Annotated in this window: 100 protein-coding genes, 4 tRNA genes, 3 rRNA genes and 2 pseudogenes (2 of these 109 cut by a window edge); 60 read left to right on the top strand and 49 right to left on the bottom strand. The window is 49.6% G+C overall.

Annotated elements, in window-relative coordinates; genetic code table 11:
- Together BGX16_RS07630 and truA are read left to right on the top strand one after the other, a co-directional pair.
- Window positions 1-828 carry the 3' portion of a hypothetical protein gene (locus tag BGX16_RS07630; RefSeq protein WP_198514882.1) on the top strand. 123 nt of this gene lie to the left of the window's left edge, so only the last 828 of its 951 coding nucleotides appear in the window; its start codon lies beyond the left edge, outside the window; it ends in the stop codon at window positions 826-828.
- 3 nt (window positions 829-831) lie between these two features.
- A complete protein-coding gene (gene truA, locus BGX16_RS07635) occupies window positions 832-1,575 on the top strand; it encodes a tRNA pseudouridine(38-40) synthase TruA (protein ID WP_100425518.1) in 744 nt (247 codons plus the stop codon).
- Window positions 1,576-1,641: 66 nt separating this feature from the next.
- Here the strand turns inward: truA and BGX16_RS07640 are convergent, their stop codons facing one another.
- The gene (locus BGX16_RS07640) at window positions 1,642-2,823 is read right to left on the bottom strand and encodes an acetate/propionate family kinase (protein WP_100425519.1); all 1,182 of its coding nucleotides are present in this window, start codon (window positions 2,821-2,823) and stop codon (window positions 1,642-1,644) included.
- Between the two features lie 66 nt (window positions 2,824-2,889).
- On the opposite strand from BGX16_RS07640, the gene BGX16_RS07645 reads away from it, so the two are divergent.
- Entirely contained in the window at window positions 2,890-3,816 is a 927-nt protein-coding gene (locus BGX16_RS07645) for a tetraacyldisaccharide 4'-kinase (RefSeq protein ID WP_100425520.1), read from the top strand.
- Here BGX16_RS07645 and BGX16_RS07650 read toward each other — a convergent pair.
- Window positions 3,762-4,151 carry a rhodanese-like domain-containing protein gene (locus tag BGX16_RS07650; protein ID WP_241899494.1) on the bottom strand — a complete coding sequence of 130 codons (390 nt, stop codon included), beginning with the start codon at window positions 4,149-4,151 and terminating at the stop codon, window positions 3,762-3,764. The genes BGX16_RS07645 and BGX16_RS07650 overlap by 55 nt on opposite strands.
- Window positions 4,152-4,333: 182 nt before the next feature.
- On the opposite strand from BGX16_RS07650, the gene BGX16_RS07655 reads away from it, so the two are divergent.
- The 3 genes from BGX16_RS07655 (at window position 4,334) to BGX16_RS14990 (ending at window position 9,320) form a co-directional block, all read left to right on the top strand.
- Window positions 4,334-5,995 (top strand): GGDEF domain-containing protein, encoded by a 1,662-nt coding sequence (locus BGX16_RS07655; RefSeq protein WP_157797928.1) that lies wholly within the window; start codon window positions 4,334-4,336, stop codon window positions 5,993-5,995.
- A gap of 6 nt (window positions 5,996-6,001) precedes the next feature.
- Window positions 6,002-6,724 carry a pseudouridine synthase gene (locus BGX16_RS07660; RefSeq protein WP_100425522.1) on the top strand — a complete coding sequence of 241 codons (723 nt, stop codon included), beginning with the start codon at window positions 6,002-6,004 and terminating at the stop codon, window positions 6,722-6,724.
- A 64-nt stretch (window positions 6,725-6,788) separates the two neighbouring features.
- A complete protein-coding gene (locus tag BGX16_RS14990) occupies window positions 6,789-9,320 on the top strand; it encodes an Ig-like domain-containing protein (protein ID WP_157797929.1) in 2,532 nt (843 codons plus the stop codon).
- Window positions 9,321-9,381: 61 nt separating this feature from the next.
- Here the strand turns inward: BGX16_RS14990 and folD are convergent, their stop codons facing one another.
- The 3 genes from folD to BGX16_RS07680 all read right to left on the bottom strand — a co-directional run bounded on the left by folD (window position 9,382) and on the right by BGX16_RS07680 (window position 11,435).
- The gene (folD, locus tag BGX16_RS07670; protein ID WP_100425524.1) at window positions 9,382-10,227 is read right to left on the bottom strand and encodes a bifunctional methylenetetrahydrofolate dehydrogenase/methenyltetrahydrofolate cyclohydrolase FolD; all 846 of its coding nucleotides are present in this window, start codon (window positions 10,225-10,227) and stop codon (window positions 9,382-9,384) included.
- 113 nt (window positions 10,228-10,340) lie between these two features.
- A complete protein-coding gene (locus BGX16_RS07675; protein ID WP_100425525.1) occupies window positions 10,341-10,568 on the bottom strand; it encodes a hypothetical protein in 228 nt (75 codons plus the stop codon).
- 180 nt (window positions 10,569-10,748) lie between these two features.
- A complete protein-coding gene (locus BGX16_RS07680) occupies window positions 10,749-11,435 on the bottom strand; it encodes a hypothetical protein (RefSeq protein WP_100425526.1) in 687 nt (228 codons plus the stop codon).
- A 46-nt stretch (window positions 11,436-11,481) separates the two neighbouring features.
- On the opposite strand from BGX16_RS07680, the gene BGX16_RS07685 reads away from it, so the two are divergent.
- Window positions 11,482-12,858 (top strand): BamJ family beta-barrel-assembly machinery protein, encoded by a 1,377-nt coding sequence (locus tag BGX16_RS07685; protein ID WP_100425527.1) that lies wholly within the window; start codon window positions 11,482-11,484, stop codon window positions 12,856-12,858.
- A 74-nt stretch (window positions 12,859-12,932) separates the two neighbouring features.
- On the opposite strand, the gene BGX16_RS07690 is transcribed toward BGX16_RS07685, so the two are convergent.
- Window positions 12,933-13,667, bottom strand: a complete 735-nt coding sequence (locus tag BGX16_RS07690; protein ID WP_100425528.1) for a pyridoxine 5'-phosphate synthase — start codon at window positions 13,665-13,667, stop codon at window positions 12,933-12,935.
- 8 nt (window positions 13,668-13,675) lie between these two features.
- Window positions 13,676-14,758: a divergent polysaccharide deacetylase family protein gene (locus tag BGX16_RS07695; RefSeq protein WP_157797930.1), complete on the bottom strand. Its 1,083-nt coding sequence runs from the start codon at window positions 14,756-14,758 to the stop codon at window positions 13,676-13,678.
- Between the two features lie 30 nt (window positions 14,759-14,788).
- Between BGX16_RS07695 and miaA the strand changes: the two genes are divergently transcribed.
- The 13 genes from miaA to BGX16_RS07760 all read left to right on the top strand — a co-directional run bounded on the left by miaA (window position 14,789) and on the right by BGX16_RS07760 (window position 28,134).
- Window positions 14,789-15,694 carry a tRNA (adenosine(37)-N6)-dimethylallyltransferase MiaA gene (gene miaA, locus BGX16_RS07700; RefSeq protein ID WP_100425530.1) on the top strand — a complete coding sequence of 302 codons (906 nt, stop codon included), beginning with the start codon at window positions 14,789-14,791 and terminating at the stop codon, window positions 15,692-15,694.
- Between the two features lie 297 nt (window positions 15,695-15,991).
- Window positions 15,992-17,515, top strand: a 16S ribosomal RNA gene (locus tag BGX16_RS07705).
- A gap of 90 nt (window positions 17,516-17,605) precedes the next feature.
- Window positions 17,606-17,679 (top strand) — tRNA-Ile (locus tag BGX16_RS07710).
- Window positions 17,680-17,693: 14 nt separating this feature from the next.
- A tRNA-Ala gene (locus BGX16_RS07715) sits at window positions 17,694-17,766 on the top strand.
- A 194-nt stretch (window positions 17,767-17,960) separates the two neighbouring features.
- Window positions 17,961-20,900 (top strand): 23S ribosomal RNA (locus tag BGX16_RS07720).
- A gap of 118 nt (window positions 20,901-21,018) precedes the next feature.
- Window positions 21,019-21,133: ribosomal RNA gene (gene rrf, locus BGX16_RS07725) — 5S ribosomal RNA — on the top strand.
- The 16S, 23S and 5S rRNA genes sit together here with 2 tRNA genes alongside, the layout of an rRNA operon.
- A 209-nt stretch (window positions 21,134-21,342) precedes the next feature.
- Window positions 21,343-23,223, top strand: coding sequence for an alpha-amylase/4-alpha-glucanotransferase domain-containing protein (locus BGX16_RS07730; protein ID WP_100425531.1), 1,881 nt, complete (start codon window positions 21,343-21,345; stop codon window positions 23,221-23,223).
- Window positions 23,220-23,912 (top strand): hypothetical protein, encoded by a 693-nt coding sequence (locus BGX16_RS07735; RefSeq protein ID WP_100425532.1) that lies wholly within the window; start codon window positions 23,220-23,222, stop codon window positions 23,910-23,912. Before BGX16_RS07730 ends, BGX16_RS07735 begins: the two co-directional genes overlap by 4 nt.
- Window positions 23,902-24,606, top strand: a complete 705-nt coding sequence (locus BGX16_RS07740) for a lytic transglycosylase domain-containing protein (RefSeq protein WP_100425533.1) — start codon at window positions 23,902-23,904, stop codon at window positions 24,604-24,606. Before BGX16_RS07735 ends, BGX16_RS07740 begins: the two co-directional genes overlap by 11 nt.
- A gap of 19 nt (window positions 24,607-24,625) precedes the next feature.
- On the top strand, window positions 24,626-25,990 hold the full coding sequence (locus BGX16_RS07745; RefSeq protein WP_100425534.1) for a TolC family protein: 1,365 nt from the start codon (window positions 24,626-24,628) through the stop codon (window positions 25,988-25,990).
- Window position 25,991: 1 nt separating this feature from the next.
- Window positions 25,992-26,573, top strand: coding sequence for an MlaC/ttg2D family ABC transporter substrate-binding protein (locus tag BGX16_RS07750; protein ID WP_100425535.1), 582 nt, complete (start codon window positions 25,992-25,994; stop codon window positions 26,571-26,573).
- Window positions 26,570-27,403, top strand: a complete 834-nt coding sequence (locus tag BGX16_RS07755; RefSeq protein ID WP_100425536.1) for a hypothetical protein — start codon at window positions 26,570-26,572, stop codon at window positions 27,401-27,403. The genes BGX16_RS07750 and BGX16_RS07755 overlap by 4 nt, the downstream gene beginning before the upstream one ends.
- Window positions 27,404-27,426: 23 nt before the next feature.
- Window positions 27,427-28,134, top strand: coding sequence for a pseudouridine synthase (locus tag BGX16_RS07760; RefSeq protein ID WP_100425537.1), 708 nt, complete (start codon window positions 27,427-27,429; stop codon window positions 28,132-28,134).
- 69 nt (window positions 28,135-28,203) lie between these two features.
- Here the strand turns inward: BGX16_RS07760 and BGX16_RS07765 are convergent, their stop codons facing one another.
- On the bottom strand, window positions 28,204-28,557 hold the full coding sequence (locus BGX16_RS07765; protein WP_100426792.1) for an HU family DNA-binding protein: 354 nt from the start codon (window positions 28,555-28,557) through the stop codon (window positions 28,204-28,206).
- Between the two features lie 104 nt (window positions 28,558-28,661).
- Here BGX16_RS07765 and BGX16_RS07770 point away from each other — a divergent pair, with 104 nt between their 5' ends.
- Window positions 28,662-29,747 carry a tRNA dihydrouridine synthase gene (locus BGX16_RS07770; protein WP_100425538.1) on the top strand — a complete coding sequence of 362 codons (1,086 nt, stop codon included), beginning with the start codon at window positions 28,662-28,664 and terminating at the stop codon, window positions 29,745-29,747.
- Here the strand turns inward: BGX16_RS07770 and atzF are convergent.
- The gene (gene atzF, locus BGX16_RS07775) at window positions 29,737-31,488 is read right to left on the bottom strand and encodes an allophanate hydrolase (protein ID WP_100425539.1); all 1,752 of its coding nucleotides are present in this window, start codon (window positions 31,486-31,488) and stop codon (window positions 29,737-29,739) included. The two genes, BGX16_RS07770 and atzF, sit on opposite strands and share 11 nt — an antisense overlap.
- Window positions 31,489-31,649: 161 nt before the next feature.
- Entirely contained in the window at window positions 31,650-32,624 is a 975-nt protein-coding gene (locus BGX16_RS07780; RefSeq protein WP_100425540.1) for an ROK family transcriptional regulator, read from the bottom strand.
- Window positions 32,625-32,815: 191 nt separating this feature from the next.
- On the opposite strand from BGX16_RS07780, the gene BGX16_RS07785 reads away from it, so the two are divergent.
- The 9 genes and pseudogenes from BGX16_RS07785 to BGX16_RS07825 all read left to right on the top strand — a co-directional run bounded on the left by BGX16_RS07785 (window position 32,816) and on the right by BGX16_RS07825 (window position 43,800).
- Window positions 32,816-33,802: an ABC transporter substrate-binding protein gene (locus BGX16_RS07785; protein WP_100425541.1), complete on the top strand. Its 987-nt coding sequence runs from the start codon at window positions 32,816-32,818 to the stop codon at window positions 33,800-33,802.
- Window positions 33,803-33,839: 37 nt separating this feature from the next.
- Window positions 33,840-34,783: pseudogene (locus BGX16_RS15240) on the top strand (ABC transporter permease); the annotation flags it as partial.
- 106 nt (window positions 34,784-34,889) lie between these two features.
- On the top strand, window positions 34,890-35,729 hold the full coding sequence (locus BGX16_RS07795; protein WP_100425542.1) for an ABC transporter ATP-binding protein: 840 nt from the start codon (window positions 34,890-34,892) through the stop codon (window positions 35,727-35,729).
- Window positions 35,730-35,753: 24 nt separating this feature from the next.
- Window positions 35,754-36,470 (top strand): urea amidolyase associated protein UAAP1, encoded by a 717-nt coding sequence (locus tag BGX16_RS07800; RefSeq protein ID WP_100425543.1) that lies wholly within the window; start codon window positions 35,754-35,756, stop codon window positions 36,468-36,470.
- 15 nt (window positions 36,471-36,485) lie between these two features.
- Window positions 36,486-37,127, top strand: coding sequence for an urea amidolyase associated protein UAAP2 (locus BGX16_RS07805; protein ID WP_100425544.1), 642 nt, complete (start codon window positions 36,486-36,488; stop codon window positions 37,125-37,127).
- A gap of 13 nt (window positions 37,128-37,140) precedes the next feature.
- A complete protein-coding gene (locus BGX16_RS07810; RefSeq protein ID WP_100425545.1) occupies window positions 37,141-37,782 on the top strand; it encodes a DUF1989 domain-containing protein in 642 nt (213 codons plus the stop codon).
- Complete coding sequence (locus BGX16_RS07815; RefSeq protein ID WP_100425546.1) at window positions 37,775-38,569, top strand: alpha/beta hydrolase; 795 nt, start codon at window positions 37,775-37,777, stop codon at window positions 38,567-38,569. The genes BGX16_RS07810 and BGX16_RS07815 overlap by 8 nt, the downstream gene beginning before the upstream one ends.
- Window positions 38,570-38,606: 37 nt before the next feature.
- Complete coding sequence (uca, locus tag BGX16_RS07820; protein ID WP_100425547.1) at window positions 38,607-42,200, top strand: urea carboxylase; 3,594 nt, start codon at window positions 38,607-38,609, stop codon at window positions 42,198-42,200.
- A gap of 169 nt (window positions 42,201-42,369) precedes the next feature.
- A complete protein-coding gene (locus BGX16_RS07825) occupies window positions 42,370-43,800 on the top strand; it encodes a T9SS type A sorting domain-containing protein (protein WP_100426793.1) in 1,431 nt (476 codons plus the stop codon).
- Window positions 43,801-43,938: 138 nt separating this feature from the next.
- Here BGX16_RS07825 and pheS read toward each other — a convergent pair whose 3' ends face one another.
- On the bottom strand, window positions 43,939-44,961 hold the full coding sequence (pheS, locus tag BGX16_RS07830; protein WP_100426794.1) for a phenylalanine--tRNA ligase subunit alpha: 1,023 nt from the start codon (window positions 44,959-44,961) through the stop codon (window positions 43,939-43,941).
- Window positions 44,962-45,066: 105 nt separating this feature from the next.
- Here pheS and BGX16_RS07835 point away from each other — a divergent pair, with 105 nt between their 5' ends.
- From BGX16_RS07835 to BGX16_RS07850, 4 genes are all read left to right on the top strand, one after another.
- Window positions 45,067-45,666 carry an adenylate kinase family protein gene (locus BGX16_RS07835; RefSeq protein ID WP_100425548.1) on the top strand — a complete coding sequence of 200 codons (600 nt, stop codon included), beginning with the start codon at window positions 45,067-45,069 and terminating at the stop codon, window positions 45,664-45,666.
- 261 nt (window positions 45,667-45,927) lie between these two features.
- A complete protein-coding gene (dapB, locus tag BGX16_RS07840; RefSeq protein ID WP_100425549.1) occupies window positions 45,928-46,758 on the top strand; it encodes a dihydrodipicolinate reductase in 831 nt (276 codons plus the stop codon).
- A 15-nt stretch (window positions 46,759-46,773) separates the two neighbouring features.
- Entirely contained in the window at window positions 46,774-47,778 is a 1,005-nt protein-coding gene (gene hemB / locus BGX16_RS07845) for a porphobilinogen synthase (protein ID WP_100425550.1), read from the top strand.
- Entirely contained in the window at window positions 47,779-48,879 is a 1,101-nt protein-coding gene (locus BGX16_RS07850) for a fibrobacter succinogenes major paralogous domain-containing protein (RefSeq protein WP_100425551.1), read from the top strand. It abuts the gene before it with no gap.
- A 92-nt stretch (window positions 48,880-48,971) separates the two neighbouring features.
- On the opposite strand, the gene BGX16_RS07855 is transcribed toward BGX16_RS07850, so the two are convergent.
- The 4 genes from BGX16_RS07855 to BGX16_RS07870 form a co-directional block, all read right to left on the bottom strand.
- Window positions 48,972-49,862, bottom strand: a complete 891-nt coding sequence (locus BGX16_RS07855; protein WP_157798087.1) for an IS3 family transposase — start codon at window positions 49,860-49,862, stop codon at window positions 48,972-48,974.
- Window positions 49,793-50,320 (bottom strand): helix-turn-helix domain-containing protein, encoded by a 528-nt coding sequence (locus BGX16_RS07860; RefSeq protein ID WP_100424741.1) that lies wholly within the window; start codon window positions 50,318-50,320, stop codon window positions 49,793-49,795. Before BGX16_RS07860 ends, BGX16_RS07855 begins: the two co-directional genes overlap by 70 nt.
- Window positions 50,321-50,403: 83 nt before the next feature.
- Complete coding sequence (gene serC / locus BGX16_RS07865; RefSeq protein ID WP_100425552.1) at window positions 50,404-51,510, bottom strand: 3-phosphoserine/phosphohydroxythreonine transaminase; 1,107 nt, start codon at window positions 51,508-51,510, stop codon at window positions 50,404-50,406.
- A 155-nt stretch (window positions 51,511-51,665) separates the two neighbouring features.
- Window positions 51,666-52,187 (bottom strand): HD domain-containing protein, encoded by a 522-nt coding sequence (locus tag BGX16_RS07870; protein WP_100425553.1) that lies wholly within the window; start codon window positions 52,185-52,187, stop codon window positions 51,666-51,668.
- Between the two features lie 266 nt (window positions 52,188-52,453).
- On the opposite strand from BGX16_RS07870, the gene BGX16_RS07875 reads away from it, so the two are divergent.
- Complete coding sequence (locus BGX16_RS07875; RefSeq protein WP_100425554.1) at window positions 52,454-53,293, top strand: TIGR02147 family protein; 840 nt, start codon at window positions 52,454-52,456, stop codon at window positions 53,291-53,293.
- 44 nt (window positions 53,294-53,337) lie between these two features.
- Here the strand turns inward: BGX16_RS07875 and BGX16_RS07880 are convergent, their stop codons facing one another.
- Window positions 53,338-54,315, bottom strand: a complete 978-nt coding sequence (locus BGX16_RS07880; RefSeq protein WP_100425555.1) for an Rpn family recombination-promoting nuclease/putative transposase — start codon at window positions 54,313-54,315, stop codon at window positions 53,338-53,340.
- Window positions 54,316-54,501: 186 nt separating this feature from the next.
- Here BGX16_RS07880 and BGX16_RS07885 point away from each other — a divergent pair.
- Window positions 54,502-54,575 (top strand) — tRNA-Arg (locus BGX16_RS07885).
- Window positions 54,576-54,944: 369 nt separating this feature from the next.
- On the opposite strand, the gene fusA is transcribed toward BGX16_RS07885, so the two are convergent.
- The 8 genes from fusA to BGX16_RS07925 form a co-directional block, all read right to left on the bottom strand.
- Window positions 54,945-57,077 (bottom strand): elongation factor G, encoded by a 2,133-nt coding sequence (gene fusA, locus BGX16_RS07890; RefSeq protein ID WP_100426795.1) that lies wholly within the window; start codon window positions 57,075-57,077, stop codon window positions 54,945-54,947.
- Window positions 57,078-57,195: 118 nt separating this feature from the next.
- Window positions 57,196-57,702, bottom strand: a complete 507-nt coding sequence (locus BGX16_RS07895; protein WP_100425556.1) for a DUF697 domain-containing protein — start codon at window positions 57,700-57,702, stop codon at window positions 57,196-57,198.
- Window positions 57,703-57,714: 12 nt separating this feature from the next.
- On the bottom strand, window positions 57,715-58,050 hold the full coding sequence (locus BGX16_RS07900; RefSeq protein WP_100425557.1) for a hypothetical protein: 336 nt from the start codon (window positions 58,048-58,050) through the stop codon (window positions 57,715-57,717).
- A gap of 2 nt (window positions 58,051-58,052) precedes the next feature.
- Window positions 58,053-58,814 (bottom strand): type I methionyl aminopeptidase, encoded by a 762-nt coding sequence (gene map, locus BGX16_RS07905; RefSeq protein WP_100425558.1) that lies wholly within the window; start codon window positions 58,812-58,814, stop codon window positions 58,053-58,055.
- Entirely contained in the window at window positions 58,815-60,260 is a 1,446-nt protein-coding gene (locus BGX16_RS07910; RefSeq protein ID WP_100426796.1) for a DEAD/DEAH box helicase, read from the bottom strand.
- 96 nt (window positions 60,261-60,356) lie between these two features.
- The gene (locus BGX16_RS07915) at window positions 60,357-60,815 is read right to left on the bottom strand and encodes a hypothetical protein (RefSeq protein ID WP_100425559.1); all 459 of its coding nucleotides are present in this window, start codon (window positions 60,813-60,815) and stop codon (window positions 60,357-60,359) included.
- A 30-nt stretch (window positions 60,816-60,845) separates the two neighbouring features.
- Window positions 60,846-62,147 carry a U32 family peptidase gene (locus tag BGX16_RS07920; protein ID WP_100425560.1) on the bottom strand — a complete coding sequence of 434 codons (1,302 nt, stop codon included), beginning with the start codon at window positions 62,145-62,147 and terminating at the stop codon, window positions 60,846-60,848.
- Window positions 62,141-63,649, bottom strand: a complete 1,509-nt coding sequence (locus BGX16_RS07925; RefSeq protein WP_241899496.1) for a hypothetical protein — start codon at window positions 63,647-63,649, stop codon at window positions 62,141-62,143. Before BGX16_RS07925 ends, BGX16_RS07920 begins: the two co-directional genes overlap by 7 nt.
- 212 nt (window positions 63,650-63,861) lie before the next feature.
- Here BGX16_RS07925 and BGX16_RS07930 point away from each other — a divergent pair, with 212 nt between their 5' ends.
- The 8 genes from BGX16_RS07930 to BGX16_RS07965 all read left to right on the top strand — a co-directional run bounded on the left by BGX16_RS07930 (window position 63,862) and on the right by BGX16_RS07965 (window position 72,112).
- On the top strand, window positions 63,862-65,382 hold the full coding sequence (locus BGX16_RS07930) for a hypothetical protein (RefSeq protein WP_100425561.1): 1,521 nt from the start codon (window positions 63,862-63,864) through the stop codon (window positions 65,380-65,382).
- A 161-nt stretch (window positions 65,383-65,543) separates the two neighbouring features.
- Window positions 65,544-66,914, top strand: a complete 1,371-nt coding sequence (locus BGX16_RS07935) for a nucleotide sugar dehydrogenase (RefSeq protein WP_100425562.1) — start codon at window positions 65,544-65,546, stop codon at window positions 66,912-66,914.
- A gap of 48 nt (window positions 66,915-66,962) precedes the next feature.
- Entirely contained in the window at window positions 66,963-67,457 is a 495-nt protein-coding gene (locus BGX16_RS07940; RefSeq protein ID WP_100425563.1) for an oligosaccharide biosynthesis protein Alg14, read from the top strand.
- Window positions 67,454-67,927, top strand: coding sequence for a glycosyltransferase (locus BGX16_RS07945; RefSeq protein WP_100425564.1), 474 nt, complete (start codon window positions 67,454-67,456; stop codon window positions 67,925-67,927). Before BGX16_RS07940 ends, BGX16_RS07945 begins: the two co-directional genes overlap by 4 nt.
- 352 nt (window positions 67,928-68,279) lie before the next feature.
- Window positions 68,280-69,011 carry a glycosyltransferase gene (locus BGX16_RS07950; protein WP_157797932.1) on the top strand — a complete coding sequence of 244 codons (732 nt, stop codon included), beginning with the start codon at window positions 68,280-68,282 and terminating at the stop codon, window positions 69,009-69,011.
- The gene (locus tag BGX16_RS07955; RefSeq protein ID WP_100425566.1) at window positions 69,004-70,206 is read left to right on the top strand and encodes a CDP-glycerol glycerophosphotransferase family protein; all 1,203 of its coding nucleotides are present in this window, start codon (window positions 69,004-69,006) and stop codon (window positions 70,204-70,206) included. Before BGX16_RS07950 ends, BGX16_RS07955 begins: the two co-directional genes overlap by 8 nt.
- On the top strand, window positions 70,203-71,339 hold the full coding sequence (locus BGX16_RS07960) for a glycosyltransferase (RefSeq protein ID WP_100425567.1): 1,137 nt from the start codon (window positions 70,203-70,205) through the stop codon (window positions 71,337-71,339). Before BGX16_RS07955 ends, BGX16_RS07960 begins: the two co-directional genes overlap by 4 nt.
- Before the next feature lie 5 nt (window positions 71,340-71,344).
- Window positions 71,345-72,112 carry a polysaccharide lyase gene (locus BGX16_RS07965; RefSeq protein WP_100425568.1) on the top strand — a complete coding sequence of 256 codons (768 nt, stop codon included), beginning with the start codon at window positions 71,345-71,347 and terminating at the stop codon, window positions 72,110-72,112.
- Here the strand turns inward: BGX16_RS07965 and BGX16_RS07970 are convergent.
- From BGX16_RS07970 to BGX16_RS07990, 5 genes are read right to left on the bottom strand one after another with little or no spacing between them, the layout of a single operon-like run.
- The gene (locus tag BGX16_RS07970; RefSeq protein WP_100425569.1) at window positions 72,057-73,439 is read right to left on the bottom strand and encodes an O-antigen ligase family protein; all 1,383 of its coding nucleotides are present in this window, start codon (window positions 73,437-73,439) and stop codon (window positions 72,057-72,059) included. The genes BGX16_RS07965 and BGX16_RS07970 overlap by 56 nt on opposite strands.
- A 9-nt stretch (window positions 73,440-73,448) precedes the next feature.
- Complete coding sequence (locus BGX16_RS07975) at window positions 73,449-74,432, bottom strand: glycosyltransferase (RefSeq protein WP_100425570.1); 984 nt, start codon at window positions 74,430-74,432, stop codon at window positions 73,449-73,451.
- 4 nt (window positions 74,433-74,436) lie between these two features.
- Entirely contained in the window at window positions 74,437-75,303 is an 867-nt protein-coding gene (locus BGX16_RS07980; protein ID WP_100425571.1) for a beta-1,6-N-acetylglucosaminyltransferase, read from the bottom strand.
- A 19-nt stretch (window positions 75,304-75,322) separates the two neighbouring features.
- Window positions 75,323-76,453 carry a CDP-glycerol glycerophosphotransferase family protein gene (locus BGX16_RS07985; RefSeq protein WP_100425572.1) on the bottom strand — a complete coding sequence of 377 codons (1,131 nt, stop codon included), beginning with the start codon at window positions 76,451-76,453 and terminating at the stop codon, window positions 75,323-75,325.
- Window positions 76,450-77,532, bottom strand: a complete 1,083-nt coding sequence (locus BGX16_RS07990; protein ID WP_157797933.1) for an oligosaccharide flippase family protein — start codon at window positions 77,530-77,532, stop codon at window positions 76,450-76,452. The genes BGX16_RS07985 and BGX16_RS07990 overlap by 4 nt, the downstream gene beginning before the upstream one ends.
- On the opposite strand from BGX16_RS07990, the gene BGX16_RS07995 reads away from it, so the two are divergent.
- Window positions 77,523-77,894 (top strand): FAD synthase family protein, encoded by a 372-nt coding sequence (locus BGX16_RS07995; RefSeq protein ID WP_106519837.1) that lies wholly within the window; start codon window positions 77,523-77,525, stop codon window positions 77,892-77,894. The genes BGX16_RS07990 and BGX16_RS07995 overlap by 10 nt on opposite strands.
- A 6-nt stretch (window positions 77,895-77,900) precedes the next feature.
- Here BGX16_RS07995 and BGX16_RS08000 read toward each other — a convergent pair whose 3' ends face one another.
- Window positions 77,901-79,127, bottom strand: coding sequence for a CotH kinase family protein (locus BGX16_RS08000; RefSeq protein WP_100425574.1), 1,227 nt, complete (start codon window positions 79,125-79,127; stop codon window positions 77,901-77,903).
- Between the two features lie 83 nt (window positions 79,128-79,210).
- Here BGX16_RS08000 and BGX16_RS08005 point away from each other — a divergent pair, with 83 nt between their 5' ends.
- Complete coding sequence (locus BGX16_RS08005) at window positions 79,211-80,017, top strand: hypothetical protein (RefSeq protein ID WP_157797934.1); 807 nt, start codon at window positions 79,211-79,213, stop codon at window positions 80,015-80,017.
- Here BGX16_RS08005 and BGX16_RS08010 read toward each other — a convergent pair whose 3' ends face one another.
- Window positions 80,018-81,169, bottom strand: a complete 1,152-nt coding sequence (locus tag BGX16_RS08010; protein WP_100425576.1) for a toxin-antitoxin system YwqK family antitoxin — start codon at window positions 81,167-81,169, stop codon at window positions 80,018-80,020.
- 33 nt (window positions 81,170-81,202) lie between these two features.
- Here BGX16_RS08010 and BGX16_RS08015 point away from each other — a divergent pair, with 33 nt between their 5' ends.
- The 8 genes from BGX16_RS08015 (at window position 81,203) to BGX16_RS08050 (ending at window position 86,584) form a co-directional block, all read left to right on the top strand.
- Window positions 81,203-81,994, top strand: a complete 792-nt coding sequence (locus tag BGX16_RS08015; RefSeq protein WP_100425577.1) for a hypothetical protein — start codon at window positions 81,203-81,205, stop codon at window positions 81,992-81,994.
- The gene (locus BGX16_RS08020; protein ID WP_100425578.1) at window positions 81,995-82,498 is read left to right on the top strand and encodes a hypothetical protein; all 504 of its coding nucleotides are present in this window, start codon (window positions 81,995-81,997) and stop codon (window positions 82,496-82,498) included.
- Complete coding sequence (locus BGX16_RS08025) at window positions 82,495-83,229, top strand: hypothetical protein (protein ID WP_100425579.1); 735 nt, start codon at window positions 82,495-82,497, stop codon at window positions 83,227-83,229. The genes BGX16_RS08020 and BGX16_RS08025 overlap by 4 nt, the downstream gene beginning before the upstream one ends.
- Before the next feature lie 39 nt (window positions 83,230-83,268).
- Window positions 83,269-83,352: transfer RNA gene (locus BGX16_RS08030), tRNA-Leu, on the top strand.
- 93 nt (window positions 83,353-83,445) lie between these two features.
- A complete protein-coding gene (locus BGX16_RS08035) occupies window positions 83,446-83,871 on the top strand; it encodes a hypothetical protein (RefSeq protein ID WP_146139503.1) in 426 nt (141 codons plus the stop codon).
- Window positions 83,872-83,881: 10 nt separating this feature from the next.
- Complete coding sequence (locus BGX16_RS08040) at window positions 83,882-84,421, top strand: GNAT family N-acetyltransferase (RefSeq protein WP_157797935.1); 540 nt, start codon at window positions 83,882-83,884, stop codon at window positions 84,419-84,421.
- Window positions 84,422-84,503: 82 nt separating this feature from the next.
- Window positions 84,504-85,358: a TIGR02147 family protein gene (locus BGX16_RS08045; protein ID WP_100425582.1), complete on the top strand. Its 855-nt coding sequence runs from the start codon at window positions 84,504-84,506 to the stop codon at window positions 85,356-85,358.
- Window positions 85,358-86,584 carry a carbohydrate binding domain-containing protein gene (locus BGX16_RS08050; RefSeq protein ID WP_100425583.1) on the top strand — a complete coding sequence of 409 codons (1,227 nt, stop codon included), beginning with the start codon at window positions 85,358-85,360 and terminating at the stop codon, window positions 86,582-86,584. The genes BGX16_RS08045 and BGX16_RS08050 overlap by 1 nt, the downstream gene beginning before the upstream one ends.
- Here BGX16_RS08050 and BGX16_RS08055 read toward each other — a convergent pair.
- The 10 genes from BGX16_RS08055 to BGX16_RS08100 all read right to left on the bottom strand — a co-directional run bounded on the left by BGX16_RS08055 (window position 86,553) and on the right by BGX16_RS08100 (window position 97,578).
- Window positions 86,553-87,464 (bottom strand): DMT family transporter, encoded by a 912-nt coding sequence (locus BGX16_RS08055; protein ID WP_100426799.1) that lies wholly within the window; start codon window positions 87,462-87,464, stop codon window positions 86,553-86,555. The two genes, BGX16_RS08050 and BGX16_RS08055, sit on opposite strands and share 32 nt — an antisense overlap.
- A 309-nt stretch (window positions 87,465-87,773) precedes the next feature.
- Window positions 87,774-88,937, bottom strand: a complete 1,164-nt coding sequence (locus tag BGX16_RS08060; RefSeq protein WP_100425584.1) for a sodium ion-translocating decarboxylase subunit beta — start codon at window positions 88,935-88,937, stop codon at window positions 87,774-87,776.
- Window positions 88,938-88,949: 12 nt separating this feature from the next.
- Window positions 88,950-89,345: a biotin/lipoyl-containing protein gene (locus tag BGX16_RS08065; RefSeq protein ID WP_100425585.1), complete on the bottom strand. Its 396-nt coding sequence runs from the start codon at window positions 89,343-89,345 to the stop codon at window positions 88,950-88,952.
- A gap of 18 nt (window positions 89,346-89,363) precedes the next feature.
- Window positions 89,364-90,170, bottom strand: coding sequence for an OadG family transporter subunit (locus tag BGX16_RS08070; RefSeq protein ID WP_100425586.1), 807 nt, complete (start codon window positions 90,168-90,170; stop codon window positions 89,364-89,366).
- Complete coding sequence (locus tag BGX16_RS08075; protein WP_100425587.1) at window positions 90,167-91,720, bottom strand: acyl-CoA carboxylase subunit beta; 1,554 nt, start codon at window positions 91,718-91,720, stop codon at window positions 90,167-90,169. Before BGX16_RS08075 ends, BGX16_RS08070 begins: the two co-directional genes overlap by 4 nt.
- Before the next feature lie 61 nt (window positions 91,721-91,781).
- Window positions 91,782-93,275, bottom strand: coding sequence for a succinate CoA transferase (locus BGX16_RS08080; protein WP_100425588.1), 1,494 nt, complete (start codon window positions 93,273-93,275; stop codon window positions 91,782-91,784).
- Entirely contained in the window at window positions 93,265-94,251 is a 987-nt protein-coding gene (locus BGX16_RS08085) for an A/G-specific adenine glycosylase (protein WP_100425589.1), read from the bottom strand. Before BGX16_RS08085 ends, BGX16_RS08080 begins: the two co-directional genes overlap by 11 nt.
- Window positions 94,252-94,303: 52 nt before the next feature.
- Window positions 94,304-95,713, bottom strand: a complete 1,410-nt coding sequence (locus BGX16_RS08090) for a glycosyltransferase (protein ID WP_100425590.1) — start codon at window positions 95,711-95,713, stop codon at window positions 94,304-94,306.
- Between the two features lie 40 nt (window positions 95,714-95,753).
- Entirely contained in the window at window positions 95,754-96,536 is a 783-nt protein-coding gene (gene hisA, locus BGX16_RS08095) for a phosphoribosylformimino-5-aminoimidazole carboxamide ribotide isomerase (RefSeq protein WP_100425591.1), read from the bottom strand.
- 1 nt (window position 96,537) lies between these two features.
- Entirely contained in the window at window positions 96,538-97,578 is a 1,041-nt protein-coding gene (locus BGX16_RS08100) for a hypothetical protein (protein ID WP_100425592.1), read from the bottom strand.
- Between the two features lie 81 nt (window positions 97,579-97,659).
- On the opposite strand from BGX16_RS08100, the gene BGX16_RS14850 reads away from it, so the two are divergent.
- Window positions 97,660-98,916, top strand: coding sequence for a hypothetical protein (locus tag BGX16_RS14850; protein WP_198514885.1), 1,257 nt, complete (start codon window positions 97,660-97,662; stop codon window positions 98,914-98,916).
- A 17-nt stretch (window positions 98,917-98,933) separates the two neighbouring features.
- Window positions 98,934-99,077 (top strand): hypothetical protein, encoded by a 144-nt coding sequence (locus BGX16_RS14610; RefSeq protein WP_157797936.1) that lies wholly within the window; start codon window positions 98,934-98,936, stop codon window positions 99,075-99,077.
- Window positions 99,078-99,147: 70 nt separating this feature from the next.
- Here the strand turns inward: BGX16_RS14610 and BGX16_RS08110 are convergent, their stop codons facing one another.
- Genes BGX16_RS08110 through BGX16_RS08120 form a run of 3 tightly spaced genes read right to left on the bottom strand, consistent with a single transcriptional unit; the run spans window position 99,148 to window position 103,119 of the window.
- On the bottom strand, window positions 99,148-101,040 hold the full coding sequence (locus BGX16_RS08110) for a glycoside hydrolase family 5 protein (protein ID WP_100425593.1): 1,893 nt from the start codon (window positions 101,038-101,040) through the stop codon (window positions 99,148-99,150).
- A gap of 58 nt (window positions 101,041-101,098) precedes the next feature.
- Window positions 101,099-102,304 carry a carboxypeptidase-like regulatory domain-containing protein gene (locus tag BGX16_RS08115; RefSeq protein ID WP_100425594.1) on the bottom strand — a complete coding sequence of 402 codons (1,206 nt, stop codon included), beginning with the start codon at window positions 102,302-102,304 and terminating at the stop codon, window positions 101,099-101,101.
- On the bottom strand, window positions 102,301-103,119 hold the full coding sequence (locus tag BGX16_RS08120) for a TIGR02147 family protein (protein ID WP_241899497.1): 819 nt from the start codon (window positions 103,117-103,119) through the stop codon (window positions 102,301-102,303). The genes BGX16_RS08115 and BGX16_RS08120 overlap by 4 nt, the downstream gene beginning before the upstream one ends.
- Window positions 103,120-103,342: 223 nt before the next feature.
- On the opposite strand from BGX16_RS08120, the gene BGX16_RS08125 reads away from it, so the two are divergent.
- Both BGX16_RS08125 and BGX16_RS08130 read left to right on the top strand, forming a co-directional pair.
- Complete coding sequence (locus tag BGX16_RS08125; RefSeq protein ID WP_100426801.1) at window positions 103,343-104,527, top strand: pyridoxal phosphate-dependent aminotransferase; 1,185 nt, start codon at window positions 103,343-103,345, stop codon at window positions 104,525-104,527.
- A gap of 65 nt (window positions 104,528-104,592) precedes the next feature.
- Window positions 104,593-105,576, top strand: a complete 984-nt coding sequence (locus BGX16_RS08130) for a diaminopimelate dehydrogenase (RefSeq protein WP_100425595.1) — start codon at window positions 104,593-104,595, stop codon at window positions 105,574-105,576.
- Between the two features lie 125 nt (window positions 105,577-105,701).
- On the opposite strand, the gene BGX16_RS08135 is transcribed toward BGX16_RS08130, so the two are convergent.
- From BGX16_RS08135 to BGX16_RS08145, 3 genes are all read right to left on the bottom strand, one after another.
- On the bottom strand, window positions 105,702-107,054 hold the full coding sequence (locus BGX16_RS08135; protein WP_198514820.1) for an IS5 family transposase: 1,353 nt from the start codon (window positions 107,052-107,054) through the stop codon (window positions 105,702-105,704).
- A 112-nt stretch (window positions 107,055-107,166) separates the two neighbouring features.
- On the bottom strand, window positions 107,167-108,753 hold the full coding sequence (locus BGX16_RS08140) for an Eco57I restriction-modification methylase domain-containing protein (RefSeq protein WP_100425596.1): 1,587 nt from the start codon (window positions 108,751-108,753) through the stop codon (window positions 107,167-107,169).
- Complete coding sequence (locus tag BGX16_RS08145; RefSeq protein ID WP_100425597.1) at window positions 108,740-109,441, bottom strand: PaeR7I family type II restriction endonuclease; 702 nt, start codon at window positions 109,439-109,441, stop codon at window positions 108,740-108,742. The genes BGX16_RS08140 and BGX16_RS08145 overlap by 14 nt, the downstream gene beginning before the upstream one ends.
- 129 nt (window positions 109,442-109,570) lie before the next feature.
- On the opposite strand from BGX16_RS08145, the pseudogene BGX16_RS08150 reads away from it, so the two are divergent.
- Both BGX16_RS08150 and BGX16_RS08155 read left to right on the top strand, forming a co-directional pair.
- Window positions 109,571-109,817: pseudogene (locus tag BGX16_RS08150) on the top strand (diaminopimelate dehydrogenase); the annotation flags it as partial.
- Between the two features lie 81 nt (window positions 109,818-109,898).
- Complete coding sequence (locus BGX16_RS08155) at window positions 109,899-110,333, top strand: dUTP diphosphatase (protein WP_100425598.1); 435 nt, start codon at window positions 109,899-109,901, stop codon at window positions 110,331-110,333.
- 32 nt (window positions 110,334-110,365) lie between these two features.
- Here BGX16_RS08155 and BGX16_RS08160 read toward each other — a convergent pair whose 3' ends face one another.
- Both BGX16_RS08160 and recD2 read right to left on the bottom strand, forming a co-directional pair.
- The gene (locus tag BGX16_RS08160) at window positions 110,366-113,437 is read right to left on the bottom strand and encodes a DNA methyltransferase (protein WP_157797937.1); all 3,072 of its coding nucleotides are present in this window, start codon (window positions 113,435-113,437) and stop codon (window positions 110,366-110,368) included.
- A gap of 100 nt (window positions 113,438-113,537) precedes the next feature.
- Window positions 113,538-115,343: the 3' portion of an SF1B family DNA helicase RecD2 gene (gene recD2 / locus BGX16_RS08165; protein ID WP_100425600.1), read on the bottom strand. It continues 438 nt past the right edge of the window; only the last 1,806 of its 2,244 coding nucleotides appear in the window; its start codon lies beyond the right edge, outside the window; its stop codon occupies window positions 113,538-113,540.

Consider the following 115,343-nt stretch of genomic DNA (forward strand, 5'->3'; position numbering starts at 1 on the left):
ATGGCTGTCTTTGCCGCTGCAGATGACCCTGATGAAAAAAAGGTGGCGATTGCTCACCGCGATTCCCTTTGGAGCGTCCTCGTCGCTATGCGCAATTTGGAATCGGACGCTTCGACGCCAGCCCCGGTAAAGGCTTCTGCCAAGGCGAAGGAATCTTCGGTCGAAAAGGAAAGTTCGGGGACGAATGTCTTTGTCTTTATCATCGGTGGCCTCATCGCTTTGGTCGTCATCGGTGGCGTTGTCTTCTTTATTCTGCGCAACCGCCAGGAAGCAATCACCCGTCAGCTCGAACAGATCCGCAGGGATAACCGTTTTAAAACGCCGAAGGGCGGTCTGGAGGATCCGACTTTTGTGGACCGCACCCGAGTTCATCGCCGCTCGATTATTGATGACGCAAAACAGGCGGATGAAACTCAAGCTGCGTCCCAGGAATCGAGCTTTGTGACAACGGAAGATGTGGAATTTGAAAATGCAAAGGGTGAAATCGAACATCCCGTTCTGCGCCCGACTGCAAAACAGCGTATTACCAAGGCGATGCAGTCTCTTTCCGACACGCTCGCTGGCCTCGCCGTTCCCAAGGGAGTCCATCGCGATCCGGATAGGGTTCAAAACGTCCGCGCCCAAAGTCACAATACGATGAAGGGAACTGCCATTCCCAAACCGAATCCGCTTGAAATGACGCGCTTTGACAGAGAACGTCAGGATAAGGAACGCGTAATTCAGCTGAATCGTCGCGGATATACGCCTGCAGAAATTGCCCGTCGCACGCAGCTTTCCGAAGAACAGGTCGAAACGGTCATCCGCGTCAAACGCGAAACCGGGGAATAGCCCATGCGCTATCGTTTCCGCTGCGAATATCTCGGCAGCGCCTACTATGGTTGGCAAGAACAGAACGAACACGGTAAAACGAAATACGTTACCGTGCAGTCAGCGTTGGAAGAAGCATTTAAAACCGCACTCCGCACCCCGATCGATCTCGTCGCCGCAGGCCGCACCGATACAGGTGTTCACGCCCGCGGACAGATGGTCCACTTCGACTACGACGGCGAAATCGACTGTAAAAAATTGACGCGTTCTATCAACGGTCTTGGTCGTCACACGGTCAAGATTCGCGACCTCGAAGTCTGCGATCCGGAATTCCATTCCCGCTACGATGCGGTTTCTCGCTACTACGTCTATTCGATTTTCACAAGGCCCGTGGCACTGCTCCGCGACTTTGGCTGGGAAATCGGACATTTGCCGATCGATTACGATTTGATGCAACGTGAAGCAAAATCCTTTATCGGTGAACATGATTTTATCCGATTCTGCATTCCGAGAAATGACGGAAAAAGTACGCTTTGCAACATCACCCGTTTTGAGCTTGTCCAAGTTTCGGATTACATGGTGCAGTGGCATATTCAAGGAAACCGCTTTTTGCACCGCCAAGTGCGTGCGATGGTGGGAACGCTCTTTGACGTCGGACGTGGACGTTACCCGGAAGGCACGGTGAAAGAAATCTTTGCCGACCGCTTTAAAGGTGAACGTACAATGGCGCCTCCCCAGGCACTTGTTCTCGAAGACGTGATCTATTAAAATTCGGGATTTCAAAAAGAAAAGGCCCCGTAGTGCGGAGCCTTTTTCAAATGGGATTTGAGCGGATTACTTTACGAGAGCTTCGGTGTCGAGAGCAATCAAAAGTTCTTCGTTTGTCGCTACGACGATTGCCTTCGGAGTGCCGTCCTTGGTAATCAAGTGGTTCGATTCCTTGCCGCTCTTGTTGTTGCGATCGTCGTCAATCTGGTAACCGAGAATCTTCAGGTTTTCGAGAGTCTGCTTACGAACGTAAGAGCTGTTTTCGCCGATACCGCCAGTGAAGACGATGGCGTCGATGCGCGGAAGAGCCATGGCGATGCCGCCGATTTCACGGGTGAGTCTGTAGCAGAAAACGTCGAGGGCAATCTGGGCGCGCTTGTTGCCTTCGCTTGCGGCCTGCGTCAAAGTGCGCATGTCGTTCGAAAGGCCAGAGAGACCGAGAAGACCGGATTCCTTGTTCACCAAGTGGTCGAGCTGATCGATCGTGCCGTATTCCTTGCTGTACTTCTTGCTGATGTAGAAGAGAATCGCCGGGTCGAGAGAACCGGAACGGGTTCCCATGATCAAGCCTTCGAGCGGAGTGAAGCCCATTGTGGTATCGACGCACTTGCCGTTGAGAATCGCGGAGCAGGAGCTGCCGTTACCGAGGTGAGCGGTGATGAGGCAGGTTTCTTCCGGTTTCGTGCCGAGAACGTTGCAAGCTTCTGCGGTCACAAAGCGGTGGCTTGTGCCGTGTGCACCGTAGCGACGGATTTTGTCTTGTTCGTAGAATTTGTACGGAATACCGTAGAGGTAAGCCTTTGTTGGCATCGTCTGGTGGAAAGCCGTGTCGAATACAGCGACCTGCGGAATATCCGGGAAGAACTTGGTTGCGCATTCCATGCCGGTTGTGTGAGCCGGTTCGTGAAGCGGTGCAAAGAGCGTGATGCTACGGATGTAGTCGATGACTTCTTGCGTCACTTTTTCGCTCTTGATGTACTTACCGCCATGCACGACGCGGTGACCGATGGCTTCGATCGAAGAGGTGAGATTCTGGGAGTCAAGGAACTTCTTGACCTGGTCGACTGCTTCAGCGTGAGTCGGGCAGTCAAAGTTGAAATCGATTTTGCCTTCCGGACCCTTTGCCTTCGTGTGACCGTTCACGCCGATGTTTTCGACGAGACCGCTTGCGATGGATTCCTTTGTATTTGTATCGATAACGGCAAACTTCACAGAAGAGCTACCGCAGTTAAGAACGAGTACGCGCATAACTATAGCCTTGTTTTTCAGAATTTAAATTGGACGAGATTAAAGGTATAAATTTAATTTGAGACCATGCTTGGGCAAGTTCCATTTCCGCTGCGATTTTTACTGGCTGGTATTTACCGGGCTGTATTTTGCGCCTTTCGTAGAACGCTTTACCGCCCAAAGAAACCGTTACAAAAAAGTCGGGTTTGGATCGTAGGATCTTTCCTTGCCGGCGGCGCTGGCAAAACACCTCTTGTTCAACGGCTTTCGGAACTTTTGACGGCGCAAGGATACCGCGTAGCCATCCTTTGCCATCAAACCGCCTGGGATGAATTTCGAATGCTTCAATCCTCGCCCTGTGGAGCGTCCGTCTTTCAAACATCCAATCGTTACAAGACTGCAAAACAGCTCGATGGAAAGTTCGACATTTTACTTTGTGACGGGGGGCTCGAAGATACACGTTTTGTAAATGCCACCCGGTTCGTTTTGCGGTGGGACGAAACGGCAAAATCCCTGACCGATCTGTTTCCCTGCGGTTCATGCGTGAGCCTTGAAAAAGATCATCCCGATGCATGGACGATTGACGGCTACCGTGAACAGGCAACCTCAAGCGCGGATATGGCGAAGCCAAATTTTGCGGTCACATTTGGCATTGAAAAGATTCAAAACCTTCAAGGGAAATCGCTTTCTCCAAATTCACCCGTGGCCGTGGTCACGGGCATCGGAAACCCAAAACGTTTTGCGTTAGACATCGAAAGCTTTGGACTTCAAATTCAAAAATGCGTATTTCTTACGGATCATTCCAAGGCATACGCACGAGTTCTCCGCGCAGAACTCGACGGGGATCTTCCTATAGTTCTTTCCGAAAAAGATGCTGCCCGTCTCAGTGTACAGGAAAAAGAAAACCCGGCCCTCTATATTGCAAAGGAACGGGTTCAAATCAATTCCGCCTTGTTGGATTATTTAAAAGCGGCTGACGGCGGTGCTGCCAAGAATCCACCGTCCACATTGTAAACCTTGGTATAACCCTGCTGAATCAAAAAATCTGAAGCGGCACGGCTTCGCTTTCCGCTGCGGCAGAATATAAGCAGGTTCTTGTCTTTCGGAAGTTCCGAGTAGCGGGCCTGAATCTGCTGCAGAGGAATGTTCAAAGAACCGGCGACGGTACCCTGGGCGACTTCCTGCGGAGTGCGGACATCTACAAAAATAGCCTTGGCTTTCTTATCCTTGCTCATTTCAATCGCCTTTTCCCAAGAGACCGTGGTGAACAAATCCTTGGAATCGTTTCCCGCGAAGGTAAAACCGCAAATGCAGAGGATGAGAAGTGCGAAAAGGGTAAAGTGCTTCATAGAATCTCCTTGTTTGGTTTTAAAATTATCAATCCGCATTCCAAGTTGGAATGATAAATCTGCCTTTTTTGCAAAAAAATGTTTGTTATCGAACAAAGAAATCGCTTTGAAGTTGGATTTCCCTTTATGCTATGTAAATTGTAGAAAGGAGTCGTTAAAAAATGATATCGACAAAACGGAAAATGGGATTTCTTGCGGCAGCATTTATGCTTGCGGCGGTGTTCATTGTTTCATTGATTGGGGTTTCTAAAAATCGTTCTTCGAACAATTCCATTGTTTGGGATTCTCCTTGGGAAGTGACGTACCATGGGAAGACATCGCAGCCACCATCACTGGCTCAGTATCGACCGATTCAAGGGGAAGCTCCACTTGGGGATTCCTTGCTTTTGGAAACGACCTTGCCGACGCGACTTTCGGATTATTCCGCATTGCATATTCGATTGTTTGTGTCGACGATGGATGTTTATTTAAACGACGAAAAAATTTATTCCTACGGGCAAGAACTTTTAAGCGAAGGCTTGATAGTGGGAAGCGGATATCATCGGATTGAACTTCCGGCTGGATGGGGCGGCCAAAAATTAAGGCTGAAAGTTTATGCGGCGGAATCGGGAGCCTTTGACATTATGCCAGAGACGACGATTCTACCGAATCAGATGATGGGCGCTCCGTATTTGGCGGAGCATATTTCGGTGTCGTTCTGCATCGCGATTTTTATGACCCTGTTCGGGGCGATGGCGATGGTCGGCGGCATCGGCGCAATGGGCTTTGCGGGCTATTTCGTCCGTTTGCCGTTGATCGGATTCTTTTCCTTCGTACTCGGTATTTGGACGATTTGTTACACGCATGAAATTCAGCTGATTTCGCTGAACCTGGAATTCAATGCGATTCTTGAATATGCGATGCTTTATCTTGCACCGATTTCGATCGAACTTCTATTCGTCAGTATGCGCAGAAAGAAACTTTCGGGATGGCGCTGGTACGGGCTTGTGTCACTTCCGATTTTTAATGGAATCTTTTTTGCCGGAACGACGATTCTCCAGCTTGCGCATGTGGCGAACTATCCTCAATTCCTGTTGCTTTTCCATATTTACATGGTCTTGGGTATCGTGTTCCTGATGGTGCCGGGAGTTGTTTATTCTAAAAAGGATGGACTTCCGGAAAGAATTTCCGATATCGGATTTTTGCTCTTCTGCCTTTCTTGTATCGCAGAACTTGTCGTATTTAATTTGAGCCGGGTTACACCGGGTGTGGATCCGCGAGGAAATCCGATTACGTCTTGGGGACTTCTCGTCTATTTGATGTCTTTGCTCGTCAGTTATGTGATTTACTTGCAGCGTGCGATTGTGAACAAAACGGAAAAGGACCTGCTTTCTTCGCTTGCGTACCGAGATGCTTTGACGGGGCTTTACAACCGTGCAAAATGTGAGCAAATTTTCGACGTGCTGAACGGAATCGGTTCGGACTATGCGGTGACGAGTATCGACATGAACGGCCTAAAGAAGCTGAACGATACCTATGGGCATGGGAAGGGCGATGAACAGCTCCAGGCATTTGCTAAAACCTTGTCCGAAGCGTTCAAGGGAATCGGAACTCCGATTCGTATGGGCGGCGATGAATTTTTGGTGATTGTACGGCAGGAACATTTGAACGATATGGAAACCGCCTTTGAAAAAATGCGAGTTCTTCAGGAAGAAGCCTCGCAAGTTTTGCCAATCCCGCTTTCCGCGTCTTACGGAACCGCGATGCGTAGTGAAGTGCGTTCTACCGCAGGCGATGTTTACCGCCTCGCGGACGATCGCATGTACAAGATGAAAAAAGAATCCAAGGATACGCGCGAGGATTAGCTCTGCATGCCTCTGAAACGTTTCGGCGTCGCCCGAATTCTCAACAAACGCGGATACTGTTCCCGCTCTGTAGCCGAAAATCTTGTCCGTGAAGGTCGTGTGACCTTAGATGGGCGCCTTGTCCGCGACCCGGAAACGCCTGCAACGGAATCTTCTAAAATCACCGTCGATGGAAAGCCTGTTTCGAAAATAGCGCATGTTTACTTCGCAATGAACAAACCCCGTGGAATTGTGACGACCGCTTCCGATGAAAAGGGACGTAAAACGGTCATGGACCTTTTGAAAGGAAAATTGCCGCAGCATGTTTTCCCTGTTGGACGTCTCGACAAGGCGAGCGAAGGTCTGCTTCTTTTTACCAACGACACCGCTTTCGCAGACCGCATTCTTGCCCCGGAAACACATCTAGAAAAAGAATATCACGTTCAGGTTTCCCGTGCACCCTCCAGAGAAGAAATGGAGCAAATGAAAAAAGGAGTTCTGGTTCCTCCGCGCGTTTTTGGAGAATCTCCGGAACAGATGCGAATGGCGGATGTTCGCGTTTTACGAACCGGCGAAAAAACGGCTTGGCTTTCCGTTGTGCTGCATGAAGGCAAGAATCGAGAAATTCGGCGTATTTTGCAGACTTTTGAAATAGAAGTCTTGCGCCTTGTCCGCGTTCGCATTGGAAATTGGGCGCTTGGGAATTTAAAACCCGGTGAAATTTCCAAATTGTCTTTAGACAACGCATAAAACTTTATTTTGCTCGCGCATTCTTTAGCGAAGATAGATTTTTAGCATAAAGGAATGGTGTACTATGCAAAAATCAAAATTCGCTGTTGCGATGTTTTCGACTCTATTTGGTTTGGGTTCTGCGGCTGCTGAAGTACTCGCGTTTCCGGAAGCTTTGGGTTTTGGCGCCCAGGTGACTGGTGGCCGTGCGGGTTCCGTTTATCATGTTACCAACCTCAACGATTCGGGCGAAGGCTCTTTTCGAGATGCGGTGAGTCAAGGAAACCGAATAGTTGTCTTTGACGTGGGTGGAATCATCCATATTCAGACGGCGGTCTCTATCAAGAGCAACATTACCATTGCGGGGCAGACAGCTCCCGGTGAAGGAATCGCTATTCACGGCGGAAAACTCAGCACAGGTAAACAGAGTAACATCATTATTCGTTACTTGCGAATCCGACCCGGCGAAAATACCAATTCCGAAAAGGACGACGCCCTTAACTTATACGATGCGAAGAACGTTATCGTGGACCATTGTTCTGTAGAACTCGCTCCTTGGAATAATTTTGGAGGCTCTTCGGACAATGCGAATTATCGCGTGACAGGCGTGACGGTGCAGAATTCTCTAATCGCGAATCCGATCGGTCAGCAGTTCGGCGCCCACATCGAATCGGTGGACGGCGCCTGGTCTTGGTATTACAATGCGTTCGTGAATACCCACAACAGGAATCCCTTGGATAAGATCAACGATGTCTTTGTCAATAATATCCTTTATAATTTTGAAGCGGGTTATACCACTCATACGAGCACGCATTTTAATCACGACATTGTGAACAATTACTTTGTATATGGTCCAAAGGGTAGCAATCCCTGGTTCCAGGTCGATAAGAACCAGAGCATTTACGCTTCCGGCAATATGATTGATACGAATCGCGATGGAGTGTTGAATGGGGAGCCCTCGACGATTTATTACTACCAAGGTGCAGGGGAAGAACTTTCATCGCCTTGGAACGAAATGACCGTAAACGGTCCCATGCTCAGCGCCGCCAGTGCTTGGCGTTATGTGACTTCCCAGAGTGGCGTGTTGCCTTACGACGATATCGATTCTTTGGTGTGGTACCAGGTAGGAACTCTCGGCACAGCTGGTGCTCTTGTCAAGTCGGTTGGAGCGATGGGTCTCACGACGAATAATGGCTGGGGCGAAGTGATCTCGGGCGAAAAGGCTCTCGATACAGACGGCGATGGAATTCCGGACTTTTTTGAAACTGCAATGGGCTACAATGTGACTTCGGACGATGCAATGACAATCGGTGCAGATGGATACGCCTATATTGAAAAGTACATCAACTGGCTCGGTGCGATGCACATGACCGCTTCGAAAAATGGAAAAGCATCTTTCGATCTACGTTCAATTACAAAGGGTTTCCAGGCTGTTTCTCCGTCCTACACTCTTTCGGCTGCCGAAAACGGCTCAGTGTCTTTAGAGACGGACGGTTACACAGCTACATTCTCGCCGAATCCGAATTTTACAGGTCTCGCCTCTTTCAAGTACACGGTCAAAGGTTCTGATGGAACGAAATATACGGGCCGTGTCGAAGTCCTTGTCGAAGAAAGTGACATTGTCTCGGTCCCCGCTCTGGTCCTGAATGCTGGATCTCCGGATCAGAGCCTTGTGCTTGGCGATTCCATTCAAAGCATCACCTATAAATATTTCGCTTGTGGCGGCGCAAAGGCGACGGAACTTCCGGACGGCATTACGGCAAAGGTGAACACTTCGGACAGTACAATTGTTTTGCAAGGCATTCCGACTGCGACCGGAATTTTCGGCTATACCATCGTCACGACCGATGACGGCGGTGAAAGCGCAACGGTCAGCGGAACCATCACGGTTCGCGCCATGGCAAGCGTGATTACGGCTTCTACGGAATTTCTTAGCAGTGTCAATGCCGCCTATCCAAACGAAGGTGTCGGCGCCTATGAAGAAAATAATGCAGGCTGGATAGACAGCGGCTATTACAATTTCAACAACAGTTTGGAAAGTTATGGCGCTTGGAATTTGAATGTGCCGACCGCCAAGAATTCCGCAATCTTAAACATCCGATTTGCAAATGGAGGCAGTACCGATCGCAGCATGGAACTTTTCCTCAACGGGAAAAGCGCCGGAATCATCGTGTTTCCGTCTACGTCGAATTGGACAACTTACGACAGCGTATCTGTACAGGTGAATCTTTCGAAAGATACGAACGTTCTGCGTCTCAAGTCTCTCACGGAAAACGGGGGCCCGAATATAGACGAGTTCCGTTTTGACGTTGCAGGTGTTACCCAGATTCCGGGTGAACTTCTCAAAGAAACTGAACAGCAAATCAATGATCCAGAAGAAGAAATGGCTATCGGTTCCACGGTTCCGCTTCAAATGGTGACCAGTGCTGCTTACGACTTGAGAACGGGAATCCTTCGCATGTCGCATTCTGCCTATGTCCAAGTCTCTGTCTTTGACATGAGCGGTCGAAAAGTGGCAAATTTTGCGGGAAATGTTTCGCCTGGTGCAACGCAGTTGGGCTTTAGCCGCTCGACGCTCCCCAAGGGACGTTATCAGGTTTGCGTTCAGGTGAAGTAAAATTATCGGAAGGAAAAAGCCTCCCTGCGGGGGAGGCTCTTTAAATTGTAAGCGGTAAAATTTACTTGCCGAGGAAACTTTCGCCGCTGTCCACGCTCTGGTAAATGAGCGTGTTTATCGTCATCGGACCGACTCCACCCGGAACCGGGGTGTAGGCGCTAGCGACATCTTCAAGACCGGCTTTTTCCACGTCACCGACTCCACCTGGATGGTAACCGGCATCGATCACGACCGCGCCCTTCTTGATCCAGGCGGTCTTGATGAATTCCGGCTTGCCGACCGCGCCGATCAGAATGTCTGCATCGCCGACGTACTTTTCGAGGTCCTTGGTTTTGCTGTGGCAAATTGTCACGGTGCAGTTTGCGTTCAAAAGCATCATGGCCATCGGCTTTCCGAGGATGGCGCTACGTCCGACAACCACAGCGTGCTTGCCTTCCAGGGGAATGTCGTAAGCCTTGAGGATGCGCATAATGCCAGCCGGCGTTGCGCTACCGTAAGCTTTTTCGCCCATCGCCATCAGGCCAAAGCCGAGGCAGGTGACTCCGTCCACGTCCTTGCGACGTTCGATTTTTTCAAAAGCGGCGCGTTCGTCAATGTGACGCGGAACCGGGTGCTGCAGCAAAATGCCGTGTACGTTCGGATTTTCGTTCAATTCTTCGATCTTGGCGAGGAGCTCTTCGGTCGTCGTCTGCTTCGGCATGTGAACCGGGAGACTTTCCATGCCCACGCGAGCGCAGGCGTTGCCTTTCATTTTCACATAGGTGGCGCTGGCCGGGTCGTCGCCCACGAGAATCGTGGCGAGGATTGGGGTCTTGCCTGTGCGTGCCTTGAGGGCTTCGACGCGTTCCTTCAGTTGAAGTTCAGATTCTTTGGCGAGTTTTTTGCCGTCGAGGATAAGAGCTGACATAGGATCTCCTGTTTTTTAAAAAGATAGAAAACAGGAATTGTGGTTGATTCCTGTATCAAAATTTCCCCTTGAAAAAATTCTGGATTCTGGCAGCTGAATGCCGAATCGACAGATCAGTCACGAACGCTCAAGCTTGCAATGAAAACCGCAAAGGCCACCATCGGGCTGAGCTTTGCCGTCTGCCTGGAGCTTTCGTAAATTCTTTCAGGTTTCACCGCTGTCATTTCTGCGAAAAGGGCTTTGCGCGCTCTTTCCTGCGCAATTTCAAATTCTTGGGGGGTGCGCACGACACGAGCCTTCTCTGCAGTGGAAGAGAATAACGTATTGCTAGTAGCTTGCATTATTGTACCCTCTGTTTCGGAACACACATGTGCTCCGTCATCCACTCAATCCATCTGTATACTAATTTTAAGAAAAGTTTTCCTTTGTGTAAAGTGTTTTGTAACACATCTTGGAAGATTTGGGCGGGAGGATGATCTATGTCACTCTTAGAATGTTGTTTTTAACGAAAAAACGCCAATTTATAGTTTTTGGCTCATTCCGAAACGGAAATGCAGGATCAAAGAGAGGGCGCCTGCCTGAATCCAATGTTCCGAAGTCGCATCGGTAGGCTTGTACGAGTTGATGCTGAGGGGCAACTGTAGCAAGTGCGCATAGGAGAAAGTTACAAGGAAATTGTCTGTAAAGGTATAGGTCAGGGCAAGCGAGAGCATGCAGCCGACGCCGACCAGGTTCTCGGAGTCTTCGTTGTCGTCAGAATCCACGTGCAAATAGCTCACGGTAGGCGAGAACTTGCCTTCGACGACGTAGTAACGCTTCGAAATGAATTCCGGGCCTACGCTGAGCAACGACCAAATGGCACCGTAAAGGGCATCGTCTTCGCCAAGAGCGGCTGGACTCACGATCACATATTGGGGGATTAAAATCATCCACATCGGGGCTACATGCACTTCGCGCATCGTATTCAAATAACGACGGTACTTAATAGGAATTTTTTCCTTGTTGGCGTCAAGCGTTTGCGGGGTAATGACTCCATAGAGGTTCAGATTAAAGCCTGTGTGTAGCTCTCTGCCGGCAACGCCCGGAATCCAAAAGGCTGTGGGGCCGATTCCTGCATTAAACGGAACTTCAACGTGCGTTACGGGGCGTGCTGCGTAAAGGGTTGCGGCAAATGCTGTTAAAAATAAAACGACGATCCACTTTTTCATGATAAAGTTCCTAAATTGGGAGGTATCAAATATCAAGGATTAAAATATGAAATTATGGACTTCTAGTATTTTTTCCGCTGCCGTTTTGGGCACGTTAATCGCTTGTTCTTCGTCTCCGAAGCCGGAAACCGCTCCTGCAGCTGCGGCTTTACCGACGGATTCTGTTGCATCAACGGATTCGGCTGCAGTTGCCGTTAAAAAAGACACTTTGATGACGCCGAAGGACCGTTATAGCTATGCCCTCGGAATGGATATGGGCCGTGCCATTAAGAATGTGGATGCGGAAATCGACAAGGAACTTTTCCTTCGCTCTTTGAGCGATCAAATGGATGGCAAGGCTTTGCTGATGACCGATTCCCAGGCGGAAAAGGCTCTCCAGGAATTGGTTCTTCAGATGCAGGTCACGCGCGAAAAGAAGGCCGCAGAAGCCGCTAAGGCCGCTTTGGACTCTCAGAAAGTCTTCCTTGAAAAGAATAAGACTGTAGCTGGCGTGATCACCACGGCTAGCGGTCTTCAGTACAAGTATATTACCCAGGTAAAGGATTCGAGCGCAAGAGCTCCGAAGCTCACCGATAAGGTGCGAGTCCATTACGCTGGCGCTCTTTTGAACGGAACGGAATTTGATAGCTCTATCAAGCGCGGCGAACCGCTTGAATTCCCGGTGAATGCTGTGATCAAGGGCTGGCAGGAACTTTTGACTTTGATGAAGGAAGGTGAAAAGGTTCAGGCTTGGATCCCGAGCGAACTCGGTTACGGTGCAGAAGGCGCATCTCCGGTGATTCCGCCTAATTCCCTTCTCGTCTTTGAAGTGGAACTTTTGAATGTGGTGACAGCTTCTCCGGTGGATACGGCCAAGGCTGTGAAGACTCCGGAAGAACAGAAGGCTGACAGCATTGCAGCCGCTAAGCAGGCTAAGCAAGATAGTATCACCGCTGCCAAAAAGGCAAAGACCGATAGCATCGCTGCGGTAAAGGCCGCGAAGAAGGCAAAGCAGGACAGCATCAAGGCTGCCAAAAAGGCAAAGGCCGACAGCATCGCTGCGGTAAAGGCCGCCAAGAAGGCTGAACAAGACAGCATCAAGGCTGCCAAAAAGGCTGAACAAGACAGCATCAAGGCCGCCAAAAAGGCCAAGCAGGACAGTATCGCTGCCGTAAAGAAGGCGAAGCAAGACAGTATCGCCGCTGCCAAAAAGGCAAAGGCCGACAGCATTGCCGCAGTAAAGGCTGCGAAGAAGGCAGAACAGGACAGCATCAAGGCCGCAAAGAAGGCAGCTAAAGCAGAATCCGCAAAACCAGCGGAAACGGCTAAAACCGAAACGGCGAAGCCGGCAGAACCGTCCAAGACCGAAGCCGCAAAGCCAACTGCAGACACCGCAAAGCCTGCTGCTGATACAGCAAAGGCCGCTCCTGCCGCAAATAAGTAATTCTTGAAAATTGAAAAAAAACTTCCGAGTTTTCGGAAGGTTTTTCTTTTAAATCGAAAGTATTGAATCAAAAATCAATGTTCGGCGAGGCGAATCGATTCGAGCATTTCGCGAACGGCACGGTCCATACCGATCATCACAGAACGTCCGATGATGCTGTGTCCGATCGTCAATTCTTCGATACCGTTGATACTTGAAATGTAACCGACATTGCGGTAGTTCAAGCCTTGCCCTGCGTTGACGCGTAAACCATATTTGCGAGCAAGAACGGTCATGTCTTGGATGGCGGCGAGTTCACGATCCACGTCTGCGGAAGAACCTAAATCAAAAGCGTTTGCAAAGTGACCTGTGTGCAGTTCCACAAAGTCCGCTCCGATTTTCTTTGCCGCTTTTACCTGGTCCGTATCCGGATCGATAAAGACGCTCACGGCGATATCGTTATTTTTGAAGGAGGCGACGGTTTTGGTCAGTTCGTCGATTCGAGCGGCAACGTTCAAACCGCCTTCGCTGGTCACTTCCTGATTTTCAGGAACAAGCGTTACCATATCCGGCTGAATATCAATCGCGAGCTGGATCATTTCTGAAGTCGGAGCCATTTCCAAATTCAAATGGGTCGTTACAATGCCGCGGAGCAGTCGAACATCGCGCTCTTGAATGTGGCGGCGGTCTTCTCGCAGGTGTGCGGAAATACCGTGGCAACCGGCAAGTTCTGCCAGGGTGGCGCCTGCAACAGGATCCGGTTCGCGGATCTTGCGGGCTTCGCGGATCGTAGCGATGTGGTCAATATTTACGCTCAGTTTAACAGGCATGAGCCCTCCTATTCAGTTTGGAAGATATTGGATAAACTAACAAATTCTGTCCCTTGTGCAGTCGCGTCGGCTTCTAAATTTTCGATAGCCTTGAAGCTCGCGTTCGAAATAGGAAGAATCAAAATTGCTTTGCCGGATCGTCTTGCCGTTTTCAAGACCCGAGAAACATAGACGGCATGCGTCATTCTAGACGGGTCGAATGGGCTTTCTGTACGACACTTAAGATGGATGTCCTCGCAGACGTCTTCGGCTCTGGAATAGCGGTTCTTGGTTAAATCCATAAACCAAAGGTTGCGTTCTTGGAGAGGATTGAAAATGGCGTGGAGCAAGGCTTGCTGTTCCACGGCGCGGCTGCCGAATCGAGTCGCAATTCCTTGTGCGTGGGGAACTTTTTCTAAAGCGTCTGTGACAATGTCCTGAATTTCAGATTGGGATTGATGAATAAAGATCATCGATTTGCTGAAGGATTTAGAACGAAGCTTCTTGTCTTCCATCGGAAGCCAGACGACGGATTCGTACTGATTCAGTTTTGTAAGGCCCGCTTTGAAGGAAGAAATTTCGGACGGTGTAATCAGCAGGGAATACGGAAAGTTTAGTCCGTTCAATTCGTCCGCATAACCTGAAAGTTCTTTGCTTGCGTAAAAGGCGACCGCCAAACGGGACGTATTATTATAAAAGCTATCCGCGACCTGCAACTGAACGTAGAAGGTATCGCCAAAGGGTGCGACAAAGTCAAAATCGACAACCGAGCCGTTTCGACTTTCGACTTCTTCCATCGAAAGGACTTTCCCGCCGTGCTTTTCCAAATGCCTCTGCGCTTTCAAAAGGTAATTCGGGTAAGAAATTCCGCGTCCGACTTTCCAAATTTCGCGCGGGTTCTTCTTTTTTTTCGGCAGAACCTTTTGAACGGGAATCTCTTGAAGAAGTTTCTTCATATAGGGATCCGCGTCCGCAAGCATCGGCTTTGATTTTTTTAAGCCCGTCGCGATTAGCGTATTGTCAAAGGCTTCCTGATTCATCAGAACAAAGGATACCCCTAAAAGAACAATCGCAATACAAATCGTGACCAGGATGAGATTCTTATTTTTCATGCAGTCCAAATATAACTACATTGAAAATCGATGCCCCTTCTTTGTGCTCTAGTCGGCGCCACAGGCGTAGGAAAAACGAAACTCTCTCTTTCGCTTGCGAAAGAGTTTCGTGCGAAAATCATTTCAATGGATTCCCGCCAGATCTATAAAGACTTCTGCATCGGCACGGCTCAGCCGTCTAAAGAAGCGCTAAAGAATATTCCTCATCATCTGGTAGATTTCTATCCTCCGACGGAAAGTTTTTCGGTGGGCGAATTTGTCCGCTTGGTCAAAGAGCTTTTGCAAAAGAATCCTCGGACTCCATACATCTTGGTCGGCGGAACGGGAATGTACTTGCAAGCGCTCACGGAAGGGCTCGCCGAAATTCCGCAGGTCCGTGAAGACATTCGAAAAGAGTGTGAAACGATTCTTTCGAACAAAGGCTTAGATGCTTTGTATCAAATGCTCAAAGAAATCGATCCGGATTCCGCACAAACTATTCTCCCGCAAGACCGCCAACGTTTGCTACGCGCTCTAGAAGTTTCGATGCAAACCGGTCGCAAGTTTTCCGAAGTCCGCAGCAACCGTAAAGGTGGAATCGGAAACGTGAAAACCTTCTGGCTTGATCGTGAACGTACAACGTTGTATGCAAACATCGACAAGCGTGTTCTGCAAATGATTGAAGACGGCTGGAAACAAGAAGTGGAAAACTTGCTTTCACGAGTTCCGCTGGAAGCTCCGGCATGGCAGAGCCTTGGATATAAAGAATGGGTATCCTGCATTCAGGGGAAAATGTCCTCTAAAGAAGTCGTCGATGCGGTTCAGCTGGGTACAAGACGCTATGCAAAGCGACAAATCACCTGGTTCCGTCACCAAACAGTGGCGGAAAGAATCGATTTAGGGGAAGATTTCAATCAAAACTTCGAAAAAATTGCCCAAAGTTTGATTTCTGAATAAGAAATCAGTTAAAAAATTGTTGATAGAATGTTCTTTTCATGAAACTAACCTAGAAAATAATTGTTTTTACGCATGGAAAGTGAAAAAAAAGCAAAAAAATTAAAAAATAGAGCAGGAACCCCTTGACGATTCCGTGGGGATTTCTATAATTGGCCTCGTTCCGGTCGGAAACGGCCAGGAAACGCCCCGGACGGGATCCGGGCAGGCTGATTGAAGGATTTGGAGATGTGCTTGAGTGATGCTCCGGTCAATCAAATTTGACGGAAAAGGAAGCGTGTCGGGACAGACCTTTAGAAAACAATGAAGAGTTTGATCCTGGCTCAGAACGAACGCTGGTGGAGTGTCTTATACATGCAAGTCGAGCGAGGACGTAGCAATACGAGCCGAGCGGCGAATGGGTGAGTAACGCGTAAGCAATCTGCCCCGCATTCCGGAACAACCGTGCCAACGCGCGGCTAATGCCGGGAGCCGTGGCGGCCCGCATGGGCCGTTGACGAAAGATTCATCGATGCGGGATGAGCTTGCGTCCGATTAGCTAGTTGGCGGGGCAACGGCCCACCAAGGCGACGATCGGTAGCCGGCCTGAGAGGGCGATCGGCCACATTGGGACTGAGAGACGGCCCAGACTCCTACGGGAGGCAGCAGTAGGGAATATTGCGCAATGGGGGCAACCCTGACGCAGCAACTCCACGTGTGGGATGAAGCATTTCGGTGTGTAAACCACTGTCGAGAGGGAATAACTCGGCCTTTCGGGGCCGTTGAATGTACCTTTAAAGGAAGCACCGGCAAACTTCGTGCCAGCAGCCGCGGTAATACGAGGGGTGCAAGCGTTGTTCGGAATCACTGGGCGTAAAGGGAGCGTAGGCGGGCCGCCAAGCGTTCTGTGCAATCCCGGGGCCCAACCCCGGACCCGCAGAGCGAACTGGCGTCCTTGAGTGGTTCAGAGGCCGGCGGAATTCCTGGTGTAGCGGTGGAATGCGTAGATATCAGGAAGAACACCGATGGCGAAGGCAGCCGGCTGGGGACCCACTGACGCTGAGGCTCGAAAGCGTGGGAAGCAAACAGGATTAGATACCCTGGTAGTCCACGCGGTAAACGATGCATACTAGGTGTCCCGGGGCGACCCGGGGTGCCGTAGCTAACGCGTTAAGTATGCCGCCTGGGGAGTACGTACGCAAGTATGAAACTCAAAGGAATTGACGGGGGCCCGCACAAGCGGTGGAGCATGTGGTTTAATTCGACGCAACGCGCAGAACCTTACCAGGGTTTGACATGGAATCGCCGCGGCGAGAGATCGCCGTTTTGCAGCAATGCAACGGTTCACACAGGTGCTGCATGGCTGTCGTCAGCTCGTGTCGTGAGATGTTGGGTTAAGTCCCGCAACGAGCGCAACCCACGTTTCCAGTTGCCGCCCGCAAGGGGGCTCTCTGGAGAGACTGCCGGGGACAACCCGGAGGAAGGTGTGGATGACGTCAAGTCCTCATGGCCCTTACATCCTGGGCCACACACGTGCTACAATGGGCGGTACAATGGGCAGCGGGGCCGCGAGGCCGAGCCAATCCCCAAAGCCGCCCTCAGTTCGGATCGGAGTCTGCAACTCGACTCCGTGAAGCTGGAATCGCTAGTAATCGTGGGTCAGCACACCACGGTGAATACGTTCCCGGGCCTTGTACACACCGCCCGTCAAGCCATGGAAGAAGGGAGTGCTCTAAGTCGCGATGCCAACCCGCAAGGGAGCCAGCGCCTAAAGCAAGACCTTTGACTGGGGCTAAGTCGTAACAAGGTAGCCGTACCGGAAGGTGCGGCTGGATTACCTCCTTTAAGGAGTAAACCGCGGTCCTTTTGGACCGCCACCCGATTCGCAAACCAAGGCATCAAGCAAGTACATCTCTAAGCATTTCAATGAGTCTAGGGTCTGTAGCTCAGTTGGTTAGAGCACCGCTCTGATAAGGCGGGGGTCAATGGTTCAAGTCCATTCAGGCCCACTATGTTCTAACATGGGGTTATAGCTCAACTGGTAGAGCGCCAGCTTTGCAAGCTGGATGTTAGGAGTTCGAGTCTCCTTAGCTCCACTAACTCTTTGAAATAAAGAAGTTTTATGATTGCTCTTTGAAGTAATCAGATAATTGACAGTACGGGAAGCAATTCCAGAGAAAGTGATAACAAGCATACAAGAAGCGAAGCAGTTTCGAGTGACTGGGTGGCCCGATCAATGACAGGGCGCCGAGCTGCTCATGCGAAGCGAGAGCTATATCGCTGGAAAGAAGGAATTAAGCATAGGAACGCACACGGGGGATGCCTAGGCATTCGCCGGCGACGAAGGACGCGACAAGCTGCGAAAATCCCGGACGAGGCGCAAAGGGCCCGTGACTCCGGGGACTCCGAATGGGACAACCCGCGCGGGGCGACCCGCGCATCGCGGGGCCGAACACATAGGCCCCGTGAAGCCAACCCAGTGAACCGAAACATCCAAGTAGCTGGAGGAGAAGACATCAACCGAGATTCCCCAAGTAGCGGCGAGCGAACGGGGAGGAGCCCAAACCGGGAGCGATCCCGGGGTTGTAGGACTGCCGCGTGACGCGAAGAGAGGTGCTGAAGCGGGATGGAAAGCCCCCCCCCAGCAGGTGACAGGCCTTTAGGGACCGATCTTCGCGCTTGGCAGTATCCTGAGTAGGGCGGGGCACGTGAAACCCTGCCTGAAGCCGGGGGGACCACCCTCCAAGGCTAAATACGAGCGGATGACCGATAGCGACCAGTACCGTGAGGGAAAGGTGAAAAGCACCCCGAGAGGGGAGTGAAAGAGCGCCTGAAACCGTGTGCGTACATTCTGTCGGAGGAGGGACTTGTCCCTCTGACGGCGTGCCTTTTGTTTAATGAGCCAGCGAGTTGCTCGTGTACGGCGAGGCTAAGGTCCTGAGGACCGGAGCCGCAGCGAAAGCGAGTCTGAAGAGGGCGCCTAGTCGTACGCGGCAGACACGAAGCCTTAGTGATCTACCCATGGCCAGGCTGAAGCGGGGGTAACACCCCGTGGAGGGCCGCACCGATATACATTGAAACGTGTCCGGATGAGCTGTGGGTGGGGGTGAAAGGCCAATCAAACTGGGCGATAGCTTGTTCTCTCCGAAACATATTTAGGTATGGCGTCGCGACAGGCTGCCGGGGGTAGAGCACTGGATGGACTAGGGGGCACACCCGCTTACCAAACCCAACCAAACTCCGAATACCGGCCAACCGATTCGCGGCAGACAGCCCGCGGGTGATAAGATCCGCGGACGAAAGGGAAACAACCCTGACCACCGACTAAGCGTCCCCAAGTGCGCGCTAAGTGGGAAAGGATGTGGGACTGCTCAGACAGCCAGGAGGTTAGCTTAGAAGCAGCTATCCTTTAAAGAAAGCGTAATAGCTCACTGGTCGAGCGGTCCCGCGCCCAAAATTATCGGGACTAAGCGCGTCACCGAAGTCGTGGGCTCCAGCGATGGAGCGGTAGGAGAGCGTTCCGCAGGCCTGGGAAGGCGGGTGGCGATGCCCGCTGGAGGTACCGGAAACGAGAATGCTGGCATGAGTATGCGAAAACGCGGGTGGAAAGCCCGCGCACCGAAAATCCAAGGTTTCCCGGGTAAAGTTAATCTTCCCGGGGTCAGCCGGGACCTAAGACGAGGCCGAGAGGCGTAGCCGATGGGGACGGGGTCAAGATTCCCCGGCCTCCCACGAGGCGTCCGACCGACGGGGCGACGCATCGAACAGTACACAGCCACCGATGGACGCGTGGCGGAAGGAGCGTAAGGCGGCAGGGAGGCAAATCCCCCTGCCACGTGCCCGAGACTCCCGACCGGAGGAGGGCTTCGGCCCGAATCCGAGCTGTACATGCCGGTGCCAGGAAAACCCCCTAAGGGAGCCGCGAGGGAGCCCGTACCGTAAACCGACACAGGTGGATGGGGCGAGCAGCCCAAGGTGCTTGAGACAACCCAGGAGAAGGAACTCGGCAAATTAACCCCGTAACTTCGGGATAAGGGGAGCCCCCGGCGGTCAGCGCGGACAGCGCGGAGCCGCTGGAGGCCGCAGAGAAATGGCAGAAGCGACTGTTTACCAAAAACACAGGGCCATGCAAACCTGCAAAGGGAGGTATATGGCCTGACACGTGCCCGGTGCCGGAAGGTTAACAGGAGGGGTCAGCGCAAGCGAAGCCCCGAATCGAAGCCCCGGTAAACGGCGGCCGTAACTATAACGGTCCTAAGGTAGCGAAATTCCTTGTCGGGTAAGTTCCGACCTGCACGAATCGTGTAACGACTTCTGCACTGTCTCCTCCTGAGACTCAGCGAAATTGCAGTGCCGGTGAAGATGCCGGCATCCCGCACCTGGACGGAGAGACCCCATGAACCTTCACTGAATTTTGACATTGGTTTTAGGCCTTGCATGTGTAGGATAGGTGGGAGGCTTTGATGGCGGGGCGCCAGCCCCTCCGGAGCCGCCGTTGAAATACCACCCTTGCCAGGCTTGAGGCCTAACCCGCGCCCCTCACCGGGGCGGGGGACCGTGTCTGATGGTCAGTTTGACTGGGGCGGTCGCCTCCCAAAAGGTAACGGAGGCATCCAAAGGTTCCCTCAGCGCGGTCGGTAATCGCGCGCAGAGCATAAAGGCAAAAGGGAGCCTGACTGCGAGGCGGACACGCCGGGCAGGTACGAAAGTAGGGCTTAGTGATCCCGCGGTACAGCGTGGAACGGCCGTTGCTCAATGGATAAAAGGTACTCTGGGGATAACAGGCTGATCTCCCCCAAGCGTTCATAGCGACGGGGAGGTTTGGCACCTCGATGTCGGCTCGTCGCATCCTGGGGCTGGAGAAGGTCCCAAGGGTTTGGCTGTTCGCCAATTAAAGCGGCACGCGAGCTGGGTTCAGAACGTCGTGAGACAGTTCGGTCCCTATCCGGTGTGGGCGTACGAGACTTGAGGGAACCTGTCCTTAGTACGAGAGGACCGGGACGGACGAACCTCTGGTGTACCGGCTGTCGCGCCAGCGGCACCGCCGGGTAGCCATGTTCGGATCGGAGAAACGCTGAAAGCATCTAAGCGTGAAGCCGTTCCCAAGATAGGGTCTCGCGGGGGCAACCCCCTGAAGGGCCGTCGGAGACTACGACGTCGATAGGTCGCAGGTGTAAGCGCGGCGACGCGTTGAGCCGAGCGATACTAATAGCCCGTGAGGCTTTTCCTTTTCTTCCTACGATGTGGCTTTGCTGCGCGTGAGCAGCCTGGCGTCCGGAGGCACCCCATTCGAGGGCTTCGCCGGCTATGCTTCTTTCCCTGGGCATCCCGTACTGAGAGATTGAAATTTCGGCGGTCATCGACGGTGGGTCATACCCGTTCCCATTCCGAACACGGAAGTCAAGCCACTTGTCGCCGATGGTACCTGGCCCCCGGGCCCGGGAGAGTAGGTCGCCGCCGGATCCACGGGCCCCCGCGGGACATCGCGGGGGCCCTTCCTTTTTCCCCCGGAATCTTCCCTTGTGGCCTTGGTCCTGAAAAAGGCTCCGTGTTGAAAAGGCGGACCCGGGTCCGCCTTCTGTGTTTTAAAGGGTTTAACTGTTTTGTTTGAAATTACTTTTCTTTCGGGGTGAGTTTTCTACAAAATGGCTTTTTTGTTCTATTTTTGAAGAATGAAACCGCAGAAATTATCACTCCTGCTGTATATCAAAGATCCTTTTGATTTGAAAAAAGGTTCTTTTGATGTACTGTATTCTCAGATCGCAGTTGAAATTCGAAAGCTTTTAGAAGAATGCAAAATTCGTCTGTCTTTATACTTGCCTGGAAACGTTATTCAGGTGTGGAATAAGCAGAACATCGCTGACATTGTTTGGATGCGTGGTGCAATCCGAGAGGGGAAACTTGAAATTGTAGGCGGGGGTTTTTATGATGCAATGCTTCCTCTGTTTCCGACAGAGCTTCAAGAACTTCAGTTGAAAGAACATTTCTGTTTGGTGGAAAAAGTTTTCCAGACAGAGCCTGTGGGGTACTTTAATTCCTCGATGGCCTGGGAAATTGGGATGACGGAAGTGCTTGCGAAGCAGGGATTCCGCTATACGCTGGTTTCGGAAAAAAGTTTGCAGGATACTTTAGGGCGTGCGACGCGTGTGACGGGCTGGTATACAGCGGAAGACCGTGACTCGGTCATGCGGCTGTTGCCCATTTGCCAGAATTTATGCGAAGTTTTGCAGCAAGAGTCTTCTACGCTGCAAGCGAAGCTGGAATCTTTAGGTGAAAGCGAGACGACATGGGTTGTGACGCAAGCGATTCCGCTTTCAAGCATGGAGAAAATAGGAGCTTTCTTTAAGCGCCTGCGTGAAAATTTTGAACAGTTCTCTTTTCAATTCTGGACGCTTTCCCATGTTTTAGAGGAATCTTCGGGTGGAAAGGTGAACCTGATGAGCGATATTGGAACGAATGTGGGGCTTCCTGCGGGTTCGCACAGCTGTCGAGAACTTCTTTTACGCCGTCCGGAAGCGGATTTGATGCACAAGCAATTGCTGATCGCCAATTCCCACGCGAAGAGTCTTTTGCCGGAAAAGGAACTTTTGGGTGTGCAGAGAAAGCTTTTGCCGTTGATGGCTCCGGAGTATTACGCGGATCTTTATGATAACGAAGGTGTGCGCAGTCCGGTTGTACGTTGGAAAGGCAATGCGAGTATTATCGCTGTTGAAGAAGAAATTGAAAATCGAGCGAAGCTCGATGGTCGACGTGTAGAAGTCTCGGATTTTTTGCGCAACGGGAATCGCCAAATTCTGGTGAACAATTCTAATTTGCAGTTCTTGCTGGAACAGCGGAAGGGCGCGACTTTGCGTTCTTTGGTTTATAAGCCAGCCCAGCTGAACCTGGTGAGCGCCTTTCAGCAGAACGGTGATGTGCCGCGTGCCTTCGCGGATCATTTGCTTCCGACGTCCCTAACGGATATGAAGCAGATCGATGCCGCATTGAATGATGGCCAAGGCATTCTTTCTGCGCCGTATGATTATGAGATTGAGCGGAAGGAAAACTCTTTGGGCGTGATGCTTCGTGCGGAGCAGATGGCGAATGTCGCTGGTAAGGAACATGTTTTGCATATCGACAAAAAATTTGAATTGAACCGTTCGAATTCGGAACTCGATGTGCGTTACGCCTTGACGAATGGAACGTTTTCGGATTTGGAAGCTTACTTTGGAACAGAGCTGAATTTGGGTGTTCGCATAGTCCACGGTCAAAGGGCTTATTCGTTGAAGATCAACGGGCAGAGCGTTTCCCTTGACGCAAGTGTGCCGTTGCTCTTTCCGGATGCGACTGTGGTGTCTCTCAAAGACGGTCTGCTTTCCTATGCTTTCCGATTCCGTTTTTCGCAGCCGGTGAAGGTCGCGTTGAATTGGATTATGGGATCTCACCAGACCGCGGCGCCGACCGTGGTGCAGGGCGTTCGACTGTTCTTGTTTTGGAATTTAAAATTGCAGGGCCAGGGTGAAACCGATTTCGGTATTCACATGGATTTTTCTAAGCGGGGATTCTTTTTATGAATTCGGAACAGATCGATTTATTTGTAGAAGAATCCGACCAAGAAGTCTATGTGCGCATTAGCGGAACTTTTGGCTTTACGCAATTTGCGCCGTTGCGTGAAAAGGTCAATCGCATTATGGATGGCCCAGGAAAGCGTTGGTTTTTGGACGTGGACCGAGCTCGCTTTACGGACAAGGAATATCTGAAGCTTTTCTTGGATTTTTTGGAAAAGGCGAAACAGAAAGATACGGAACTTGTACTTGTTTATAATGGGGATGAAAATAAGAATTTCTTTGCGCCGTATGCGCACATCTTTGCGGTGACGGGAAACTGGAAAACCTACCGGCGCAAGGGCGTTCTTGCTGCAATCGGAGCTGTAGGAGCCTATTACAACAAGCAGACGGGTATCCGCTTGAGTCCGTTCGTGGCGTTGGTGCTGATCTTTGTTCTATTGGGATGGTTCTTTACCTTGTACGGGATTATCCGGGGGCAGCAGGAAGAAATCCGTGTTCGGGAAGCGCATGTCTTGGAAATGGAACAGGAAACGGAGCGGATGCGAAATGAACTCGATTATTTGCAGTCGATGATCGGGCCGCTTAAAAATTTAGGTTTGATCATTGATTCGACGACTTCCAAGCGTTCAGAGACGCGCATTCGCAACTGGACGAAATATTTGGACCGTTTAGAGACTCGCCGCCGTGAAAAATAACGTCCGGCTGTCTGCAATCCCCTCGGCAATCGTTTTGATTGCGGTGATAGGCCTGTTGGCGGGCTTTATCGGTTTTTGGTGGTATGGCTCGGTCCAGATGAATCAGCTTTCGATTCGGGAAGCGCGTTTGCAGAAGGAAGCTGTGCAATACATCAAGTATCGGAATTGGACGCTAGACTATTGCCATATCTATTTCGCATTGGATATTGTCTCAAAGAATAAGATGACCTCTGCCCAGAAGAAGATGCTGAGCGATGAAATCTGGATGATTTCGCGTAATTACGGTTTTGACCCGCTGCTGATCCCTGCGATTGTTTTTCAGGAAAGCAAGGGGAATCCGAATGCGAAGGGACGGTATCGGAGCGGCGCGGAGTCGGGAGCCTATGGCTTGATGCAGTTGAAAGTGCCTACAGCCCAGTCAATTGGAAAGCGTTTTGGATTAGTGGTGAACGACGGTTCGGATCTTTTGCGTCCGGAAGTGAGCGTGGTTGTGGGAAGCGCATACCTGATGCGGTTGGTGGGGCGTTATGGCGATTTGAAGAAAGCAATCATAGCCTACAATCTGGGGCAGGGTGGGGTGGATTCCAAGATTCGAAGTGGAACGCCTCTGCCGACAAACTATTATGAAAGTGTTTTGGCAAAATATCGGAAATTACAGCGGCTTGTCCGTGAAAGGATAGGCGAAATGCCTTAGGATTTCTAAATTCAGGAGGATGATTTTTCGGATTTTGCCCTTTTTGTTAATCGCGGTCGCTTTCGCTACGGAAGTGCGGTATGATTGCGAGGGCTTTGTCGAAAGAGGCCTTTCGATGGATCCGATGCTTGCGGAATCCCGTTTTTCGACTGAAGCGAAGAAGAACAAGATTTCTGAGATCAAGGCGGCTGCCATTCTTTCCAAATTTGAAATTTCCATGATGGTGGGACCCGCTCCCGGTTTGAAGGAAACCGTGGACGATTGGGGCGATACCGTCGATACGTGGGATTTTACGAAAATGGGGCCGTTCTTTGGAACGGAAATTAAGGCTGTGCAACCGTTGAATTACGGACAGTACAAGGTCGGAAAAAAAGCGGCAGAAGCGGACCTGCGCCAGACAGAAATGAGCGTCATCGGCAAAGAACATGAAAAAAGCGTCGAACTGCAAACGTATTATTACAACTATCTGCTCGCTCTTGAAATGAACCGCTTGGCGGCCGATGCCAAAAAACAGATGGACCGTGCGGAAGAAAAACTCGAAGAAGCCTTGGATGATGACGATCCGAATGTTTCGCAGACCGACCTGCTGAGGCTCAAAGCGAGCCGTCATACGCTTGACGAGGCAATCATCGATGCGGAAAACGGACTTGCCCGTGTGAAGCTTGCCGTAAAATTCTCGCTCGGGCTCGATTCAAACGAAACCTTTGCTCCGATGGACACGGTCCTTGCGGAACGGTCGGAATATTTTCCGACTCTCGACGAAGCGAAGGAGCTTGCGGTGCGGCATCATCCGGATTTGAAGCGTTTGAATGCGGGGCTTGAAGCGAGGCAGTATCAGCTGCAACTGGCAGAAGCGAAGCTCGGTCCGCAGTTCTTCTTGATGGGTGAATTTACTTATGTGAAGTCTTGGGCGGGAAACCGTACCGCGGTGCAGAAGAACGCCTTTGCGCAGGATGCGGTGAACAAGATTTCGGGTGCGATCGGCTTTGGCGTGCGTTACAATTTGAACTTTTGGCGCAGTTGGAGTTCTTATGTTTCAGCGCGGACAGAATTGCGCGGCTTGAAACTGAAAGAAAATTATGCGTCGGAAGGAATTCTTTTGCAGATGGAAGAACAGTACATTCAGACGCAAGGTGCGAAGGCGAAGCTCGAAAGCTTGCGTTCAAGCTTGAGAGCGAGCGAATCCATTTTGAAGAGCGCCGCGATGAAGTACGATCTGGATCCTTCGAATACGAGTGAACTCGTTTCGGCTTACAAGGATAACCTGATGCTTCAGAAGTCTTATTATTATGCAGTCTGCAAGTACAACATTGCATTTGCGGAACTGATCAGTCGGATGGGACTTTCCCTTTCCGAATATCATCAACTTGATTTGGGTAAATAATATGAAAATTCAAATACTTCTCTCGATTGTCGCTATGTCTTTTGTGACGGCTTTTGCGGCTGATCCGGTTCTGGCGATTTCCAAGAACGACAAAGAATTGCAGACTCTTTTGAAAAAGAAGAGCCTGAACAAGAAGGACAATGAACGCGTCAAGGCTCTGTTGAGTGATGTGTTCAACTTTAAGCGTCTTGCGGAAAAAACCTTGCCGAAAGAAACCTGGGCCTCTCTCGATGATGCTTCGAAGGATTCCTTTGCAACGGAATTTCAACGTATGGTGCGCAATTCGAGCGCAAAGCGTCTTGAAATGTATCGCACCGACAGTACGATTTACGATGCTCCGAAGCTGAAGAAGAACAATACGGAAGCGAATGTGACGGCGCATCTCTGGTACAAGGGTAAGGAATCCGTTCTCGTTTATAAGATGACATTGGAAAACGGCAACTGGATGGCTTGGGACTTGGTGATTGACGACCTTTCGACGGCTCGCAATTACAAGGAACAGTTTGCAACGATTCTGAAGACGAAGAGCTTTGGCGAACTTCTCGAAACGATCAAGAAGAAGGCTGACGAAATCGAAGAATGATTTTTGACGCTCTCGTCATTCTAGCAGCGATTATTGGAGGCGGACTTTTACTTTTCCCGGTGAAAGTCCGTTTTTTGTTTCGCGTACAGAAGAATGCGGGTAAGTTCGAAGTCCGGATTTTTCGCAAGAAGGTCTTTACGACCGAAGAGGAAACGGTAGAAGAATCGGAAGCCACAGAAGAAGTGGACGTGGCGACGGCAGAAGAAATACGCGCAAGCGAAGAAGACGACTTTGACGATGAAAATCCTTGGAAGAAGGAAAAGTCTGTTGAAGCCAAAGCTCCTGCAAACGAGAAGTCCGAAAAAAAAGCCGCGGAAAAATCGGAAGAGAAATCCGATAAAAAAAAGTCTGAAAAATCGAAAAAGAAGTCGAAAAAGAAATCTTCCGATGAAGAATTTTTGACCCTGGTGCTTGACCCGCGCTTTGATAAAAAGCTACTGAAGGATTGCTTCCAGATTGCAAAGGCTTTCTTTCGCATATTCCACTGTTACTTTGAACCGACCGTTGTCGATGGTATTCGTTTGGAGGATTACGAAGACATGGGCTATGCGATGGGCGGCTTGAATTTTTTGTGCGGTACGATACCGCTTTTCAACAACTGGGAATTTTTGATGGACTGGGAAGGAAACCGTCCGCTAAAAGTGGAAGGTGGTTTTGTCGCATCGTTCTCGATTGCCCGGATTCTGGGCTTTGGCCTTGTGAGTGTTTGGTCCGTGCTCGGACTTGTGCTTTTGTATTTGTGGAACCTTCGCCGCTACCGGAAGAATCCGGAACAGTTCCGTTTGATTTTTTGGCGACGTTGGGTTGTTCGCTTTTTAGCGGCGGATTAAAAGTTTGATATCAAGAGGATGAAATGCAGAAATTGACTGTGGAAAGATTGCTGTCAAAACTCGGTTTTGGAACCCGTAAGGAATGCCGTGCCTTGGTGCGTGCGGGACTTGTGGAACTTGCGGGAAGAACGGTGGAAGATCCGTTTGAAGAACTCGACGCAAAGCCGGAAACGATTATGGTGAATGGCGAAGAAGTGCCGACGTTTGAAGAACTTTATTTGATGATGAACAAGCCGTGTGGACTGGAGTGCAGCCATCAGCCGCGCGATCATGAATCCGTATTTGAATCCTTTCCGCATCGGATGCTTGAAATGGGCCTGAACTGCGTGGGACGTTTGGATGCGGATTCGCACGGGCTTCTTTTGTTCTCGAACCAGGGGCAGTTTATTCACCGTGTGGAAAGCCCGAAGAAGGGCATGCTCAAAACCTATGTGGCAAAGCTTGCCTGTCCGATTACCGATCCGCAGATTCGCGTTTTGAAAGAAGGGGTGCAACTGAAGGGCGAAAAGAAGCTTTTCATTGCACGGGAACTGGAAAAGGTTTCGGATACGGTCGTGAAGATTTCGATCGCGGAAGGCGTTTATCACGAAGTGCGTCGCATGTTCGCCGCCGTTTCGAACCATGTGGAAGACTTGGAACGCATTTCGATCGGCCATGTGAAGCTCGATCCGCAGCTCGAACTGGGAAAATGGAGATTCCTGACCGCGGAAGAAAGGGCGGAATTCCAGTAAGCGCTTAAACATGAAAAACCGCAGTCTCCAGGGATTGCGGCTTTTTCGTTTTAAAGAATTTGGAAAGGCTTAGAGAGTAGATTGGACGGTTGCCGAACCGACTTCCGAAAGCTCTGCCTGAGCGGTAGCCGCCTTTGCCGTTTTGGCGATTGCAGCTTTGATGTCAGCGGAGAACTTGAAAGTAGGGATGGTACGCTGCTGCAGGTACACGGTTTCACCCGTCTTCGGGTTACGTGCCGGACGTGCTTTGCGTTCCTTATTTACGAACGTCCCAAATCCACGGATCTCGATGGAATTTCCCTCTGCGAGGGATTCACCAACGAGGTCCAGGAATTGTTCCACAACAACACGTACCTTGTTCTTCACGAAGCCTGTTGCGCTCGTTACGTCCTGAATCAAATCTTGTTTTGTTACATTAGCCACGTTCAAAATATAAGAACCTTGGCTGAAAAAATCTACTTTTGGAATGGTTCTTTTCTTTTTTTCGTCGCTTATTCTTTGGCTATTTCGTGGACAAGTGTGAATAAATGTTGAAAAACGAGTTTCAGATTGTAAATATCCGCGTTTCCCCGTGTACGGTGCTTTCTCCGATGGCCGGTGTGACGGACGCGCCTTTTCGCCGCCTTTGCCGGGTCCTTTCGGGGAATCGGATGGGCCTGTTGGTTTCGGAATTCGTGTCTACGGATGGCGCTTCTCCGTTCATTTTGAAGAATCGGAAACAGTTGATTTTTTATCCGGAAGAACGTCCGTTTGGCATTCAGATTTTTGGGCGCCATCCAGAACGTATGGCTTATGCGGCGCATGTGCTGGAATCGCTCAAACCGGATTATATCGAAGTGAATGCGGGTTGCCCGGTTCCGAAGGTAGCGGGGAAAGGTGGCGGTGCAGGACTCTTAAAAGACCTGCCGCGCTTAAAGGAAATTCTTTGCGAAGTCAAAAAGGCGGTCTCGGTGCCGATGACTCTTAAATGTCGAGTCGGCTGGGATGAAAATTCCATCAACGTGATGGAAACCTTGAAGATTGCGGAAGGCGAAGGCGCCGATATGCTGACTGTGCATGGCAGAACGCGTGTGCAGGGTTACAACGGTTTTGCAAACTGGGACTTGATCGGGGAAGTCGCCAGCGCGGCAAGGATTCCGGTCGTCGGAAACGGCGATGTGAACAGTGTGCAGTTTGCGTTGGAATGTCTAGAAAAATATGACGTGAAAGGCGTTTCCATTGGACGCGCTGCGATGCACAATCCGTGGCTCTTTGGTGAAATTGCCGATGCGCTGGAAGGCAAGGCTCCGCGTGTGGTGACGGCGGAAGAAGCTTGCTCGGTCTTTAAGACGTATTACGACTTTATGATGGAAGAAAGTACATCGACACCGTTCGGGGCGCTGGGACGCTTAAAGCAGCTCGCGGCGCGCCTTTGCAAAGGCTTTGTTCCGGAAACGCCCGAGTTCCGCCAAAAGGTTTTGACGAGCCAGTCGCCCGAAGAATTCTTTGAACGCGTCGAACTTTTTAAGGATTACGCGAAAACGAATGCGATGACTTTTGCACCGGAGCGCCTGATGAACTTGAACGGCCGCAAGGAAGATACGATTTCCTTCGAGCGGCAGTTTAAAGGCTAAGACGGTACTTTCTCCAATCACCCAGAATGGAAATATCTTTGGCCAGGCCTTCGTCTGCTTTTTGCAAAATGGAGGTGTCGCCGATAAAACCGGAAACGAGCTTTCCGCTTGAAAGTTTGATTTTTCCCATGCCGAGAGGCGCTGGAATATTCGCCACGAACTTTCCGAATTCCGCTGGGGAAAGGGCGTAAACTTCGACGTAGAAGCTCGAAGTTCCTCCGAAAATCATCGCAGGCTTTGGAATCTTTCCGTCTTGGAAGGCGTACATTTTGTACTCGGGCGCGGTTGTCGTCGCTTCGATGAAATTCGCGGACTCAAGCTGGTAATGCAGAGGCTCGCCTTTTAAGTGTGCCCCGCAAACGGCAAATTCCACTTTGGAACTGAAAAAGGGAGAAACCTTTTCGGCGACGTCGAGAAGCATGAAATCGTCAAAGGCTTTGCCGACGAGGGTCACGCCGAAGGGAAATTCCGAAACGTTCGGGTCGGAGCTTTTGGCTGTTCCTGCGGGAATCGCAAGTGCGGAATAGTCGAGCAGGTTCATGTAGTTTGTGTAATAGCCGAGATTGGAATTCAGCTGGATCGGGTTCGCTTCGACTTCGGCGGTTTTGTAAGTGGTGCCTGCGGTTGGCGTTAGGATAATGTTTACCTTGGAAAATTCACGCTCGGCGATTTTCTTTTTTTCTTGCAAAGCGTGAAAACCTGCGAAGACGGCACTCGGATGCGGTGTGGTTTTGGGACTGATGATCGCCTTGGTGACCGGGTGAATTTCTTCGGGATGTTCTTCGATGAATTTGCCGACAGCGTCGTAACGTTCAAAGACCCAAGGGCCTTCATAAAGCAGGCGGGCCGCTTCGAGGAACGGGGTAAAGTGAATGGTGATCTTTTTCCCGCCTGCTTTTTCAAAGACTTTGACGGCTTTTTCAAAGGCTTCCTTGTAACCGGAGTTACCAAAAAATTCGAGTTCATTTTCGGCGGGTACTCCGAATGTCCAGTCTTCGGGAAGACGCTTTGCGAATCCGTTCGGTTCGTTCCACGGGGCGACTCGGGAGTAGGCATCTTCAGAGTCTTCAGCGGTGGCGAGGTTTAGGACGTAGCGGGCGTCTGCATGGTTCAGGGCGAAAATGGAAACGCAGTCCAAGCTTTTGCAGGCTGGGATCACGCCGTTTGTGCTGAGAATGCCACGGGTCGGTTTGACGCCGACGAGATTGTTGAAAGCTGCCGGTATACGGCCGGAACCTGCAGTGTCTGTGCCGAGAGAGAAACTGCAGAGGCCATAGGCGAGAGCTGCGGCGGAACCGGAGCTCGATCCTCCCGAAATGTATTCGGGAACGTATTTATTCGGAATTGCGCCGTAGGGCGAGCGGACGCCGACAAGGCCTGTAGCGAACTGGTCCATGTTCGTTTTGCCGAGCGGGATTGCGCCGAAATCCATGAGACGTTTGACGACGAACGCGGAACGTGAAGGCTTGTATGCATAAGCGGGGCAGGCGGCTGTGCTTTCAAATCCTTCGCAGTCAATATTGTCTTTGATAGCGAAGGGAATGCCGTACAGGGGAAGGCTTTCGGGATCCCTGGCTTCCAGTTTTTTTAGATAGGAGTCCAACTGTCCCTCGGATGTTTTGGAAACCCAGATAGCGGCCGGAGCTTTTTCTATTTCGGCGAAAAGGGATTCCAGGAGTTCTCGCGGAGTGAGGGTGTGGGAACGGTAGGCGGAGAGCAGGGAAGAAATTTCCAATTCCATAAGAACCTCTACTTTATAAAATTATTTTATAAAGTAGTATTAAATTGGAATTTGGCGAAGGGAAATTTCTGTTAAAAAAAAGTGCATTTTTTGAAGCGAAAACTTACAGACAAATATGTTAAAGTATGTAAGTTGTAACAACAAAAATGGCGTGGTGAAAATCAGTCGTTTTGGAGGAAATGTTCCGTCGCGATTTTTGTGAGGCCGAGGAAATATTCGTCCGAAGAATCCGTGATGAAGAAGAGCCTTGGAAGTTGCGGTCTGCGCAAGTGGTTTCGCATTTGCATGTCCAGATTTGCCTTGGAAAGCTTTTCGGCAAGGCCCCCCGTAAAAACGATGACGGCAGGGTCGAGGAAGGCGACCGTTGCGAAGAGAACTTGCCGGATATAGGGGAGGGCGCTCTTCACATTGTCGAAGATGTCGAGCTGCTGATTTCTGGAAAACGGGAACGGGAAATAGGAAAGTTCACCGGCAAAATTGGCGTTTCCTCGGAGGATTTTGCCATCGACGAGAAAGCCTCCTGCGGGAGGATTTCCCTTGGGCGTAAAGAGTATGGCGACGTTTTTTTCGTTGGCATTTCTTTGCGAATATCCGAGAGCGATTGCGTTCATGTCGTTTTCGACATAGGTCGGAATGCCTGTTTTCTGCTCCATTTCGTGGCTGAGGTTAATTCCGTTGAGGTCAGGGAAGTCGCTGAATTCCACGCTTCCCTGGCTGACGCCGCCTTGAACGCCGATGGAAATCATGCAGATTTTCGGGTTCTGTTTTAAGAGCTTTTGAACACACTGGAGAAGGCTTTTTAATTTGATGTTTTTGCATTTGAATTCGCCCTTGCCGTGTAGCCCGTACATCGCATCTGTGATGCGGTAGTGGATGCTTTCTGCACCGCCTTCAAAGAGCGCGTACAGGCAGAGGAATCGGCAACGTTCGGAATTATAGCGGTATGACATGGCGGGGCGCCCACCGCTGGATGTGCGGAAGTTTTCGGCGATGACTTCGCCGTTTTCAACAAGACCGTTTAAGATGTAGCCGCATGTGGCGACGGTTAAATTCGTCAATTTGGCAAGCTCCGGTTTGGTGATGGAACCGTTTTCGAGTAAGATCTGGCGTATCTTTTTTGTAGAGTCGTGGGACATAACTTTTTTATAGTCGGAACAATTTTGTTCTAAACTTTATAAAATAATTTTATGAAGTTGTCAATGTCTGTGGGAAGTTTTATTGCAAAATCTTGAGACGTGCCTTTTTTGACTGAATTTTCACGAATTGGAATGTTTTGGCATTGATTTTGCGAAAAGGGAATGCGAACATTCCTTTCAGTGAGGTCTATATGAAAAAGTTCAAATGGATGATGGTGGTTTCTCTGCTTCTGGTTGCTGCTCTTTATGCGGACAAGCCTGTTCTGAAAATTGCCTACAGCGATTGGCCCGGTTGGACTGCCTGGGAAATTGCGGACAAGAAGGGTTTCTTTAAAAAGCACGGCGTGAATGTGAAGCTCGAATGGTTTGAATATGGACCTTCGATGGATGCTTTCGCCGCAAAGAAAGTGGACGCTGTGGGCGTTTCGAATGGCGATGCGATGGTGTTGAATGCAACCGGCGCACGTAACGTGACGATCCTGATTAATGACTACAGCAACGGTAACGATAAGATTATCGGCGCTCCAGGAATCAAGTCAATCCGGGATCTGAAGGGGAAGAAGATCGGTGTGGAAATCGGTTGCCTTTCCCACGCTTTGCTAATCAATGCGTTAACCAAGAACGGTTTGAAGGAATCCGATGTTACGCTGGTCAATATGGCGACCCATCAAGCTGTGCAAACCTTGGAAAGCGGTGACGTTTCTGCGGTTGTCGCTTGGGTTCCGCATTCGGTGAATGCCTTGGATAAAATCGCCGGGTCGACGGAACTCTATACCAGTGCAAATGAGCCGGGCATTATCTATGACGTGCTCGCGGTTTCCCAAGAATCCATGATGAAGTACAAGGATGAATGGGCGAAGGTGGTTGCTGTCTGGGACGATGTGGTGGCCTATATCAACGATCCGAAGAATGAAAAAGAAATGGTGAAGATTTTGGCGGACCGTGTCGGTATTTCGGAAAAGCTTTACTCTCGATTCCTCGGCGGTACCAAGTTCCTTCGTGTTGGCGAAAGCCTGAAGTACTTCAAAAAGACGGATAACGGTTTCAGCTCGATCTACGGATCTTCCAAGTGGGTGAACGATTTCTTTGTGAAGAATCGCGTCTACGAAAAGAATGTGGATACCAAACGCTATATCGTTCCGACCTTTACGGAAGACTTTGTGAAAAGTTCCAAGTAAAACGTTTTCTCAACATCTCAACCTGGAATTGCAAAACATGAACTGTCCCATTGGAATTAGAAAGAATCTTGGAAAAAGAGGAAGTTTAATTCTCGCGATCCTTTCCTTTGTGATACCGCTCGCTGTGTGGAGTGCGGTGAGTTATATCCCGTTTATCTATCATCCGTTGGTACAGATTTCGGATGCTGGTGGCAGTCTGTTTTGTGAACCGGGCGATGAAATTGCAAAAGAAAATCTTGCTGCAGAAAATGCAAGCCTGGTTGCTGCAGGCGAAAAGCCGATGACAGGAGTCCGTAAGAATCCGACGTACCTGCCGGCTCCGCATGAAGTGGCAAAGGCTTTGGTGACCGCCTTCAAGACGCCGCCGAAGCGCGATGGCGATTTGTGGTTTCACGAAAGCATTCTCCATTCGATCAAGATTGTGTTCCTCGCTTTTTCTTGTCGAGCCTTGTCGGTTTGCCACTCGGTGTTGTAAGCGGATCGATTCCCTTCTTTGAAAAACTGACAGCGCCTTTTATTGAATTTTTTCGCTACTTCCCAGCGCCTGTGTTTGGAGCCTTGGCGGTAGCGATTCTCGGCATTAACGATGCACCGAAGGTAGCGATTATCATCATCGGTACGTTCTTCCAGCAGGTTCCGATGCTAAGCGCAACGATGCGACGTGCGGATCCCGCTTTGACAGAAGCGGCTCGGACTCTAGGCGCGTCTCCGGTACGCGTTTTGATGAAGGTCGTTATTCCGGAAGTTGCGCCGAAGATTTACAAGGATATGCGCATTCTGCTCGGTTGGGCATGGACATACTTGATCGTTGCAGAAGTGGTTGGTACGAGTTCCGGTATCACCTGGTTCATCAATCAGCAGGCGAAGTACCGCAACTTCGACAATGTTTATGCGGCGATTGTCATCTTGGGTATCATCGGTCTTGGCTGTGACCTGATTCTCGATAAGATAGGCAAGGACCTGTTCGCTTGGGAAAGTGGCCGCATCGGATTCTTGACGAAGGTTCGCCGTGAACTGATGTCTCCTAGAAACTATGTGTTCTCGTTCCGTTTGACTCCGGAAGAAAAAGCTTTGAAGGAAAAAAATCATGGAAAGCTCTGAATTCATTCTTGAAGCGAAAGATATTGTCAAGGATTTCGCTGAAAGCGATGGCAGTCCTCGGCGCGTTTTGGACGGGATTTCCTTTGGCGTCAAACGGCGTGAATTCCTTTCGATCATCGGACCTTCTGGCTGCGGCAAGTCAACGCTCATTCGCATTGCGGCAGGCCTTGAAACAGTTACAAGCGGACATTTTTTGCTCGACGGTAAAAAGGTTTCGGGTACAAGTGCAGAACGCGGAATGGTGTTTCAGAAGTACACGCTTTTCCCGTGGCTTTCGGTGAAGCAGAATGTGATGTTCGGCTTGATTTCATCGGGATACGGAAGCAACGATGCGGAAGAAAGCGCTTTGCAGTGGTTGCAGATTGTAGGCCTTGAAAAGTATGCGGAATACTATCCGAAGCAACTATCGGGCGGTATGCAGCAACGTGTTGCGATTGCAAGAGCCTTGGCACCGCAACCGCGCGTGCTTCTGATGGACGAACCGTTCGGCGCATTGGATGCGCAGACCCGTTCGCAAATGCAGAAGTACTTGCTCGAAGTCTGGAAGAATATTGACATCACAATCCTTTTTGTGACGCACGATTTGGATGAAGCGGTATTCCTTTCGGATCGCATTTTGACGCTCCAAGCAAATCCGGGCAAGGTCAAAGAACTGGTTACGGTCGATGTTCCGCGCCCGCGTACCGAAGAGAGCCTGTTCCTTCCGGAATTCAAAACACTCCGGTCACACGTCGAAGACTTGATCCATCCGGTTTCGGAAAAGAAGCCTGAGGAAGAAACGTTCAACATTGTCAATATGGTCGGCAAAAAGAACGCCGTACGATAAAATTTCAATTAGAGAGGTAATCTTATGGAAAACGAAAATGTCTTGCTCACAAAAACGATCGCGGGTGGCTGGAATTATTCCCGCGTGGTGAAGCGTGGTCAGAAAATCCGTTTGACGGATTTGGAAGGCGGTGCAAACGCTTCGGTTCTTTGCTACAACGCGAAGAATTTTTCGGAACGCTTTAACTTGGGTGACACTTTGAAGATTCAGCACATCTGCCGTATTACTGAAAACTGCTGCCTTTACAGCGATATGGGACGCATCCTTTTGAGCGTAGTGAAGGACACGGTGGGCTGGCATGATCCTCTTTGCGGTTGCACACATGCGGGTCTTATCAAGGAACGTTTTGGCGAACATAATTACCAGAACTTCCGTAACGATTTTTACCGCAATGGTTACGATTCTTTGCTGGTGGAAATGGGGAAGCACGGGATGACGAAACGTGATTTTACGGAACTGGTGAATTTTTTCAGCAAGGTCGTGGTGACGTCGGACGGCAAGATGACCTTTGTGGAAAACAATTCGAAGCCGGGTGATTATGTGGAACTCCGTGCTGAAATGGATACGCTTGTCGTGATCGATACCGGTATGCATCCGCTGAATCCGTCGAAGGAATACTTGAGAAAGCCGGTGAAGGTAGAGCTTCTCACATGCGAAACTTCGACAGCGGACGATCCGTGCTTTACCTCTTGCCCGGAGAATTCTCGCGGTTTCATTAACACGGCTGATTACAACCTGTAAAAGAGGAGATGAAAAATGTACACAAAGTATTTGGAAAGCTCCTTGAAGGAAGAAGATGCTGTTTACGTGGAAGATGTGCCGGCTGGTGAAGGATGGCTGCATCTGATCAAAAAGGGTCAGACGTTCCGAATCTTGGATTTGGAAGGGAACCAGGCTGTGGACACGCTCTTCATTAATGCGAACAATCCGGAAGAACGTTACAGCGTGCAGCAGACCGTGCAACGTCAGGCGAATTGCCTTGTGGGTGTCGGAACGGTTCTTTATTCGAACGATGACAATCCGATGCTCACGATTGCTGCAGACCTTTGCGGCGATCACGATACGCTTGGAAGCGCTTGCTCCTGCGAAAGCAACACCTGCCGTTATTCCTTGGACAAGCGTTATATGCACGCCTGTCGAGACTCTTTTTTGAAGGTTCTTTTGGCGGAACCGGGCCTTGACAAGCGTGACCAGGTGAACAACCTGAACTTCTTCATGTACGTGCCTTTTGACGAAAAGGGAAATTTGAATTTTGCAGATGGAATTTCGAGCCCAGGCAAGTATGTGGAAATGAAAGCGGAAATGGATGTGTATGCGGTGGTGAGTAACTGTCCGCAGTTGAACAATCCTTGCAACGCTTATAATCCGACCCCGATTCGTATGATCATCTGGGACTAAAAAGAGGTGCTTTATGAATTCGAAACGGAAAGAAAGTGATCGTCGTATCGAAGATGCTTGTTTTGAAGTGACGGCTTATGCAGGCGAAGGCAAAATGCTTTTGTTAAAGAAAGGACAGGTGCTCCGCTTGATAGATGTCGAAGGAAATCAGTCGGGCGATGTGCAGATTTATAATGCGCATGATACGTCGGAACGATACAGCGCACAGAATACAATTACGGCCCAGGCGAATTCGATGATTGAACTCGGAACGGTCATTCGTTCGAATGAGGATAATCCAATGCTCACGGTGATTGCGGATACTTGTGGCGAACATGATACGCTTGGAAGTGGATGTTCGGCAGAAGGAAACTGTGTGCGTTATACGGACAAGACCCGTTACATGCACAGCTGCCGTGATACGTTTGTGAGAACGTTGCAGGATTATGGCATGAGCAAGCGGGATCAGGTGTGCAATCTGAACTTCTTCACCAAAGTGATTCTCGATGACACTGGTCGCTTGGAATTCGCGGACGGAATTTCGGGACCCGGAAAGTACATCGATCTGCGCGCCGAAATGGATGTTCTCTTTTTGCTTTCGGATTGCTCTCAGCTGAACAATCCTTGTAACGATTACAATCCCACCCCGATTCGGATGGCCATTTTCAATGCTTGATTTGGATGCGGCATACGATAACACGAAAGCGGTAGTGGAAAGCGCGGAGCTTTTGAAAGGCTTTGATGCGCGAAGCAATGCGCTTGCCGCCCGTTTTTCGGAGACGATGGATATTCCGTATGGAAAAGGTGTCCGCGAAAAGTTCGACTTTTTCCCGGGAAATCCGGGTGCGGGAATCTTTGTGTTCATCCACGGTGGATATTGGCAAATGCGGCACAAGAATTCGTTCCGTTTTTTGGCAAAGGGTCCGCTGTCCTTGGGAATGCACGTGGCTTCGGTCGGCTATACGCTTGCACCGGAGGCGAGCCTTTCGGAAATCGTCCAAGAAGTGCGAAGTGCGATTCACCAAATCTGTGGATTTGCAAAAGCCTTTTTGGCGGATACAGAAAAGATGGTCGTTTCCGGATGGTCTGCGGGTGGGCATTTGGCTGCGATGATGCTCGATGAACCTTCGGTTTTGTCGGCGCTTGCGGTGAGTGGAATCTATGACTTGGAACCGATTTCCAGGTGCTATTTGAATCAGGCGTTGAAACTTTCTCCAGAGGAAATTTTGAACTTGAGCCCGATGCGAATTCCGTGTGTTCCGAAGCCGATGGCGATTGTCGTTGGTGCAGAGGAACTTTCGGAACTGCGCCGTCAAAGTCTTGAATTTGCGACACGGCGTGCCGCAGAAAAAATTCCGGTGACATTTGGTCTGTTAGAAGGCTGCAACCATTTTACGATTCTGCATGAATTGGAAAATCCGAGCGGCGTTCTTTGCCGGATGCTTGCTTCGCTTTTGAAGTGAGTAAAAAGACAGCCCAAAATTTGAAGAGGAATTGTCTATGTTTAAGAAAGTATTGATTGCAAACCGCGGCGAAATCGCTTGTCGCGTGATTCGTTCCCTCAAGGAAATGGGAGTCCAGTCTGTCGCAGTCTATTCCGATGCCGATGAATGCGCGGCTCATGTTTTGATGGCAGATGAAGCAGTGCGCATTGGACCCGCGATGGCGAAGGAAAGCTATTTGAATGTGGAAGCGATTCTTTCTGCAATCAAGCAGACCGGTGCAGAAGCAGTTCATCCGGGCTATGGTTTTTTGAGCGAGAATGCGGAATTTGCAAAGGCCTTGGAAGAGAATGGCGTCGCATTCATTGGACCGACTCCGAAGCAGCTCGTAGAATTCGGATTGAAGCACCGCAGCAAGGAACTCGCCGAGCAATTCGGAGTGCCACTTGTACCGGGAACAGGACTTTTGGAAAACGTAGACGCCGCCGCCGAAGGCGCCTCTAAGATCGGCTACCCGGTGATGCTCAAAAGCACCGCAGGCGGTGGCGGTATCGGCATGAGCATTTGCCATAGCGAACAGGAACTTCGTGAAAACTATGACCGCATCAAGCGTCTGAGCGAAAACAACTTTAAAAACGCTGGACTCTTTGTGGAAAAGTATGTAGAACGCGGTCGCCATGTGGAAGTTCAGATTTTTGGCGATGGCGAAGGAAACGCTGTGGTCCTTGGCGAACGCGACTGCTCTGTGCAACGTCGTAATCAGAAGGTTGTTGAAGAAACGCCTGCCCCGTGCCTTCCGGAAGAAACTCGCAAGGCTTTGCATGCATCAGCGCTTCGCCTGGTGCAGGGCGTCAAGTATCGTTCTGCGGGTACGGTCGAATTTATTTATGATGCCAAGGATGACAAGTTCTACTTCCTCGAAGTGAATACCCGTTTACAGGTGGAACATGGCGTGACCGAAACGGTCTTCGGCGTGGATCTTGTCCGTTGGATGATTGAACAGGCTGCAGGCATTCGACCGTTTGAAATCGGCGCGACTTTTACCCCGAAGGGACACGCGATGGAATTCCGTGTCTATGCAGAAGATCCGGGCAAAAATTATCGCCCGTCGAGCGGTCTTTTGACGGAAGTGAGCTTCCCCAAAGGCGTCCGCGTGGATACTTGGGTTTCGCGCGGAACCGAAGTCAGCGCCTTTTACGATCCGCTGCTTGCGAAGGTGATCGTTTCTGGCGAAGATCGTGAAGACAATATTTGCAAGGCGAAAAAAGTCCTTTCCGAAGTCAAGCTTTGCGGCTTTGAAACGAATATCAAGCTGCTGCAGGATGTGCTTGAAATGGAAGACTTTGTTTCGGGAAAAGTTTCCACTTGGATCTTGAACGATTACAAGTACGAAAATTCGACTTTCGAAATTCTCGCCCCAGGTCTGCAGACGACTGTGCAGGATTACCCGGGCCGTCGGAACTTGTGGGATGTGGGCATTCCGCCTTCCGGTCCGATGGACAATTACAGCTTCCGCTTGGCCAATAAGATTGTCGGTAACGCAGAAAGTGCCGCAGGCATCGAAATGACCCTTTCCGGCTGTTCAATCTGTTTCCATACGAAGACGATCATCGCTTGGACGGGTGGCGAATTCCCGGCGAAGCTGAACGGAAAGCCTTGCCTCAAGAATCAGCCGGTGAAGATTGAAGACGGTGACGTGCTAAAGTTTGGCATGACGAAACTCGGTCAGCGTGCTTATTTGGCAGTCCGCGGCGGTATTGACGTTCCCGATTATCTGGGAAGCAAGTCAACGTTTACGCTTGGCGGCTTCGGCGGTCATGGTGGCCGCGCTCTTTCGGCAGGGGACATTCTCCACATCGGAAGTGCGGTCGTTGCGGAACCTTTGACGCCTGCGGCAGAAGCGCTTCCCGAACTCACGACCCAGTGGGAAATCGGGGTGATGTACGGACCTCACGGCGCTCCGGATTATTTGACAAAAGAAGATGTGGACGCTTTCTTTGCGGCGAACTGGGAAGTGCATTATAACTCTTCTCGTACGGGTATTCGCTTGATCGGTCCGCAGCCGAAGTGGGCGCGTCCAGATGGCGGTGAAGCGGGGCTTCATCCTTCCAACTTGCACGATAACGCTTATGCGGTGGGAACTGTGGACTTTACCGGTGACATGCCGATCATCTTGGGTGTAGACGGCCCGAGCCTTGGAGGCTTTGCGTGTCCGGTCACGATCGTTTCTTCGGAACTTTGGAAGATCGGTCAGCTGAAGAGCGGTGACCGTGTGAAATTCATTCCGCTGACGGCAACGGCTGCAGAAGAGATCCGCCTTGCCCGTGAAGCGAACCTCGAAAATCCTGCCGAAGCGCCTGCTAAAATTCCGGCTCTGGTCGCCGCCAAGGTGGAAACTCCGGTCATCGCCGAGTTCCACAAGGAAAGTGAAATGGAACACATCGTCGTCCGAGCAGACGGTGACGATTACGTCCTCTTGGAATTCGGCCCGGCCATCATCGATTTGCGCTTGCGCTTTACGGCGCACTCGTGGATGCTTGCAGTCAAGGAAAAATTGAAGGACGTTGTCATTGATGTGACTCCGGGCATCCGCTCAATCCAGATTCATTATGACATCCGCAAAATCCGCCAAGCGGAAATGCTCCAGGAACTCGCTTCCTTGGCGGAACATTTGAAGAAGAACAAGGTGACGAAGGTTTCGACGAGAACGGTTTACCTGCCGCTTTCTTGGGACGATCCGCAGACGCGCCTTGCCATTCAGAAGTACGTTTCCACGGTCCGCCCAGGTGCTCCTTGGTGCTGCCCGAACAACATTGAATTCATTCGCCGCGTGAACGGTCTGGATTCGATCGACGATGTGAAAAAGATCGTCTTTGATGCGGACTACCTGGTGATGGGCCTTGGCGATGTTTACCTGGGCGCCCCTGTGGCGACACCGCTCGACCCGAGACATCGTCTTGTCACGACCAAGTACAACCCAGCCAGAACGTGGACACCGGAAAATGCAGTCGGTATCGGTGGCGCTTACATGTGCGTTTACGGCATGGAAGGTCCTGGCGGATACCAGTTCGTTGGCCGTACCGTGCAAATGTGGAACCGTTTTAAGAAGACGAGCGATTTCACCCTGCCGTACCTGCTCCGATTCTTTGACCAGATCCGCTATTACGAAGTCGGCGCGGATGAACTTTTGCAGATGCGCAAAGACTTTATTGCTGGCAAATTCCATGTGAAGATTGAAGAAAGCTCATTCGACATCACGGAATATGAAAAGTTCCTTGCCGAAAATGCGGAATCCATCAGCGCCTTTGAAAACAAGCGCAAACAGGCATTTGAAGAAGAAAAGGAACGCTGGATTGCCACGGGCCAGTTTACTTTCGAAAGTCACAGTGCAGAAGCCGCACCGGTTGCAGACGTCACCCTTGGCGAAGGCGAAGAAGGCGTTTACTCTCCGGTGGCGGGAAGCCTCTGGAAACTCGTGGTCACCGAAGCGGGCCGAAAGGTGAATGCGGGTGACACCCTCGCCATTCTCGAAAGCATGAAGACCGAAATTCCAGTCGTCGCTGACGAAGATGTCGAAGTCACCCAGATCTTTGCCAAGACTTCGATGGAGGTCCGTTCTGGGCAGTGTCTTTTTGCCGTGAAACCGCTTTAAAACCTTGCCCTGGAAATCATTTTATCCATAATGCTGCATTTTTTTCAGCATTATGGATAAATTATCCATATAAAATTATCTGAGCCGGGAAAAAAAATTCAAAAGGAAAATATTTCTTAGGAGAAGTTTCTTAGGAAAAGTTTCTCAAGAGATTTTTATGAGGCAAAAGATGAAAATTTTTCGTTGGATTCCTTTGACGCTGATGGCTGGGGCGTTGAATTTTACCGCGGCTTATTCCTTGGAAGGATGGGTCAAGGATTCTTTGGGAATGCCGGTTGTCGGTGCTAATGTAGCTTTGCTTGCAAAAGGCGTTTCGTCAATGACGGATGATTTAGGTTTCTTTTCAATATCCGAGCCTCTCGCTATCTCTGGGATTCTTGCTGTGGAAAAATCGTGGAGCGTGCAAAATGGCGCGCTTTTCATTGACGCGGGAAATTCAAAAAAAGTCCGCGTGGAACTTTTTGATTTGATGGGGCATGAAATTTTGTCGCAAAGTGGCTATGCCCAGTTGCAGATTCCTTTACAGAACTTGCCGAGTCGGGGAGTTTTTATTGCGAAAGTGCAAACTTCCTCGTCTACGGGATATTTCCGTTTTTCGCCGGGATTGAATGGAAAAGGGACTTGGGGCGAAACCGTCGAATCTTCAAATCGTCTTTTGTTCAAAATGAATACGATGGATACATTGCGCGTTGTTGCATCCGATTATGATACGCTGAAAGTGCCGTTAGAAACGTTGGATACAACTGTCCATCTTGTTTTGAAAAAAATCCCGTCCGAAGAACATTTTGAATTCGGCTGGGCAAAGGGGAATGCCCCGGTTCCCACGAGGGGCTGTGGACATGAACTCACAATTCCGAAAACGGGTTCTTTTGAATTTCAATGGAGCCAGGGGACGAGAACTATCCGCGTAGACATCCCTGACGATTACGATAACCAGAAACCTTACCGTCTGGTATTTGGCATGCATTGCATGGGCGGTTGGGCAGGTGGTGTGCAGCAGGAAGGCTATTACGGCCTTAAACCCCTGGATACGGAAAAAACGACGATTTTCATCGCTCCGGAAGGGAACGGAAATATGGCGCCCTGGGGCGAAAGTGATTATACCATGTTCGATGAACTTTTGAACAAGTTAGAAAGTGAATTATGTATCGATTCTTCGCGCGTGTTTTCGACCGGATTTAGCTACGGTTCGATGTTTACGAACGGATTATCCCGTAATCATCAGGACGTTCTTCGTGGGGTTGCGGTTTATGAAACGGCGGAAATCAATATCTATGTGCCACAGCATTCGGGAAAATCCATCGCTTGGATGGGCGTTCTCGGCTTGCAAGATAATTTGTGCACTCCGGATTTGGGCCGCGCAGCCCGCAATACAGCGTTAAGACACAACGGACCGAATTTTACGGACGCAAGCGGTGAACAGGCGGAGGAATATTCGGGTTCTGGACCGCACATTTGTTACGATTATAAAACGGTGGATTCCCGTTTCCCGGTGCGGTGGTGTACGCAGAACGGAGGTCACATTTGGGACCACAAGGATCCGGGCGAGCAGAAATCTTGGGTGCCTGCGGCAACTTGGGATTTCATTACGCAATTCTAGTTTCTCTCTTTAGAAAAAGCCTTCACTTTTGTGGAGGCTTTTCGTATAAGGAAGATTTCGCTCTTTATAGCGATATTTTCAATGGACTGCGAAAAATTTGACGAGGCCAGATTCGGAGAATATGGGTAATTGCACCGATTAAAACTGGCTTAAGAAACGCTGGTCGTTTGAAGTAATCAGGCCAATTTCCGGAATTTCATGACGGAGCATGGCGATACGGTCAAGACCGAAGCCGAATGCAAAGCCTGTATACTTTTCCGGGTCGATTCCGCAGTTCTTGAACACGTTTGGATCAACGGAACCGCAGCCGCCGATTTCCATCCAACCGGTACCCTTGCAACGCTTGCAGCCTTTACCGCCACAGAAGACACAGCTCACGTCCATTTCTGCAGAAGGTTCCGTGAATGGGAAGAAGCTCGGGCGGAAACGCGTCTTGACGCCTTCACCGAAAAGCTTGTTCATGAAGATTTGAAGAACGCCCTTCAACTGGGCGAACGTAATCGTTTCGTCAACGACAAGACCTTCGCACTGCTGGAACATCGGAGCGTGGGTCGCATCGTTATCGACGCGGAACACGTGACCCGGAGCGATCATGCGGAAAGGCGGCTTGTGCGTTTCCATATAGTGAATTTGGGTGTCGGAGGTTTGCGTGCGGAGCATGACCTTGTCGCCGAGATAGAATGTATCCTGCATGTCGCGACTCGGATGGTCTGGTGGCGTATTCAAAGCTTCGAAGTTGTACCAGTCCGTTTCGATGTCGCGGCCCGTGTCGACGGCAAATCCCATCTGGGAGAAGAAGTCGATGATTTCTTCTCGGACGTCATAAACCGGATGCGTGGAACCGGCCGGAATGCCGTTGCCCGGAAGGCTTGTGTCGGTCCAACCCTGTTCGAGTTCTGCTTCGAGAGCTTTTTTCTTCGCTTCTTCGAGGGCGTTTTCAATGCGTTCCGAAACGCTTTGCTTCAGTTCGTTGACGAGCTTTCCGAAGGACGGACGTTCTTCCGCAGGAAGAGTTGCCATCTGCTTCATCATGGCGGTGATTTGACCTTTTTTGCCGAGCCACTTGACACGGAGTGCGTCAACAGCTTCCTTGACGTTCAATTTGGTTTCCGCCAGTTCGGCTTCAAACTGTTTGCGGAGTTCGGAAAGATTTTCGTTCATAGTAGCCAAAATATAAAAAGAAAGGAATTTCCTTGGCATTAGGGGAAGTTAAGTTTTGCCGATATTGCTATCTTTTCTGCGTCATTTTTTAACACGAGGTCTATCATGGCTCAAATTTCCGCTGTTTTGATTTTTGGTGCGCCGGGTTCGGGTAAGGGTACCGTCGGTGCAAAACTCGCTGCCACCACCGCTCTCAAGCATCTCTCCACGGGTGACATTTTCCGCGGCATCGCTCCGTCGAGCGAAAGCGGTAAGCTCCTTGCTTCCTATTCGAGCAAGGGTCTTCTCGTTCCGGATGAAGCAACTGTCGAAATCTTCGGTCGCTATGTGGAAGGCCTTGTCAATACGAACAAGCTCAACCCGGCTAAGGACACCCTCCTCCTCGACGGTATTCCTCGCACGGTCGCTCAGGTTGACCTCATCAAGCCGATCGTCGACGTGAAGCACATCTTCGTTCTCGATATCAAGGATGAAGCAACGATTGTCGCACGTCTTTTGAACCGCGCAAAGATTGAAGGCCGTAAGGACGACGCCGACGAAAACGTCATCAAGAACCGTCTCAACGTCTACAAGGAATCCACTGCAAAGGTTCTCGAAAAGTACGATCCGAGCATCATCAGCCACATCACCGGCGACAACACTCCGGATGAAGTGTTCCTCGACGTGCTCAAGGCATACGTGGACTTCACCAAGTCTGCAAAGTAAGTTTCAAAAATTTCGTTTTTTTGACGAAAAGGGATCGCTTTGGCGGTCCTTTTTCTGATTGCCGAACTTTACGAACCTAACGGACATGCTTATCCGCCATCAAGACTTGCGTATTCCTCTGTCGCAGATTGTTCCGATTCATTGTGAATGGCGAATTATTAACTCCAAAAATCCTTCCCTCCCCGGCGAAAGAGCCTTTAGGATTTGATGTAGAATTTCTATCTTTGGGACGAAAAAAAACTTATTGGATAGGAGTTTTCTATGGCAACATTCGTGATGGTGAACGGTATTCCGGGGAACATGGGAAAGATTGTTGCAGAGACCTGCGTTGCACGTGGACTGGAACTTGTTCCGTTCTCTTTGACTGGCGAACAGATCGTTGAAAATGAATCGGAAGTGGCCGGTAAGACCATTCAGCTCTTAAAGCCTTCTAATCGTGAAGCTCGCATTGGCGAAGTCCTTGCTAAGTATCCGGGTCTCATCGCTGTGGACTTTACCCATCCGACCGCAGTGAATGACAACGCCAAGTTCTACGTCGCCCACAAGATTCCTTTTGTGATGGGCACGACCGGTGGCGACCGCGAAGCGTTGATGAAGCTCGTCCAAGAAAAGAATCATCCGAGCGTGATCGCTCCGAATATGGCAAAACAGATCGTTGCTTTCCAGGCGATGATCGAATGGCTCTCCAAGACTTTCCCGACCGCATTCGACGGCTACAAACTCTCCGTGGTCGAAAGCCATCAGAAGACGAAGGCCGACACGAGCGGTACTGCTAAGGCTGTGGTTAAATCTTTTGAAAACATGGGCCTCGATTTCGACGCGAGCCGCATTGAAAAGGTGCGTAACGATCAGGAATCCATGGAACGTATGGGTGTTCCTGAAGAATACCTTTCGGGGCACGCATTCCACACCTATTCTCTCGACAGCGCCGATGGTACGGTGCACTTTGAATTCCGCCATAACGTCTGCGGCCGTAAGATTTACGCCGAAGGTTCTGTGGATGCGGTGAACTTCCTCGCCGCCGAACTGGCGAAGGGTTCTGCAAAGCCGTTCAACATGATGGATGTTCTCCATTCTGGAACGATGCGTTAATTAGAGGTTGTGAAAATGACTCGGAAATTTGCTTTGGATTTGGTACGCCGTCCGCGTCGCAATCGTAAGAGCGCGACAGTCCGCGATCTCGTTCGCGAAACGGAACTCTCCGTGAAGGATTTCGTCTATCCGGTCTTCATCATGGAAGGCTCTAACAAGGAAGAAGCGATTCCGTCGATGCCGGGCATGACCCGCAAAACGGTCGATGTTCTTTTGAAGGAACTCGAAGAATGTTTCTCCCTGGGAATCCAGGCGATTGCGCCTTTCCCTTCGATCGAAGAATCCAAAAAGGATCACACGGGATCGGAAAGCTACAACCCGAATGGCCTTGTCCCGACCTGTGTTCGCGCAGTCAAGGAAAAGTTCCCAGAGATGGTCGTGATGACGGACATCGCTCTCGACCCTTTCAACATTGACGGTCACGACGGCATCGTTTCTCCGACGGGTGAAATTTTGAACGACGAAACCGTGGAAGTGCTTTGCAAAATGGCTGTCTGCCATGCAGCGGCAGGCGCCGATTTTGTTTGCCCGTCCGATATGATGGATGGCCGCATCGCCGCAATCCGTGAATCTCTCGATAACGCGGGATTTACAAACACTTCGATCATGGCTTACAGTGCAAAGTACGCTTCGGCGTTCTACGGCCCGTTCCGCGACGCTTTGGATTCCGCGCCGAAGGCTGGCGACAAGAAAACGTATCAGATGGATCCTGCGAATCGCAAGGAAGCGATGCTCGAAGTTTCTCTCGACATGGAAGAGGGTGCAGACATCGTAATGGTGAAGCCTTCCTGTTACTATTTAGACATTCTTCGCGAAGTGGCGGACATGTCCGATGTCCCGGTTGCCGCTTACCAAGTTAGCGGGGAATACGCAATGCTTTGTGCCGCGGCCGAAAATGGCTGGCTCGACCGCGACCGCGTCGTTTTAGAAAGCCTGATGGGCATCAAGCGCTCCGGTGCAAAAATGATTTGGACTTACTTTGCGAAGGAAGCAGCTCGACTGCTTTCGAAGGAAAAATAAATGCGACTGACAACTCTCCCTCTGTTAATTATTTCCCTTTTCTCTGCAAGTTCTTTCGCGTCTCCACCGCGTACGTGGGACGCTATTTTCGATGCGCAGGGCCAGGGTGAATATGAAAGCGCTCCGATTGATGGCCAGGTGCGTTTTTACAAGTATGAATACTACGGTGAAAAGCAGCCGGTGGCGTTTGCTGTTAAAGGCGATGGCTATGACTTTGTCGTTCATGGCGTGATGAAGGTCCCCGCTGATACTGTTGAAAACAAGCGCTTCTACGGTGTTTGCAATAAGACGCGTGAAGCTTGGATTTCCTACATTGGCGCTCCGAAAACCTTTGGCAAGGAAGATGTCCAGGTGAACATCAAGGGCGTGGACATCGCTTGTGGCGATGAACTTTATGCGCTCAAGGATTTGAAGATCAAGTTCAAGAATTCTGCAGCCCAAAAATATTGGAATGCGACCTTTGAACGTGCGGAAAAGAGCCGCCGCGACAAGCTCGCCGAATTCCGTATCGCAGAACAGGAACACTTTAGCGAAGTCAAGCGCAACTCGAGCTTTATCACGGACGCGCGCGATGGCCAAATGTACCGCACGATCAAAATCGACGGCAGAGTCTGGCTGGCTCAGAACATGAACTACAATATTCCGGGTGAATCCTGGTGCTATGACGACAAGGACAACTTCTGCGCTCGCAGCGGTCGTCTCTATTCTCTCGAAGGCGCCCGCAAGGCTTGCCCGAAGGGCTTCCATTTACCGCGTGACCGTGAATGGCAAGACATGCTCACCGGGCTTACCGGCTGCTATGACGGCGTTCAGAAGTGCGAAGCTTTTGCTTCGAAGCTTAAGGCCCGTACCGGGTGGCAGGGCAGTGGCGGTACCGATGAATACGGCTTTACCGCATTCGGTTCCGGTCGCCGTGAAGTAGTTGGCCGTGGACACCGTTATGTCGAAATGGGCGAATACACCGCTTATTGGAGCTCTCAGAACGGTCGTAACTCGACAATCTGGATTTGGGTGCTCGGACGTATGGGAGATAACATGGTCCGCGAACTCGCCCCGAAGGCAGAAAACGGTTATTCCGTCCGCTGCATTGACGGCGACTAACCTCGCTCGATTCTCTCCTTTCATTTTATTCCGTTGAAAAAGAAAAACCTCCGCAAAATTGAACTGAACCCAAAAAGTTGGACAGTTTAAAGTTAGGATAAAACAGCGTTATGAGTCCGGTATTGTACCGGACTCATTCCGTTTAGGCGCAGCTTTATCCGGTCGTTGTTGTAGTATTCGATATACTTCCTCAGCTCCTGTTTGAAGTGGTCCATGTTTCTGAACGTGTTCGGGTAGAGAAGCTCTGACTTCATTATTCCAAAGAAGTTCTCCATCATGGCATTGTCCAGGCAGTTGCCCTTACGGCTCATGCTCTGGATGATTTTATGATCTTTCAGCGATTTCTGGTAAATCGCATGCTGGTAGTGCCACCCCTGATCCGAGTGCAGAACCAGTCGCTTCCAGGTACGCTTCTTCGCATATGCCCGGTCCAGCATGTCCATTACCATCTTCAGGTCCGGATGGTCCGAGATTGCGTAGCTGACTATCTCGCCGTTATACATGTCGAGTATTGGCGACAGGTAGCACTTGTCCATGCCGATGTTTATCTGAGTCACGTCGGTAGTCCATTTCCTGTTGGGGGCCTTTGTGTTGAAGTTCCGCTTGAGCCTGTTCGGGGCGGTCTTGCCGACCTCGCCCTTGTACGAGCGGTACTTGCAGCGCCTGCGCACGTTCTTCAGGCCATCTTCCTTCATGAGCCGATAGACCGTCTTGTGGTTTATGGCATAGCCCTCGTTCCGGAGCTGGGCCACGATGCGGCGGTAGCCATAGCGACCCTTGTTCTGGGCGTGTATGGCCTTGATTCGCTTGCGCACGACGGCGTAGCGGTCGGGGCCATCCTTGAGGTTGTAGTAGTACGTGGAGCGGGACAGCCCGCTAGCCTTCAGGAGATGTCTCAGGGCGTACTCGGCGCTCAGTTCGCGGACGACTTGGGCCCTATACCGAACATCTCGGCACTTTCTTCCTGGTCTAGGGCCTTTAATTTTTTTAGGTAGGCGTTCTCCGCTTTTAGATACTCATTTTCTTCCCTGAGGCGTTCAATCTCGCTCATTCCCGTTGTCCATTTCGGCTTGGCCTTGTTCATCTTGGGTGGTCTCCCTCTCGGCTTGGTAGCTAGCAGTTCTTCGTATCCGCCATGACGGTATTTCCGCAGCCAAGAACTCAGGCTGGTAAAACTTATGCTGTACTTGGCGATAACTTCCGCATAAGATAGAGATTTCTTGACGACCGCGTCGATGACAGTCCTCCTCAAGGCAGGAGTTGACCGAACATTCGTTTTCCTTTCAGTCTGCCAACAGCCGGTCTGTCGGTAAAGCCGGATATGGCGCTTAATTTCGGACAGTTCCAGACCTGTCAACCTTGAGATTGACGGAGAGTCGTAACCATCCTTGTGAAGTTCATAGGCCTTGGCCCATTCTTCTTTTGTGTGTTTCTGGTACATGAAAACTCCGAAAGTTGTGTCCAACTTTCGGGGTTCACATCAAAATTGCGGAGGTTTTTCTTTTAATTTGTGCGGGCTTGGAATTAAGCCAGGACCTTCTTTTCGAAGTCGCCGAGGCAATCCACGAGAGCCTGGACGCCTTCCATCGGCATTGCATTGTAGATGGAAGCGCGGAAGCCGCCCACGGAACGGTGACCCTTGAGCTGCTGAAGACCGCGGGCCTTAGCGAATTCAAGGAATTCCTTAGCGAGATCGTCTGCCTTGTCGGCTGCGACGACGTCCTTGTTGAAAACGAACGGAACGTTCATAATAGAACGGTCTTCCTTCGCAGCGGTACCGACGAACACCTTAGAGGCGTCGAGTGCGCTGTAGAGGAGAGCCGCCTTTTCGCGGTTGAGCTTTTCAATCGCTTCGACGCCGCCGAATTCCTTGAGCCACTTGAGAGTACGGTTCATTACGTAGACGGCGAATACCGGAGGCGTGTTGAACATGTTCTTTGCGTCAATGTGGGTCTGGAAGTTGAGCATAGTCGGAATTGTGCGATCGACCTTGCCGAGAAGGTCTTTGCGGATAATCGTCACCGTCACGCCTGCGCAGCTGATGTTCTTCTGTGCTCCACCGTAAATCACGCCGAAGTCAGATACGTTGATCTTGCGGGCGAGGAAGTCGGAGCTCACATCGGCCATGAGGAAGCCGGACTTCGGCTTCGGGAAGCTCTGCCATTCCGTGCCGTAGATAGTATTGTTGGCGGTAATGTGGAGGTAGCTGGCGTTGTCGGAAAGGTTCAGGTTCTTTTCGATGCGGCTGTAGGTTTCGGACTTGGTATCGCAAGCCACGTTTACGTTGCCGAACAGCTTGGCTTCCTTGCAGGCCTTGTTGGCCCACACGCCGGTAAGAGCGTAGTCAGCCGTAGCGTCCTGGTTCAGGAAGTTCATCGGGAGCATGCAGAACAAGAGAGAACATCCACCGCCGAGGAACACGATGTCGTAGTTTTCAGGAATGCCCATCAATTCACGAAGGTATTCTTCGGTCTCTGCGAACATGTTGTCGATTGGCTTTGAACGGTGACTCATAGAGAGAATGCTGATGCCGCTGTTTTCGAAGTCGATGCATGCAGCAGATGCTTCCTTGAGTGCCTGTTCCGGCAGAACCGAAGGTCCTGCGCTAAAGTTGTAGACTTTATTTGCCATGGTTGTGTTCCTTGTGAGGTTTTGTGCTAAATGTTGTTTAGCGCTAATTTAATACGCGGAAAAGATAACAAATTGCAATATGTCCGGCTACATGGGCTTTGAAGAAATAAAAAAGCCCTGCAAGGAGCAGGACTTTTAAAAACGTGTTTTTAAGCTTACGCTTCGAGAGCCTCAATCGCGCGCTGGTATTTACGAATGCGGAACTGGTTTTTCAGTTCGCGATGGTCGTGGCGCGTGTACTTGTCGTCGAGAAGCACATGCAGAATAGCGCTCTTTGCCTTGACAGCCATCGGGTCGTCCTTGAGCGTCGAAACAAATTCCACGAATTCCTTTTCGCGGGCTTCATAGGTTGCTTCTTCAGCTGGAGTGCCTTCTGCCATTAGCTTGCAGCTGTATTCGTCGATCCAAGATTGGTTCTTGATGTGGGTCATCTTCTGAATACGAGCAACCATATCGGCAGGAACACCCAGCTGAAGGATGTCAGCCGGGGTCTTTTTCGTGGAATCGGTAAGGACGTCCTGCAAGACGGCGAGAACCTGGACTTCTTCTGGCTCTCCCTTGCTTTTAAGGTAATCCGCGACATTCTGCAAAAAATCGATGTACGGGCCGCCCGCCTTGTCCTTTTGTCCCTTGTGGACTTCAGCGGCGATCTTATAGGCGTCTTGATACGAAAGCATATGGTTCCTTTTCAAAAGTTTGGGTGCCACCGGCACCTTTATTGAATATGTATAAACAAAAAAGGAAAAGTGTCATGATTTTGTTTTATTTTTCAAAAAATAGGCTCTTGGAAGATCCGAAATTGAATGGGAAACATTTATTTTATATTCTATTTTATGATTGAATATTTATAATTTTTAGTAAAAATTGGCATTTTATACTAAAATCATAAATTTTTATATTCCAAATATTTGAATTTTTAGATTTTGAATATAGATATGAGGTTATGGCACCGATTACGGAATACATGGATTATCGGAAATATATCCGAGATTTTTATGCCGAGCGAAAGGCGCTGTCCGGGTTTTCCTGGGGGGCGTTTGCAAAGCTTGCCGGTTTTTCTTCTCCGGTGTTTTTGCAGTATGTGTGCGAAGGCAAAAAGAACCTGAGCGAAACTTCGGCGCTGCAAGTGGCAAACGCCATGAATCTTTCGAACGTTGAATCGGAATTTTTCAAACGTCTTGTTTCTTTTGGTAGTGTAAATGACATCGATAGCAAGAAAAAAACGCTTGAAGCGTTTTTACGGTTTTCGGAAGAAAGCCATGTGAAAAACGCCATTGCCGATGAATATGGACTTTTTAAATCGTGGAAAAATCTGCTCGTTCGGGAACTGGCTCAGGCCATGCCGAATGCCTCGGCAAAGCGGATTTCTTTGGCTTCGCGTCGCCGGATTTCGACGGGTGAGGTCAAAAAAATCCTTGATTTTTTAGAGCGGGCGGGTTATTTAGAAAAGGAGAATGGAAATTTTAGGCAAACGGAACGCTCCTTAAAAATGGGAAAAGCGATGTCTCCGGTGAAGCGTATGATAGCCCATGACTTACAAATCCAGATGGCGGAGCTTGCCGTCGATGCGCTTAAAAACGAAAGCACCGAGGGGCGCGACATTACAGGGCTTACCATTGGCATTACCCGGGAAAATTACGGGCGCATTGTCCGCGAACTTGCCGAATGCCGTAGACGTATCGTGGCGATTGCCACCGAAGCAGAGCGGACCGATGAGGTTTACCGCCTGAACATGCAGTTTTTCCCGTTGACGAACATCGGCGCTAAACGCGGCAGTGATTGACAATGGATAATGTACAAAATAAGGCGGACTTGATCCGCCTTTACTTATTTCTGCTTTTCTGCCGCAATTTGCCTTGCTTTGTCCAGCAGTTCCCGAGAAACGCCAAGAGACTCAAAAATGCTGATTCCATCTGCAAGTCCATCTTTATGTCCTTCCGCACGGCCTTCCTTGCGGCCTTCCGCACGGCCTTCTTCGCGGCCTTCCTTGCGGGCGTCGATACGCCCTTCGGCGATGCGACAGTCGATTTCTTCCTGTGCTATCATAGCCTTCTCCTGTACGCTTAAAAAGTCGTCCTTCACGTAATCTACCTTGATGCGTTCCAGCGCCGAATCGAAGATGCCGTGCCCGAAGTCCGGAAGCGCCTCGCTTGAACCCGCGTTCTTGAGCAGGTAGAGCCATTTTTCCTCGGGCCGTTCCAGCTTGTCTGCCGACTTGGTGAATCGCGGAAGGTTTACGATAATATAACTATTTTTCGGCGAAACCGGTTCCGCATTCCCGCGACGGAGCGCATTCTTGCTATACACGTTCCAACGGTCAATGGCTTCGCCGCCCGTTTCGGGCAGGTCGAAGTTGCAAATCCAGATGGACACCGTGTCGGGCAGCTCGTAGCGGCGCTTGCGCTGCTCGTCAAAGCCGAGTGCCATGTACTCCGGCGAGCGTTCCATCTCCTGCTTCGCCCGGATGGTGAGGAAGGCGTTGTAGAGAATGGCGCGGTCGATGAAGAACGCGTGGTTCGCCTTCTGCATCTCGATATCGAAGAAACGTCCGTTTTCCGAGGTGGCGAAAATGTCGAAGGTGAGGTTCTTCGGGTAGGGCGTGCGGAAGCGGATTTCCTCTTCGAACTTGAACGTGAGCCGCCTGATGCGGTTGTCGCCTTCCAGGTGCAGAAGTCCGTTGAGGAAACTTTTTAGCGTTTCCTCGTCGCCGAAGAACTCCTTGAAGGCGGGGTCGTAGGTAGGGTCCAGGTAGGTGTGGCCGCTGAAGAACTCGCGGATCTCGGACATCTTTTCGTTTTTTACCATGGTGCATTTCTCCTTATAGAAAAAGACATTTGAAAAATCAAATGTCCATGCGCACCATTCCGAGGCTCAGAAAGGAATGTAGCAAGAACGTGGAAATTGGCAAGTGCTGAATTGTAAAATCTGTGTAGGAAAATCAAGTAGAAGGGTGTATCTTTGAAAAATTTTTTCTATGTTTGGCAAAAATTGGCTCGCGTAGCTCAGTTGGATAGAGCAACTGCCTTCTAAGCAGTGGGTCGTGGGTTCGATTCCCGCCGTGAGTATAAAAAGAGTCCGTCGCAAGGCGGGCTCTTTTTTCAAAATTCGCAAATTCCAAATTTATATGTTCCGAGTTGGTCTAATGCTCGTGCTGATTTTTCTTGATTCTGGATTTTTGTTGTTTTAGTTTAATAGGTAAGGGGCGCGGCCCGACTGCCTTGGTTTAGCGAAGGGATGCTGGAGCAAACCGTAGGGTAGGGCAATCGGGGCGCGTACCCGACTTGTTTCATTGATCATCCTCCTAGCTGAAGTGCAGGGCAGGCGCCCTGCACTTCTCGTTTGAGCACGACGGAAAAATCTCTCTCTTTGTTATCGCATTAAAAAAGGCGGGCTCTTGCGAGCTCGCCTTTTTAATTCTCTGAACTTCGAAAAGATTAGCGCTGACCGGCCTTGGCCTTGTCACCGTACTTCTTGATGAGTTCTTCCTGAATGTTGCGCGGAACCGGGGCGTACTTCTTGAATTCCATGGTGAATTCAGCCTTACCCTGAGTCATGGAGCGGAGGTCCGTTGCGTAACCGAACATTTCGGAAAGCGGAACTTCTGCTTCGATCGTGGTTTCGCCACGTTCTTCCGTGGTGCCGACGATGTTACCGCGACGCTGGGAGATGTTACCCACAACGTTACCCTGGAATTCGGTCGGGGTCGTGATTTCGACCTTCATGATCGGTTCGAGGATCTGAGCGCCAGCCTTTTCGAAAGCCTGACGGAATGCCATACGGGCGCAGATCTGGAACGCCATATCAGAGGAGTCGACTTCGTGGTATGCACCATCCGTGACTTCCATTTCGATGCCGACGACCGGGAAGCCAATCAAGGAACCTGCTTCCATGCAGCTCTGGAAACCCTTATCGCAGGACGGGATGTATTCCTTAGGAATGCGGCCACCCACGACGGAGTTCACAAACTTGTACGTGTTTTCAGCATCGCCTTCGACTTCCATCGGACGCATTTCACCGATGATCTTAGCGAACTGTCCCGAACCACCGGTCTGCTTCTTGTGCGTGTATTCGAACTTAGAAGCGCGGGTGATGGTTTCTCGGTAAGCCACCTGCGGAGCACCGGTCTGGACGTCAACGTGGTATTCACGACGCATACGTTCGATGTAAACGTCGAGGTGAAGTTCACCCATACCCTTGATGATCGTCTGGCCAGATTCCTTGTCGACTTCGACTTGGAATGTCGGGTCTTCCTTTGTGAAGCGGTTGAGAGCCTTGGACATGTTGTCGAGTTCGTCACGGTTCTTAGCTTCGATCACGAGTTCGATCACCGGATTCGGGACGTGCATAGAAGTCATGTTGAACTTGTTCTTGCCATCGGTAAAGGTCGTACCGGATGCGCAGTCGATGCCGAACAAAGCGACGATGTCGCCTGCGCCGGCTTCGGTAATGTCCACCATTTCGTCTGCGTGCATACGGACGAGACGGCCAACGCCAACCTTCTTGCCGGTTGCCATGTTGACAATGGAATCGCCCTTCTTGATTGTACCCTGATAAACGCGGATGTAGGTCAACTGGCCATAGCGGTCGTTGACGAGCTTGAACGCGTAGCAAACGAGCGGAGCGTTGTCTTCGCTCTTGAGAACAACTTCCTGTTCGTTGTTGTCGATATCGAGAGCCTTGTTTTCGACTTCTGTCGGATTCGGGAGGTAGTCGATAACGCCGTCGAGGAGCTTCTGAACGCCGATGTTCTTGTGAGCGGAGCCCATGAAGACCGGGGTGAGTTCGAGGGAAATCGTCTGTTCGCGGATGGTCTTCTTGAGGAGATCCTTGTCGATTTCATCCACGCCGTACTTGCCTTCCATAGCAAGTTCCATGATTGTGTCGTTGTAATCTGCGCAGCAGTCAACGAGCTTTTCACGGTATTCCTGAGCCTGATCCTTGAGTTCGTCCGGGATGTCGGTGATACGGACGTCGTCGCCGTTAGCGCCTTCGAAGTAGTATGCCTTCATTTCGACAAGGTCGACCACGCCCTTGAGCTGGTCTTCGAGGCCGATGGGGATCTGCATAACGATCGGCTTGTGATTGAGCTTTTCCTTGAGCATCACAGCCACGCGGAGCGGGTTTGCGCCGGAACGGTCGCACTTGTTGACGAACACGACGCGCGGGACGTGATAGCGCTTCATCTGACGGTCAACAGTGATGGACTGAGACTGGACGCCTTCCACGCCGGTCAAAACGAGGATTGCACCGTCCAACACGCGGAGGGAGCGTTCCACTTCAATCGTGAAGTCCACGTGCCCCGGGGTATCGATGATGTTGATAGTGTCCTTTTCGCCGGTAATCGTGTGAGTCCAGTTAGCGAAGGTGGCTGCAGACTGAATCGTGATGCCGCGTTCGCGTTCGAGTTCCATGGAGTCCATCGTAGCGCCGACGCCGTCTTTACCACGAACTTCGTGGATTGCGTGAATACGCTTTGTGAAATAGAGGATACGTTCGGTGAGGGTAGTCTTACCCGAGTCAATGTGGGCAGAGATACCGATGTTTCTATGGTGTTGGATATCTTTCATTTTTGTTTCCGTGAAAAGTTTGATAAAACTGGCGCCCAAAATAGAAAAATTTTGGGGTTGGCTCAAGGCTTTATTTAAAAGGAGTCCTGAAATAGGCCTTGATTGAGTTTAAAGAGGGTTAAATTTGCGAAATTTCGCCGGATTCGATACTGCTGAAGTAGGCCTTGGCGACTTTGGCGACGCCGTAGGTATCGTAGGCGGCATAGGCTCCGCTGCTCACCGCTCCGATGACGGGAAGAGCCCGTGTCAGAGCCTTGAGAGGGGACTTTTTGAGCAAAAGATGTGTCCCTGCTCGGACTGCAACGTCCCGGCCGACTTGGAAGACGGACTGCTTGCAAAGGCACCAAACGAGGGACTGCTTTGTCAGGTAACCGAGTTTTCCATAGACGGCTGCGATGTCTGCAACGAGCTGCGCCTGGATGCGCCAAATCGCGGCGAGGTCCGGAAGGGTGGAAATGAGGCCCACGACGCCGCCTGGGGCGGAGAGGGTGGCGCTTACGACCGCAGCCTTGAGTGCGGCGGTTTCCGTCATCCGTTTGATCTTTTCGTCGGGATTGTCGAGCGGGGAAAGTCCCGAATTCGGAATTTCCGAGAAGTAGTCTTTCAGCTTGAAGTGCAAATCCATAGTTTTAAATTACTATAAAAATGTCAAAACGAGCTTTGCCGCAAGACCGGTGATGGGGAGGTGGATCGAATTTCCTTTCGCTTCGAAGATCATCTTCAAAATTTCTTCAATCCAGGGCTTTTCGCAGTGAATCTTGGAAATGCGAAAATCAGCTCCTTCTGGAGTTTTGGTAATGGTATATTCTGCAGAAAAGCGGAGCGGGTAAGGTTCCCCGACAAGTCCGATGTTCAAGTCGCAGGTGTGTTCATTTGTGTTTAAAGAAAATTCGTGGATTGTCCCGAGGCGCTTGACCGCGGGATGTTCCTGCAGAACTTTCTTGATAACGGTGTCTCTTGCGCCGCCGAGCACGATTACCTCGGGAGTGTCAAAATGTCGATGCCGTCCTTCGTTTTCACCATGGTGTGTTCCCACTGGGCGGAAAGGCTTCCGTCCGAGGTCACTACAGTCCAACCGTCGCTCAATTGCTTGATGTCGGGCTTGCCGGCGTTAATCATCGGTTCGATGGTGAACACGTTGCCGATTTCGATCATGTTGTTGATTTCGCGGTTCGCGTAGTGGAGAACGTTCGGTTCTTCGTGGAAGCCACGGCCGATGCCGTGACCGCAGTAATCGCGAACGACCGAGTAGCCGTGATCTTCGGCATACGGTTGAATGGCGCAGCCGATGTCAGAGAAACGAGCCTTCGGCATAGCGGCGGCGCGGATGCCTTCTTCCATGCATTCCTTGGTCACCTTGACGAGATCCTTAGCCTGTTCGCTGACGTTGCCGACGCAGAACATGGCGGAGCAGTCGCCGTGGTAGCCATTGAGGATTGTCGTGATGTCGATGTTCACGATGTCGCCGTCTTTCAAGATCGTGTCCTTGCTCGGAATACCATGGCAGACAACTTCGTTGATGCTGATGCAAGCATAACGCGGATAGCCGTAGTAGCCGAAGTCCGCCGAGATGCCGCCGTGCTTGTTCGTGAAGTGGGCGATGAATTCATCGATTTCAAGTGTGTTCACGCCCGGTTTGCACATTTCGCCTGCGCGGACGAGAGTTTCTGCGGCGAGGGCGCCTGCGGAACGGATCAGTTCGATTTCTTTTTTTGTCTTGACCTTGATTCTAGACATTTAGTTTGTCCCTTCTTGTTCTCGCTTGAATTTTTTCTTGTCATCTTCTTTCCAATAGAACTTGTCGAGAAGATAAGCGAGAACTTCCTTGTCTTCCGGGTTGGATGCCAATTCGTCTACGAGAGGCAGGAATCGGCGTAGGCGTTCCTTCTTCATTTGTCCGAGCACGCGCTTTTCGCGGTCGAGTTCAGCGGCTGCGCGCTGACGGATGCGGTTTGCGAGCTCTTCTTCCGTAATTGCCGGCATTTTGATAAACTGGATGCCGAAATCCACGGCTGTTTTTTGAAGTTCAATTTCTTCCACGGGCGTGATGAGAGAAATGGCGACGCCGCTACGACCGGCACGTGCGGTACGTCCACTGCGATGCACGTAAACTTCGTGATCGTCCGGGTGGTCGTATATGATGACGTGGGTAACGTGGGTGACGTCGATACCGCGTGCGGCAACGTCCGTGCAAATCAAAATGTTGAGTTTTTTGTTGCGGAAGGCAGCGAGCGTTTTTTCACGCAGCTTCTGTGAGATGTCACCGGAAAGCGCTCCGACGCTGAAGCCGTAATTAGAAAGCACCTGTTCAAGGTAGCTCACGTCGCGCTTCATGTTGCAGAAAATCATGCAGCTGTCCGGATTTTCCAATTCGAGCACCTTGATCGTCATCTTGTCCTTGTCCATCACATCGCACATGTAGTAGCGGTGTTCCAGATTGTTTGCGATGACCTTGTCGTAGCTTAGGGAGAGGAATCCGGCATTCTTGCGCTGGAATTCTCGGGCAAGGCTCTTCACCGTTTGCGGAATCGTTGCACTGAACATGGTGCAGGCGATATCCTTTGGCAAGTAACGGCGAATGCGTTGCATGTCCGGGTAGAATCCCATGGAGAGCATTTCGTCCGCCTCGTCCATGATGAGGTCGCGGACGGAAAGAAAGTCGACATTCCCGCGCTGGGCGTGGTCCAAAAGACGGCCCGGAGTCGCGACGATAATGTGGACGCCTTCGCGGAGAGTGCGGAGCTGCGGTTCGTAACCGACACCACCGAAGATGGCGACTGACTTGATGCCTGTGCCTTCGGCGAGCTTTTCAATTTCTTCTTCAACCTGCTGAGCGAGTTCACGCGTCGGAACAAGAATCAAGGCTTGCGGGAATTTGTGTTCACGGACGATCACCTGGATCAGCGGAAGAACGAATGCGCCGGTCTTTCCCGACCCCGTCTTGGATTGGACGAGCATATCGCGGGCGGCGAGCATGTACGGCATTGTCTTGCGCTGCACGGGCATCAGGTCCGACCAACCGTGCTTTTCGAGAGTCGCCTTGAGGTCGGCGGGCAAATCGTTAAAGGTGTAATCCGGAAGTTTGTTTTCGGGTTCCACAATGTGGACCGGATTTAAAAACGGATTCATCGGTTCTTGGGCAGCCTGTTCTGCGGCAGAATTTTGAGAAATTTCTTCACTCATAGCACAAGCAAAGCTAGAAAAAAGAATTCTAGCCAACATAAAAAAGATTCCCGAAATGCTTCGGGAATATCTTTGCTTCATTTGTAGGAGCTTTGATTACGATTTTAAGGAGGATTCGTAATCGGCGAGAGCCTTTTCGATCGGCGGAATCACCTGGTCTGCAATCTTTTCAAAGAAGAGACACTGGGTCTTGATGGTGACATCGCGATGACGGGCTGCATGCTCTTTGATCCAATCGGATACGGCGGTTTGGCGCTCTTTGTTCGTGTCTGCAATCGCTTCCTTGATGGATTGGCTTTGACCTTCCATGTAGCGGCGCATGTCGATGGGCATCTGTTTATAATAAAGATAAAGCTTCAAAATCTGATGCATGTCCAAGGCTTCAAGAAACTGTTTCATCTTCTCTTGCTTGAAGGCATAAAGATCGGCGATATTGTTCAGAATATACGGAAGAAAGAGCTGTTTCAAATAGTCCAGCTTGCCTTCTGCATAGGCTTTGTCAAAGTCGCGAAAAATCTTGCTTTGCTTGCATTCGTAGTCGCTAGAATCTTCCATGGTATCAAATCTATCTCTAAGTGCGTGGGATTAATCTTTTTTCAAAACTAAAAATGCAAAATTTTCAAATTTCGTGCGTTTTGTCACATCGGAATTCAGTCGAATTAGACCGTTTGTTCCTGGATGCAGGGCGTCGATAGATTCGTTTTTCACGTTTTTCAAGTCGGCTATCGACACTTCTTCGTGGTTTTCCGGGTCAAGCCAGCAGAGCCTCGAGTTGCGCTCGATCTTATTTTTGATCTGTACAAAAACAGAACCGTCCGCTTCAATGTGGTCAATCTGTGCGGCGACGGCGCCTGTTTTGGAAGGTTCCTGCGTCGCTTCGTAATTCTGCGGCAGAGGACCTTTGAAAAATCCCGGCATGCGGCCGCGGCTGTCCGTGTCGGAAATCAGTTCGCGGGATTCCTGAGGAATGGGTTCGCCTTTCATCGCGGCGTCGATCGCTTTGCGGTAGGCGTGCACGACAGAAGAAAGGTAATAGACGCTGCGCGTTCTGCCTTCGATCTTAAAACTCGAAAGTTGTGCGTTGACGAGGTCCGGAATGGAGTCGAGGGCGCAAAGGTCTCGGCTGCTCATAAAGTATGTTCCCCATCTGTCTTCGTCGAGCCCGATGAGTTCTGCGGCACGGCCTTCGGTGGCGTTTGTGCGTTCAAGGAAGAATTCTCCCACGTGGGCCTGGTAGTCGTCGGACTGGACTTCGGGGTTTGCGTAAAGGCGGTACGGCATGCGGCAAGAGTTGTTGCACATGCCCTGGTTAGCGTCGCGGTGCGTCGTCCAGTTGCTGAGCATGCAGCGTCCGGACATCGCCATGCAAACATTGCCATGAACAAAAACTTCGAGTTCAAGTCCAGGACATTTTTCCTTGATTTCAAGGATTTCGCCCAGGCGGAGTTCGCGGGAAAGAATGATGCGGGAAACGCCCATCGACTGCCAGAATTGGGCGGTCAAGTAGTTTGTCGTGTTCGCCTGCACAGACAGGTGGATGGGAATTTCCGGGCATTCTTTGTGAATGAACTGGATGATTCCCGGATCGGCGACGATCAAAGCGTCTGGGCCGAGTTTGCAAGCTTCGAGGAGCGCCTTTTGGAATGGAGCGACCTTGGAGTTGCGCGAAATGACGTTGCTTGTCAAATGGAAACGCTTGCCCTTGGCATGGCAGATTTCGATGCCCTTGGCGAGATCGTCCAAGGAGCGGAAACCGTTTTCACGGGCGCGAAGCGAGAATGCCGGTTGCCCAGCATAGACCGCATCTGCACCGTAGGCGAGCGCGTATTCCATGCGTTTTAAATCGCCTGCCGGCGCTAAAAGTTCGGGCTTGTAAGAGCTTACCATTTGAAACCTAACCGCGTATAAATTTTTTCATCGTTGAAAAGGGTCAATTCAAGCATGTAGAAGAAGTAGTCGCCGTCATAGCTGATCGCCGGGGAAAGCGAGTACTTCATCTTGGCTCCGTCGAGGAACTTTTTGGGAAGCTTGTAATGGTTTGATGTCGGAGTTGTATCGTTCACGGCGCTGCCGTAGTCGGTGCCCTTCCAAAGCCACGTGTTGCGCAGGTTCACGTTGATGCGTTTGGCGAATCTGCCGTACAAGGCAAAGTCGATCGTTTGGCTATTTGGACCGTTCGGGTTGCCGAGAGGTTCGCCGAGGTGGGCCGCCTGAGCCGTGTTCGAATGGAAGTGGCTGTATACATAAGGCTCGACGCGAGCGTATTCCGCAAGGGCGCCTGCTTCGAGCTTGTAGCCGTGGATGTCGAAATCCTTGCCGATTTGTGCACCGGCCATCCAAGCCCACTTGGCTTCGATGTTGTCGTTCTTGAGAAGGCTGATCGGGCTTTCAAAATCGTCGATGTAGAATTCCGTGTAGATTCTTGCGAGGTTGAACAGACGGTAGTTGGCATCGAAGGCAAGAGCTCCGTTGTTATTGTCTTCGGAAAAGTTTCCCTTTTCCATGAAAAGCGGGACAATCGGAACAAAAAGCCACGGCTTGTTTTCGTTGTAGAGAATCTGGGTTTCGCTCATACCGAGAACGAGGTCGCCGAGGTTCAACTCGTAACGGTGTGCGTAAAGGTTTCGGTCATTCGTGTTCTTATTGCTCATGCTGTTCGGGTAAATGCGCAGGTCACCGTACAAGCTGATGACGGAAAGCGGACCGACGTGGAATTCAAACGAGAGCGTGTTATATGGAAGCGCATATTGGTTGAGAGTCAGGTTGTTGTAGTAACCCGGACCGAAGTGGAAAACGTCGCGGGCGAGCATGAGACGTCCAAAGCCGAGGTTGGCTGCAATCATGCCGCGGTAACGGGCGTAACTTGCGTATTCAACACCGCTGTTGTTTTCTTCCTTTTGAAATTCAACGAATTCCTTGTCGAAGGATTTCGGGTAGTTGGCGGAATGGCTTTCCACATAAATGCGGGCGTCGAGCATGAATTCCACGGAATCGCGGTAGCCGCGCAAATAAAGTCCTCCGTCGAGGCCCGGCCAGATTGTGTCGCCAAGGGTTTCGCCTCCGCGATAATCCATGCCGCCGACAAGGCTTGCCGCAATCGCTTGCCGATTGTCTTTATAACCGAGTACGGCACGCCCATCGTTTGCGTCAAAATTCTTGCGCCAGTTTGAGTCACGACGCGGATAGTAGAACATCTGTTCCGCATCGGTGGTCGTTTGACGGTGCAATTCAAAGAGCAACGGCGTCGTTTCTAGCTGTTTTAGATTGCGCATGTGTTCGCTAGAAATAATGGGCGATGCGGCGCTTGCACTTGAAACGTCCAATGCGGCGACCGCGAGGATACTTCCAACCGTGCGAAGACTCATTTTTAAAAAGCGACGAAAAATCATACCCTTAAAATTAGAAAAGAAAACTTTTCCGACGAAAAAAGGGATTTAAGTGTGTCCAAAAATGGCAAAAGGAGAATTTCGTTTATTTGGAATAACATAAATCGCAGAACGGGATTTTGCGAAATCTTGAAAAAGGACTTCTAGGGCCCCGAAAAAGGGTAAAAAATCGGATTCTGCGAATTTCTTGGTCGAAGAATTCTATCTTGAAGCGCATGGAAATTTTCGGACGAAAGGGAAAGTTTTTTTTGGCGGCGGAGATAGCCCTGTGCGCGTCTCAGGCTTTGGCTTCGGAAACATCCGCTTTTATTGGAACGAAAATCTCTGCTGGCTTTTACGGTGCGCCGAAGGCAAGCGTTTTTGCGACGGATACGGTGGACCATTTTAGTTCTAGTTGGCTCGCCCTTCAAATTCCGCTCGAAACCGGTCGCCAGTACGAGCAGACGATTGAGCCGTTCTTTAGCCTTTTTATCGGCGGCACTTACGAAGACTTTTCTATTTACTTCGACTTTCCGTTGCGCAAGGATATTGAAGCGTGGTATGAAGACGATCTGGCCACGAATACGACGATTGTGCCAGACAATTTGGACATTAACGTGCCGACGAATGCCTATGCAAAATGGGATTACGGAGTCGGTTTTGTGCAGGCGGGGCGCTTTAAGCCGGAGCTTGGACCGAGTCCGAATTCTTTGACCTTGGGCGGCGCTCCTTACCACGACGCGTTCCTTTGGAAATTTTGCCCGGGGTTTCTCCGCTACGACTTCTTTTTGAGCTCGTTGAATGCGCATTTGCATGGGACTCCGGATGTGGTCGGCGGGAAAGTAGATTCGACGACAGAAGTCTGGAAACAGGCGAATCTGCAAATCGACAATCAGCGCAAGCGTCAGTACACGGATCCGTACAAGACGTTGGTCTATCACCGCTTAGGTGTGGACTTTAAGCACTTTTGGTTCTATGTCATTGAGCAGTCGGTGATCGGCGGAAAACAGGTGGAATTCCGCACCCTGAATCCGTTCATGTTCTGGCATAATAATTATGCGACGGGCTACACCAAGTCGAATGCGACTTTGGAACTTGGCCTTCGCCCGAATCGCTGGGCAAATTTCTATTATCAACTGGCGATCGATGAAGTGAAAAGTCCGGTCGGCGAAACGGGTGAAAATTCCAATCGCGGAATCACAAGTCACATGGTCGGCTACAATCAACAAGTGAAAACGGAACGCTATGGCGATTTTAATTTTCGCCTGGATGCGGTGCTGACGGATCCGGCGGCGGGCAATGAACGCTTGCCGCTTCTCAAGTACACGAGCCGTCGCATGTACCGTTCGAATTACCGCGACCAGTCGGATGCGGATTTTGCGGACATGTTCTTTGTGGACTATCCGCTCGGCTACCGTCGAGGCCCGGATGCGAAGGATCTTTGGTTTACCGTGGACTGGCTGTATGGACGTCATTCGCTTGCTTTAGAACTTGCCTGGCTGCGTCAGGGCGACAAGGATTTGACGACGGATTACGATGTCGCGTTGCAGAGCAAACGTACGCTTTCTGGGATTGTGGAACGCCAATATGTGGCCGACTTGACCTATGGGATTGTTCTGTGGAAGGGTTTTGCCGCAAAGCTAGGCGGTGGAATTCGCCGGTATAAAAACCTGGACCATATCTCGGGCGAAAACGGCTACGATCTGTGGGGAATTGCCGGTATAAGCTGGGATTTTAGGTATAAAAAGATTTTTTAGAACGTAAAAAATTGAAAACGGAGCTAATAAACTCGGAAAAAGAACGAATCAGGGTGTTGGAAAGGTAATTTCTGTTACAGATTTTTTAGAAAACGCCTTAATTCTTTTTTTTGCTTTTATTCGAACTCCTGAATTGAGAAAAATGCTAATTTTGGGGCGCTATGGAATTCAATACAAAGATTTTATGCATCGGAGCCGGCTATGTCGGTGGTCCGACGATGACCGTTATCGCGGACAAATGTCCGGACGTGAAAGTGACTGTAGTCGATATCAATCAGGCTCGTATTGATGCTTGGAATAGCGACAACCTTCCGATTTTTGAACCGGGACTCGATGAAGTGGTGAAGCGTGCCCGAGGCCGCAACCTTTTCTTCAGCACGGATATTCCGAATGCCGTTCGTGAAGCGGACATCATCTTTGTGAGCGTCAATACCCCGACAAAGACTTTTGGCCGTGGTGCCGGAAAGGCTAGCGACTTGCAGTACTGGGAAAAGACCGCTCGTGAAATTCTCGAAGTGGCGACGAACGACAAAATTATCGTGGAAAAATCCACGCTCCCGGTTCGCACCGCGGCTGCGATGGAACGCATTTTGAATTCGAACGACAAGGGACTCCATTTCGAAGTCCTTTCGAATCCGGAATTCCTCGCCGAAGGAACGGCGATCAAAGATCTGTTTGAACCGGATCGCGTTTTGATTGGAAGCCACCAGACGAAGTCCGGCTTTGCCGCTCTGCAGAAGGTGGTCGATATTTATGCACACTGGGTGCCGAAGGATCGCATTCTGACGACGAACCTGTGGAGCTCGGAGCTCACGAAGCTCACAGCAAACGCTTTCCTCGCCCAGCGTATCAGCTCGATCAACTCGATCAGCGCCCTTTGCGAAAAGACCGGTGCTGACGTGGATGAAGTCGCCTTTGTGATGGGCAAGGACCACCGTATCGGGTCGAAGTTCCTCAAGGCTTCGATCGGCTTTGGCGGTAGTTGCTTCAAGAAGGACATTCTGAATCTCGTTTACCTTTGCGGCTATTACGGACTTCCGGAAGTTGCCGCTTATTGGGAAAGCGTTGTCAAGATCAACGAATGGCAGACGCACCGTGTCATAAGCAGTATGCTTGAACACATGTTCAACACAATTGCCGGCAAGAAGATTGCGGTTTTTGGCTTTGCATTTAAGGCGAATACAGGTGATACCCGTGAAAGCCCTGCGAACCTCGTGGTACGTGATTTGCTTGCCGAACACGCCCATCCGGTGGTGACGGACCCGAAGGCAATCCACGATGCCAAGCGCGATTTGGCCGATGTCCTCTCCCAGGTTGAATTTGAAGAAGACCCTTACAAGGCCGCAGAAGGCGCTCATGCCGTGGTCGTTTGCACGGAATGGAAGTGCTTTGCGGAACTTGATTGGAAACGCATTTACAAGGGCATGGCTAAGCCTGCTTTCGTGTATGACGGGCGAAATATTTTGGATGCGGCCGCTCTGCGTGAAATCGGATTCGATGTTGCAAATGTCGGTAAGGGAAAGGCGGAATAACTCGTGGGATTGGGCTTTTCAATCTTTTGACAAAGTCTGAGAAATCAAATGAACCCGGATGCTCGTAAAGACAAAAAAAAAATTTTAGCGGTCGCTTCGATTGGCGGCCACTGGGTACAGTTGTTGCGCATCACTGCGGGACTTTCGTCTGATTACGAAGTCAGCTATGTCAGTTCCAATCCGAAATGGGCAGAATCTGTCTCGGGAAAGTTCTACTCGATTTGTGAATTTTCTCGTTGGGATGCTTGGAAAATGTTTTTCTGCATTCCCTATGTGCTGATGATTCTGCTGAAGGAAAAACCTTATGTTGCCCTTTCGACGGGTGCAGCCCCTGGTCTTCTGGTCCTGCTTTTGGCGAAATATGTTTTTCGCAAGAAGACGGTTTGGGTGGACTCGATTGCCAACGTAGCGAAGCTTAGCGCTTGTGGAAGATATGCTGTAAAATTAGGCATTGATAAAGTTTATACCCAGTGGGAACACTTAGCTGTGGGCAAAGTGAAGTTCGCAGGGAACGTCCTTGGCAAGTTGGGAAACGTTGAATGATTTTTTGTACGATTGGAACCCAAGCTCCATTTGATCGTTTCATCAAGATAATTGATGCGGTTGCGCCTATTCTTCAGGAAGAAGTGATTGTTCAGACGTTGAAAGGCTCGTATGTTCCTCAACATGTGAAGGTTGTTGAATTTTTGACGCCCAAGGAATTTAACGAACTTTTTGCCAAGGCGCGTTTGATTGTTGCCCATGCAGGGATGGGTACGATTATTTCTGCATTATGCCAGGATAAGCCGATCATTGTATTCCCGCGTCGTCGTGAATTGAAGGAACATCGGAGCAATCATCAGATTGCAACAGCGGAAAAGCTGAAAGAACTCGGCTATCTGTACACCGTCGAAACAGAAGAACAGTTGAAAGAATTGCTTTTGACGGACGATCTGAAACCACTTTGTCATATCGGTTCTGTTGCATCGTCTTCTTTAATTGAAGCTGTTCGTCGCGATATCGAAACGCTTTGATTGATCAAGTGGGGGAACACTTGTGAAAACCGTTTTGTTTTTTCCTCAGGCGAAGACCCTAGAAAATTTTTACTTAGGCAATCTGTCTCGGATTATTTCGTCAAACTGCGAAGCGGTCGGAGTCAATCAACTTTTTCATGGACAGTGGAAAAAATTTTTTTCTTCAAGCGCTTGCCACTTGAACTGGCTTGAAAATGTGCGTGGAAAAAATGAGGCACACTGCCTTGCCAACTTTCTTTTCCGTTTGGGATTTTTGATCTGTCTTAAGCTCTTTCGGAAAAAGATTGTTTGGACAGTACACAATAAGGTGGCGCACGATCAAAGGCGCGGCAGAAAATATTCACAAATTTTGATGAAACTTTTGATGGCGTGGAGCGATCAAATCCATGTTCTTTGCGAAGCGACTTTGCAAGAAATTCCGAGCTTAAAAAAGTACCAGTCGAAAGTCATCTGCATTCCGCACGGGGATTATTTTGAAAACTTCGGAAGCGGTTTGGTGAATATTCGGGAAAAATATGGAATCGATCCGTCTAAGAAAATCATTTTTTTTACGGGAAAAATTGGGCCGTATAAAAATTTGGATTTGTTGATCGATTGCTTTAAGCGCTCTCACTTGGTGGAATCGAACTTTGCTTTGCTGATTTGTGGAGCCTGTAAGGATTTGGATTACAGGAAAAAGATTTCGGCAATGGCTCAGACGTCGCTGGGGGTTTTTGCGGATTTTCATTTTGTGGAAAATGATTGCATGGGTGATTATTTAATTCAGTCGGACCTGCTGATTGCTCCGTATGATATTTCGAGCTCTTTGAATTCGGGAACCATGTGGATGGCTTTTTCGTATAGCAAGACGATGGTCCTTCCGGAAATCGGCTGTGTACAAGGGGAAAAGACGATTGCGGAAAATGCTTTTGTTTACCGTTACGCTTCGGCAGAAGAACATGCAGAAAAATTGTGCGAAGTGATGGAAAAACTCAAAACCGAAACGGCAGAGTCTCTTTTTGAAAAGGGAAATCGTTTATATTCCTATATGCAGACGAAATCGTGGGAATCGCACAAACAAGAATGGCTTTCGCTTTATGATTAAAGATTCACTCCGAAAAAACGGAATCGGTAAATACTTGAAATGGCTTGGCATTTTTTTTAAATGCTGTATTGCGAAAGTTATCCTTTTAGGACTGAAGAAAAAATATTCCCATGTGTGGGTCTTTGCCGAACGCGGAGTGGACGCACGCGATAATGCTTTGCATTTGTTCCGTTATGTGCAAAAGAACTGCCCGCAGATCAATGCGTATTACATCATTTCTAAAGATTCCCCGGACCGTAAAAATTTTGCGTCAGAAGAACGCCTGGTGGATTTTGGATCTTGGAAACATTATCTGCTTTACTTGGCCGCCGAAGCGAAAGTGAGTGCTCATATTTACGGGGGAGCTCCTGAACACAATCTTTTTCTGCGCATGGCAAAGGTCAAGCTGCTGAAGAAAATCTTTGTGACGGGAAAGTATATCTTTTTACAGCACGGCGTTACTCAAGCGGATGGCCCTTGGCTGCACGAGGACAAGGTTCACTTTGATCTTTTTATAACGGTTTCGGCTCGCGAAACGAAATACATCATCGACTGCTTTGGACATGCTCCGGAAGTGGTAAAGACGGTCGGCTTTGCCCGTTACGATGCTTTGCCGTTAAAGCATTCCCCGTCAAAGAAAATCCTTTTGATGCCGACGTGGCGTCATTTTCTTTCGGGAATTTCCGCAGAGGAATTCAAGAAGTCTAAATACTACCAGAATATTTGTGGCTTGATCCGGAATGAACGTCTGCAGGCGATTCTCAAAGAATACGGTTACCAGCTGATTTTTTATCCTCATTTTGAATTGCAAAAATTCCTGGCGGATTTTGATGGGCAAAATGAGCAGACCGTTTTTGCCTCGTTCCAAAGTTTTGACGTGCAAAAACTCATGATCGATTGCGACTTGATGATTACAGACTATTCGAGCGTGCAGTTTGATTTTTCGTATATGAAAAAGCCGATAGTCCTTTTCCAGTTTGATCGAGAAGAGTATCACGCGGGGCATCAAGGGGTTGGCTATTTTGACCCGGACCGCGACGGTTTTGGCCCGGTTGGTTTGACGGTGGAGCAGACCGTGGACCTAGTGGCGGGTTACTTGGAAAGAAACTGCGAACTGGAAACTCGTTACGCAGAACGCATTGATTCGTTCTTCAAGTACAATGACGCAGAAAACTGCAAACGCAATTTTGAAGTCATCCAGGAAATTTTGAAATGAAAGTTTTGTTCGTTTTTAACAAACCGTTTGACCCGTTTGCAGGGGGCGTTGAACGCGTCACTGCTTCGGTAATGCGTGGACTTGCAGAAGAAGGATGGGAAACGTTCTATTTGCAGGATACGGGAACGGAACTGCTTGAAAACGGAACCCCTGTGGATGTCCAGAAATTTTTTGAAGAGCATGCGATTGATGTTGTGGTGCAACAGCTTGCGTATAACGGCGTTGTGGCGCGTTATCTTTCGCAAAAAAACAAGCAGATTCCTTATGTGGTCGCCTGGCATACGGCTCCGCCGACTTGGATAAAGTCCTGGCGGGTGGCGGCAACGCCTTCTTTTAAAGGTTTTGGCGGCGAAGCGAAGCGCCTTCTTCGATTGGCCTTTTTCCCGTTGTTTTATTACAAGGAAATCAAACGCTTTCTGATGCGGTGGGAAGGTGTTTTGCCGCGAACATCTCGGGTACTTCTCCTTTCTAACGCTTTTGCCCCGGATTTTCAAAAGTTGCTTCACCTGCCTGCGGATAAGATCTGCGCCATTCCAAATCCCCTGTCTTTTTCTGAAATTGCAAGCCCGGAAATTTTAGATCACAAAGAAAAAGAAGTGGTGATCGTTTCGCGGATGGTGGATTTGTGCAAGCGAATTTCGCTTGCGTTAAAAATTTGGCATTTGGTTGAAGCGGACTCGGCTTCGGATGGCTGGCGCCTAAAAATCATTGGTGAAGGGGAAGATCTGCAAGCGTATCAGAAGCTCGCCAAAAAAATGAATTTGCAACGGGTGGAATTTTTAGGGCGTCAAAATCCACAACCGTATTACGAAAAGGCTTCGCTTGCCATGATGACTTCTTCCTTTGAAGGTTGGGGCTTGACGCTTACGGAATCGCAACAGTTTGGAACTATTCCGCTCGCCTTTGGCAGCTATGCTTCTGCAAAGGACATTATTACGGACGGTGAAAATGGTTTTTTGATTCCGTATGGGAATCTTTCGCTGTATGCGAAGCGCCTTCTCGAATTGATGCAGGATTCCGACAAGCGCATTCAAATGGCGAAGAACTGCTTGGATTCGGTGCATCGTTTTGAAATCCAGAAGATCGTTCCGCAGTGGAAAGCGCTTTTGCAGGATGTCGCTTTGAAAGGCTAATTTCCATGCTCTGGATTTTACTTTTTTCCCAGCTGTTGCTTTCGAATTTGCCGGTCCCGACAGATGCTTTGCAAAAGGTGGATGCCCTGATCGAAAAATCCTCTTTGGCGGAGTGGGACAGCGATTCAACGGGGACCTTTTTACGCTTAAAGTATCCCGAAGGTTGTGTGGGGACTTCGCGAAAAACGGGGTGTGCTGTCCAATTTTCCTTGCCGTTAAATGATTTGCAGGCCGATGAACTGTGGAGCTCTTACGAAGTCTTTTTTGAGGAAGGCTTCGATTTTCAAAAGGGTGGTAAGTTACCTGGTTTTTGCGGTGGGAAATGCTATACGGGTGGCGATAAGCCGAAAAAAGCGGACGGTTGGAGCAACCGGATTATGTGGAAAAAAGATGGTTTTTTGACCCAGTACGTTTATCATTTTAAGCAAGCTCATAAATATGCAGACAATATCGTTTGGAATTTGAACGAAACCAAAGAGCGCAAAAAGATAGAGTTGGGAAAATGGCATCGGATTGTGATGCATGTGACGCTCAACGATGTGGATGGTGCGTCAGTCCGCGATAATGGGCATTTGCAAACTTGGTTTGATGGAGACCTTGTCGTCGATGTGGATACGCTTCGTCTGCGGAACAGCGCAGATCAAACGATTGACCGATTCTATTTTTCCACCTTCCACGGTGGCGGCGATCCTTCTTATGCGCCGCGGTGGGATTCTTTTATTCGTTTTCGAAATCTTCAGATCGTTCGAGAAGAGCGGGATCTGCTTCCGTAGCCTTCGCTTCTTCGAGCTCTTTGTGCAAAAAGCCGAGGGACATTCCGATGAATAAAATGCACATTTCGGTGTTTCGTCCGATTTCTCCTGAAAGAATCAAGAAAACAACGAGCAATGAGGTTTCTAGCAAGCCTTGCATGGCTAATCGAGGATGCTCTTTCCGCCGACTGAAGAATGTGAAGAAAATCTCTCCATAGAACACGATTAGCGCGAAAGCTCCAAATAAGCCGATGTCGAGAAGCGTGTAAAATATAATGGATTCAAGCCCTTGCGTTTCTTCCTTGGAATAATACATGTTTCCGCTTTCACCGGCGTTTGCAAGAATGGAGTGGTTTGTATAATATAGTCCATGACCGAATAAGGGTTTGCTTGCAAATTCCACCAAGGTGAACAGCAACTGCTGTTGACGAAGATCAAGAGAACTGCCACCTTCTTTGGATGAAAAAGAGCTGATTGCATAGGAAGACAAAGAAACAGCCAAGACCGCGTATGTAATGATGGCGAGTAATTTTTTGCGGAAAGAAAGGGAGTTGGTAAAATAAATTACGCATCCGAGGAATACACAACCCATAGAGGTTCTGGAACCGGAAAGCAGGATGGTAATCAGTAAAGCGGCAAGAACGACTTTTTCGCGATGGATGTTGAATTTCTCTTTGGCATCCTTGAAATAGGAGAGAGAAAAGAGAAACATGGTGGAAAGCAGGGCTCCCAAAACTGTCGGATGCTTTGTCGTAATCGATATTCGGGTTCTCCAACTGGAAGTGCCGAAACCATTTGTAATTCCGGCTGGCCCGAACATGTCTTTGGCTTTTGTGGAAGGGAATGCGGTAGCTATCGCTTCTCGAATGTAATTATGGTTGAGTAGATATTCCACAAGGCCAAAACCGAAATAGATTAAGAAAAAGGTGAATAAGATGCGAACGATTCTCTGTTCTTCGACTTCCTTGGCGCAGATAAAAACGGCGAACATTGGAAGGTATTTGTCAAAGCAGTAACGGAAAACTTCGTAATAATCATGACCTCCACCGCCATTGGTGTATGTGGTGACGAAGTAGGCTGCAAAAATAATCAAGACCCCAAACTTGATGGGAAATTCCTGGATGTTTTTCTTGAATTCGTGAAAATTAAATAGCAGTTCTTTTGCAAAAAATAGATAGGGCAGAAGTTGAAACGGAGTCAATTCCGGTTTCACGATAAGAGTGACATTGATGTAAAAGAAGATGTTTACAAAAATGAGGGCGATCAGCTGCTGCTCTCGAGAGCCTTTCAGAATAAAAAAGACTAAAACGAAAAAAAGAATATAAGCAAGAAGAGATAAAAGGATCATGCTCTTTCCCTATTTCGTAAGAAACTTTCGTTTTGCCTTGTCGAACTTGATAAAGAACCAATATAAAAGAGGGAAGAACAGAAAGGTTCTTGCCCGGAATCTTTCTGAAATGCGCAAGAGAGAGGAGTTGCTACAGTAGACCGTCGCATGGCGCTTTTTGATTTCGCCGAGCAGTTCCTGATGGTTTCCTTTTTGGCGACATACAAAGCAGTATCGCTTGGCGGAAAAATTCAAAAAACTCAGGACCGCGCTGCGTAAAATATCCGTGGAGCCGTTTTCCTTGTAAAATTGGATAGCTTCGATCTTTGCATCCAGACCGTTCAAGGATCTTGGATCGGTAATCGCTTTGGAAATACCCGTGGTCCGAATGAAGTAGTAATACAATTCTTGAGAGGTGAAGACCACCTTGTTTGCCAAATAAAGAGCTCTGTAGGAGAAAAATTCGTCTTCGTTGAACTTGCCGACCTTAAAGCGGAGATGGTCAAAAAGGCTGCGCTTATACAGCTTATCCCAGGCGACGACCGTCTGCGTCGCATATTGGCTTTGGTAAAGGCGCTTTGCAGCATCTTTGCCGGAAAGGGTGTCGATGGTCGGGGCTTTGTTTAAAGGCGAAACGCTTTCGGTAAACGGGGTGAAATTGCAAACAGAAATATCCGCATCGTTGCTTTTCAAAAGGTCGAAGAGCGTCGAAATCATTTCCGGATGGATGTAATCATCGGAATCGATAAAGGAGATATATTTGCCATTAGCGATGTCGATTCCCGCGTTTCTCGCGTCCGAAAGTCCGCCGTTCTTTTTATGTACCACTCGGATCCGGGCATCTTTTTCGGCGTATTCGTTGCAAATTTTTGGACAAGAGTCCGGGGAACCGTCGTCGACAAGGATGATCTCTAAATTGCGGTAGGATTGATTGAGAATGCTATCGATGCAGCGAGATAGATAGGCTTCAACCCTGTAAATGGGTACGATGATAGAAATCAGAGGCTTTTCCATTAGCTTATCCTTTTCTCAATTCATCCAGTTTATCCAGGAGTTCAGCGGATTGGGTAACGGAAATTTTTCGGCAAAAGAAACACTTGCTTTGGATAATGTCGTCGTAATCTTCGATTTTAAGTGTACGAGGCAACGGTTCCTTGGGAACTTTTCTTGTCCAATCGATAAAACGCAAATTGTGCGGCATGATTTGGCTCGCTAACGGGCTGTTCATGAGGATCATATGGAAGAAGGACTCATCCGGAACAAAGGTCAGATAGAATCGACGGACAAAAGAACGGTGGGTCTTGCAAAAATCGAGAAGGTAATGGACTGCTTCCTGACTGAGCGAAAACCATTGCGAACCGTAGTAGAATTTTTCTTTGAGCGGTTTTCGGATGGTGATGTAGGGAAGAAGTTTTTTTTGGATATCATCCGTATGCCAGAGGATGTTTTTCCATTTTCCACGCCGGTTGATGATGTCGTTAAAGGTGTAAATCTTTAAGCGCCATTCAAACGGAGTTCCGTCTGCGATATCGAGATAGCTTTTGGTCGTGTTGTTGAAAAAATCGTCGAACTTTTCATTGGTGGAGCAAAAATAGTCGGCTCCGGAAAGCAAATGAAAATAGGCGAAGTGTTTGAAAGCGTCCGCTTCTTTCAAAAGGTTCAGCGTCGCTTTGACGAGGCTGAAGCCACCCCAGTTACAACTGATTCTCTTTTTGATCAGGGTACAGTTGGGGATGCTTTCTAGATTCGAAAAATCTTCTTTGGACTTTTTATCGATGTGCACGAAAAAATAGTGATTCGGGGAAACCAAGCTTTTGACAAGCCTTGCTACGTGGGCAGGGTTATTATGCGCTAGAATCAAAAATGCGTGAATCTTAGAGTCCATATATGTCAAATATAGGTATTTAAGACTTTGTAATTTTATTGTGGATAATCGCTGCGATGAATTTGGCTCCTTCGCCCGAATCTTGGATCCCGTATTTGGTGCAGAAATTCTCTATTCTGCTGTTATACTGGGTTTGGTCAAAATTCAAGATGCTTTGGTGCAGATGTTCTTCTGTTTTACTGATGGGGAAGGGCAGGTCTTGCAGAGGAATGCAAAGGTTTCTTTCGCGCGAAAGGTAGTCGTCAAAATCCTTCGCAAAAAGGAAAACCGGTTTTTGAACCATGGCGATGTCGAACATGCTCGAGGAGAAGTCGGTAATGAGAATGTCGGAAATGGCCAAGAGTTCTTGCATATCCGGGTAGTTACAGGCGTTCACAATGTTTGGCGGCAGAGAAATCTCTTTGAATTTGGCAGCATCATTCGGGTGAAGGCGCAGTAGCAGGGTAAAGTGCTTGTGGAATTTTCTTTCCAGCAGTTCCGTTATTTTTTGAAAATCAAATGCGTGAAAATCAAAAGGGAAATTGGCTCGGAATGTAGGAGCGTACAAAACGATTCCTTCATTTTCCGGAAGTTTGAATTCTTGGCGGATGGCTTTGATCTTAGAATCGGGCGCCTGAAAAAGAATCGAAATGCGGGGAGAATCGCTTTTGATGACTGAGCCGTTATACCAGAATTTTGTTTTGTACATCTGCAGGCGAAAATCGCTGTTGGCGTACATCAGGTCTGTTTGAGCGGCATCGAGTTTTGCTCTTTGGACATATTCCTTGGGCATGCTGGATTCTGCATCGGCTTCGATCTTTTTTAATCCGAATGGAGCGTGCCACGTTTGGATGTAGAACTGCCCCTTGCGTTTTTGAAGGCTCATGGAGGAGTGCTTGATATTATTGACCCAGACTTTGGCGGTCGCTAGGTGGTAATAGGCAAGAAGGGAACGGTACTTGACGATTTGGATTTGGGGCGGGTGCGGCGTATGGATGTCGGAGGCGAGCCAAACCAGTCGAATGTTTGGATAGGTTCGCATTAATTCGAGTGCGATATACTTGGGGTCATCGCCCAAGCCTTTCCCGTTGAAGTTCCGAAAAACCACCTTGTTCTGCAAAGGCAATAAACGGAATAGATGGATGAGAATTTGACGGATAAGATTCTTCATGACTTTTTATTCGGCTTCTTGAATTTGTTCAGAAGCAAATTTTTACAGTAGCTGAAGGATTCAACTTTGAACAGATGGGATATGCTGACATAGAAAACGGCGGCGGTCAGGCACTGTGTCAAAAGGAGAATATAAGGATTGGCGATGAGGAATGTGAACGGGTATACGACTGCAGCCATGCCAATCGATAGAAGAGTTGCCGGAGCGAGATCTCTTAACTGTTCGAGTCGGCTGTAATTCAAAATCTTTTTGTTCGGCGTCATATTGACGAAAAGTGCGTAGACGGAATAAATCGGCATCGTGACGACAATCGCCTTGACTCCGAGAGGAATTGCAGCAAGGACGAGAATCAGGTAAACGGGCTTCTTGATGATTTCAAGTTTGAGAACGGCATCACTTCGCCCGATGGCCTTGAACGCCTGGATGTTAGTAATGGAAATGCTGCCGAATAGGTGCGCAAGGCAAATCATCTGCAGGTAGAAGACCGATTCAATCCATTTTTCGGTCAAAAGAATTTTAATCAGAGGCTCTGCGATAATGGCGAGCGTGCACATACAAAAGTAGAGTAGATAAGAGCTGGTGGAGATAGCTCGACGGGTCATCGACTTGATATGCTCGGGGCTGTCGCTGTGGTTTGCCATCGCTGGGAAGAGAACCGCGCTCATCGTGGAATCCACATTGTGGGCAATCAGCTGGGCAAAATGTTTTCCGCGGTTGTAAAACGCCAAATCGGCAGGCGTGTAAAAACGTCCGATAATAATCTGGCGCAGTTCATTAAAGACTGTCCCGATAAAGTCCGCGCACAGGATTTTCCATCCGAAGTTCAAAAGCCCTTTCGCTCGAGTCCAAGAGAACATCAGTTTGGGACGCCATTGGATGGTGTAGTTCAAAATCAGTATGTTGAAGAACGTCCCGGACATGGCTTGGAATACAAGCGCCCCAACGCCAAAGCCGTGGTACGCCATAAAAATGCCGATACCGCTCGACAAGAGAGAACTGCCCAATGCCGAAACGAAGAACTTTTTGAACAGCATGTGTCGAGAGGCGTAGGCACTCTGAATGGAATTGAATGCGTTCAAGAAAAGAATCAGTCCGTAAACTCGGCTATACACAAGGCACTTACGATATGTTCCATATCGGACATTTGAATCTTTTGCGTCATGCAAAAGAACAGTGCGAAACATTGATTGTCGGGGTGAATGCGGATTCTCTCGTCTTGCGTTACAAGAATAAGATTCCGGTGGTGAACGAGAAGGATCGTGCCGAAATCATCAAGGAATTACGCTGTGTGGATGATGTGCGCATTTGTGATACTCTCGAAAAAAAGGTCATTTGGAACGATTTGCATTTTGATGCCATTTTCATTGGCGATGATTGGAAGGGTAATGACCGCTGGTTGCAGACGGAAAAGGATTTGGCTCCGCTGGGAGTGGATGAATAACCTGGGTTACAGGTTTTGGTCCATCCATTCAATGCGCTGCACAATCCAACTTTTAAGGGAATCTACGGATTCGGTATAACTGTCATAACCCTTTGAAAAGGGCCAAATGGAATGTTCCTTTAAAACGGGCCAACGTTTGTATTCGTTATTGGCCACTTTTTGAAGTTTCGGATAGAGAATATCTATCGTATCCAGGACCGATTCGAATGTGGAATGGTGATCTTCCCAGAATTCTCGCACCTTTTTTTGATACGCTTTGTTTTTAAATAAGAATCTGTTCCAACCGTAGTTGCGAATGTACCATCCGCTCGGAGGAATTTCTTTGCGGAAATGGACTCCATAAGTCAGATCAAAGTCCCAGACGGGGCCCATTTTTAAGACGGAATCTTTTTGCCAAGTGAGATAGGTGCTCCGGCGATTGCCGTCTTGATTCTTGGCAAATTCCTGAATCAAAAGGAATCGGGCGAAGTCCGTGACGTCAATCCATTTTTGCAGAGAATCAAAATTCAATCCGTCGTTAGTCTGTATAAAATTTTCGAAAGCGAAAATGTGATCTTTCAGCAGAGAGAGGGATGCTTCGTTTGCATTTTGGGGAGAATGAATTTCGAACAGGTGCTGGAAGGATGAATAAAAAGAGGCCTTGTCGGATTCCGTCGTGGTTCTTTCAAAAAGAAAACTGGAATCGTTTTTGGGAATGTCCACTCTAAATTTCCCGACTTTAACGGTTTCCGTCAGTTGGTAAAGCCCCAAATATTCGCGGTTCAAATAGAGCTCCACAAAGCGCAGCCGGGGGGCGTATTCATCTCCGAGTTGCTCGGCTAAGCGATAAGAAATGTAATTGCGCAAAAAGCTCTTGTCGCAATGGACGGCGATCAAAGCCCAGTCGCGATTTCGAGGCATTCCAAATAAGGATTCCTTGTTTTCGAATTCAAGCTTGTATCCGTATTTGGTCATTTCAAAGGAGGAATTTCCTCGGCCTTTGATCGTTAAATATTTGACATCGCTTTCGGGAAGGTCCTTGCCGTAGATTTGCAAGTAGGCGGGAACTTCGGTTTCCTTGTTTCGAATCTGCTGAAAGTCAACGGTTTCAATGACAAGGCGCGGCAAATCTGCATACGGATATTCGGAGTCGTCGAGCGGTAAATAGCTGGGCTCAAGCTCGGATTCGTTCCAAAGGCATTGGACGAAAAACAGGCTGCAGAGAAGCAGAAGTATGTACCGTATTTTGCTCATCGATTCTTAGTAAAGTAGAAATAAACGCATGGAATGTTAAAAAAGCTTGTTATATTTCTTGACAAATGGTCATCTCGTCGAAAATGTTCAACATCCTTTTTGGAGTGTTGCTCGGAACATGCGTCTTATCGCATGCGACGGAAGCGTTGCGCCCGGTGACATCCCCGCGGACGTCCGTTACATTCGGCGGAATTGTGGAACTCCGCGATGATGTTTATAGTGCGGATGTCCGTTTTTTGACAGAAGTCGCTTTTTGCAAATGCTTTAGCCTTTATAGCGATGTTTCTTATCGCTTCATTTCGTTGCAATATGAAGTGGCGGATTTTGAACAGCAACACGAGATTTTGGATTTAAGGGTCAACGGTTTTAACGAATCCTATTTGGGTTTCAAGCTCTTTCCGGTGGATTATTTTGGTCTGAGCGCAAGCTTTCGCTTTGCCCCGGGAGAAGGAAGTCAAAACGAGCGCTTTCAGCGTGTTGCGATAGAACCTTTGGCGGCTTATCCGTTTTCAAAGCATTTGCTGTTGGGAGCTTCTCTCGGCTATTATACCTTCATTGAAAAGGATCATTTTCAGCCTGGAGATGAAATCGGCGGTCAGGCTTCGTTTATATGGAAGCCGTTCTATTCGTTTGAAGTCAAACGGGGGGTGCAGCTTTCGTACGTTTTTATGATCCGCCATCGTGTAAACGAATCGCAGAATAAAAACCTGATGTATCGCTACCAGAAAATGGACGATGCGTATTGGGGATTTCGGATGCGCGGTGAAATCGCGTACTTTTTCAAGGCTCTGCCGTTTGGCTATGGCTTTGGATACGAGATGAATCGCGGGACGCTCTTCGGCTTTGAAACAGGCCACCGCGCAGAACTCTTTCTTCGCTACGAATTTTAATTATTGAAATTTCACTTCCATTGGACCGTTCTTGCCGAGCTGATTTTTACGCATGTAGAGCTTGCCCGTGGAATCGTAATACAGCTGCTCTCCGAACGGGGCGTCATCCTTGTAAAATAGGCTGTCTTTGATTTTGCCGTTCTCGTACCAGTTTCTCCAAAATCCGTTGCGCTGGCCGTTTGCAAAGTTTCCTTCGCTTGCGAGCTTCCCTGAATTTTCATAATAGGAACGCAGCACTTTCTTTTCGCCCTTGTCCCAGATTTCGACAAAGTCCAGTTTACGTCCGGGAAGCTTGTAACGAAGCGTATCTTGTACAAGGCCTGCGACGAAAGTGGTTTCTGCGTCGATGCCGTTTTCTCCGAGTTCACCGTAAGCGATGCCGTTTCCGTTTTGGAAAACGCTCGTCTTTTGCACGGAACCGTCTTTGGCAAAGTATGTCCAGACGGAATCCCGGATGCCGTTTTTGTAAAAGCCTGTGAGGAAGGCTTTTCCCGCTTTCGGAAAATCTCTGTAATAGCCTCCGGCTGCTCGGAAAAATTCCGCTTTGCCGTCTAGGACGCCCTGTTTGTATTCGAGGATGGATTCGACGGATCCGCCCGGGTAGAAGCTTTTGACTTTGCCTTCCAAGACGCCGAACTTGCAGTTTTCAAAACGCATCGGTTTTCCGTTTGGGGCGTATGTTTCACGGATGCCCGTGGCGGAATTCTTGAAGCAGGAGTTCATTTCTTTGAGGGAATTTTCTTGGCGGCCCGTGCGGATGTTTCCGGGCGTTGCGTAATATTCAAGCCAGGTTCCTGTGGGTTCTCCGTTTTGATAGAAGTGTTTCCAGGCGACGGTTCCGTCTTGAAAGAACCCTTTCCATTCGCCCTGCTTTTTGCCGTTTTTGTATTCGCCTTGGGCCTGCACTTTGCCGTCGGTAAACCATTCTGTCCAAGTGCCTTCCCGCAGTCCGTTTTTGTAAATGCCGGATTCCGCGAGGTCTCCGTGCGATGTCCAACGCTTGAACTCGCCGTGAGGCTTGCCGTCTTTGTAAGCGACTTTGTTTTTTCGAATGCCGTTGTAATGCACTGTTTCGCGCACATCTTGTTCTCCACAGGCGCAAAAAAGGGCTGCACAGAGGGTCAAAAGGACGAGATTTTGGCGTTTACTCATGTTTATAACTTAGAAAAAAGGTAATTTCGGAATATGGTAGCGAATCGCTTTCAGTCTATCTCGGAAATTTTAAAGAGCCGAATCAATACCCCTTTGGTGTGGGGCGTTTTGCTTTTGACTTTGGTCTTGACCATTCTGTTTTATTTTTCGCAAAAGCAACAAGTTGAAATCTATAACCGATACAGTGAAACGCTTTCGGATTACAAGTTTATAGAATCTCGCGTCATGCGCAAGATGGAACAGATTCGCGTTCAGCCGGGAAACGACCCGACGCTTTTGATGTCTTCGCTGCGTGGCTTACGCGAAACGGCGGTGTCGTTGCATACGGCGTCGGAAAGTGCGCGTAAAGTTAATTGGATGCCTCCGGAAAGGGATTTTGCGGCGTTTGAAGAATCGGTGCTCGCCTGGGTCGCTTCGGTGCAACGCTATGAACCTTTGCGTGCGAATTGGCTTGAAGAGGCGAAGACTTTGACGCTGGGTTTGAGCCGTTGGAAATTTTCTGCGGCGGAACCGCTAATTTTTGCGCTGGATTCTGCAAGGCTCGGGTTTGCGGTCCAGGTGAACGATTCGTTGCTAAAGGCGGTGCCGGATTCCTTGGCCAAGCGTTACCGCAATCTTTTGGTACGCAATAAAGATCTTTCCGATATTTGGAATCGAATCGATAACGATGAATCCCTGGTGCGCTGCGAAAATCTGTTGCAAGCTTTTAAAATGCAGACGCTCAAGAATCGAGAAATTAAATTCTGGATTCAGCAGGTGTTCTACTTGGCGTCGATCGTTCTGCTCTTGTTTACCTTGTTCTTTGTTATCCGTTCGAGGAAGTAAATGTCTCGCACTTCGCGAATCCTCTTTTTGATGATGGCCGTCTTCTTTAGCTTTATGGCGTCGTACCTTTTTATGCATACGAAGCCTTTTTACAAAAGCCTGTCGGGCGAAGAGGATCTTTTTTATGGCAAGATTTCGTCGGTCGCGTTTCCGCGCGGTTGGACGGGAACCGGGATTCCGCTGTTTGACAAAACCTTTATTTGTTTGAATGAAGACCGCGGTGCGACATTTGTGCTTGCCCTGCCGGGAGAGCAAAAGAAAATCCTTGCGGAATGGATTCCGTTCTGGGCGGAAATCGGCCCTGCGGCAATCGAATTGCGCGGAGTGCGCATTTCGCAGTCGGAGTGGATTGTGACGGGCCTTGAAGGCAACGATTTGGCTCTCGATCCCAAAGAAATTCATGAATACCACGTGCGTTCGGTGCTGTGGTATGCGGTGCTGAATATTGGACTTGTGTTCCTTGCGATTCAGGCTTTGCGGATTGCGCTGAGGCGTAAGAAATGAGATTCCTTGCGATTCTCCTTTGCCTTGCAACGTTTTCATTTGCTTCGAAAGCGGACTCCAAGTCGAATGTGGAAAATTTTACGGCGGATTCCTTGCTGATTTCGGTCGGCACCTTCACGAGTCCGTCTGCGGTCTGGTACAGGGGAACGCCCAAGCATCCCCAGGTGTACGTCTGGTTCCACGGCGGCATGCAAAGTTCCAAATGCGCCAAAGGCTATGAAGCGGGCGGTATGCTCGTCCCGTTCCTGGAAAAGTCCAAAAAGGAAAACATTGTCGTCAGCGTCTCTGCTTGCAAGGATAACCACTGGCTCACCTCGGCCGTTCTGAAAACCGTGGACCGGCTGCTCGATTCCGTGGAAGCCCGCTATAAGATTCAGATCGATACGGTCTCGCTCGTCGGCGTTTCGGACGGGGGACTTGGCATCGCGGGCTACACGCTTTACGGCAAACGCGCGGTGCGCGCAAGGCTTCTCGTGAGCACGAACCTCTCGTCGGTCTCCGACGCCCGGAACCTTTCGAAAGCGATTCGGGTGCGCCAGGGCTCCTGGACCTTTTTGCAGGGCGGCTCCGACCGCCTTTACCCGTCGAACCGGACTATGCCCTGGCAGGATGAGTTCTGTTCTGTTTTAGGCAGAGAACAGTGCGTTATCCGTTTCGATAATCGCGGGGAACACGACTGGTCCTGGTGGACTGCAAATCGGGAAGGCTGGATTCGCGAGTTTGTCCCTTGACAAAAGAATGGAATTTTTCAAAATTTAATTCACACACTCGCGGGTGTGGCGGAATTGGTATACGCGCTAGATTCAGGTTCTAGTGTTCGCAAGGACATGAAGGTTCAAGTCCTTTCACCCGCATAAGTCTCGTCCCTCAAAAGACGGGACTTTTTTTATGCACATTCTTGAAGTGCACTTTGCTTTGTGAAATTTTGAATTCATTATATTATGGGCATGAAGACCTTGTTTGGAATTTTTGCCTCTGTCATTTGTGCCTTGTTTTTGGCTGCCTGCAGTGGAGGCGACTCGTTTGACACCTGTCAGGAGACGACAGTCGCCGGCCTTGCAAAGCTTTCGGCGGAAACGGAAAACGCTTCGTTCTGCCGCACGATCTATGGCGAAGTCTCTTACCAGTTCACGGGACGCTGCGCTCGCAAGGGATGCTTTTTCTTGTATGACGTCGACGCAAACGGCAACCGTGTGAAAGGCGACAGCATTTATCTTTCGGATACTTCCGCGTTTGCCAAAAGCTGGAAGGACACGGCTGCGGTGCACTTGACCCGTGTAACGGGAGACTATTATCCGAACCGCGATTATACGTGTAAATCCCTAGCGGACCAGGAATGTCAACGAGCCTTTTATGTGCAAGACGTCGAATGAGTTTTATGAAATGCCTGAAGAGGTCCTCGAAGGCGAACGGGTAACGCTCGCTTTTTTGGAGCCGGAAGATTCGGAAGAGGTTTTGTATCTCGTGGATTCTTCACGGGATTCTCTTGGCGCTTGGCTTCCCTGGGTGGAAAATTTTACGGAAATCGGCGACGCCTATAGTGCGATTTCGGCTTATCAGATGCAGCGGGATATGGCGAACGGAGGCGCTTTTGGAATTCGAAGATTAGAAGACGGTGCGCTTGTCGGCGAGGTCGTTTTGCAATGGATCGATTGGAAGAACCGTTCTGCATCGTTCGGGTATTTTTTGGGAAGCGCCTTTGAAGGGGAAGGCCTTGCGACCGAAGCGATGAACCTGGCCCTCGGTTACATTCAAAATTTGGGAATTCACCGGGTGGAAATTTCTGCCGCCGTGGAAAATAAAAAGAGCTGCGCCTTGGCGAAAAGGCTTGGTTTTGAACAGGAAGGCATTGCGAAGGATGCGGAATTTTTGCACGGGAAATGGCAAAATCATGCGAAATTCGCCAAAATTATGCCCAATTAGAATGTATTCTCTCGGTTACAAAGGTAAACATTTAACCTAGCCAGCCCCTCTTTATATTTGATCAAACAACTATTTTATAAGCATGGAACCAAGTGCAGAAGAAAATAAGAAGCTGTCCATGCCGGACGTTTTGCAATACACGAATTACCGTGTATTCCTGCACGACTATTATGCCTATAAAAAGTCGACATCGGCGGTTTTCAGCTTGCGTTTCTTTGCCGCAAAGGCTGGGCTTTCGAGCCATGCGCATTTGAAGCTCGTGATGGACGGCAAACGGAACATTACCAAGAATACAGTCGTGAAAATCATCCAAGGGTTGAACCTCGCGGATGAACGCGCTACCTATTTCGAAAATCTGGTGTTCTTCAATCAGGCGAAGACGGACAAGGAAAAGGCTTTCTACTATGGAAAGCTCGTCAAGTCCACGCCAGGTTCCCGTTTGCATAAGATGGACCAGGCACATTTTCGAATTTTTACGGAATGGTATCACTCCGTAATCCGTGAAATGGTGGAACTTCGGGGCTTCAATCCGGCTCCGGAATGGATTTCGAGACGTCTCGGCGGAACGATTACGCCGGCCCAGGCTGCGGAATCCTTGAACCTGCTGTCTTCCCTTGGACTGATTTCCAGAACGGCGAACGGATACAGCCAGGCGCAGTCCTTGATTACGACCGATGACGAGGTAAGCGATCTGTTGGTGAAGCAGTACCATCGTCAGATGCTCGACCAGGCAAAAGATTCAATGGAAAATGTTCCTGCAGAAAAAAGGGATATTTCGGCGGTGACTTTTGCGATTCAGCGTAAAGATTTCCCTGCTTTAAAAAAACATTTACAACTCATGCGAAAAGAACTATTAGATTTCTCTAGTGAGTCGGGGACAGGAGAGGATGTTGTTCAAGTGAACATCCAACTGTTCCCATTAACGCGAGGAATGTAATGAAGTTTGTTCGATTCTCTATGGGTGCGCTTCTTTTGTACGCCTTTATGTTAATGGCGTGTACTACGTCGTCGGATCAAGCGGGAATCGAAATTGGAAATCCAGAAATCCAGGCCCATTCTTTTTTGGCACACTTTTTTGTGGATTATGGATCTGGCGAAAATGCGGATTCTGTCCAGCTTGACGGATTGCATTTGGCACTCTCGAAACTTTCTGCTTATTCCAGCTATTATATCTATGTGAGTTTTGACGCGGAAGACGGTTTAACCCTGTGGCCGGATGTGGCTTCGGATGCCCCGATGACGATTGCATTTACGGAAGATTCGACGACAACGATCGATGACTGGATGCGAGCCTTTGGAGACATTTCCATTGATGATGAAGGCCTGCTGAAGGAAATCGGGGCGCATTTTGCTCCGGTTGCGCTTGCCCCTCAGGTGACGGGCTCTCTCAAAATGGCCGATAAAAACGTTCCGTTTGTATTCTCTCTTGCCGGGCTCGATTCGTTCGAACTTCGCTACATGCAGGATCAGTTGGATACTGCAGAAAATGGAGCGATTTCTTTGACGGTGCGTTTTAGTGTGCCGGACTGGGTGGAAGGTCTCTCTCTTTCGACGGCAATGCTCGACGGCGACACGGTTCGTTTCGATGCTTTGCATAACGCGGTCCTTTGGGATTCTTTGACAACGCGCTTTGTAAAGTCTTTCTCGGCGTCACATTACATTGTGAACTATGCCTCTGGTACTGAGGAAGAAGATTACGCAGAGGATGTACTTGCGCGGTATGACGTTGTCGATTCCAACTGGGTTTCGAACGGGACGTTTGAAACCGGCGAAGATTGGATCTTGGTGCGTCAGCTCGGCGGTTATGCAGATACTTCCGTGTCGAACAACATCATGATGGTGAACGTGACGTATCCGGGGCCGTACAGCTACAGCGTGCAGCTGATCCATGAAGATATTCCGCTTTTGAAGAATCGCAAGTACAAGCTTGTGTTTACCGCTTACGCGCAGGATTCTGCATATGTCACAGTTCGCATCGGTTCTTACAGCACGTACAATACCGAAGCTCTCCAGGAACATGTGACTCTTGAACCGGTCTGGAAATCGTATGAGTTCGAATATGCGGCTCTGGTCGATGATCTCTTTTCTCGCCTCGAATTCAATGTGGGCAAGAACCAGACGAAGTATCAGTTCAAGGATGTGAAGATTTACCGCATCGACTGATGGTATAAACGCCGAGAATAATCAGTAAAATGGAGAATCCCTGACTCGGCCCGAAAATCGCAAGCCCGACTGCGACGGACACGACCGAGGAAACGGTTGGCTGAACGTAATTGTACATGGCGACGATTGTCGGTGAAAGCGTCTTTTGTGCATGCATCATCAAGAGGTAGGCGAGAAAAGTTCCGCCGAGAACGACGAAGGAGATTTCGGCCCAGGTGTTGGTTTGAACTTGCGCAAGTGGAATCTGCATCACTTGCGGTAATGTGAGCGGCAAGGTGGTAACTGCCGAGAAGGTGAACATCCACTTCATGCAGGTGATCGTATTGTATCGGCTGATGACGTTCTTGAATAGGGCTAGGTAAACGGCAAAGCAACACTGTGCAAGAACACAGAGAAGGTCGCCGGCGAGACTTCCCGCTTTTGCGTTAGATGCCGTAGCGCTCCCGAGAATCAGGATCCATGCGCCGCTTAAACCGAGCGCAATGCCGAGGATTTTTTTCCAGGTGATGCGCTCGCTTAAAAAGAGAGCGGAAGAAATCAGGGCAAAGATCGGAAGGGAAGTTGTGGCGATCGTCGCATTGATTGGCGAAGTGATGGAAAGTCCGATGTTGTAGCAGGTCTGATTTCCGACGATGGAAAAGAAGCCCGCACCAAAGAGTTTGAGCAAATCGCGGAGGGGAATTTTTTCGTTCCGCGTTTTTGCGGTGCAAAGGGAAATCAGCCAAAAGCAAATTGCGGCGCCTGTCGTGCGGAAAAAGACCATATCGATGCCCGTGATGCCCGAAAGCATCGCCGCTTTCCCGATCGGAGCCATCAGCCCCCAGATCGTCGCCGCGGAAAGAAGACAAAGATGCGCATGGAGAATCTTGCTGTTTTGCATAAAACGCTCGTTAAAAATTTTCGTTCCCAAATTTACTAAGGATTGCGTGCCGCAAGGCAAAGAACTTTCAGTCCAAGAAAAAACATACCCTTCCGCGGATTCCCCCTGCATACACACTCTCCCCCCTATTTTGCCCCCGCCCGGGTAGGCCAAGCGGTTCGTTCCGCACAAAAGCCTCCCTGCTGCAGGGAACCTTCTCGTCAGAGGTAGCGCTCCTTGCCAAGGTAAATCCTTCCAGCCAAGGAGAAGCCCTTAAAAAAGAAAGACCTCGGTGGAATACCGAGGTTTTTCTTTGGAAAGTTCGAAACTTTAGGCAAGTCTCGAAATCATGTAACCGGCGCAGATAGCGGTACCGATCACGCCCGAAACGTTCGGACCCATGGCATGCATGAGAAGGAAGTTCTGCGGATCGTACTTGGCGCCTTCCACCTGGGAAACGCGAGCCGCCATCGGAACAGCCGACACACCAGCAGAACCGATCAACGGGTTTACCGGGTTCTTCGGGCTGCACCAGTTCATAATCTTTGCAAGGAGAAGTCCTGCGAAAGTCGAGAAGCCGAAAGCAACGACACCCATCGCGATGATCATCAAGGTCTTCGGCTGCAAGAAGATGTCTGCGGACATCGTCAAACCGACGGAAGTACCGAGGAAAATCGTCACAATGTTCATGAGTTCGTTTTGAGCCGTCTTCACGAGACGTTCCACGACGCCCGCTTCCTTGAAGATGTTACCGGTCATGAGCATAATGATCAGAGCGGAAGCATCCGGAACAACGAGCACGCAGACCACCATCACCATCACTGCAAAGGTGATGCGTTCAAGCTTTGAAACCTTGCGGAGGCTCTTCATACGAATGACGCGTTCCTTAGCGGTTGTCATCGCTCGCATGATAGGCGGCTGGATCAGCGGCACGAGTGCCATGTAAGTGTAAGCGGCGACAGCGATAGGTCCAATCAGGTGCGGCGCAAGCTTGTTGGCCGTAAAGATGGACGTCGGACCGTCTGCACCACCGATGATGCCGATAGAAGCCGCTTCACCGAGAGTGAATCCACCAAAGGCGACTGCGCAGAACATCGTAATGAACACGCCGAACTGAGCACCGCCGCCGAGGATCAGCGTACGCGGATTTGCAATCAGCGGTCCAAAGTCGGTCATGGCACCGACGCCGAGGAAGATGATGGGTGGGAAGAGCTCGAGATGAATGCCTTGGCTGATGTAGTAGAAAAGACCGGCAGTCGGAGTGAACATTCCTTCGATGCCCCAGCCGCCTTCATAGAAGCCACGGGACGGAATGTTGACCGCGAGAGCGCCGATCGCAATCGGCAAAAGAAGTAAAGGCTCGTACTTCTTGACGATCGCGAGATACATCAGCACAATGCTGACGAGCCACATGACAATCATCGGACCCGAGATTGCAGAGAATCCCGTGCCGTTGACGAACATGTCTGTGACTGAGTTTAAGATACCACTCATAGGAGGCCCTCTTTAGGCGATAGTCATCAAGACTTGGCCTTCGGTTACGGAGTCTTGTTCCTTGACAGCGATCGAAGTGACGGTACCGTCGCACGGGCAGACGATCGAGTTTTCCATCTTCATGGCTTCGAGAACGGCAACTTCCTGGTTCTTCGTAACCTTGTCACCCACCTTCACCTTGAGTTTGAAAACGATACCCATCATCGGGCTAGGAATCGGGGTGCCTTCTCCAGCCGGAGCAGCGGCCGGAGCTGGAGCCGGGGCAGCGGCAGCCGGAGCAGCGATCGGAGCTGCAGCCACAGGAGCGGCTGCGACAGGTGCAACTGCGGCCGGAGCTGCGTTGCCGAGAACTTCGACTTCAACGTCGTAGGTCTTGCCTTCAAACGTAATGCGGATAACTTTCTTCATAGTAGTTTCCTCTTGAGCTTAGAGCTCGTTGGTTTGTAATTCTGTGCGACCCTGAGTAGTCCAAGCCCATTCGGTCGAGTTTTGAGATTTGAATTTGACGATTTTCACCGGACCGCCGAGGACTTCGGCTGCAGCGATTGCGAAAATGACTGCGAGCTTTTCATTCGAGAGACCCGGATGAATTTCCAAGGCGGAAACCGCAGCGATGCTGAGGAATGCCTGGAGCTGCTTGTTCGTGAATCCCGGGTGCACGCTCGGTGCGTCCGGATCGCCAAGACCCTTGGAAAGATCAATCTTGATCGGATCCGAAGAAGCGACTGCTGCAGGAGCTGCATTGGCAGCAACCGGAGCTTTTTCCTTCTTCGAAAGAATTGGCGTGATGACCTTGTTCATCACATAACTCATCAAGTATGTGAGGAACATAATACCGATAATCACGACCATCACGATGATAAGGCCCGTCGCCTGGAATTCGGCAAGCTTGCCGAGTGTAAAGGTTTCGACCTCACCCTGTTCCGTGACGTATTGATCACTGAGTTTGGCTTTCGCAATCGGAAGAGCCTTGTTGGCTCCGTTGACAGTTCTTACGCTGTCCTGGCGTGCATTAGCTTCACGCGATTGCGCATTCGTCTTATAGAGAATGGAGACTTTATGACCGCCTTGGTAGATCTCAACGACTGCCGAGTCGGGCATCAAAGTCAGCTGCTCTTTAAGCGGAGCGCTAATCGAGTCTGGCATAATAGCCAGCTGTTCCTTAAACCGTTCTGGAACGGGATAAGGCCCAGTCGCTTTGACGACGCCTTCTTGTTGTGTTGCTGTTGTCATAGAGGACTCAACCCGTGTTTCTTATTTGGACGTTTGACACGCTTCGAGAGCAAAGTTCTCAGAGCGAGCGAAACCTTAGCGCGGGTTTCTGCAGGATTGATGACATCGGTAATGATGCCGGATTCTGCAGCCTGGTAAGGCTTCGAGAACTTTTCGCGGTAGTCGTCAACGAGCTGCTTGTAAAGAGCATCCTTGTTTTCAGCTGCTGCGAGTTCCTTCTTGTAGATAATCTTGGCTGCACCTTCAGCGCCCATTACGGCGATTTCAGCAGTCGGCCAAGCGTACACGACGTCACCGCCGAGATCCTTGGAAGCCATGGCGATGTAAGCACCACCGTAGGCCTTGCGCATGATGACCGTGACGAGAGGAACCGTGCAAGATGCGTAAGCATAGAGCATCTTTGCACCGTGGCGGATAATGCCTCCGCGTTCCTGGGCAAGACCCGGCATAAATCCCGGGACGTCGGTCAGGGTCACAATAGGAATGTTGAATGCGTCGCAGAAGTTCACGAATTCTGCGCCCTTGTCGGAAGAATCGATATCGAGGCAGCCGGCCTTGTACTTCGGCTGGTTCGCGACGATGCCGACGACCATACCGTTGATGCGGCCAAAGCCCGTGATGATGTTCTTCGCGAAGTCACGCTTCACTTCGAGCCATTCGTTTGGGTCGACGAGACGTTCGATCACCTGGTAGGCGTCGAGCGGCTGGTTTGCGTCTTCCGGAATGATCTGGTTCATGCTCGGATCGTCATCGAGTTCGATGTCGGTGAGCTTGTGCGGTGGAAGTTCGGAATTGTTGGACGGGAGGAAGCTGAGGAGCTTCTTGATAATCTGGGAAGCGTGCTTGTCGTCGTTGGCGACGAAGTGGACGTTTCCGGAAACCGTTGCGTGGGCTGCAGCCGATGCGAACTTTTCGAGCGGAGCTTCTTCGCCGGTGGAAGCCTTGATCACCTGCGGACCGCAGATGAACATGTTCGAATTGTCCTTGAGCTGAATGCAGAAGTCCATGAGGGCCGGGCTGTAGGAAGCGCCGCCTGCGCACGGACCAGCGATGACCGCGATCTGCGGTACGACGCCCGAAGCGAGGACGTTTGCACGGAAAACCTTGCCGTAGCCTGCGAGGCTCTTCACGCCTTCCTGAATACGAGCTCCACCGGAGTCGTTTACGGAGATGATCGGCGTGCCGAGTTCGATAGCACGCTGCATGGCTTCGGACATCTTCTGGGCGTGACGGCTACCGAGGGAACCGCCGCTGACCATGAAGTCCTGAGAAATCACGGTGACCGGGCGACCGTCGATGTTGCCGATGCCTGTCACAACGCCGTCACCGGCGAGCTTCTTCGTTTCGAAACCAAAGCTGCGGACGTCGTGGTCCACGTACATGCCAGCCTCTTGGAAGGAACCGTCGTCGACGAGGTCAGCGACACGCTCACGTGCAGAGAAGAGACCCTTTGCATGACGTGCTTCGAGTTTCTCCGGACCGCAACCCGAGGAGAGAGCAAACTTGCGACGCTCTTCAAGTTGATCGAGTAATTCTTGTTTAATAGCCATTTCTAGTTTCCTTTAGGATTCCATAGTTGCAATTGAAAAATAGAATTCCAAAAAGAAGAGGTTATTCTTTCATCGTTCCTTTTTCGAGGAAATCGAGATGCATATTGAACGCTCGGTCAAGAGCGAACGGAATATGCTTTCCTTTCGAGGACCGCATACTGTAATCTAAAAAATCATTGAGCTGTTGGCGATAGTCTGGATGTGCACAATTTTCAATTATTTTGTGCGCACGGGACACCGGATCGAGCCCGCGGAGGTCCGCTAGGCCTTGCTCCGTGACAAATATGTGGGTTTCGTGATCGGAGTGATCCAAATGTGTAACAAATGGAACAATCGTGCTGATCGCGCCATTTTTTGCCGTCGACGGCGCCATGAAAAATCCGAGCAGACAATTTCTTGAAAAATCAGCGGATCCGCCGATTCCATTCATGATCGAAGAACCGCAAACGTGTGAAGAATTCACATTGCCGAAAATATCGCATTCGAGAGCCGTGTTCATGGAGATGACACCGAGGCGTCGGATGACTTCCGGATGGTTTGAAACTTCTTGCGAGCGGAGCACGAACTTCTTTTGAAGCGTAGCCGCGTTCTGCTTAAAATATTCGCGAGCGTCTGCGGAACACGTGAGAGCGGTGCCGCTTGCACCGACGAGTTTATCTGCTTTGATCAGCTCAAAGACCGCTTCCTGAATGACTTCGGTGAAGAGGCTCACCGGCTCTTGCAAGGAATCGCGCGCCATAGCGGTGAGCACAGCGTTTGCCACGTTGCCGACGCCGCTCTGATAGGGAAGCCCTGCGGGAAGGCGTCCTTTTTTGCGTTCGTGCGCAAGGAATTCAAGAATCTGACCGCCGATGTTTTTGGAAACTGCATCGGGTTCGGTAAACGGTCGGATGGTATCGCCTTGATTTGTGCGGACGATCGCCACGATCTTTTTCGGATCGACTTGGACGTAATCCTTTCCGCCGCGGTCCAGAACATTTACCACCGGAATCGGGTGCGTGTACGGGGGAAGTTCTGGCAGGTAGCAGTCGTGAATTCCGCAGAGTGCATCTCCGTAAATGGAATTCAGTTCCACGATGATGCGGTCTGCCATTCGCAAATATTCGACGGAATTTCCGCAGGACGTTGTAAAACGGATTTTTCCGTCAGAAGTCACTTCGCTCGCTTCGATGATCGCTGTCGTCGGGCGCGGCAAAGAGCCTGTGCGGACGAGATGCCCCATGATTCCGAGATGCGCATCGGTGTAGAAAATTTCGCCGCGGTTGATCGCGGAACGCAAATCTGGATTGGACTGGTAAGGCGCTCTCCATTTGATTGCCTTGGCGCGGGCTAAGGCTCCGTCGCATTCGTCGCCAGTCGAGGCTCCAGAAAAAAGCGTAATCTGGAATGGTTTACCGTTTGCGTGTAAGCGTTCCGCCCTTTTGGCGAGAGCGGTGGGGACCGCTTTGGGATAGCCTGCGAGAGTGAATCCGGAAACGCCAAGAACTTCTCCATCTTGAATCAGTTCTGCCGCTTCTTCTGCAGAAATTTCTTTGGAAACCAGGTCAGAAGTCATGCGTTAAAATTACGATTTTTTGCGCAAAACTGGAAATGATTTTTTGGGGAAGTTTCTGTTTTGAAATCCAAGAGCCTGGGAGCCCTTTATGGGATTTGGCTTCTACGCATAAAACGCGGCATTGGATTTTGTAACGGGTAATCGAATGTTCGACAGTTCCCATAAAAGCAAAGCGCTTGACGTTCTCCGGGGAAATTACATTTTCGGCGATACCGGGGAAAATATTTTTGAACGCGTCCGCATATTCAAATATCGGAAATGTCAGCTGATTTTTGAGAAACGGCGATTGAGGCGAAGATTGCAGTAAAAAATTTCCTTTGGAATCGCAGATGGCGAGCGCAAAGCCGATCCAGGAAACGTACCGGGTTTGCTTTTGGGGCGGAAATGCCGTGGCGCGCCCGTTTTGAAAGGCTTTGCAAATTTTTTGAATGGGGCAACTTTCGCAAAGCGGATTTGTTTTTTTGCAAACGGTTCGCCCGAGTTCCATCAAAGCTTCATTTGTAAGGAATGCGTCGCCTGCGTTTGCCCAGTTGTACGCTTCTTCCCAATAGGAATCTTTTGCCGCTTTATCCTTAGTCGGTAAAAAATCCCATTCGGAAAGGCGCGAAAAAACGCGGACGAGGTTTCCGTCTAAAATCGCTTCGTTCTGATGAAAGGCGAGGCTTAGAATAGCGCCTGCGGTGTATGCGCCGATTCCCGGGAGCGCTTCCAAGTCTTGGCGGTTGCTTGGAAACTTTCCGCCGTTTTGAACGACCTGTTTCGCGGTCTTGTGGATGTTTCTTGCGCGGCTGTAATAGCCGAGCCCTTGCCAGTGCAAAAGAACATCGTCTTCGCTTGCTCTTGCGAGCGCCTGCACGGTGGGAAAGTCTTGCATCCACTTTTTGTAGGCGGTTTGGACAGCGGAAACCTGCGTCTGTTGCAGCATTGTTTCGCTGATCCAGACCGCATAGGGGTCGCGTTTAGAGAATAAGTCCAAGGGCCGCCAAGGAAACTCGGCGCGTTTTTTTTTGAACCATGCGCAGAGCGCCTTATTTGCCGTGGTAAGCTTCGTGATAAACCTTTTTATAGAATTCCCACTGGGCTTTAGCAGCCTTTTCGAGGGTGTAGTCCTTGCTGCGGTTGTAAGCGTTTTCGCGAACCTTTTGGTAGGCGACTTCGTCGTGACGAAGGTTCATGCACTTTTCGAGTTCGGCGAGCCAAGCGGCGGTATCGTCTGCCGGGAGAACCTGTCCACAGCCTTTTTCGAACACGATATCCTGCGGGCCACCCTTATCGGTGACAATGGCGGGAGTGCCCGATGCGAGAGCTTCGACGACCACGTTTCCGAAGGTGTCCGTTGTGCTCGGGAACAGCAAAAAATCGGCGTCTGCGTAAAGGCCTGCGAGGGTTTCGCCGCCTTGAACGCCTGCAAAGTGGACTTCCGGAGCGCTAGCAAAATCTTTCTTGAGTTCTTCTAAGTACCAGCCGTCTCCGACGAACATTAGTTCGGCGTCGTCATGCTTTTTGCGGAATTCCATCCACAGATTGCGAAGCAACGGAAGATTCTTTTCTTTAGAAATTCGACCGACGTAAACAAAGCGCACTTTCCCTTGAAGGTCCGAGAATTTTTCCCACGTGCCTTTGCCACGGAAGTCCGGACTGTAATTTTCGAGAGGAATGCCTCGACGGATGATTTCGATCTTGTCGAGCGGGACCTTGATGTCGTTGTGCAGAATGTTCTTGTAATCTTTACACGGGCTTACGACCGGACGGGTGAAGCCGTAGAAGATTTGCATCAGCATCAAAACGTAACGATACATCCATTTCGCTTTGACAAGGGTCTTCGTATAAGTCGGGACGTCGGTACGGTAATGGCTGATCACCTTGATGCCTGCGATTTTGGCGCAGAAGGCGATCGCCCAAGCTCCCGGACTCGGCGTTTCCAGTTCGACGATATCGACCGGGTAACGTTTGAGCAAACGAAGGATCGGACGCACGTGTGGAATCGCAAGTTCGCTGTTTGCGTAACCGAGCTGTTCCATGCTAAAGACGCGCGGAAGCAAAATGACGTAGCCGTTTTCCACGACGCCACAGGGACGCGTGTTGAAAGCGCTGCCGACGAGGGCCGCCTTGTAACCGTGGCCGCGCATGTAGGTAATCACATGGCGCAAATTGTTCGCAATCCCATTGACTTCATCTAGATTGTCGGAATAGAAGGCGACTCGGATATCATCTTCGGCATGCTCTTTGCGTTTTTTCTTCAAAAAGAAACGGAGCTTGAGCAATTGCGGCAGATTGCGAAGGACTTGCCAGAATACCACCGGTGGAATCATGCAAGTGCGAATGTTTCCAGGAGGCTGGTGTTTGAAAGAAAAGTATTCGGGGAACGTACTCGAAACAGTCCGGCCAAAAATCGGCGGGCGGGAATCGTAAGTGTTGTTCGAATCTTCAGTTACCATCGTACGTAAAATAATGCGAAAAAATCAAAAATGGGATGGGTTAAAGAGATTGCTTTTCGTGAACCTGTTCTTGGTTGAACGCAACGCAGTCCTCATAACGGGTTCCCGCTCCTCCAAAAATATCCAGGGAGCTACCGATGGTCAAGTCCACTCGTCCGCAGGAGATCTCCTTACAGCGGACTAAGTCGTCAATGCTTTTCGCTCCGCCTGCATAAGTGACAGAACGTGGACTTTTTTCGGCTAGAAAGCGGATCAGGTCTTCGTCCATGCCGCGTTCAAGGCCTTCGACGTCGGCTGCGTGAACGAGGAATTCGTCGCAGTATGCGCCGAGCTTTTGCAAAAGAGCTTCATTGACAACGGCATCGGTAACAGTCTGCCAACGGTTCGTGGCGACGTTCCAACCGTTTTCGGTGCGGCGACAGCTTAAGTCCAGGACGAGATGTTCCTTGCCCACGGCTTTCGAAAGATGTTCGACCTTTTCCATTTCGAGGTGCGCTCCGTCAAAGACCCAGCTGGTGACGATCACATGGCTTGCGCCTGCATCGAGATATTCCTGGGCGTTATCTGGGTGGATGCCCCCGCCGACCTGGAGTCCGTTCGGGTATGCAGACAGGGCTTCCTTTGCTGCTTCTACGTTGCCCTTGCCGAGCATGATTACGTGACCGCCTTTTAAGCCGTCTTTCTTGTAAAGGTTTGCGTAGTAAGATGGGGACTTTTCACTCACGAAGTTCGTCTTGGGAGTATCGCTGTCGGAAAGGGTTCCGCCGACGATCTGCTTGACTTTGCCTTGGTGAATGTCGATACAGGGACGAAAAAGGGTCATATTAGAATCCGGTAATGCTCCAGTCGTAAATGTAACCGTCTGCGGCTTTGGAGCGTCCACGCCAGAAGAAAATTTCACCGCCGAGCATCACCTTGGTCGCCTTTTTGGCGAGCCAACCGTCAAAGTTTTCGAGCATGGAGAACTTTTGACGCGGCTTCGACATGTCGAGGGTCAAAGTGTCTGCGGCATTTTGCCACGTGATTTGCAATGCGGTTTTTGGAAATTTAGAACCTTTATACGGCTTTCCGTTTTCAAGGATGCTTTTCGGAAGCAAAACGTTCGATTTGTCGCCTTTCTTTTCAATTAGATAGCCAAAAGGGACTCCGTCTTCGTCGAGGGCGAGGCGTCCGGCGTATGCACCACGGGTCGCTTCGCTGACATTGAAGGCGCGTTCGGCGAGATCGGTCGGGTTGCCGGACTGCCAGGTGTGTTCGAGATAGCCGTAGCCTTGGACTTCGAGAGTATCGCTGTTGTGGGCGATTTTACCTTTGACGCGTCCGTAAGGAATGAGGACCGCGGCCCCGTAATAGCCATCGCCAATTTTCCATTTGCCGTCGCCCGGAACTTTGCCCTTGTTTGCACTGGTGAAGGTGATATCGAGCAGGAATTTGCCGAAATCTTCCTTGTTTGCAGTAAAGAGGACGCGGTGACCTTTTCCGGGAAGACCTTCCATGATGTATTCATCCTTGATGGAGATTTTGTTTTGGTCTTTGTACTCCTTGATACGTTCCAATGGATATTGGCGTCCAATGTTGGATTTTTTGCCTTTAAGATTAAAGAATGAAATGTCGCAACCGATTTTTTTTCCGGAAGCCGGAATGACTATGGTTGCATAATTGACGTAGGCGCGGGTACCGTTGTCAAAGACAAATTGATACGTCCAAGCTTCGGTATTCTTTGCGGATTTGAGGTTTTTAGCGAAAAAATCCGATTTATCGACGTTGCGAATGTTTGTCGAAGGCGCTTGGACGTCGGATGCAAAAGCGCAGAATGCCATTCCCGAAACAGTGAGAATGGAAAAAATGTTTTTTAAAAAGGCCATGCCCTTAACATAGAAATTTTGAACTATATTTGACACCTTATTTTATGCTGAATGCAAGTTCTATTCAACTAAGGAGGTCGTATGAATTTGAAATTGTTGGCTGGAGTAAGCGCCTTTGCGTTTGCTTCTGCATTTGCACAAGATGACTACTACGCAGAGGATCCGGCTCAGGAAGCCACTCCGGTTGCAGAAGCTCCGGCTGCGGAACCAGCTCCGTCTCCGTATGAAACGGAACCGGTGGCACAGGCTCCGGCTGCAGTGGCCCCGGCTACAGTAGCCCCGGCTCAGAATTCGAGCTCGCTCTTGGCTCAGCTTGACGTGCTTCGCGGTAACGCTTATAACTTCGTCGGTAGCGAACTCGCTGCAACGACGGTTGCCGATCAGTTGGATTACCCGTACATGATGGCTCTAGGCCAGTTCTTGTATGTGGAACCGACTAACGCTCTCGGCTACGTCGCTTTCAATAAAGGTCTTACTTTCTACGGTGGTCTTGATAATTCTTCTGCGGATGTCGGCCTCTTCACGGCCGGTATCGCTACGGCAGGCTTCGGTCTTGGTTTGGACATCGGTCTTTCCAAGAGCTTCGTGAGCGATGGCGACGATGACGCTACCGTGGTGAATGCTGGTGACGATCTCGGCGTGACGTTTGCAATGCCTCTCGGCGCCTATGCTTTGAGCTTGGAAGCGGGCTGGCTTACGATCGATGACGAAGTATCGACGGACAATGTCGAAAATGATTACTGGGAACTCAGTTTGATTGCTCGCTTCACGAACTCTCCGAGCGCTACGACCCTCGGTTGGACGGCGGGTGCTTTGCTCCTCCGTCATGCTGAAACGACGGAAATGACGATGGCCGGTCAGTCTTCGACGAGCGCTTCCGGAAATAGCCGTGTGGAAATCGATCCGTACTTCAATCTTGCTGCACAGATTCTTGGCAATGATATGGCTCGTGTCATGATTGGTTCAAATAACACTCTCGGTATTCAAATTTATGACGGCGGTGATGCTGGCATTAAGTCTCACACGGAATTCGGCCTTCAGCTCGAACCGAACATCTGGGCGGACTTTGCCCTGAACGAAAACTTCCTCTTCTTCGGTGGCGTGTCTCACAACGTTCTCCTCTTCGGTTACGAATCGGTGAAGTATGTGGATGGAGACAAGATTTCTGCAATCCAGCTTCACACGGAACGTACCAGAGCACAGCTCGGTCTTCGCGCCCAATATAAGATGGTGGCTGTTGAAGCTAGCTTGACCAACGAAGTTTACACCAAGACGGTTGCTGCCATTTTCAACGGCGACAATATTGTGGCTGATCTTGGCATCTTCCTCAACTTCTAATTTAAGGAGAATGAACAATGAAAAAGACTTGGATCGTTTTGATGTCTATGCTTTTCGTTTCCTTCGCCCTCGTTGCTTGCAGTGCGGATAATGTTTCTGGCAACTGCGATAGTGGCATTGTGGACAACTCGCTTTTCGTGACCGACTCTGAAGGAGAATAAACTTTTTTCAGTGGAAACTAAAAAGGAGTCCTCTTTCGAGGGCTCCTTTTTATTGGGGATCATGTGAAATTTAACGGATCGAAATCGCGGCCTGCTTGCTTCCGATGCGAAGAATATACTTGCCGGAGTTTGCGACGTTCAGGTTCAGGCTTGAACCGTTTGTGCGGCCACTTGCCATAACTTGTCCGAGCATGTTCGAGAGCATGTACAGACTGCCGTTTTCAATCCCGCTCACGGCGATGTTCTTGCCCTGTACGGAAACGTTCAGCGGGGAAGCCTTGGTGGCGATTTTCGGGAGTGCGGTCGTCGTATCGATTTCGACCGGGCTGTAACCCGAAACTTCTTCTTCGCACTTCAGGTCTTCAATCCAGAGTGAAGTGTCAAAGAAGTCGTTCGTGACCACAAAGCGGAATGCGGTAGCGGCTTCCAAAACCGGAACTGTCGGAATGCCTGTCTGCCAACCGTTGCTTGTCATCCAGCCGAGATCGACGTGAACGGTTTCCCATTCCGGAGCGTACGGCATTTCGACGAATGGATAGTCCCAAACTCCTACGCCGAAGTAATCAACGCTTGCGTTCCAGTCGTAGTAAAGGGTGAATTGGTGGTTTGCGCCTTTGTACTTGTAACTCACCATCTTGCAGTTCGAAAGATCGACGCCTGCGCCGAAGGTGTATTCCGCACGAATGTAGGGCGCATAATCAAAGCCTGTGCCGACCGTGTCGAGAATCATGTTGTCCATTTTGACCGTGGTCGCGGTGGAATTGTTAGTGAATGTGGAGTTGCCCTTTTCGCCTTGTTCGTCGCCGTAGTCGTCAATGTCGCTAGTGGCGCTCCAAGTTCCCGAAATAGCACTAGAAGTGCCGTAGGTGACGGAGCCGGGCAGGTTGTCGGTAATGGATGTTTCCCAGTTCACGTTCTTGGTGTATGTCGTTTTGGGCGGAAGAATATTTGCCTTGATGTAGTTGTCGACGTCGTTGTCTTCGAGATAAGGTTTTTCTACATCCCACTTGGCGGTCGAAAGTTTTTTCTCGTTGACCCAAGAAAGGAAACTTTCGAGCTGAGTCTTGTAAGAAGCGTTCGTGAAAATGTCGTCGATGCCGCCCCATTCCGTGACGAAGATGCTCAAACCGTTTGCCATGGCGGTGTTTGAACTTGCAATGTGGCTTGCGGTCTGGTGCAGGTTTGCGTAGAAGTGATAGGTGTAGGCGACATTTTTATCTTGGACCGGATTTGAAATCGCTTCGCCTGCCATCGAAGACCAGGTCGGCGTTCCGATGACGACAAGGTTGTTTGAGTATTTACGAATTTCGGTGAGGACACTGTCGGCATAAGCCTTGAGATCGTCCCAGCTTTCGCTGACCGGTTCGTTGTAGATTTCAAAAATCACATGCGGATATTTGCCGTAGCGTTCTGCCATACGGCCGAAGAATGCGGCTGCGTCGGCTGCACTGAAGCAGGTCTTGTTGTCGTTGAATTCATACTTCGGCTTTTCGTTTGGGTGAATGCAGTTGAAGTAGCCGCCTTCACTGTGCCAGTCGATTAAAACGTAAACATCGTTTGCAATTGCAGCCTGCACGACCGTATCCATTTGAGATTCAAAATATTCCGGGCGGGTCATATAACTGCCGTGGCCCCAAGGCGGGACAATGCCCATCGCAGAACGAATGAGTTCTACGTTCCAGGATCCGACGAGAGTGTCGATAAAGGAATGCCCATAGAAACTCGAACCGTACGGCCAATACTGGCTCCAGGTAAGGCTCATGCCGCGGACCTGAACTTCTTTACCGTCCACGACGCCATCGACGGAACCGTAGATACGGCCTTCGCCAGCGGCGTTTGTGCCGGTTTGCAGTGCGCCGTACTGGCTCACAGGTCCGACACGAGTCGGTTGAATCGTTGCAAAGGCACTGCTTGCGAGTGCGAATGCGCAAAGGGCTGTTACAGCCTTCATCGTCTTTTTCATTGTACCTCTCTCCGAGTCATAAATGGCTCCTGTTTTTTTTCGTCGCAAATTCAAAGGCTTAGAATCGCATGCCTAAGCTTGGCCACATGCTTGGCGAAATTCCATCAAAACGAACATTGTCCAAATAGATTTCCGCATCGCTTTCGACCATAAAATTCAAAGAGTTCACCGCGGCGAGTTCTGTGTCGAAATCTTCGGCGGTAAAGGTAAAGTGCTGCCATTCGTCGGTGAGCGTGACGGGCCATGTCTTGTGATATTCCCGTTTGCCTTCATCGCTGCGCTTGGTGATTTGCAAGAAAAGTTCACCCGAGCCTTTGGCGTCAAATGAAATCGCGGTGGCGCTTCTCAAATCGTAGAAGGAGAACATTTCGTCTTCGTCAAAATCGTCGCCGATGGTGAAGCCTGCGACGCCGTAATGCCCCGGAGTTTCTTCGTCCAAATCAAAAATCAAATGCAGACTGCTGCCGTCTTTTGCGCTGTCTCCCGTGACGAGAATGTTCGGGCTGGAGATGCCGTCTTGAACGTGGCTTCCGCCGCCTTGTAGCGAATCGGTGCAAATAAACCACCAGCCCTGTCCAAAGCTTTTGCCGAGGAGCGTCTGGCGGGATTTCCAGTTTTCAAAGTCTTCGACGACAGTAAAGATGCTTTCGGCAATGTCGATGTTGTTTGTCGTTGCATATTCTTCAAGATCCGTTTCCATCTGGTAAGAGAACTTTCCAAAGTTGCCTTCGACGAATGCGTAATGGACACCGCTTGGCAAACCTTCAAAGGTGAAGTTGCCGCTTGCGTCAGTTTCGGTGGATTTGTCGAGGATGCGGATTGTGGCACCTTTCACGGCTTCGCCGTTATGGGTAATGGTTCCTTTCAGTGACGCGCTGGCGACCGCAGCGAGTGTTTGCGACGGTTTTTTGCCGAGATCCACCCAGCGCATCACCGAAAGAGAGTCTCCGGAATGAGTTTCGATCAGCTGAATGGAAGACTTGTCTTCGGCGCGGATCGTGGACTTGAATTCCAAAGTCCCGGACTCATTTAAAGTATCTTCAAACGCGAGCTGGATGGTGTCTTTGTGCAAGACCCAGACGCGGGCCGCGGCACGGGCAAGAGGATGGCCGCTAGGATTTGTGACCGTGATGACGCCGGCGAGTTCCGTTTCGCCAGCGTTGCTGCCTGTTCCGTTTGCCACGGAATCGCTGCTGCAGTTGCTGAAAACGGCTGCGCAAACGGTGAAAAAGAGGAGTGCGAAAATCCGCGAAAGAAGCTTCATGCTTTTTTCTCCTTTGCGGGTATTTGAGCACGCGGAACCAGTTGGAATCCGACATGGCATACGCGGTCAGGATTCGACTCTTCTTGAGCGATTGCTAAAATTTTTTCGCGGAGCGCAGTGATTTCGGTGCGCACTTTTTCGAAGCCTTCCTTCGAAAGACTACAAGTAACGCTTGTGATGCTGCGTTCGTCGCTTGTAAAACTGTCGTAGACTTCGCTGTTGATTTCCAGATTCTTCAAATGGTACTTGCGAAGCATTGTGGAACGCACGCGTGGCGGCGTTGAAACGACAGGACTTGTGACCGAGAATTTGCCGTTCTTGTCGCAGACGATAAAACCAGCTTCGGTCAAATAACGAATGCCGCTCTTGATTTGGGGTGCGCGAAGAGGCGGAGTGAAGAATCTGCCGATCTTTTCCGCAGATGTCCTTGCCGGAACGAGCGGAAGAAGATCTCGCAGAACGGGATAGTACCATTTTGAAAAGAACTGGAGCGCGGAATCCTGCAAAGCGTACTCCTGCTTGCTCGCACGGGCGGCGAGCAGCTTTCTCAACAAATGCTCCCGCTTGTCCACGTTTTTTTCGTTTCCAAATTGAACGAGTCCCAAAAAATAATCCGCTTCCTCGCCGCGCAAATTCCAAGCCTTGGCAAGAACTTTGGCGTTAGCACTGGAAAGAGGACGGGTTCCGTCCAAAATTCGAGAAAAGAATGCAGAACCCGGAACGCCTGCGGCTTCCTGAATGGATCGCATTGAAGCGCCTTCGGATTGCAATGCTTCCAAAATCGCGTGGATGTACTCGCGATAATCGAAATACATAAATACACTAATTTCGGAAACACTCTGCATGTCCATAAATATAAGATTTTAATTCAAAAATGAATGTAAAAATTCAGATATAAAAAAATTAATACATAATATTTGGAAACACTTGGGAAGCCGAAAAATTAGGATTTTTTGCTGAAATTGCCCCAAAATCGGACTTTTTTAGGTGAACAAGAAAAGCTTGCGTTGCTATCATTTCAAAAAACAGGGAAAATTTATGCGAGAACTCAGCTCAAGAACTTCTAAATTTACCGAATCCGTAATCCGTCAAATGACGCGAATTGCGAATGAATGCGACGCAATCAATCTTTCCCAGGGCTTCCCGGATTTTGATCCGCCCAAAGCGATTCTGGACCGCCTGGCGGAAGTCGCTTATACGGGACCGCACCAGTATCAAGTTTGCGCAGGAGCGAAGGCGTTCCGCGATGCCGTAGCGAAAAAGTTCGAGCATTTTTCGGGAATGAAGATCGAACCAGAAAGTGAAATTGTCGTCACCTGCGGAAGCACCGAAGCGATGATGGCTTCGCTGACGAGCGTTATCAATCCGGGCGATAAGGTGGTGATCTTTTCTCCGTTCTATGAAAACTACGGGGCGGATACAATCCTTTCGGGCGCAGAACCGATTTATGTGCCGCTTGTTCCGCCGGATTTCTGCTTTGATAAAGAAGCTTTGGAAAACGCTTTTAAACAAGGCGCGAAGGCGATGATCCTTTGCAATCCTTCGAATCCTTGCGGTAAAGTCTTTACGCGGGAAGAACTGGAATTCATTGCGGAACTTGCGATTCAGTATGACGCCTACGTGGTGACGGATGAAGTCTACGAGCATATTGTCTATGCGCCGCACAAGCATATCTATTTAAATACGCTTCCTGGAATGCGCGAACGCACGATCGTTTGCAATTCGCTTTCCAAAACGTATTCGATCACGGGCTGGCGTTTGGGCTATGTGATCGCTTGCCCGCGAATCATTGACCGTGTGAAAAAGGTGCATGACTTTTTGACCGTCGGGGCTTCGGCGCCTTTGCAGATCGCGGCGGTGACGGGCCTTGAATTCGACGACGACTATTATAAGGAACTGCAAGAGCATTACACGCACATGAAAGAAATTTTTGTGGGCGGCCTTCGAAAGCTGGGCTACCGTTTGACGGAACCGCAGGGCTCTTATTTTGTGATGGTCGATGTGAACGAGTTCGGGGTGAAGGACGATTACAAGTTCTGCGAATGGATGATCAAGAATGTGGGCGTCGCGGCGGTTCCGGGTTCGAGCTTCTTCCGGGAAAAAGTTGACAATCTTGTAAGATTTCATTTTGCAAAGAAAGACGAAACTTTAAAGGAAGCTTTAAAACGCCTTTCGACCCTCCGTGAAAAAGCCTTGGCCGCAAAAAATGTGGATTGGAAGTAGGTTTTGCCGAGTCTAATTTTTTAAATTAAGCGCTGAAAAATTTAACCCCAATAGAGGATTCCAATATGACAAAAATCGGCATTATCGGTTATGGTAACCTCGGCCGCGGCGTGGAAAGCGCTGTGAAGTATGCACCGGATATGGAGCTCGTCGCTGTGTTCACTCGTCGCGACCCAGCGACTGTGAAAATTCAGACGGCTGGCGTTCCGGTTGTGAACGTAAACGATGCGGCCTCTTGGAAGGACAAAATCGACGTGATGATCCTTTGCGGAGGTAGCGCAACGGACTTGCCGAAGCAGACCCCGGAATTTGCAAAGCTCTTCAACGTGGTCGATTCCTTCGACACCCATGCAAATATTCCGCAGCATTTTGCCGCGGTTGATGCCGCTGCCAAGGCTGCCGGTAAGGTTTCGATGATTTCCGTGGGTTGGGATCCGGGTCTTTTCTCTTTGAACCGTGTCTATGCGGATTCCATTCTCCCGGATGGGAAGACTTACACGTTCTGGGGCAAGGGCGTTTCCCAGGGTCATTCGGACGCCGTCCGTCGTATCGCTGGCGTGAAGAACGCAAAGCAGTACACGATTCCGGTGGACGCGGCTCTCGAAGCGGTCCGCAGCGGTTCGAATCCAGAACTTTCTACCCGTCAGAAGCACACGCGCGAAGTTTTTGTCGTGGCAGCTGAAGGTGCGGACAAGGCAAAAATCGAAAACGAAATCAAAACGATGCCGAACTACTTCTCGGATTACGACACCACGGTGCACTTCATTGACGAAGAAGAATTTGCGAAGAATCACTCCGGCATGGCTCACGGCGGTTTCGTGATCCGTTCTGGAAAGACCGGTTGGGACAAGGAATTCACGAACGTAATTGAATACAGCTTGAAGCTCGGTTCGAACCCAGCCTTTACCACGAGTGTTCTCGTTGCCTATGCACGTGCTCTTGCCCGCATGTACAAGGAAGGCGCTCGCGGCTGCAAGACGGTTCTCGATGTTCCGCCGGCATACCTCTCCGAAAAGAGCGACGAAGAACTCCGCAAGGACCTTCTCTAATCTTTGAAAAATGCTTACAAATGAAAGGGCCGCAGTTATGCTGCGGCTCTTTTCTATATTGTCTCTAAAAAAGGAATTTTTATGGTTTAATTGACAGGGTGTCTAAATAGTTGACCCTTAAAAAGTCACTTCGCGAGCGCAGGATAAGGAGGTTCGCCGTTTTTATTCACCCCTTCCCGGCAAAGGAAGCAACAGTATAGCCATTCCAACAGGACAAAAAAGCGCCTCATGGCCCTCTTGAAGTTGAACGCCGCTGCTGCAAGCTTTGCATTGAGCATGTCGCCAAAGATTCCCTTGTAGAAATTTCTACCCATACGGTGGTCGCTTTTCAGGTGGCCGTTGATAGGCTCGATGCCTGCCCTCTTGCAAAAAAGCTTGTGAGCCTTTTCCTTCTGGTAGTAAGTCGCGTTTTTCTTCGGGACGTCCGGTATCACGATCTTTGTCGTTCCGGATTCCTTTTGTCCGCGGTAGCCTCGGTCGCATGCGGCCTGGCTCGGCCTGAATCCAAGCATTTGTTCAACATGGTCAAGCGTATCGTCTATCGTATGTCCGTCATACTCGTCCCGGAACGAGACCGCGCCGACAATGATGCCGCTGTAGCTCCGGGCGATTGACACCTTGTTGCCGAACTCGTATTTCTTGTGTTCCTTGCCCTTGCCGATGCATTTTACTTCGGGTTCGTGAAGCGAATAGACCTTGTCCTTGTCGCATTTCTTCTGTGCCAGAACTTTTTTGAAAAGCTCGATTTTTTCTTTGTACGTGTTCAACAAGTTCTTGCTGGCGAGATTTCGCTCTAATTCACGGACGAGCCGTCCCGCGATTGTCTTCAGCCTGCGATCTGCCTTGTGAGCCTTCTTGCCGTTCTTCGGGTGATTGCGGAAACGCTGGTCACGATGGACCTTCTTCAAGGTTCTCTTGTAGGACTGTCTTTGCGGAAGATCATGCTCTTCCACGATCCTCTGTACCTGTTCTATTATCTTGTTCGCAAGTTTGGCGTCTGTAGGGAACGTGATGTTCTTTTCCTGCACGGTCGTGTCAAGAAAGACCGTGCCGCATCCTGTCGGTCCTTGTTTATCGTGGTCATCGTTGACGAGGATACTTTCCTTGAGGATCATGTCCATGCCCGCTTCGCCAATCATGTGCCGGAAGTGAACAAGTTCGCTCGGGTCGCAGGGTTGCTCCGTCGAGAAGAACCGTTCTCCGCAAAAATACTGGTAATAGGCGTTTTCCTGAAACTGCTCCACGACGGACTCGTCCGATACGTTGCGGATGTGCTTCAGGATGATGAGCCCGGTCATGAGACGGATCGGCTTGTTCGGCGCACCCATTTTGTCGTCAAACCGTTTCGAAAACTCGGTCTCGAACTTGTTCCAGTCAATCTTGTTCGCGAGAACGTAGAGGGAATGCTTGTGGTTCAACTGCTCCTCAAGGGAACAGAAAAGGCTTGTCTGTGCGTGGGATTTTGGCGGTCTGTACATAAAAAATTGCAAGGTTTTCAATCATATTTTAGAAAACCTTGCAATATTTTCACAGGGTAGAAATCAGTTTTTCCCAATAGTTATGCGGGCTGGGCGGGATTTTAAGGGACGACTAAATAAAATTTAATGATGTTTGTTCTCCCGAGTAGCCTTTTCCTTTTCTAGTGAGAATAAGATCTTTGTATGCATAATTGACAATTTCGTTTATTGAATCAAGCTTTTTTTGATCGTAACTTTGCAACAGTCTATTTGCGATGCTTTCGCCCATTTCTTTTATATTGGGTATTCGTAATTTTCTTAAATGCTGGCTTTGCCAGCGTGGAAAACCTCCGTTCATATTATTGGTAATGCTTGCTATTTGAGTACGTATTGCGTCGGACATCAAAAAAGCACTCAAAATTTTTTGGTCACGAAGCGTATTTCCTGTGATGTAATATAAATTGTGAAGAGGGTAATAATTACCTTCATCTAGAAAAACAAATCGATTTCCTGAAATATCAGGTAACAAAATCTTTGATTTTTTGATTAATTGAGGGTTGATTTTGTCAATTGTTTTATACCATTTGGCATTGTTTTTTTTGACAATATGTCTATTTGAAAGTTTTTCTTTGAAAGATTTCAAATATTTTTCTACGCGAGGAAATTTAGATAAATTAATAAGTTCACCGTTTTCTGCATAAGGATTCAATAAAAATTCACCATTCCATTGTAGTTGATTTCCTGTCAGATTCTTTGCATTCAATGCTGGCAAAAGAAGTTCTTTTTCTACTAGTTTGGGCAAATCTTTTGAGATGAATACGTGGTCAGCACCCGTTGCGACTCCTATCCCAATTCTAAAACCTAGTTCTTCTATAGTATATAGATTTTCGTTAACTACGGCTTTGCTGAAAATACAGGACCAATCGTCATTTTTAGGGACCGGTCTTGTTGAAAAAGACATCTTTTTTAACTCTTGTACAGACTTGACCTCTGCATATGATAAAGTAGAGGCTCTAGATTGTTTTGATATCAGCGTTATTGCGGGGTAAGCGAGAACTTTTTCTTGAAATGCATTTGCACGCTCTAAATTGATGATGGATTCCAGTCGATAGTTCTGCGCAACAAAATTTCTCAATTTCTTGCCGTATTCGTTTTTATACCATCTGTTTGCACAAATTAAGCAATGCTTCCCATTCGCTTTAAGACATCTTAATGTTTTTTCGTAAAAAAGAACGTAAAGATCTGATCGATAATGAAATGTTGTAAATATATTCTTGAACAACTTTCGCTTGCTTTCAGGAATATTTTCATAGCGGACATATGGAGGATTTCCAATGACCAAATCGGCCATAGGAACTTCACTAGATAAAAAATCTGCAACCTTAAAATTTTTTTCAGAAGGCTCTATTCCTAAGGCAAAAAGCTCTTTCTTGCATTTATTTATTTTAGTAGCGTCTATATCATAGGCAAAAACACATCGATAAAAAGCATCCTTAAAATCAAAATGATAACGTGATGCGGAGTCTCTCAATCTTCGTACAATTTCAATAATAAAAGCACCTTCTCCACAAGAGGGTTCCAGAACTATAACTTGCGATAAATTATAAGATGCTTTATACCCAACTATATCTAGCATATAACGCACAATTTCTGGTGATGTAAATACATCGCCATGAGCGTTGCCATTTGCTCTCACACCATATATATCATTTGAATTCATCAGCAGAGCCTTTAAGATGAGCGGCGAAAAAATTCAAAAAAGAATTTAGTGAGATGTCTTCAGCAACATCGCCATATTTCTTTTCACTACTAGTCCACAACAAAGCAGTAGAAGTATAATGTCGCTCCAATTTTAATTTCTTACAGAGAATTCTATATCGGTCTATATATGAGGCTTTGCCAAATTCTGGTAATACTGGATAAATTAGTTCATTGTTCTTTACAGGAGTTGTTGATCCGATATCCTTGCCGACAACCATGATGTACCCAACCCATGGTGCTTGTTGATTGGGAAATTGATTTTCTCTATAAGCTGTCCAAAGATCCACTGCTGAACCAATGGCTTCTTCGGTTCGATTATTAAAGTTATTACCGTATGAGCCAATCTGCGATTTTAGCTCTATGGCTGCAATCAATTTTTTTGATGGCGAAATCACTAGGAAATCCCAGTTTTTGGATGAGCGAAAAAATCCAGGCAAGTAATTGTTTTTTGTATATATGCAAGATCTTGGAACTCCAGAATTTTCAGCAACTTTCTTTAGCAAAGAGATAAATCCGTCCATTTGCTTTCCACCAACAACGGCACCTCGATTACTTTTATCTACGCTTGTTGCTAGTTGTTTTTGCTTAGATTTCCAGAAAAACGAAACGGCCTTTGTTATTTCTTTTAAATAAGTTTGCTGATCCATCTGACTAAACCCTTTTGTTCAGTAAAATAGATTTTTTGTATGTAATTTTTTGTCAGAGCAAAGTTTTTACTCGAAAACGATGAATATTTATTTAGGGTATTGTGGAGATTTATAGAAGAAGTATCGTAAAATTTGTCTGGCATGGCTCACGGCGGTTTCGTGATCCGTTCTGGAAAGACCGGTTGGGACAAGGAATTTACGAACGTAATTGAATACAGCTTGAAGCTCGGTTCGAACCCAGCCTTTACCACGAGCGTTCTCGTTGCCTATGCACGTGCTCTTGCCCGCATGTACAAGGAAGGCGCTCGCGGCTGCAAGACGGCCTGCATACCTCTCCGAAAAGAGCGACGAAGAACTCCGCAAGGACCTTCTCTAATCTTTGAAAAATGCTTACAAATGAAAGGGCCGCAGTTATGCTGCGGCTCTTTTCTATATTGTCTCTAAAAAAGGAATTTTTATGGCAGAACAGACTATTCAGATTCAGTACTTGGACGATTCGATCAAGCGCTTGGAATACATCGGCGGCAAGTCCGACTGGATCGATCTTGCGGCTGCAGAAACCGTGACTCTCAAGAAGGGAGAATTCCGCCTGATTCATTTGGGCGTCGCCATGAAGCTTCCCCAAGGCTATGAAGCCCACATCGCTCCGCGCAGCTCCACGTTCAAGAACTGGAAAATTCTGCAGGTGAATTCCGTGGGCGTCGTGGACTGCAGTTATTGCGGAAAGGAAGACTGGTGGAGAATGCCGGTTCTTGCCACGGAAGATGTGACGATCGAAAAGGGCAGCCGCATTGCACAGTTCCGCATCATGGAAAATCAGCCGAAGCTGAACTTCGTGGAAACCGTTCTTGAAGACAAGAACCGCGGCGGTTTTGGCAGTACGGGCATCTAGGAAATTCGGAATTCTGGTTCCGGATTTAGGAATTATTTCGTAAGTTCCCCGTACATCTTGAAAAGTTCAGCCACGATTTCGTCCTCGGTCATCTTGGGGGCAAAACTGTAAGCCTCCATGACGGCACGGTCGTTTTCGGCGTGGGCACGGCGCAGGTCTGCGGGCATGGTCAGCTCGTCGTAGAGGTCGGCAAGACTAGAGTCAGGGTATTTTGCACGGACGTCAAGAATCGCCTGGGCGGTCTTTTCGATTTTTGACGCTTGCGCCGCCGTGCAGTGAAGAAAATCTTTCCCTCTACATGGGTCAGAATGACAGCCCTTCTTGTCATCCTGTGGGAGCTGTGCGACCGAAGAATCTCTCGGCAACACAAACGGGAAATTGTTATAGACAATATCCTTGCTGTATCTATAGTCGCTTTTGAGACGGCCGCATACGGCTCGCATCCAAGCCATGTGAACGCTGGAAGTGAGGATACCGAAATGGTAGAGGGTGGCATCGGGAATGATGAAATTTAAATCAGTTGATATTGTAGCTCCATCAAAGAAACCCATTGGAATAAAGTTTCTTTTTTCTGAACTGACCTTGGGCACGACAATATAGCTTTCAGGGTTGTTCGTTTCCCGGAAAAGGGCCGGCCTTAAGGCTAGTTTCTGCCGCCCTTCGTCTGGCGAACTTTCCCGGTCCAGTTTGCATGCTTGAACGCGTTTGTAAACTTCGTGCATTCCCTTGATTTGTGCGGGCGTCGCATCGACAAGCCAAAGACAATAACGCGGCTTGTTGTTGATAAACTCTTCGGAGCCGACAAGCCGCTTGATAAACCGTTTCGCTTCGGGTTCCTTGCGTATGAAATTTTCGTACTCGTTCGCCTCGATAATCAGGTGCCCGCCATCGGCAGGCCGGTTGCCTGTGGTCATCAGGGGAACTTTGCACAAAGGGTGTTTGCGGCTTTCCACAAAGACGTTTGGCGCATCCATCAGGTAGGCGTTGATGTTCTTTGCAGATATTGCTTTACCATCGGGCAGGAATATCCGCTTGGTGGTTCCTATCGCTCCCGGCGCTCGCTCCAGGTTGACAGCGGGAGATGAAAAACCGATAATCACGCAGTGGACATGGGCCTTTTGTTCGGATTCGCTATCCCAGCGGAAGGTGCGGTAGGCAAAGTCTATTTGCAGGTTGAACCGTTCGAACAAGGGTTTCCAAACGCCTGCCACCTGCTCTCCCTGCGTGATGCTATTCGTTGAAACAAAGGCGCATTTTGTTTTCGTTCCCTGGATTAATTCGGATGCCCTGAAATACCAGTTGGCAACATAATCTATTTTACCCGCAGTCCTGTAAGGTTTGCCCTTTTCATCAACGTAAATGCTTTGTGTTTCTTCTTTTTGCTCTTTCGTCTGTAAACTATATCCTAAAAACGGAGGGTTCCCCATGATGTAGTCGTAGCGGATTTTCTCGACTTTATGCGGCTCAAGTTTCCCTTGCTCCACCTGCTTCGTGGCGACATGCAAAGTATTTGAAGTTTCATACTTCACCGATACATCGTGCAGGGCGTTCTTATCGAAATCTTCGGGAACAATATAGTATTTCAGTTTGTCCGCATAAAGCAAGTCAAGGTGCGGCTCTTCGCTCAGGTATTCCCAATCCATGCGCAGGGCGTTGCCTTCTACGATGGCCGCATGGCTTTTTAGCGGCAAGAATTCAAGGTTGCGGTTCAGTATTCTGGAAGTTTCCTCCATCATCTGGCATTCGGCAATCCATAGCGCAGTCTTTGCCACCGTCACGGCAAAGTCGTTTATCTCGATGCCGTAAAACTGGTCGATGTTCACCTGCGGCTTGAATTCGTCGCCGAACACATCCAGTGCGGATTCCTTGCCCAGCCTCAACTTGATACACTCGTTTTCCAACTTGCGAAGACTGGCGTAGGTCTCCGTAAGGAAGTTGCCCGAACCGCAAGCGGGATCAAGGAACTTAAGCGACCCTATTTTTTTCTGGAACGATTCCAGTTTTTCATTGCGGGATTTTACATTTTTCGTCTCGCAAATACACGAAAATTCGCCTTTCAGTTCGTCCAGGAACAGCGGGTCGATGACCTTGTGGATGTTCTCGATGCTTGTGTAATGCATTCCTCCTTGACGGCGGGTTTCGGGGTTCAAGGTACTTTCAAATACCGCACCGAAAATCGTCGGGGATATTTCGCTCCAGTCGAAGGGAGCGCAGTGGTTCACGATGACATCCACGATTTCTTCGTTGAAATTCGGAATCTCAATGTCCTCGTGGGCGAAAAGCCCGCCGTTCACGTAGGGAAAAGGCGAAAGCTTGGTGTCGTACTTGTCACGATCTTCGGTCTTGGTGTCGAGAGCTTTGAACAGGTCGATGAGCCCGCGACGGACATTCTCAATCTTGAAACTTTGTATGTATTCCTCAAATGCAGTCTTTGTATCGAACAGCCCCGCATCTTCTGCATATAAACAGAACACAATCCGGACGCAAAGAATGTTGAGCGAACGCAGGCTCTTTTCGTCGGGAGCGATGTACTGCTTGTAAAGGGCATCGTAGAGTTTGCCAACAAGTTCCCCCGCCTTCAAGGAAATTTCTTCTTCGCGTCGGATTCGGTCGCTCCTGCTATCCACGAGGAAATGCAGCCTGTAAATTTCCTTGGGCAGGTCCTTCAAGAAGACCTGTTCCGGCTCGCCGCCGGGCTTTTCCATATCGTAAATCAGGAATTCGTCAAAATTGCAGGTAATTACCCAGCGAGGGTGCTGCGAAAGCGGGAGACCCGATATGTACTTGCGTGCCTGCTGGAAAGGGGTGAGCAGGGAGCCGTCGGACTGCCTGATGGGAGCGCGAAGGTCCTTGCCCACGCTCTTTTGCTCAACCATCACCTTCGTGGACGGAATGTAGACGTCGATGAAGTTGGTGATAGTCTTGTCGGCAAACCGTTCCTTTATCTGGTTCTCAAATTGGACAAAGCTAACGAAGTCCTGGATGCCGAAAACGCTCACCAACAGGTCGAGCCAAAATTTTTGACATTCGCCCTTCTCGTAGCCCTTGCCGGACCATTTCTTGACAAACTTGTTGGCCGCTGCCCGCTGTTCGGTTGTCTTCATCGACATCTCCAATTCAATTTTTTTTCAAATATACAATCTTGAAATGGCAGAAATTGTCAAATCCATGGATTCGAAAAAAAAGACGGATTTAAAATCATGTTTACGATTCATTCAGGAATTCCATGAACTTGTCGTAAGGACTTTTTTGCAAGGGCAGAGCCTGTTCCAAGGTTTCGCCTTTTATTTTGCTGACAATGAATTCCTTGAGGCGCGTATAACGAAGCTGCATGCGGTTGTTGCGAATCGCTTCGTCAAAGGCTCCGTTTCCGGAAAGAATCCAGACGTGTCCCTTGGCGCGGGTAATTCCCGTGTACAGCAAGTTCCGCTGCAACATGCGAAAGTGCGAAGAATCCAGTACGAGAATGACGGCGGGGTATTCGCTACCCTGACTCTTGTGAATGGTACAGGCGTAGGCGAGCGAAAGCTCGTCCAGCTCATCGCCTTCATAGCCGACCAGATGGCCTTCAAAGTCGACGGTCATTTTTTGATCGTTCTTCACAAGGGCGATGATTTTTCCCACGTCGCCGTTGAAAACGTTCTTTTCGTAATTGTTCCGGAGTTGCATCACGCGGTCGCCACTGCGCCAGGTAATGCCTTGCGATTTAAATTCCTTGGGCGAATCGTTCAAAAGCTTTTGCAGAAAAGCGTTCAGTTCGATTGTACCGAGAGGCCCCTTGTGCATCGGCACGAGCACTTGCAAATCTTTGACCGGGCCTTTTAAGGTCTGCGGAATGCGTTCCGTGACAAGCTCTGCCAAAATGTCCAGGGCTTCTTCCGGTTCTTCAAAAGGAATGTAGTGGAAGTTGTTTCCTTCGACAGGGGAAGGTTTGCGCCCTTGATTGATGAGCGTCGCCTTTTCGGCAATGTCGTTACCGCCCGCTTGGCGGAAAATGCGTTCCAGTCGAATGCAGGGAATCTCAGGGATCGAAAGCAGGTCGCGCAAAACGTTTCCCGGTCCAATGCTTGGCAGCTGATCCTTGTCGCCGATGAGCACGAGGTGCGTGCGTTCGGGGAGAGCCTTCATAAGGCCCGCGCAGAGCCAGGTATCGACCATCGAAAATTCGTCGACGATCATGATGCCCGTTTCGATGGGGAAGTTCTCGTCGCGGGTAAAGCGGCGCGTTTCCGGATTGATTTCGAGCAGACGGTGCAAAGTCTTGGCGTCGTGGCCGGTGACTTCTTGCATGCGGCGTGCGGCGCGGCCCGTGGGGGCGGCGAGGGTGACGTCCACTTCTTCGGATTCGGCGAGGGCGAGGATTCCCTTTAAGAGGGTCGTTTTACCGGTACCCGGGCCGCCCGTGATAATAAAGATTTTGCTTTGGAAGGCGCGTACAATGCCCGCCTTTTGAACGGGATCGTAGGTAAAGCCTTGCGCCGCTTCAAAGGCGGAGAGGAACGCTTCGAGCTCCTTCGAATTTCCGAAATCTTTCGATTCGCCTTCTTGAATCCGGGAACTGATAAAGTTCGAAACAAAAGCTTCGGAACGGGCGAGGCTTGGGATCGAAACCTTTTCGCCATCGTCCAAAAGCTTCTGTACTTTTAAAAGTTGCTCTAAGGCGTACAGCAGATCATCGTAAGCTTCCTGGCTGTTCAGTTGCAGACGCAGTTCGTTCGCCGCGTTTGACAGGAGCGTTTCCTTGGGAAGGAACGTGTGCCCTTCGCCGGAAGAGGCTTTGAGCATCGCATAGCAAATGCCCGCTTCCAAGCGTTCCTCGCTCCATTCGGGGATGCCTACCTTGCGGGCGATTTCGTCTGCCTTTAAAAATCCAATGCCCCAGACTTCTTCGCAAAGAATATAAGGGTTCTGGGTGATGATCGAAACGGTATTTTGGCCGTACTGCCGCCATAGGCGCAACGCCACGCTCCCCGTGATGCCGTGACCGTACAAAAAGAGCATCGTTTCGCG

This window comes from Hallerella succinigenes (assembly GCF_002797675.1).
Classification (GTDB): Bacteria; Fibrobacterota; Fibrobacteria; order Fibrobacterales; family Fibrobacteraceae; genus Hallerella; species Hallerella succinigenes.

Coding starts and splice junctions, on each gene's coding strand:
- BGX16_RS08065 (WP_100425585.1), bottom strand. CDS start 89,345: ATGAAGAAAGTTATCCGCATTACGTTTGAAGGCAAGACCTACGACGTT.
- BGX16_RS07735 (WP_100425532.1), top strand. CDS start 23,220: ATGAATTCGGAACAGATCGATTTATTTGTAGAAGAATCCGACCAAGAA.
- BGX16_RS07675 (WP_100425525.1), bottom strand. CDS start 10,568: ATGCAAGCTACTAGCAATACGTTATTCTCTTCCACTGCAGAGAAGGCT.
- BGX16_RS07785 (WP_100425541.1), top strand. CDS start 32,816: ATGAAAAAGTTCAAATGGATGATGGTGGTTTCTCTGCTTCTGGTTGCT.
- BGX16_RS07730 (WP_100425531.1), top strand. CDS start 21,343: ATGAAACCGCAGAAATTATCACTCCTGCTGTATATCAAAGATCCTTTT.
- BGX16_RS08120 (WP_241899497.1), bottom strand. CDS start 103,119: ATGTATTTCGATTATCGCGAGTACATCCACGCGATTTTGGAAGCATTG.
- BGX16_RS07995 (WP_106519837.1), top strand. CDS start 77,523: ATGCGTTCAAGAAAAGAATCAGTCCGTAAACTCGGCTATACACAAGGC.
- BGX16_RS08070 (WP_100425586.1), bottom strand. CDS start 90,170: ATGACAACAGCAACACAACAAGAAGGCGTCGTCAAAGCGACTGGGCCT.
- BGX16_RS07860 (WP_100424741.1), bottom strand. CDS start 50,320: ATGTACCAGAAACACACAAAAGAAGAATGGGCCAAGGCCTATGAACTT.
- BGX16_RS07925 (WP_241899496.1), bottom strand. CDS start 63,649: ATGATTTTTCGTCGCTTTTTAAAAATGAGTCTTCGCACGGTTGGAAGT.
- BGX16_RS07815 (WP_100425546.1), top strand. CDS start 37,775: ATGCTTGATTTGGATGCGGCATACGATAACACGAAAGCGGTAGTGGAA.
- serC (WP_100425552.1), bottom strand. CDS start 51,510: ATGGCAAATAAAGTCTACAACTTTAGCGCAGGACCTTCGGTTCTGCCG.
- BGX16_RS14850 (WP_198514885.1), top strand. CDS start 97,660: ATGAATTTGAAATTGTTGGCTGGAGTAAGCGCCTTTGCGTTTGCTTCT.
- BGX16_RS08020 (WP_100425578.1), top strand. CDS start 81,995: ATGTCTCGCACTTCGCGAATCCTCTTTTTGATGATGGCCGTCTTCTTT.
- BGX16_RS07685 (WP_100425527.1), top strand. CDS start 11,482: ATGAAATTATGGACTTCTAGTATTTTTTCCGCTGCCGTTTTGGGCACG.
- BGX16_RS08035 (WP_146139503.1), top strand. CDS start 83,446: ATGAAGACCTTGTTTGGAATTTTTGCCTCTGTCATTTGTGCCTTGTTT.
- BGX16_RS07960 (WP_100425567.1), top strand. CDS start 70,203: ATGAAAGTTTTGTTCGTTTTTAACAAACCGTTTGACCCGTTTGCAGGG.
- BGX16_RS08140 (WP_100425596.1), bottom strand. CDS start 108,753: ATGAATTCAAATGATATATATGGTGTGAGAGCAAATGGCAACGCTCAT.
- BGX16_RS07940 (WP_100425563.1), top strand. CDS start 66,963: ATGAACCCGGATGCTCGTAAAGACAAAAAAAAAATTTTAGCGGTCGCT.
- hisA (WP_100425591.1), bottom strand. CDS start 96,536: ATGACCCTTTTTCGTCCCTGTATCGACATTCACCAAGGCAAAGTCAAG.
- BGX16_RS07780 (WP_100425540.1), bottom strand. CDS start 32,624: ATGTCCCACGACTCTACAAAAAAGATACGCCAGATCTTACTCGAAAAC.
- hemB (WP_100425550.1), top strand. CDS start 46,774: ATGACTCGGAAATTTGCTTTGGATTTGGTACGCCGTCCGCGTCGCAAT.
- BGX16_RS07835 (WP_100425548.1), top strand. CDS start 45,067: ATGGCTCAAATTTCCGCTGTTTTGATTTTTGGTGCGCCGGGTTCGGGT.
- BGX16_RS07745 (WP_100425534.1), top strand. CDS start 24,626: ATGATTTTTCGGATTTTGCCCTTTTTGTTAATCGCGGTCGCTTTCGCT.
- BGX16_RS08045 (WP_100425582.1), top strand. CDS start 84,504: ATGGAACCAAGTGCAGAAGAAAATAAGAAGCTGTCCATGCCGGACGTT.
- BGX16_RS07810 (WP_100425545.1), top strand. CDS start 37,141: ATGAATTCGAAACGGAAAGAAAGTGATCGTCGTATCGAAGATGCTTGT.
- BGX16_RS08015 (WP_100425577.1), top strand. CDS start 81,203: ATGGTAGCGAATCGCTTTCAGTCTATCTCGGAAATTTTAAAGAGCCGA.
- BGX16_RS07645 (WP_100425520.1), top strand. CDS start 2,890: ATGCTTGGGCAAGTTCCATTTCCGCTGCGATTTTTACTGGCTGGTATT.
- atzF (WP_100425539.1), bottom strand. CDS start 31,488: ATGGAATTGGAAATTTCTTCCCTGCTCTCCGCCTACCGTTCCCACACC.
- BGX16_RS07945 (WP_100425564.1), top strand. CDS start 67,454: ATGATTTTTTGTACGATTGGAACCCAAGCTCCATTTGATCGTTTCATC.
- BGX16_RS07770 (WP_100425538.1), top strand. CDS start 28,662: ATGTTGAAAAACGAGTTTCAGATTGTAAATATCCGCGTTTCCCCGTGT.
- miaA (WP_100425530.1), top strand. CDS start 14,789: ATGCCCCTTCTTTGTGCTCTAGTCGGCGCCACAGGCGTAGGAAAAACG.
- BGX16_RS08075 (WP_100425587.1), bottom strand. CDS start 91,720: ATGGCTATTAAACAAGAATTACTCGATCAACTTGAAGAGCGTCGCAAG.
- BGX16_RS07660 (WP_100425522.1), top strand. CDS start 6,002: ATGCCTCTGAAACGTTTCGGCGTCGCCCGAATTCTCAACAAACGCGGA.
- BGX16_RS08010 (WP_100425576.1), bottom strand. CDS start 81,169: ATGAGTAAACGCCAAAATCTCGTCCTTTTGACCCTCTGTGCAGCCCTT.
- BGX16_RS08130 (WP_100425595.1), top strand. CDS start 104,593: ATGACAAAAATCGGCATTATCGGTTATGGTAACCTCGGCCGCGGCGTG.
- BGX16_RS08055 (WP_100426799.1), bottom strand. CDS start 87,464: ATGCAAAACAGCAAGATTCTCCATGCGCATCTTTGTCTTCTTTCCGCG.
- BGX16_RS07870 (WP_100425553.1), bottom strand. CDS start 52,187: ATGCTTTCGTATCAAGACGCCTATAAGATCGCCGCTGAAGTCCACAAG.
- map (WP_100425558.1), bottom strand. CDS start 58,814: ATGTCTAGAATCAAGGTCAAGACAAAAAAAGAAATCGAACTGATCCGT.
- BGX16_RS07795 (WP_100425542.1), top strand. CDS start 34,890: ATGGAAAGCTCTGAATTCATTCTTGAAGCGAAAGATATTGTCAAGGAT.
- BGX16_RS07825 (WP_100426793.1), top strand. CDS start 42,370: ATGAAAATTTTTCGTTGGATTCCTTTGACGCTGATGGCTGGGGCGTTG.
- dapB (WP_100425549.1), top strand. CDS start 45,928: ATGGCAACATTCGTGATGGTGAACGGTATTCCGGGGAACATGGGAAAG.
- BGX16_RS08040 (WP_157797935.1), top strand. CDS start 83,882: ATGCCTGAAGAGGTCCTCGAAGGCGAACGGGTAACGCTCGCTTTTTTG.
- uca (WP_100425547.1), top strand. CDS start 38,607: ATGTTTAAGAAAGTATTGATTGCAAACCGCGGCGAAATCGCTTGTCGC.
- BGX16_RS14610 (WP_157797936.1), top strand. CDS start 98,934: ATGAAAAAGACTTGGATCGTTTTGATGTCTATGCTTTTCGTTTCCTTC.
- BGX16_RS07875 (WP_100425554.1), top strand. CDS start 52,454: ATGGCACCGATTACGGAATACATGGATTATCGGAAATATATCCGAGAT.
- BGX16_RS07695 (WP_157797930.1), bottom strand. CDS start 14,758: ATGAAAAATAAGAATCTCATCCTGGTCACGATTTGTATTGCGATTGTT.
- BGX16_RS07760 (WP_100425537.1), top strand. CDS start 27,427: ATGCAGAAATTGACTGTGGAAAGATTGCTGTCAAAACTCGGTTTTGGA.
- BGX16_RS07910 (WP_100426796.1), bottom strand. CDS start 60,260: ATGAGTGAAGAAATTTCTCAAAATTCTGCCGCAGAACAGGCTGCCCAA.
- BGX16_RS07950 (WP_157797932.1), top strand. CDS start 68,280: ATGAAACTTTTGATGGCGTGGAGCGATCAAATCCATGTTCTTTGCGAA.
- BGX16_RS07970 (WP_100425569.1), bottom strand. CDS start 73,439: ATGATCCTTTTATCTCTTCTTGCTTATATTCTTTTTTTCGTTTTAGTC.
- BGX16_RS07805 (WP_100425544.1), top strand. CDS start 36,486: ATGTACACAAAGTATTTGGAAAGCTCCTTGAAGGAAGAAGATGCTGTT.
- BGX16_RS07975 (WP_100425570.1), bottom strand. CDS start 74,432: ATGGAAAAGCCTCTGATTTCTATCATCGTACCCATTTACAGGGTTGAA.
- BGX16_RS08115 (WP_100425594.1), bottom strand. CDS start 102,304: ATGAAGCTTCTTTCGCGGATTTTCGCACTCCTCTTTTTCACCGTTTGC.
- BGX16_RS07895 (WP_100425556.1), bottom strand. CDS start 57,702: ATGGATTTGCACTTCAAGCTGAAAGACTACTTCTCGGAAATTCCGAAT.
- BGX16_RS08160 (WP_157797937.1), bottom strand. CDS start 113,437: ATGAAGACAACCGAACAGCGGGCAGCGGCCAACAAGTTTGTCAAGAAA.
- BGX16_RS08080 (WP_100425588.1), bottom strand. CDS start 93,275: ATGACTTCTGACCTGGTTTCCAAAGAAATTTCTGCAGAAGAAGCGGCA.
- BGX16_RS07955 (WP_100425566.1), top strand. CDS start 69,004: ATGATTAAAGATTCACTCCGAAAAAACGGAATCGGTAAATACTTGAAA.
- BGX16_RS08125 (WP_100426801.1), top strand. CDS start 103,343: ATGCGAGAACTCAGCTCAAGAACTTCTAAATTTACCGAATCCGTAATC.
- BGX16_RS08005 (WP_157797934.1), top strand. CDS start 79,211: ATGTTCAACATCCTTTTTGGAGTGTTGCTCGGAACATGCGTCTTATCG.
- BGX16_RS08145 (WP_100425597.1), bottom strand. CDS start 109,441: ATGGATCAGCAAACTTATTTAAAAGAAATAACAAAGGCCGTTTCGTTT.
- BGX16_RS07680 (WP_100425526.1), bottom strand. CDS start 11,435: ATGAAAAAGTGGATCGTCGTTTTATTTTTAACAGCATTTGCCGCAACC.
- BGX16_RS07915 (WP_100425559.1), bottom strand. CDS start 60,815: ATGGAAGATTCTAGCGACTACGAATGCAAGCAAAGCAAGATTTTTCGC.
- BGX16_RS08110 (WP_100425593.1), bottom strand. CDS start 101,040: ATGAAAAAGACGATGAAGGCTGTAACAGCCCTTTGCGCATTCGCACTC.
- BGX16_RS07850 (WP_100425551.1), top strand. CDS start 47,779: ATGCGACTGACAACTCTCCCTCTGTTAATTATTTCCCTTTTCTCTGCA.
- BGX16_RS07965 (WP_100425568.1), top strand. CDS start 71,345: ATGCTCTGGATTTTACTTTTTTCCCAGCTGTTGCTTTCGAATTTGCCG.
- BGX16_RS07985 (WP_100425572.1), bottom strand. CDS start 76,453: ATGAAGAATCTTATCCGTCAAATTCTCATCCATCTATTCCGTTTATTG.
- BGX16_RS08000 (WP_100425574.1), bottom strand. CDS start 79,127: ATGAGCAAAATACGGTACATACTTCTGCTTCTCTGCAGCCTGTTTTTC.
- truA (WP_100425518.1), top strand. CDS start 832: ATGCGCTATCGTTTCCGCTGCGAATATCTCGGCAGCGCCTACTATGGT.
- BGX16_RS07920 (WP_100425560.1), bottom strand. CDS start 62,147: ATGGTAAGCTCTTACAAGCCCGAACTTTTAGCGCCGGCAGGCGATTTA.
- BGX16_RS08135 (WP_198514820.1), bottom strand. CDS start 107,054: ATGTACAGACCGCCAAAATCCCACGCACAGACAAGCCTTTTCTGTTCC.
- fusA (WP_100426795.1), bottom strand. CDS start 57,077: ATGAAAGATATCCAACACCATAGAAACATCGGTATCTCTGCCCACATT.
- pheS (WP_100426794.1), bottom strand. CDS start 44,961: ATGAACGAAAATCTTTCCGAACTCCGCAAACAGTTTGAAGCCGAACTG.
- BGX16_RS07880 (WP_100425555.1), bottom strand. CDS start 54,315: ATGGTAAAAAACGAAAAGATGTCCGAGATCCGCGAGTTCTTCAGCGGC.
- BGX16_RS07935 (WP_100425562.1), top strand. CDS start 65,544: ATGGAATTCAATACAAAGATTTTATGCATCGGAGCCGGCTATGTCGGT.
- BGX16_RS07980 (WP_100425571.1), bottom strand. CDS start 75,303: ATGGACTCTAAGATTCACGCATTTTTGATTCTAGCGCATAATAACCCT.
- BGX16_RS07650 (WP_241899494.1), bottom strand. CDS start 4,151: ATGAAGCACTTTACCCTTTTCGCACTTCTCATCCTCTGCATTTGCGGT.
- BGX16_RS08090 (WP_100425590.1), bottom strand. CDS start 95,713: ATGGTAACTGAAGATTCGAACAACACTTACGATTCCCGCCCGCCGATT.
- BGX16_RS08050 (WP_100425583.1), top strand. CDS start 85,358: ATGAAGTTTGTTCGATTCTCTATGGGTGCGCTTCTTTTGTACGCCTTT.
- folD (WP_100425524.1), bottom strand. CDS start 10,227: ATGTCAGCTCTTATCCTCGACGGCAAAAAACTCGCCAAAGAATCTGAA.
- BGX16_RS07655 (WP_157797928.1), top strand. CDS start 4,334: ATGGGATTTCTTGCGGCAGCATTTATGCTTGCGGCGGTGTTCATTGTT.
- BGX16_RS08100 (WP_100425592.1), bottom strand. CDS start 97,578: ATGGCCTTTTTAAAAAACATTTTTTCCATTCTCACTGTTTCGGGAATG.
- BGX16_RS07755 (WP_100425536.1), top strand. CDS start 26,570: ATGATTTTTGACGCTCTCGTCATTCTAGCAGCGATTATTGGAGGCGGA.
- BGX16_RS07800 (WP_100425543.1), top strand. CDS start 35,754: ATGGAAAACGAAAATGTCTTGCTCACAAAAACGATCGCGGGTGGCTGG.
- BGX16_RS08025 (WP_100425579.1), top strand. CDS start 82,495: ATGAGATTCCTTGCGATTCTCCTTTGCCTTGCAACGTTTTCATTTGCT.
- BGX16_RS08155 (WP_100425598.1), top strand. CDS start 109,899: ATGGCAGAACAGACTATTCAGATTCAGTACTTGGACGATTCGATCAAG.
- BGX16_RS07690 (WP_100425528.1), bottom strand. CDS start 13,667: ATGCCTGTTAAACTGAGCGTAAATATTGACCACATCGCTACGATCCGC.
- BGX16_RS08060 (WP_100425584.1), bottom strand. CDS start 88,937: ATGAGTGGTATCTTAAACTCAGTCACAGACATGTTCGTCAACGGCACG.
- BGX16_RS14990 (WP_157797929.1), top strand. CDS start 6,789: ATGCAAAAATCAAAATTCGCTGTTGCGATGTTTTCGACTCTATTTGGT.
- BGX16_RS07750 (WP_100425535.1), top strand. CDS start 25,992: ATGAAAATTCAAATACTTCTCTCGATTGTCGCTATGTCTTTTGTGACG.
- BGX16_RS07930 (WP_100425561.1), top strand. CDS start 63,862: ATGGAAATTTTCGGACGAAAGGGAAAGTTTTTTTTGGCGGCGGAGATA.
- BGX16_RS07640 (WP_100425519.1), bottom strand. CDS start 2,823: ATGCGCGTACTCGTTCTTAACTGCGGTAGCTCTTCTGTGAAGTTTGCC.